General features: G+C 70.0%; 99 protein-coding genes, 3 tRNA genes, 3 pseudogenes and 1 riboswitch (1 of these 106 cut by a window edge). Of the genes and pseudogenes, 45 read left to right on the forward strand and 60 right to left on the reverse strand.

Annotated features, from left to right (window positions below; all coding sequences use genetic code 11):
* Nucleotides 1–566 (forward strand): annotated as a pseudogene (locus CITRI_RS16360) (high-affinity choline transporter BetT); the annotation flags it as partial.
* 426 nt (nt 567–992) lie between these two features.
* Here CITRI_RS16360 and CITRI_RS0104635 read toward each other — a convergent pair.
* Nucleotides 993–1,574, reverse strand: coding sequence for a dihydrofolate reductase family protein (locus CITRI_RS0104635; protein WP_010143476.1), 582 nt, complete (start codon nt 1,572–1,574; stop codon nt 993–995).
* Between the two features lie 173 nt (nt 1,575–1,747).
* Here CITRI_RS0104635 and CITRI_RS0104640 point away from each other — a divergent pair, with 173 nt between their 5' ends.
* Entirely contained in the window at nt 1,748–1,945 is a 198-nt protein-coding gene (locus CITRI_RS0104640) for a hypothetical protein (RefSeq protein WP_141565956.1), read from the forward strand.
* Nucleotides 1,946–2,233: 288 nt separating this feature from the next.
* Here CITRI_RS0104640 and CITRI_RS0104645 read toward each other — a convergent pair whose 3' ends face one another.
* Nucleotides 2,234–3,100 (reverse strand): AraC family transcriptional regulator, encoded by an 867-nt coding sequence (locus CITRI_RS0104645; protein ID WP_029139048.1) that lies wholly within the window; start codon nt 3,098–3,100, stop codon nt 2,234–2,236.
* A 625-nt stretch (nt 3,101–3,725) separates the two neighbouring features.
* Nucleotides 3,726–5,108 (reverse strand): MFS transporter, encoded by a 1,383-nt coding sequence (locus tag CITRI_RS0104650; RefSeq protein ID WP_010143479.1) that lies wholly within the window; start codon nt 5,106–5,108, stop codon nt 3,726–3,728.
* A 197-nt stretch (nt 5,109–5,305) separates the two neighbouring features.
* Between CITRI_RS0104650 and CITRI_RS0104655 the strand changes: the two genes are divergently transcribed.
* The 3 genes from CITRI_RS0104655 (at nt 5,306) to CITRI_RS0104665 (ending at nt 8,519) form a co-directional block, all read left to right on the forward strand.
* Nucleotides 5,306–6,067, forward strand: coding sequence for an IclR family transcriptional regulator (locus CITRI_RS0104655; RefSeq protein ID WP_010143480.1), 762 nt, complete (start codon nt 5,306–5,308; stop codon nt 6,065–6,067).
* Between the two features lie 64 nt (nt 6,068–6,131).
* On the forward strand, nt 6,132–7,040 hold the full coding sequence (locus CITRI_RS0104660) for a shikimate dehydrogenase (protein ID WP_010143481.1): 909 nt from the start codon (nt 6,132–6,134) through the stop codon (nt 7,038–7,040).
* 213 nt (nt 7,041–7,253) lie between these two features.
* Entirely contained in the window at nt 7,254–8,519 is a 1,266-nt protein-coding gene (locus CITRI_RS0104665) for a CynX/NimT family MFS transporter (protein WP_237708989.1), read from the forward strand.
* A 340-nt stretch (nt 8,520–8,859) separates the two neighbouring features.
* Here CITRI_RS0104665 and CITRI_RS0104670 read toward each other — a convergent pair whose 3' ends face one another.
* Complete coding sequence (locus CITRI_RS0104670) at nt 8,860–9,837, reverse strand: LysR family transcriptional regulator (RefSeq protein ID WP_010143483.1); 978 nt, start codon at nt 9,835–9,837, stop codon at nt 8,860–8,862.
* A 222-nt stretch (nt 9,838–10,059) separates the two neighbouring features.
* On the opposite strand from CITRI_RS0104670, the gene CITRI_RS0104675 reads away from it, so the two are divergent.
* Nucleotides 10,060–11,499: an SLC13 family permease gene (locus tag CITRI_RS0104675; RefSeq protein WP_029139050.1), complete on the forward strand. Its 1,440-nt coding sequence runs from the start codon at nt 10,060–10,062 to the stop codon at nt 11,497–11,499.
* A gap of 134 nt (nt 11,500–11,633) precedes the next feature.
* Nucleotides 11,634–12,776, forward strand: a complete 1,143-nt coding sequence (locus CITRI_RS0104680; RefSeq protein WP_010143485.1) for a PrpF domain-containing protein — start codon at nt 11,634–11,636, stop codon at nt 12,774–12,776.
* A 656-nt stretch (nt 12,777–13,432) separates the two neighbouring features.
* Here CITRI_RS0104680 and CITRI_RS0104690 read toward each other — a convergent pair.
* On the reverse strand, nt 13,433–14,602 hold the full coding sequence (locus tag CITRI_RS0104690; protein ID WP_010143486.1) for a glutamate--cysteine ligase: 1,170 nt from the start codon (nt 14,600–14,602) through the stop codon (nt 13,433–13,435).
* 351 nt (nt 14,603–14,953) lie between these two features.
* Between CITRI_RS0104690 and CITRI_RS0104695 the strand changes: the two genes are divergently transcribed.
* Nucleotides 14,954–15,145 (forward strand): CsbD family protein, encoded by a 192-nt coding sequence (locus tag CITRI_RS0104695; RefSeq protein ID WP_010143488.1) that lies wholly within the window; start codon nt 14,954–14,956, stop codon nt 15,143–15,145.
* A gap of 106 nt (nt 15,146–15,251) precedes the next feature.
* On the opposite strand, the gene CITRI_RS0104700 is transcribed toward CITRI_RS0104695, so the two are convergent.
* Nucleotides 15,252–16,370, reverse strand: a complete 1,119-nt coding sequence (locus CITRI_RS0104700; RefSeq protein ID WP_010143489.1) for an NAD(P)-dependent alcohol dehydrogenase — start codon at nt 16,368–16,370, stop codon at nt 15,252–15,254.
* Nucleotides 16,371–16,680: 310 nt separating this feature from the next.
* Here CITRI_RS0104700 and CITRI_RS0104705 point away from each other — a divergent pair, with 310 nt between their 5' ends.
* From CITRI_RS0104705 to CITRI_RS0104730, 5 genes are all read left to right on the forward strand, one after another.
* Nucleotides 16,681–18,210 carry an aldehyde dehydrogenase family protein gene (locus CITRI_RS0104705; RefSeq protein WP_010143490.1) on the forward strand — a complete coding sequence of 510 codons (1,530 nt, stop codon included), beginning with the start codon at nt 16,681–16,683 and terminating at the stop codon, nt 18,208–18,210.
* A gap of 545 nt (nt 18,211–18,755) precedes the next feature.
* Nucleotides 18,756–19,964, forward strand: coding sequence for an MFS transporter (locus tag CITRI_RS0104715; RefSeq protein WP_010143491.1), 1,209 nt, complete (start codon nt 18,756–18,758; stop codon nt 19,962–19,964).
* 82 nt (nt 19,965–20,046) lie between these two features.
* Nucleotides 20,047–21,234: a serine hydrolase gene (locus tag CITRI_RS0104720; protein ID WP_010143492.1), complete on the forward strand. Its 1,188-nt coding sequence runs from the start codon at nt 20,047–20,049 to the stop codon at nt 21,232–21,234.
* Nucleotides 21,235–21,238: 4 nt separating this feature from the next.
* Nucleotides 21,239–22,330, forward strand: coding sequence for an FAD-dependent oxidoreductase (locus tag CITRI_RS0104725; RefSeq protein ID WP_010143493.1), 1,092 nt, complete (start codon nt 21,239–21,241; stop codon nt 22,328–22,330).
* Nucleotides 22,331–22,441: 111 nt separating this feature from the next.
* On the forward strand, nt 22,442–22,744 hold the full coding sequence (locus CITRI_RS0104730) for a hypothetical protein (protein WP_010143494.1): 303 nt from the start codon (nt 22,442–22,444) through the stop codon (nt 22,742–22,744).
* A gap of 88 nt (nt 22,745–22,832) precedes the next feature.
* Here CITRI_RS0104730 and cycA read toward each other — a convergent pair whose 3' ends face one another.
* From cycA to CITRI_RS19590, 3 genes are all read right to left on the reverse strand, one after another.
* Nucleotides 22,833–24,305: a D-serine/D-alanine/glycine transporter gene (cycA, locus tag CITRI_RS0104735; protein WP_040385691.1), complete on the reverse strand. Its 1,473-nt coding sequence runs from the start codon at nt 24,303–24,305 to the stop codon at nt 22,833–22,835.
* A 103-nt stretch (nt 24,306–24,408) separates the two neighbouring features.
* The gene (locus CITRI_RS0104740) at nt 24,409–25,839 is read right to left on the reverse strand and encodes an L-serine ammonia-lyase (RefSeq protein ID WP_010143496.1); all 1,431 of its coding nucleotides are present in this window, start codon (nt 25,837–25,839) and stop codon (nt 24,409–24,411) included.
* Nucleotides 25,840–25,855: 16 nt separating this feature from the next.
* Nucleotides 25,856–25,993: a hypothetical protein gene (locus CITRI_RS19590; protein ID WP_157998902.1), complete on the reverse strand. Its 138-nt coding sequence runs from the start codon at nt 25,991–25,993 to the stop codon at nt 25,856–25,858.
* A 149-nt stretch (nt 25,994–26,142) separates the two neighbouring features.
* Nucleotides 26,143–26,242, reverse strand: a riboswitch (glycine riboswitch).
* Nucleotides 26,243–26,315: 73 nt separating this feature from the next.
* Here CITRI_RS19590 and CITRI_RS18335 point away from each other — a divergent pair.
* On the forward strand, nt 26,316–26,840 hold the full coding sequence (locus tag CITRI_RS18335) for a septum formation family protein (RefSeq protein ID WP_010143497.1): 525 nt from the start codon (nt 26,316–26,318) through the stop codon (nt 26,838–26,840).
* A 62-nt stretch (nt 26,841–26,902) separates the two neighbouring features.
* On the opposite strand, the gene CITRI_RS0104755 is transcribed toward CITRI_RS18335, so the two are convergent.
* From CITRI_RS0104755 to CITRI_RS0104800, 10 genes are all read right to left on the reverse strand, one after another.
* Entirely contained in the window at nt 26,903–28,618 is a 1,716-nt protein-coding gene (locus CITRI_RS0104755) for an MDR family MFS transporter (protein ID WP_010143498.1), read from the reverse strand.
* On the reverse strand, nt 28,615–29,238 hold the full coding sequence (locus tag CITRI_RS18340; protein ID WP_010143499.1) for a TetR/AcrR family transcriptional regulator: 624 nt from the start codon (nt 29,236–29,238) through the stop codon (nt 28,615–28,617). The genes CITRI_RS0104755 and CITRI_RS18340 overlap by 4 nt, the downstream gene beginning before the upstream one ends.
* A gap of 175 nt (nt 29,239–29,413) precedes the next feature.
* Nucleotides 29,414–30,865, reverse strand: a complete 1,452-nt coding sequence (locus tag CITRI_RS0104765; protein WP_010143500.1) for a 2-hydroxycarboxylate transporter family protein — start codon at nt 30,863–30,865, stop codon at nt 29,414–29,416.
* Between the two features lie 78 nt (nt 30,866–30,943).
* Nucleotides 30,944–31,819 carry a hydroxymethylglutaryl-CoA lyase gene (locus CITRI_RS0104770; RefSeq protein WP_010143501.1) on the reverse strand — a complete coding sequence of 292 codons (876 nt, stop codon included), beginning with the start codon at nt 31,817–31,819 and terminating at the stop codon, nt 30,944–30,946.
* Entirely contained in the window at nt 31,819–33,063 is a 1,245-nt protein-coding gene (locus CITRI_RS0104775; protein ID WP_010143502.1) for a CaiB/BaiF CoA-transferase family protein, read from the reverse strand. The genes CITRI_RS0104770 and CITRI_RS0104775 overlap by 1 nt, the downstream gene beginning before the upstream one ends.
* Before the next feature lie 273 nt (nt 33,064–33,336).
* Nucleotides 33,337–33,993, reverse strand: coding sequence for an IclR family transcriptional regulator (locus tag CITRI_RS0104780; RefSeq protein ID WP_010143503.1), 657 nt, complete (start codon nt 33,991–33,993; stop codon nt 33,337–33,339).
* Between the two features lie 67 nt (nt 33,994–34,060).
* Entirely contained in the window at nt 34,061–35,839 is a 1,779-nt protein-coding gene (locus CITRI_RS0104785) for a thiamine pyrophosphate-binding protein (protein WP_010143504.1), read from the reverse strand.
* Nucleotides 35,840–35,984: 145 nt separating this feature from the next.
* Nucleotides 35,985–36,464: an Lrp/AsnC family transcriptional regulator gene (locus tag CITRI_RS0104790; RefSeq protein WP_010143505.1), complete on the reverse strand. Its 480-nt coding sequence runs from the start codon at nt 36,462–36,464 to the stop codon at nt 35,985–35,987.
* Nucleotides 36,465–36,506: 42 nt separating this feature from the next.
* On the reverse strand, nt 36,507–36,959 hold the full coding sequence (trxA, locus tag CITRI_RS16375) for a thioredoxin (protein ID WP_010143507.1): 453 nt from the start codon (nt 36,957–36,959) through the stop codon (nt 36,507–36,509).
* Between the two features lie 209 nt (nt 36,960–37,168).
* The gene (locus CITRI_RS0104800; RefSeq protein WP_010143508.1) at nt 37,169–37,633 is read right to left on the reverse strand and encodes a MarR family winged helix-turn-helix transcriptional regulator; all 465 of its coding nucleotides are present in this window, start codon (nt 37,631–37,633) and stop codon (nt 37,169–37,171) included.
* 108 nt (nt 37,634–37,741) lie between these two features.
* On the opposite strand from CITRI_RS0104800, the gene CITRI_RS0104805 reads away from it, so the two are divergent.
* From CITRI_RS0104805 to CITRI_RS0104815, 3 genes are all read left to right on the forward strand, one after another.
* Nucleotides 37,742–39,694, forward strand: coding sequence for an ABC transporter ATP-binding protein (locus CITRI_RS0104805; RefSeq protein ID WP_010143509.1), 1,953 nt, complete (start codon nt 37,742–37,744; stop codon nt 39,692–39,694).
* A gap of 215 nt (nt 39,695–39,909) precedes the next feature.
* Nucleotides 39,910–40,671, forward strand: coding sequence for an SDR family oxidoreductase (locus CITRI_RS0104810; protein ID WP_010143510.1), 762 nt, complete (start codon nt 39,910–39,912; stop codon nt 40,669–40,671).
* A 185-nt stretch (nt 40,672–40,856) separates the two neighbouring features.
* Nucleotides 40,857–41,975 (forward strand): M14 family zinc carboxypeptidase, encoded by a 1,119-nt coding sequence (locus CITRI_RS0104815; protein ID WP_010143511.1) that lies wholly within the window; start codon nt 40,857–40,859, stop codon nt 41,973–41,975.
* Nucleotides 41,976–42,108: 133 nt separating this feature from the next.
* Here CITRI_RS0104815 and CITRI_RS16380 read toward each other — a convergent pair whose 3' ends face one another.
* Nucleotides 42,109–42,699 carry an HdeD family acid-resistance protein gene (locus CITRI_RS16380; RefSeq protein WP_010143512.1) on the reverse strand — a complete coding sequence of 197 codons (591 nt, stop codon included), beginning with the start codon at nt 42,697–42,699 and terminating at the stop codon, nt 42,109–42,111.
* 260 nt (nt 42,700–42,959) lie between these two features.
* Here CITRI_RS16380 and CITRI_RS0104825 point away from each other — a divergent pair, with 260 nt between their 5' ends.
* The 3 genes from CITRI_RS0104825 to CITRI_RS0104835 all read left to right on the forward strand — a co-directional run bounded on the left by CITRI_RS0104825 (nt 42,960) and on the right by CITRI_RS0104835 (nt 47,844).
* Complete coding sequence (locus CITRI_RS0104825; protein ID WP_010143513.1) at nt 42,960–45,182, forward strand: catalase; 2,223 nt, start codon at nt 42,960–42,962, stop codon at nt 45,180–45,182.
* A gap of 283 nt (nt 45,183–45,465) precedes the next feature.
* Nucleotides 45,466–46,209, forward strand: coding sequence for an MBL fold metallo-hydrolase (locus CITRI_RS0104830; RefSeq protein ID WP_010143514.1), 744 nt, complete (start codon nt 45,466–45,468; stop codon nt 46,207–46,209).
* A gap of 117 nt (nt 46,210–46,326) precedes the next feature.
* The gene (locus tag CITRI_RS0104835; protein WP_010143516.1) at nt 46,327–47,844 is read left to right on the forward strand and encodes a YdiU family protein; all 1,518 of its coding nucleotides are present in this window, start codon (nt 46,327–46,329) and stop codon (nt 47,842–47,844) included.
* A gap of 19 nt (nt 47,845–47,863) precedes the next feature.
* Here CITRI_RS0104835 and CITRI_RS0104840 read toward each other — a convergent pair whose 3' ends face one another.
* Nucleotides 47,864–48,397: a metallophosphoesterase gene (locus CITRI_RS0104840; RefSeq protein WP_010143517.1), complete on the reverse strand. Its 534-nt coding sequence runs from the start codon at nt 48,395–48,397 to the stop codon at nt 47,864–47,866.
* A gap of 116 nt (nt 48,398–48,513) precedes the next feature.
* On the opposite strand from CITRI_RS0104840, the gene treS reads away from it, so the two are divergent.
* From treS to CITRI_RS0104855, 3 genes are all read left to right on the forward strand, one after another.
* Nucleotides 48,514–50,775 (forward strand): maltose alpha-D-glucosyltransferase, encoded by a 2,262-nt coding sequence (gene treS, locus CITRI_RS0104845; protein ID WP_083843302.1) that lies wholly within the window; start codon nt 48,514–48,516, stop codon nt 50,773–50,775.
* 144 nt (nt 50,776–50,919) lie between these two features.
* Nucleotides 50,920–52,230, forward strand: coding sequence for an O-acetylhomoserine aminocarboxypropyltransferase/cysteine synthase family protein (locus CITRI_RS0104850; RefSeq protein WP_010143519.1), 1,311 nt, complete (start codon nt 50,920–50,922; stop codon nt 52,228–52,230).
* Nucleotides 52,227–52,742, forward strand: coding sequence for a CoA-binding protein (locus CITRI_RS0104855; protein WP_010143520.1), 516 nt, complete (start codon nt 52,227–52,229; stop codon nt 52,740–52,742). The genes CITRI_RS0104850 and CITRI_RS0104855 overlap by 4 nt, the downstream gene beginning before the upstream one ends.
* Nucleotides 52,743–52,808: 66 nt before the next feature.
* On the opposite strand, the pseudogene CITRI_RS20110 reads toward CITRI_RS0104855, so the two are convergent.
* A pseudogene (locus tag CITRI_RS20110) lies at nt 52,809–53,171 on the reverse strand (hypothetical protein); the annotation flags it as partial.
* A gap of 106 nt (nt 53,172–53,277) precedes the next feature.
* On the opposite strand from CITRI_RS20110, the gene CITRI_RS0104865 reads away from it, so the two are divergent.
* Nucleotides 53,278–54,906 carry an ATP-dependent DNA helicase RecQ gene (locus CITRI_RS0104865; RefSeq protein ID WP_010143522.1) on the forward strand — a complete coding sequence of 543 codons (1,629 nt, stop codon included), beginning with the start codon at nt 53,278–53,280 and terminating at the stop codon, nt 54,904–54,906.
* 57 nt (nt 54,907–54,963) lie between these two features.
* Here CITRI_RS0104865 and CITRI_RS0104870 read toward each other — a convergent pair whose 3' ends face one another.
* The 3 genes from CITRI_RS0104870 to CITRI_RS0104880 all read right to left on the reverse strand — a co-directional run bounded on the left by CITRI_RS0104870 (nt 54,964) and on the right by CITRI_RS0104880 (nt 56,882).
* Entirely contained in the window at nt 54,964–55,182 is a 219-nt protein-coding gene (locus tag CITRI_RS0104870) for a hypothetical protein (RefSeq protein ID WP_010143523.1), read from the reverse strand.
* Between the two features lie 477 nt (nt 55,183–55,659).
* Nucleotides 55,660–56,448, reverse strand: coding sequence for a carbon-nitrogen hydrolase family protein (locus CITRI_RS0104875; protein ID WP_010143525.1), 789 nt, complete (start codon nt 56,446–56,448; stop codon nt 55,660–55,662).
* A 41-nt stretch (nt 56,449–56,489) separates the two neighbouring features.
* Nucleotides 56,490–56,882, reverse strand: coding sequence for an SRPBCC family protein (locus CITRI_RS0104880; RefSeq protein ID WP_010143526.1), 393 nt, complete (start codon nt 56,880–56,882; stop codon nt 56,490–56,492).
* 137 nt (nt 56,883–57,019) lie between these two features.
* Here CITRI_RS0104880 and CITRI_RS0104885 point away from each other — a divergent pair, with 137 nt between their 5' ends.
* Nucleotides 57,020–58,765 carry an FAD-dependent monooxygenase gene (locus CITRI_RS0104885; RefSeq protein ID WP_010143527.1) on the forward strand — a complete coding sequence of 582 codons (1,746 nt, stop codon included), beginning with the start codon at nt 57,020–57,022 and terminating at the stop codon, nt 58,763–58,765.
* The gene (locus CITRI_RS0104890) at nt 58,762–59,622 is read left to right on the forward strand and encodes an alpha/beta fold hydrolase (RefSeq protein WP_237708988.1); all 861 of its coding nucleotides are present in this window, start codon (nt 58,762–58,764) and stop codon (nt 59,620–59,622) included. Before CITRI_RS0104885 ends, CITRI_RS0104890 begins: the two co-directional genes overlap by 4 nt.
* 9 nt (nt 59,623–59,631) lie before the next feature.
* Here CITRI_RS0104890 and CITRI_RS0104895 read toward each other — a convergent pair whose 3' ends face one another.
* A complete protein-coding gene (locus CITRI_RS0104895) occupies nt 59,632–60,927 on the reverse strand; it encodes an adenylosuccinate synthase (RefSeq protein WP_010143529.1) in 1,296 nt (431 codons plus the stop codon).
* A 218-nt stretch (nt 60,928–61,145) separates the two neighbouring features.
* Complete coding sequence (locus CITRI_RS0104900; RefSeq protein WP_010143530.1) at nt 61,146–61,580, reverse strand: SRPBCC family protein; 435 nt, start codon at nt 61,578–61,580, stop codon at nt 61,146–61,148.
* A 261-nt stretch (nt 61,581–61,841) separates the two neighbouring features.
* Between CITRI_RS0104900 and CITRI_RS0104905 the strand changes: the two genes are divergently transcribed.
* Nucleotides 61,842–63,164, forward strand: a complete 1,323-nt coding sequence (locus tag CITRI_RS0104905) for a TIGR00366 family protein (protein WP_010143531.1) — start codon at nt 61,842–61,844, stop codon at nt 63,162–63,164.
* 130 nt (nt 63,165–63,294) lie between these two features.
* On the forward strand, nt 63,295–63,867 hold the full coding sequence (locus CITRI_RS0104910; protein WP_010143532.1) for a hypothetical protein: 573 nt from the start codon (nt 63,295–63,297) through the stop codon (nt 63,865–63,867).
* Between the two features lie 128 nt (nt 63,868–63,995).
* Here CITRI_RS0104910 and bioD read toward each other — a convergent pair whose 3' ends face one another.
* The 5 genes from bioD to bioB are packed head-to-tail and all read right to left on the reverse strand — an operon-like array spanning nt 63,996 to nt 69,948.
* Nucleotides 63,996–64,745, reverse strand: coding sequence for a dethiobiotin synthase (bioD, locus tag CITRI_RS0104915; RefSeq protein ID WP_010143533.1), 750 nt, complete (start codon nt 64,743–64,745; stop codon nt 63,996–63,998).
* Nucleotides 64,742–65,971, reverse strand: a complete 1,230-nt coding sequence (locus tag CITRI_RS0104920; protein ID WP_010143534.1) for a cytochrome P450 — start codon at nt 65,969–65,971, stop codon at nt 64,742–64,744. The genes bioD and CITRI_RS0104920 overlap by 4 nt, the downstream gene beginning before the upstream one ends.
* Nucleotides 65,968–67,188, reverse strand: coding sequence for an aminotransferase class I/II-fold pyridoxal phosphate-dependent enzyme (locus CITRI_RS0104925; RefSeq protein WP_010143535.1), 1,221 nt, complete (start codon nt 67,186–67,188; stop codon nt 65,968–65,970). Before CITRI_RS0104925 ends, CITRI_RS0104920 begins: the two co-directional genes overlap by 4 nt.
* On the reverse strand, nt 67,175–68,605 hold the full coding sequence (gene bioA, locus CITRI_RS0104930) for an adenosylmethionine--8-amino-7-oxononanoate transaminase (protein ID WP_010143537.1): 1,431 nt from the start codon (nt 68,603–68,605) through the stop codon (nt 67,175–67,177). The genes CITRI_RS0104925 and bioA overlap by 14 nt, the downstream gene beginning before the upstream one ends.
* Nucleotides 68,602–69,948: a biotin synthase BioB gene (bioB, locus tag CITRI_RS0104935; protein ID WP_010143538.1), complete on the reverse strand. Its 1,347-nt coding sequence runs from the start codon at nt 69,946–69,948 to the stop codon at nt 68,602–68,604. The genes bioA and bioB overlap by 4 nt, the downstream gene beginning before the upstream one ends.
* Nucleotides 69,949–70,169: 221 nt before the next feature.
* On the opposite strand from bioB, the gene CITRI_RS20480 reads away from it, so the two are divergent.
* Nucleotides 70,170–70,820: a TetR/AcrR family transcriptional regulator gene (locus CITRI_RS20480; RefSeq protein ID WP_010143539.1), complete on the forward strand. Its 651-nt coding sequence runs from the start codon at nt 70,170–70,172 to the stop codon at nt 70,818–70,820.
* A gap of 16 nt (nt 70,821–70,836) precedes the next feature.
* On the opposite strand, the gene CITRI_RS0104945 is transcribed toward CITRI_RS20480, so the two are convergent.
* The 10 genes from CITRI_RS0104945 to CITRI_RS0104990 all read right to left on the reverse strand — a co-directional run bounded on the left by CITRI_RS0104945 (nt 70,837) and on the right by CITRI_RS0104990 (nt 78,029).
* Entirely contained in the window at nt 70,837–71,136 is a 300-nt protein-coding gene (locus tag CITRI_RS0104945) for an antibiotic biosynthesis monooxygenase (protein ID WP_010143540.1), read from the reverse strand.
* An 82-nt stretch (nt 71,137–71,218) separates the two neighbouring features.
* Nucleotides 71,219–71,872, reverse strand: coding sequence for a thymidine kinase (locus CITRI_RS0104950; protein WP_010143541.1), 654 nt, complete (start codon nt 71,870–71,872; stop codon nt 71,219–71,221).
* Between the two features lie 46 nt (nt 71,873–71,918).
* Complete coding sequence (gene catC / locus CITRI_RS0104955; protein ID WP_010143542.1) at nt 71,919–72,197, reverse strand: muconolactone Delta-isomerase; 279 nt, start codon at nt 72,195–72,197, stop codon at nt 71,919–71,921.
* Between the two features lie 84 nt (nt 72,198–72,281).
* Nucleotides 72,282–73,442 (reverse strand): beta-propeller fold lactonase family protein, encoded by a 1,161-nt coding sequence (locus tag CITRI_RS18350; RefSeq protein WP_010143543.1) that lies wholly within the window; start codon nt 73,440–73,442, stop codon nt 72,282–72,284.
* A 3-nt stretch (nt 73,443–73,445) separates the two neighbouring features.
* The gene (locus CITRI_RS0104965) at nt 73,446–73,874 is read right to left on the reverse strand and encodes a DUF3151 domain-containing protein (RefSeq protein ID WP_010143545.1); all 429 of its coding nucleotides are present in this window, start codon (nt 73,872–73,874) and stop codon (nt 73,446–73,448) included.
* Nucleotides 73,875–73,922: 48 nt separating this feature from the next.
* Nucleotides 73,923–74,228 (reverse strand): hypothetical protein, encoded by a 306-nt coding sequence (locus CITRI_RS0104970; protein WP_010143546.1) that lies wholly within the window; start codon nt 74,226–74,228, stop codon nt 73,923–73,925.
* 54 nt (nt 74,229–74,282) lie between these two features.
* Entirely contained in the window at nt 74,283–75,305 is a 1,023-nt protein-coding gene (gene fbaA, locus CITRI_RS0104975) for a class II fructose-bisphosphate aldolase (protein WP_010143547.1), read from the reverse strand.
* A 188-nt stretch (nt 75,306–75,493) separates the two neighbouring features.
* Nucleotides 75,494–76,885, reverse strand: a complete 1,392-nt coding sequence (locus tag CITRI_RS0104980; protein WP_010143548.1) for an AI-2E family transporter — start codon at nt 76,883–76,885, stop codon at nt 75,494–75,496.
* A gap of 104 nt (nt 76,886–76,989) precedes the next feature.
* Nucleotides 76,990–77,700: an RNA methyltransferase gene (locus CITRI_RS0104985; protein WP_040385694.1), complete on the reverse strand. Its 711-nt coding sequence runs from the start codon at nt 77,698–77,700 to the stop codon at nt 76,990–76,992.
* Nucleotides 77,700–78,029, reverse strand: coding sequence for a hypothetical protein (locus CITRI_RS0104990; protein ID WP_029139052.1), 330 nt, complete (start codon nt 78,027–78,029; stop codon nt 77,700–77,702). Before CITRI_RS0104990 ends, CITRI_RS0104985 begins: the two co-directional genes overlap by 1 nt.
* 136 nt (nt 78,030–78,165) lie before the next feature.
* Between CITRI_RS0104990 and CITRI_RS0104995 the strand changes: the two genes are divergently transcribed.
* Both CITRI_RS0104995 and CITRI_RS0105000 read left to right on the forward strand, forming a co-directional pair.
* On the forward strand, nt 78,166–80,412 hold the full coding sequence (locus CITRI_RS0104995; protein ID WP_010143551.1) for a carbon starvation CstA family protein: 2,247 nt from the start codon (nt 78,166–78,168) through the stop codon (nt 80,410–80,412).
* A gap of 2 nt (nt 80,413–80,414) precedes the next feature.
* On the forward strand, nt 80,415–80,633 hold the full coding sequence (locus tag CITRI_RS0105000; RefSeq protein WP_010143552.1) for a YbdD/YjiX family protein: 219 nt from the start codon (nt 80,415–80,417) through the stop codon (nt 80,631–80,633).
* A gap of 75 nt (nt 80,634–80,708) precedes the next feature.
* On the opposite strand, the gene CITRI_RS0105005 is transcribed toward CITRI_RS0105000, so the two are convergent.
* A complete protein-coding gene (locus CITRI_RS0105005; protein ID WP_010143553.1) occupies nt 80,709–81,323 on the reverse strand; it encodes a heme-binding protein in 615 nt (204 codons plus the stop codon).
* A 180-nt stretch (nt 81,324–81,503) separates the two neighbouring features.
* Here CITRI_RS0105005 and CITRI_RS0105010 point away from each other — a divergent pair, with 180 nt between their 5' ends.
* A complete protein-coding gene (locus tag CITRI_RS0105010) occupies nt 81,504–81,992 on the forward strand; it encodes a hypothetical protein (protein WP_040385739.1) in 489 nt (162 codons plus the stop codon).
* 301 nt (nt 81,993–82,293) lie between these two features.
* Here CITRI_RS0105010 and fdxA read toward each other — a convergent pair whose 3' ends face one another.
* Nucleotides 82,294–82,617, reverse strand: a complete 324-nt coding sequence (fdxA, locus tag CITRI_RS0105015; protein ID WP_010143556.1) for a ferredoxin — start codon at nt 82,615–82,617, stop codon at nt 82,294–82,296.
* A 653-nt stretch (nt 82,618–83,270) separates the two neighbouring features.
* Here fdxA and CITRI_RS16395 point away from each other — a divergent pair.
* The gene (locus CITRI_RS16395) at nt 83,271–83,909 is read left to right on the forward strand and encodes a bacterial transcriptional activator domain-containing protein (RefSeq protein WP_010143557.1); all 639 of its coding nucleotides are present in this window, start codon (nt 83,271–83,273) and stop codon (nt 83,907–83,909) included.
* Here the strand turns inward: CITRI_RS16395 and CITRI_RS18845 are convergent.
* Genes CITRI_RS18845 through dapA form a run of 4 tightly spaced genes read right to left on the reverse strand, consistent with a single transcriptional unit; the run spans nt 83,889 to nt 90,683 of the window.
* On the reverse strand, nt 83,889–84,521 hold the full coding sequence (locus tag CITRI_RS18845; protein ID WP_083843311.1) for a GNAT family N-acetyltransferase: 633 nt from the start codon (nt 84,519–84,521) through the stop codon (nt 83,889–83,891). The two genes, CITRI_RS16395 and CITRI_RS18845, sit on opposite strands and share 21 nt — an antisense overlap.
* Before the next feature lie 24 nt (nt 84,522–84,545).
* Entirely contained in the window at nt 84,546–85,745 is a 1,200-nt protein-coding gene (locus CITRI_RS0105025; RefSeq protein ID WP_237708991.1) for a heparan-alpha-glucosaminide N-acetyltransferase domain-containing protein, read from the reverse strand.
* Between the two features lie 29 nt (nt 85,746–85,774).
* A complete protein-coding gene (locus CITRI_RS0105030; RefSeq protein ID WP_010143560.1) occupies nt 85,775–89,710 on the reverse strand; it encodes a Pls/PosA family non-ribosomal peptide synthetase in 3,936 nt (1,311 codons plus the stop codon).
* A gap of 46 nt (nt 89,711–89,756) precedes the next feature.
* Complete coding sequence (gene dapA, locus CITRI_RS0105035) at nt 89,757–90,683, reverse strand: 4-hydroxy-tetrahydrodipicolinate synthase (RefSeq protein WP_010143561.1); 927 nt, start codon at nt 90,681–90,683, stop codon at nt 89,757–89,759.
* 233 nt (nt 90,684–90,916) lie between these two features.
* Here dapA and CITRI_RS0105040 point away from each other — a divergent pair, with 233 nt between their 5' ends.
* Nucleotides 90,917–92,197 (forward strand): KamA family radical SAM protein, encoded by a 1,281-nt coding sequence (locus CITRI_RS0105040; protein WP_010143563.1) that lies wholly within the window; start codon nt 90,917–90,919, stop codon nt 92,195–92,197.
* A gap of 394 nt (nt 92,198–92,591) precedes the next feature.
* Entirely contained in the window at nt 92,592–92,813 is a 222-nt protein-coding gene (locus tag CITRI_RS0105050; RefSeq protein ID WP_010143565.1) for a hypothetical protein, read from the forward strand.
* Nucleotides 92,814–92,858: 45 nt separating this feature from the next.
* On the opposite strand, the gene CITRI_RS0105055 is transcribed toward CITRI_RS0105050, so the two are convergent.
* The gene (locus CITRI_RS0105055) at nt 92,859–93,599 is read right to left on the reverse strand and encodes a BTAD domain-containing putative transcriptional regulator (protein WP_083843313.1); all 741 of its coding nucleotides are present in this window, start codon (nt 93,597–93,599) and stop codon (nt 92,859–92,861) included.
* 946 nt (nt 93,600–94,545) lie between these two features.
* Here CITRI_RS0105055 and CITRI_RS0105060 point away from each other — a divergent pair.
* Nucleotides 94,546–95,544 carry a magnesium and cobalt transport protein CorA gene (locus CITRI_RS0105060; protein ID WP_010143567.1) on the forward strand — a complete coding sequence of 333 codons (999 nt, stop codon included), beginning with the start codon at nt 94,546–94,548 and terminating at the stop codon, nt 95,542–95,544.
* Nucleotides 95,545–95,565: 21 nt separating this feature from the next.
* Here CITRI_RS0105060 and pyrE read toward each other — a convergent pair whose 3' ends face one another.
* Entirely contained in the window at nt 95,566–96,168 is a 603-nt protein-coding gene (gene pyrE, locus CITRI_RS0105065; RefSeq protein ID WP_029139054.1) for an orotate phosphoribosyltransferase, read from the reverse strand.
* A 46-nt stretch (nt 96,169–96,214) separates the two neighbouring features.
* On the opposite strand from pyrE, the gene CITRI_RS0105070 reads away from it, so the two are divergent.
* The 6 genes and pseudogenes from CITRI_RS0105070 to CITRI_RS0105095 all read left to right on the forward strand — a co-directional run bounded on the left by CITRI_RS0105070 (nt 96,215) and on the right by CITRI_RS0105095 (nt 102,161).
* Complete coding sequence (locus tag CITRI_RS0105070; RefSeq protein ID WP_010143569.1) at nt 96,215–96,682, forward strand: MarR family winged helix-turn-helix transcriptional regulator; 468 nt, start codon at nt 96,215–96,217, stop codon at nt 96,680–96,682.
* Nucleotides 96,683–96,703: 21 nt separating this feature from the next.
* Nucleotides 96,704–97,531, forward strand: coding sequence for an ammonia-dependent NAD(+) synthetase (gene nadE, locus CITRI_RS0105075; RefSeq protein WP_029139055.1), 828 nt, complete (start codon nt 96,704–96,706; stop codon nt 97,529–97,531).
* 48 nt (nt 97,532–97,579) lie between these two features.
* Nucleotides 97,580–98,410, forward strand: coding sequence for an exodeoxyribonuclease III (locus tag CITRI_RS0105080; protein WP_010143571.1), 831 nt, complete (start codon nt 97,580–97,582; stop codon nt 98,408–98,410).
* Nucleotides 98,411–98,419: 9 nt separating this feature from the next.
* Nucleotides 98,420–99,286: a hypothetical protein gene (locus tag CITRI_RS0105085; protein WP_010143572.1), complete on the forward strand. Its 867-nt coding sequence runs from the start codon at nt 98,420–98,422 to the stop codon at nt 99,284–99,286.
* Nucleotides 99,287–99,425: 139 nt separating this feature from the next.
* Nucleotides 99,426–101,299: pseudogene (locus tag CITRI_RS16400) on the forward strand (alpha-amylase family glycosyl hydrolase).
* A gap of 103 nt (nt 101,300–101,402) precedes the next feature.
* A complete protein-coding gene (locus CITRI_RS0105095; protein WP_010143577.1) occupies nt 101,403–102,161 on the forward strand; it encodes an SDR family NAD(P)-dependent oxidoreductase in 759 nt (252 codons plus the stop codon).
* Between the two features lie 74 nt (nt 102,162–102,235).
* Here CITRI_RS0105095 and CITRI_RS0105100 read toward each other — a convergent pair.
* The 3 genes from CITRI_RS0105100 to CITRI_RS0105110 form a co-directional block, all read right to left on the reverse strand.
* Nucleotides 102,236–102,311 (reverse strand) — tRNA-Phe (locus CITRI_RS0105100).
* Between the two features lie 77 nt (nt 102,312–102,388).
* Nucleotides 102,389–102,462 (reverse strand) — tRNA-Asp (locus tag CITRI_RS0105105).
* 93 nt (nt 102,463–102,555) lie between these two features.
* A tRNA-Glu gene (locus CITRI_RS0105110) sits at nt 102,556–102,628 on the reverse strand.
* A 157-nt stretch (nt 102,629–102,785) separates the two neighbouring features.
* On the opposite strand from CITRI_RS0105110, the gene CITRI_RS0105115 reads away from it, so the two are divergent.
* The gene (locus CITRI_RS0105115; RefSeq protein WP_050813597.1) at nt 102,786–103,139 is read left to right on the forward strand and encodes a metallopeptidase family protein; all 354 of its coding nucleotides are present in this window, start codon (nt 102,786–102,788) and stop codon (nt 103,137–103,139) included.
* A gap of 25 nt (nt 103,140–103,164) precedes the next feature.
* Here CITRI_RS0105115 and CITRI_RS0105120 read toward each other — a convergent pair whose 3' ends face one another.
* Genes CITRI_RS0105120 through CITRI_RS0105140 form a run of 5 tightly spaced genes read right to left on the reverse strand, consistent with a single transcriptional unit; the run spans nt 103,165 to nt 107,442 of the window.
* A complete protein-coding gene (locus CITRI_RS0105120; RefSeq protein ID WP_010143579.1) occupies nt 103,165–104,136 on the reverse strand; it encodes a universal stress protein in 972 nt (323 codons plus the stop codon).
* Entirely contained in the window at nt 104,133–105,122 is a 990-nt protein-coding gene (locus CITRI_RS16405; RefSeq protein ID WP_010143580.1) for a spermidine synthase, read from the reverse strand. Before CITRI_RS16405 ends, CITRI_RS0105120 begins: the two co-directional genes overlap by 4 nt.
* Nucleotides 105,112–105,714: a GNAT family N-acetyltransferase gene (locus CITRI_RS0105130; RefSeq protein ID WP_010143581.1), complete on the reverse strand. Its 603-nt coding sequence runs from the start codon at nt 105,712–105,714 to the stop codon at nt 105,112–105,114. The genes CITRI_RS16405 and CITRI_RS0105130 overlap by 11 nt, the downstream gene beginning before the upstream one ends.
* Nucleotides 105,711–106,046 (reverse strand): thiamine-binding protein, encoded by a 336-nt coding sequence (locus CITRI_RS0105135; protein ID WP_010143582.1) that lies wholly within the window; start codon nt 106,044–106,046, stop codon nt 105,711–105,713. The genes CITRI_RS0105130 and CITRI_RS0105135 overlap by 4 nt, the downstream gene beginning before the upstream one ends.
* 43 nt (nt 106,047–106,089) lie before the next feature.
* Nucleotides 106,090–107,442, reverse strand: coding sequence for an Nramp family divalent metal transporter (locus CITRI_RS0105140; protein WP_010143583.1), 1,353 nt, complete (start codon nt 107,440–107,442; stop codon nt 106,090–106,092).
* A 165-nt stretch (nt 107,443–107,607) separates the two neighbouring features.
* On the opposite strand from CITRI_RS0105140, the gene pta reads away from it, so the two are divergent.
* Both pta and CITRI_RS0105150 read left to right on the forward strand, forming a co-directional pair.
* Nucleotides 107,608–109,680 carry a phosphate acetyltransferase gene (gene pta / locus CITRI_RS0105145; protein ID WP_010143584.1) on the forward strand — a complete coding sequence of 691 codons (2,073 nt, stop codon included), beginning with the start codon at nt 107,608–107,610 and terminating at the stop codon, nt 109,678–109,680.
* A gap of 44 nt (nt 109,681–109,724) precedes the next feature.
* Nucleotides 109,725–110,888: an acetate/propionate family kinase gene (locus CITRI_RS0105150; RefSeq protein WP_010143585.1), complete on the forward strand. Its 1,164-nt coding sequence runs from the start codon at nt 109,725–109,727 to the stop codon at nt 110,886–110,888.
* 34 nt (nt 110,889–110,922) lie between these two features.
* On the opposite strand, the gene CITRI_RS0105155 is transcribed toward CITRI_RS0105150, so the two are convergent.
* Nucleotides 110,923–112,734 carry an ABC transporter ATP-binding protein gene (locus tag CITRI_RS0105155; protein WP_010143586.1) on the reverse strand — a complete coding sequence of 604 codons (1,812 nt, stop codon included), beginning with the start codon at nt 112,732–112,734 and terminating at the stop codon, nt 110,923–110,925.
* Between the two features lie 5 nt (nt 112,735–112,739).
* Nucleotides 112,740–113,611 carry the 3' portion of an ABC transporter permease gene (locus tag CITRI_RS0105160; RefSeq protein ID WP_010143587.1) on the reverse strand. It continues 157 nt past the right edge of the window, so only the last 872 of its 1,029 coding nucleotides appear in the window; its start codon lies beyond the right edge, outside the window; its stop codon occupies nt 112,740–112,742.

Consider the following 113,611-nt stretch of genomic DNA (forward strand, 5'->3'; position numbering starts at 1 on the left):
GGACCTGGCGCCAGCGCCTGGCCGGCATGCGGTCCTACCCCTCGAAGCGGCAGGTCGCCCAGTTCATGGAGGGCACGGTGCAGCCCGCCCTGGCGGACGTCCTGCGCGAGTTCACGGCCCAAGGCTACGAGGCCACCTTGGACCTCACCCCGGACCCCGCATCCACGATCTCCGGGCACAAGCTCACGGTCACCATCCCGGAGCATCGCGGCTTCCAGTACCACGCCCAAGTGGTCGAGGCGCCCGTGCCGAAGTTCGGTGGCCGTGGCTCGATGTCCCGCGCCACGGACGTGTACTACCGCATCGAGGTGTTCGCCCAGACCGGCTCCGAGGGCTATGACCTCTACGGCGTCACCCGGCAGCAGGTCATCGACGACGTGTTGGACCGCTACGAGGCACACCTCGGGTTCCTGACGTACACCCACGAGCACGACTACGCCTCAATGCTCACCCCGGCACCGGCCGTCACCGGCGCCATGCCCGCGGTCACCGCCCCGGAGACGGCCGCCGAGGTGACCGAGGACGCGGTGGAGATCCGGGAGAAACTCGACGGCCAGGAGGACTGACTGATGCCTGCAGAAGCTGTACTGCCTCAGTACGGCGCATCAAACGGAGCACCACCGCGGTACCGATCATCCACCTGCTCACCGAGACGTGGAGTCGGGATCCACCGGTTCCCATAGGGGCCGTCTAGATCCCCGATTATCACGGCGGTACCCCGGCGGGTCCTGGAATGGGCCAGCTCCAATGCCCTCTACCAAGCCCCCATCACGGCCTCGGCCAAGCCCGCGATACCCTGAGAATCCCCGGTGGTGCACTGACCGGTTGAGACCACCTTGGTTTGATGCGACGCTGAAACGCGGTCCTCGACGACAACTTGAGGTCTGTCAGGTTCCCCGGATTCTCGGGGATGTGAATCACAGAGATAAGCGGCCGACTTTTCGCAGAGCTATCTGACCGCTTGCGTCTAATCGTGTTCGCAAGGGGATCGGTCAACGGCGCACCCGATAGCGCAGGTGAAGCACCCGGTTGCCCTGAATCACCACCTCGGGATCCTCCAGTAGGTGTTGTGCGTGGACGGAGCCGAAGTAGGGCTTGCCGGTCCCGAACACGACGGGTACGACGTCCATGCGCACCTCGTCGACCATGCCCGCGGCCAGCACCTGACCGCCGACCTCGCCTGCGGCGACCTCGACGATGCGGTCACCGGCGAGCTCCTGGGCGGTGGCCACGGCGGCCTCGACGCCGTCGACGAAGCGAAACGGCGCCTCGGGGTCCCAGCTCTCGGGCCTGCCCCGATGGGTCACGACGACCACGTGGTCGACTCCGGCCGGAGGCATCCCGTCCCAGCCGTCCGTCAGGTCGAAGACGTGGCGGCCGGCGATGGTCACCCCGATCTGGTCCCAGTACGGCCGGGTGTAGTCGTAAGAGGTCTGTGACACCGTCAACACGCCGCTGTCGTCCAACGGGACGTCACCGCTGGACAACCAGTCGAACAGGGGTCCGGGCTGGTCGTGCTCGTCCGCGATGAACCCGTCCACCGATACCGAGGCGTACAGGACGACCTTGCCCATGGGCCCTCCTCTGGTCTGGGATGCCCCCAAGGTAGCGCGTGGTGGGCTTACCGCTCTAGGAAGAAATGAATCGTCTGACAGCGGCCAGCAGGAGCGTTGCACTCGGACTGACGGTGCGGCCGTCATGCACCTATTGAGGCAAGATCGGGTGCATGGGTACTCGAAGCACCTACGTGACCGAGACGATTCAGGCCTATCTGATCGGCGTGGCAATCCTGCTTGTCGGCGTCGGGCTATTAGTGGGGGACATCGTCATTCCACGCAGCACTCTGGGCGGAGGCCTGTTGATCCTGGCGGGCGTCTGCTATCTGGCCAGCGCGCTGCTGCGGTTCCGACGTCGGTCCTCACAACAGACAGAGACGGGAGCGTGAGCACTACGGCGGCGCGGGTGATGGCCCTCGGCGGACGATCGCGCACGCCGATCAGCCTGCGGGACGCGGTCCGAGGATGGTCCGAACAATGGGCGCATCGCCCGGTTGCGACAAATGCACGCACCAGGTTGAGGTCCGGTGGTCCCTCTGACATCGAGGCAGCAGCGTGGGCGGCGTCTTCGGCCAAGATCTCGACGACGGCTCGGCACGTGAGCGGCAATGGGCTGCTCCTTTTTCACCGAGGCCGGGCCGGGCTCCGATAACTTCGGAGCCCGGCCCGCGCCCGGTTCAGGCGCGCTCGATGGGGAACCAGATCTCACACGTCGACGTGGAGAAGTCTGGGGCACGGTCGAGCACCGAGACAATAGACGGTCCGGGGCGCAGCCGCCACGGGTTCGAGGGGAACCATTCTGTTGCGGACGCCGCATACGCCTCTTGCAGAGCCTCCGGGTGAGCGCCGGAGGTACGGAAGATCACCCACATACCCGCGTCCACGACGATCGTGTCGAGGTCCTCGGGAATCCGGGTCTCGGCGCTGACCGCCACGCCGTGCAGATAGGTCAGTTCACTTCCCTCGGCGTAGTCAGGGTCAAGGCCAGCACTGACCTGCAACAGCCCCAACGGGCTGGTGTTGCTGAGACCCTTGAGACGCTCATGCTCGGAAGCGGGCAGAGACTCGACGTGCCGCTGGATGTGCGGGTTGACGCCCTCGTGGATCAGCGGCACACGTGCAGCGTGGCCGATCAAGCGGAAGTCGGGTCGTGCAACGATTCGGGCATCCACTGGAGTGCTCCCTTCGACGGTCAGGCGAAACCTGAGTAGCGGTTGACTGCGAAGGGGGCCACCATGGCGACGGACGAATCCGTGGCTCACCCCATGCACGGAACGGAACGCTCGCCCGAAGGCTTCCGTCGAACCGTATCCGTAGCGCACGGCGACGGCGAGCAGATCCTCATCCCCGACGAGATCGGCCGCAGCGACGGTCATACGCCTCCGCCGCACGTAGTCGGACACCGGCATTCCAGCCAGCGACGAGAACATCCGACGCGCGTGGTAACCCGTCGTTCCCATCGCTGCCGCGAGTTCGTCGATGTCCAGGTCCTCACCGAGGTGCTGCTCAATTTCATCGATGAGGCGGTTGAGGATTTCGATCATGGTCATTCCCTTCACCCTTCACCCTCGTCGAAGCGGGGTCTCCTTCGCCCGACTTCCCCGGATCGATTCTGTCGGATCAGCACCACGCCCTCCGCTGGGCGGAGAGCAGTAGCCTCTGCCCATCGCCCGAGCAAGAACGTCCCGTCAACCAACCCCCACCGGGCACCCCACACGTGACCTGTACGAACAACACTTCCCCTCCCGAGGTGTCCCGTTAGGCCCCGACCGGTGAACCCTCCCGATGACGGGGCGGCATACGAAGCACGCCCGAACAGGCCGTCCTGACGCGCCGAGTCATGCCCATCGCAGTGACTCCAGCCGCGCGCTCCCCGCCGCCATACCCCCTCAAACGACGTTCGACTCCTGAGGAGGGGCTCTGGGTCCCGGCAAACGGTGCTTGTCGTGACTGTTGGCGCGAAGTGAGGGTGGCGGGGGTGAACTACGGAGACGAGCGGTCAGGTCTGGCAGGTGTTGATAGGCGGCGCATGCGATCGGCTCAGCCGCGTTTATTGGCGACCCCGTCGTAGTCCTGGACGTCATGGGACGGCCCCAGAAGATCCGTCTCTTCTGGGGCCGTCCCCTACGGCGAGGCGGTGCTGTGCGGTTGTCTGACAGGGGTGGCGGTTCAGCGGCTGACGGCGCCGTGAGCCTCGGGGTGGTGGACCGGTGCGCCGAGCTGGTCCAGTGGGGTGCGGTAGGTTTCCTTGGCCCAGAGTGCGCCGATGGTGGCGATGATCGAAGAGCCGGCCACGATCCAGGCCGCCGGTCCCCAGTTGGCCGGGTCGCCGCCGACCAGGGCGGTGCCGAGGGTGGGGGTGAAACCGGCGCAGAGGATGCCGATCTGCAGGCCGATGGCCATGCCGGAGTAGCGCACCCGGACGTTGAACAGTTCGGGGAACCAGCCCGGGTAGATGGAGTTCGACGCCGCGTAGGTGCCGGCGGTGATCAGGGTGCTGGCCAGGAAGATCATGGCGATGTTCCCTGTGGAGAGCACGTTGAAGTAGACGAAGATCAGCACGGCCGAGCCCGCGACCCCGCCGATGAACATCGGCTTGCGTCCGACCCGGTCCGAGATCGCGGCGAACAGGGGCTGGGTGAAGATCGCCAGGGCGTTGCCCAGGATGCTCACCCACAGCATGGTCGCGGCCGGGATACCCACCACCTGGGTGGCGTAGGCCAGACCGAAGGCCTGCATGAAGGTGTTCGTCACGACCTGGAAGGACATCAGCGTGACCTGGAAGAACTGGGCCGGGTGGGTCCGGAACATCTCGGCGAAGGGCAGCTTCACCAGGTCCTTGTGCTCGGCCTTCTGCTCGAAGACCTCGGGCTCCTCCAGCGACCGGCGGACCAGGTAGGCCACGACCAGCACGACGAGCGAGAGCCAGAACGGGATGCGCCAGCCCCACGCCAACCGCGCCTCCTCGGACATGGCCGCCACGGGCAGGAAGGCCAGGGAGGCCAACACGATGCCGGCGGAGATGCCACTCATCGCGAAGCTGGGGAAGAACGCCCTGCGCCCGACCGGAGACTCCTCCATGGTCAACGCCGCGGCCCCGGCGGTCTCGCCACCGGCAGAGAGCCCCTGCAGGACGCGCATCGACACCAGCAGGATCGGCGCCCAGTACCCGGCCGTCTCGAAGTCCGGGAGCATACCGATCAAGAACGTCGCCGCCCCCATCAGCACCAAGGTCATCACCAGTGTGTTCTTGCGTCCGATCTTGTCCCCGAGATGGCCGAAGACGAAGGCGCCCAGCGGGCGGAAGACGTACCCGACCCCGAAGATCGCGAAGGACTGGATCAGGGCCACGGTCGGGTCCCCAGCCGGAAAGAAGATCTGGCTGAAGATCAGGGATGCGGCGGTGGCGTAGATGAAGAAGTCGTAGTACTCCAGCGCCCCGCCCAGGAAGGCGGCCAGGGAGGCCTTGCGGGCACGCTTGAGCTGATGCTGTTCCGCAAGCGAATCGACGGCGGGGGCGGACGAGGTGCCCGCGGGTGAAGGGGTGGACATCAGGGTGACTCCTGCTGATCAGAATCGGTGGGGTGGGTCCGCCCGCGGGTGTGCCCTCGGGCCCGGTGGGAGTGGCAAGGACTTGAGCTCCGATGATGACAGCCACACCCCGTAGTTCATTTCATTTATTGGCAACTGTTGCTGCATTCTGGTTTACGAGTATGCTGTGAGGCACAACACGTGTCAAGGAGGAAGCTATGGCGGCCGCGAAATCCGGTACCGCGACCAAGGTGCTGGATCTGCTCACCCTGCTGGGGGACTATCCGGACGGGGCCACCGCCGGCGAGATCGCCGAGGCCACGGGTCACCCGTTCAGCACCGCCTATCGGTTGGTGAACACGCTGGTGGAGGCGGATTTCGTCACCTATGACCCCTTGGACAAGCGTTACCGGCTGGGGGTGCGCCTGTACCAGCTGGGCCAGAAGGTCGCCCACCAGCGCGGGTTCGATGGGGCGGCCGAGCCCATCCTGCGCCAGCTCACCCAGGAAACCGGGGAGAGCTCGGTGCTGCACGTCCTGGACGGCGACCGCAGCCTTACCGCCCTCAAGGTGGACGGACCCCAGTTCCGCACGACCACCGACCCGGGCGACCGGGCACCGCTGCACACCATCGCCTCGGGCAAGGTCCTGCTCGCCTTCGCCGACCCCGGCACCAGGGAACACCTGCTCGAGACCATTGACCTCACTCCGCGCACCGAGCACTCGGTCACCGACCGCGAGGAACTGCGCCGCCAGATCGAACAGGTCCGCCAGCAGGGCTGGGCCGGGCAGTCAGAGGAGAACGATATGGGCATGGCCGGCATCGCCGTGCCCGTGCTCTCCCCTGCCCACCGACTGATCGGCGCGGTCACCCTGGCCGCCCCGATCTTCCGCACCAGCCTAGATGGGCTGGAGGAACACCTGTCAGCCCTCCGCCAGGCCGCAGAGCGGCTGGCCGCGGAACTGCCCGCCCGCCCCTGAGCGACCCGTGGCCACAGCCACGATTCGCCTACAGCCGCCTGTACCGCCCCCTCCGAGGAGTTCCATGAGCACCACGTCCGAGTCCTACCTGGTGGGGCTGATCGGGTCCGGCATCACCGCCAGCACCTCCCCCGCCCTGCACGAGGCCGAGGCCCGCCACCACGGCCTGCATTACCTCTACCGCCCCATCGACCTCGACCTCATCGGCCGCCCGGCCGAGGGCGTCGGCGAGTTGCTGGACGCCGGCCGCGACCTGGGATTCAACGCCTTCAACATCACCCATCCCTGCAAGCAACTCGTCCTGCCCCACCTCGACGAGCTCTCCCCCGAGGCCGCCGCCCTGAAGGCGGTCAACACCGTGCTCATCCGCGACGGGCGGTTCATCGGCCACAACACCGACCAGTCCGGTTTTGCCGCCGGACTGGCCACCGAACTGTCCGACGCCCCCAAGGACACGGTGGTCCAGCTCGGCACCGGTGGGGCAGGCTCCGCGGTGGCCGCCGCGCTGCTGAGCGAGGGCGTGCAGCACCTGTACCTGGTCGACGTCGCCCCTGCCCGCGCCACCGAACTCGCCCACGCCATGAGTGCCATGTTCCCCGGCCAGACCGTGGACGCCGCCACCACCGCGGACCTGCCCGGACTGGTCCCGGCCGCTGACGGCATCGTCAACGCCACCCCGGTGGGCATGCACCACCACCCCGGTGCTCCCCTCGACACCGGGTTACTCGATGGCACCCAGTGGGTGGCCGAGGTGATCTACCTTCCGGTGGACACCGACCTCATCGTGGCCGCACGCGCGGCCGGTTGCCGCGTCCTCGACGGTGGGCACATGGCCGTCGGTCAGGCCGTAGACGCCTTCCGACTCATCACCGGCATCGAACCCGACCGCCCCCGCATGCGCGCCCACTTCCTGGAGATACTCGAGACCCGGCCCGGCGCGGCCCAGAATCGAACGCTTCAAGCCCAGGCGTAGATCCCCGCGGCGCGCCAGGATCTCCTTGCCCCGCAGATCCGGCCGGCCACCATGGCGGGCTCGCCACGCTCACAGCGGGACAGGCACCCTCGGACTGGCACACTGACAAGGGCACGCGCAGCGCGATGGTCCGGTTCGGCATCAGTCCAGCGCCCGCTGCCCACAGCCCCGAAGGAGACCGCCACGAACCGCTCGCCAGCACTGCGCCCCGCCCTGCCCTGGGTCATCGCGGGCATCGTCGTCCTCGCCCTGAACCTGCGCGCCCCCATCATCGCGCCGACTGCCGTGCTCGGTCCGATCCAGGCCGACACCTCACTCAACGCCGTCGGCGCCGGCCTGTTGACGGGCCTGCCGGTCCTGATCTTCGCCCTGGCCACCCCGCTGGCCACCCGATGGATCCGCCGCTTCGGCCCCGAGGCGGTCGTCCTGCTATGCCTGTCCGGTGTGCTCGCGGGCACCGTCATCCGCTCCACGGGTCCGGCCTGGGTGGTACTGGCCGGGACTGCGGTCATCGGCGTCGCGATCACCCTGGGCAACATCGCCGTGCCGGTGATCATCCGGCGGGACGTGCCCTGGCGCCAGGTGTCCCTGGCCACCGGCGCGTACTCGGCGGCCATGAACGTCGGTTCCATGCTCACGTTGTTGGTCACCGCGCCCCTGGCCGAGGCCGTGGGCTGGCGCTGGGCGATCGCGGCCTGGGCAGTCCTCACCGCCATCGGGCTGGCCTACTGGCTGTGGTGGTCCCGGCGCCTGCGCACCCGGGCCGCCGCCACGCCGGAACCTGGCCCCACCGACGCTTCGCCGGGCACCTCCGCGGACGGCGTCCGGGACACCCCGACGCCGGCAGGCGCCTCCGCCACCGGTCCAACCCCGGCCACGGGGGCGGTTCCGGGCCCGGGCGCCGGCCGGCCCCGCTTCCGGCTGATCATCGTCCTGCTCACCGTGGCCTTCTGCGGGCAGTCCGGGGCCTACTACGCCACCACCACCTGGCTGCCGACCCTGCTGAGTGATGCCATGGGGTTGGCCGCGGGAGCCTCGGGTGCCACGGCGTCGCTGTTCCAGGTGGCGGCCATCGTGGGGGCCTTCGGCGTGCCGGTGCTCGCGCTCCGGGCCCGCGGGCTCTGGGTCCCGGTGGCCGTGATGGGAGTGCTCTGGATCATCCTGCCCCTGGGCCTGCTCCTGGCCCCGGAGGCCTACGTGCTGTGGTCCATCATCGGCGGCATCGCCCAGGGCGGCGGGTTCACCGCCATCTTCTCCATCATCGCCCGGGTGGCCTCCACCGACGCAGAGGCCGCCTCCGGTTCGGCGTGGGTGCAGACCGGTGGTTACCTGGTCGCCACGATCACCCCGCCCCTGGCCGGCTGGCTGAACGCGACCTCTGGTGGCTGGACCGCTCCCCTGCTGCTGGTGCTGGTCCTGACCGTCATGTTCTGCACCGGCGGTCTCCTGGCTGCGCGGCTGGCCCAGCGACCCTCGTGAGCCCGGGGCAGGGGTGCCTCAGAGAGTGTGCGCGCCGGTGCCGGTGCCGAGTAGATCGGGTCAAGAGGGTCCTGCCGATGCCGGGTTGCCCTCGTGCAACCGCGAAACCAGACTGCGCAGAACCGCCGTTTCCATCGGACAGTCACAGGGCTCCCCGGGTTGCCGTCCGCGGCCACCTCCTGAGTTCCGTGCCGCCACCTTCTCTCCGCACGCCTTTGCCGGCGGCCATAGTGCTACGGGCTCGGCGAACCGGTCACTTCCCCGGGGCAAGCAGTCGGCCCGGCCCCCGAAACACCGTGCCGTTCTTGTGCTGCGCCTGTCCCCTACAGGGAAATCAGTACTAGAGCGCGTGAGGCGCCCGCACCGGTTCGCCGTCCGGAGCCGCCTCAGTCCAGGATTGCTGCGTCCGATCGGCAGCCCAGTGCAGGGCCTTGGCCACAGCGTCCATGGCCGGGGTGTAGGTCCGTCGCGCCAACGTGGCGATGTAGATCGACCGCGTCGGGACCTGGTCCGTGGCGCTGAAGGAGACGGCCTGCACGTCGGGACGGTTGCGGTCCACGGCCAGTCGGGGAACCATGGCAATGCCCACGCCGGCGGCGACCATGGCCGCGATCTCCTGATAGTCATGTGCCTGGTAGACCACGTTGGGTTCGAATCCCGCAGAGTGGCAACTGCGGTACAACGCTTCGGCCGCCGGATGGTCCGCCGCGCGGACTATCCACCGTTGGGACCGCAGTGAACCCAGCAGGGCGCCTTCCTGGCTCACTTCGCGGTCCGCTGGCAACAACAGCATGGTCGGATCGTCCATGAGGGGTTGTAGCGTCAGGGACCTTTCCGTGTCCTCGGTCCATTCGTAGCTCCACAGGGTCGCCATCTCGACCTCGCTGGAGTTGAGCATGTCTATGAGCTGTGGCCGGTTGGCCGAGCGCACCTGCACGTCGATGTCCGGCCACCGCAGATGGAACTCCTTCAGTGCCTCGGAGAGGATCGAGGCGCTGACCGTAGGGAAGGAACCGAGCCGCACGGTGCCGTGCTGCAGCCCCCGCAGGGCCTCGAGGTCGCCGCGTGCTGCCCGCATCTCCCGGCGGAACAACCGGGCGCGGGAGACCAGCACCTCTCCGGCCGCGGTCAAGCTCACCCCGCGCGGCATCCGCACCAGTACCGGTTGCTTGATGGACCTCTCGAGCTTGCTGATCCGCTGGGACGCAGCGGAGGCGGTCATTCCGGCCAGGTCCGCCCCACCGGTCAGTGACCCCTCGTCCGCGATGTCGAGGAGCAGGAACAGCGTCACCACGTCAAAGATGGACGACTGGCTCATCCGGGCACTTCCCTCCTGTGACTACCTGAATTAAGCGTACCTAAATAGTCCCTTAGAAAGCTTACATTGTACTGAAGTGATCTGCGCCATAATGTGATCTGCACGACGTTGAGCCGCCACGAGGAGACCGCCCCAGGCGGAGCCCGAGCGGTCTCGTTCCCGGGACGGGGGACCTGCCCGATTGGTCAACCGTGCATCACCCAGAGGTCAAGGACAAACACCATGAGTTCAGTAGAGATACTTCCCCTCGTCGCCTTGCTGGCGATGTTCGTCATCGCCAGCATCCTGCCCGTGAACATCGGCATCCTCGGCTTTATCGGGGCTTTCGCGGTCGGGGCGATGGTCCTGGGCTACGACGACAAGGAGATCCTCTCCGCGTTCCCCAGCTCGATCGTGCTGACGATCATTGGCGTGACGTACTTCTTCGGCATGGCCAACAAGAACGGCACCATCGACCTGATGGTCAACTCGTGCATCCGGGCGGCGCGGGGCCGGGTGCGGATCGTCCCCTGGGTCTTCTTCGCCGTCGCCTCGGTGCTCACCGCACTGGGCACGTTCACCCCGGCAGCCGTAGCGCTGCTGTCCCCGGCGGCCATGTCCTTCGCCGCCAAGGTCCGGATGAGCCCGCTGGTGATGGGCATCATGCTGATCAACGGGGCCCATGCCGGCGCCTTCTCTCCTATCTCCGTCTCCGGTGTGCTGGTGCGAGGCATGGTGGAGAACAACGGCATGACGGTTGACCCGTGGGCGCTGTTCTTCGCCAGCTACGGAATCAACACCCTGCTCTCCATCCTGACCATCGTGGTCTATGCCCTGCTCGCCCGGACCCGTGACCTCGGCTTCAGTTCCCTGGGCAGCCCGGGGGCGGCAAGCGGTCCCGCACTGAGGGGAGCCTCCTCACGGCGCGGCGGCGGCTCGCTCGCCCGGCGGGGCACCGGCGGCGGCCCTGGCGCATGCCCCGGCGGGGTCGGCACCGCATCGCAAGCCACGGCCACGGCCGTACTGACCCGCCCGAGCGACCTCGACGCCTTCGAGGCCGAGTTCGTGGAGAAGCCGTCCGTGACGTGGGTACAAAAACTCACCTTGGCGCTCATCACGGTCCTGTTGGTGCTGGTCCTGGTGTTCCAGCTGCCGGTCAGCTTCGTGGCCATCACCGCCGGAGCCGTGCTCGCCCTCACCGATCTCAAGGGACAGAAAGACGCCCTGGCCGGCATCAGCTGGTCCACGGTCCTGCTCGTGGCGGGCATGATCACGTACATCTCCGTCCTGGAAGAACTCGGCACCATCGATCACGTGGCCCACCTGGCCATCACTCTCGGCACCCCGCTGTTGGTGGCCCTGGTGCTGTGCTACGTCATCGGCATCACGTCGGCCTTCGCCTCGTCGACCGCCCTGCTGGCCGCCATCATCCCGCTGGCCCTGCCGCTGCTGGAGACCGGCGCCCTTCCGGTCGTCGGTGTCGTGGCCGCACTGTCGATCGCCGCGACCGTCGTGGACGTCTCGCCGTTCTCCACGAATGGCGCCCTGGTCCTGGCCAACGCCCAGGGCATCGACCGCAGCGTCTTCTATCGCCAACTGATCGTCAATGCCGGGCTGGTGGTGCTCATCGCCCCGGCCATCTGCTGGACGTTGATGGTCTGGCTGCCCACGCTGGTCGCCTGATCCGCCTTTAGCACGGCGAAACACCTCTGAACATTCTCAACATGGTCCTTCAGTCGGTTTCTCGGCACAGTGAAGGGCGGACCTGAGACACCACCAGCATTCAGCGAACGTGGTCTCGGTAGGAAAGGCACACCATGTACACCATTCGAGGCACCTGGATGCGCGGTGGAACCAGTAAGTGCTGGCTCTTCAACGCCGTGGATATCGACCCGCTGGTGAGCAGCGTCGGGGACCTGGACACCATCCTCACCTCGGCCTTCGGCTCTGGGGACCCCCGGCAGCTGGACGGCATCGGTGGGGGCAGCTCCACCACGTCCAAGGCCGCCATCGTGCGCAGGTCGAACCAGCAGGGGATCGACATCGACTACCTGTTCGCCCAGGTCGCAATCGCTGAGCGCACCGTGGAATGGGGCAGCAACTGCGGAAACTGCGCCACCGCGATCGGGCTCTACGCCGTGCAGGCCGGACTGGTCCCGGTCCAGGGGGACACCACCCGGGTCCGGATGCGCAACGAGAACACCGGAGCCGTCTTGGTCGCCGAGGTCGCCACGGCCGGCGGCCGGGTCCCCTACGACGGTGACGCCACAGTCCCCGGGGCAACCGCACCCGGAGTGCCCGTCGGCCTGACCTTCGAGAACCCCGCCGGCAGCCCTGCGCACCTGTTGCCCACCGGCAGCCCCGTCGACGTGCTCCAGCCCGGACGGGCCCCGTACCGCGCCACACTGGTCAGCGCCGGGGCCCCGGCGGCCCTGGTCGACCCCCGCAACACGGACCTCGGACTGCACGGGGCCGAGTCCCCTCGGGACATGACCGCTGCGGTTCCCGCCCTGGTGTCCTTGCGCCGTGAGGCAGCACTGCAGATGGGACTGTCCCGCCCCGAGGACCCGATCACGCACGCGATCCCCAAGATCGGCGTGGCGAGCCCCGCCGTGGACTACACCACCACCTCCGGAGACAGGATCAGCGCCGGGGACTACGACGTCTCGATCCGCATGCTCTCGATGATGGCTCCGCACCCGGCCATCGGGCTGACCTCCGCCGTCGCCGCGGCCGCGGCCGCGTCCGTACAAGGCACCATCATTGACAGGCTCACCGCTCACCGCATATCCCGCTCCTCCTTGCGGATCGGCACGGCCGCGGGGATCATCCCCGTGGATATCTCAACGGATGACAACGGCAACCTCACCGGGGTGACCCTGCACCGGGCTGCTCGCCGCATCGCCACAGCCGAACTCTTCGTCTCACCCCTGGTCCGGGAACTGGCCCACAGCGCCTGATCGTCCAGAGCCCTTCCGGCCATAGCCCAGGGACAACCAGAGTTTCCCGGGCTCCCGGGAAGAGTGCCGTCGCCATAGCTGCGCCGTCTTGCCTCCCATGCCTGCCTCATTCACGAGCGTCTCCAGTACCCGAGACATGTCGAGTGGCTGAAATGACGGCCGCAGGGCAAGTGTGGGTGAAGCGCGTCGTTTTCGGCAGTCACCGGCACGGGCCTCACAAGGGGTGGCGATTGCAGGCCCAGGTGGTCTCTCGGTGACTCCGGGACACGGAACCAGTGGTGTTCCAGCGGCGGCCACCGAAGATCGTCGCGGGCATCCGGGATTCACAGCACCGCTGCACTAGAACTGCAGGGGGTTGTTGTGCCCATAATCATTGACCATCCGCAGAGCGCGGAGAATGGAGGAACGCCATGCGTGGTAGCAGTCTTGTCTGGACCATCGTCGGGATCCTGGTGGCCATCGCCCTGATCATCTGGATCGTCTCGGCTCTGTAGAACCCGGTTCTCCACGCCCACCCCCTCGTGGGCTGCGCGGTGCCGGAGAAGCCGGAGACGATGACGTCGGCGTGCCCCGTGGTCGTGCCCCAAGGGGCGGCGAAACCCGCCCCGTGGCCGGCGGTGACTTGGACCCGGACCAGCAGGCCCCCTCCTTTGGCCCTACGACACGGCGGCCGGCGTTCCCTGGGGGGTGTCGTCCTCTGGGCGCGGCGTGACGAGCGACTCCGAGGGGCCGGACGGGGCCTGGTGGGTCGCGTCCAATGCGGCGGTCATGACGTCGCCGAGGCTGTGCCGTTCGGCGTAGACCTCACGCTGGTACTGGGAACCGGTGCCCTCGCGCAGGATCTTCGCGACCCCGGCCTCGATCGACGACCGCTCCCCGTATTCGGCCAGCACCGGACCCACGACGTGGAGCAGGCGGATCATGACGTCCCCGGCCGGAGCGGGGGTGCCGGTGGCCGGATCGATCAACTCTCCGGCGATCCCGTTGCGGCTGGCCTGCCAGGACCAGGCCCGCAGCAGCGCGGCCGGCACGGGCATGGCCGGGGCCCCGTCGGCCCAGGCCCGGGCGACCGTCTCCACCAGGGCGCGGGTGAGGGCGGCGATCACCGCGGCATGGTGCGCGTCCAGGCAGACGTCGGCCACCCGGATCGCCACGGTCGGGTGGTGCTCGGACAGGCGGGCGTCGAAGTAGAGCATGTCCGCGTCCACCGGCACCTGGGTGTCCAGCAGGGCCGACCGGTAGTGGTCGTAGGCGTCCGGGGAACCGAAGACATCGGTGGGCCCGGCGGTGGGCCACCGGGACCACACCTGGTAGCGGTACGAGGCGAACCCGGTGTCGTCCCCGTGCCAGAACGGGGAGTTCGCGCTCAGGGCCAGCAGGGTCGGCAGCCAGACCCGGATCCGGTCCAGCACCGCCACGCCCTCGGCGCGGGAGTCGACGCCCACGTGGATATGGAAGCCGTTGGTGAGCTGTTCGGCCGCGGTGAGACCGAACTTCGTGGCGATCCTGCGGTGGCGCAGGCCCGGCACCGGGTGCGGGGAGACCGGCCCCAGCGCCGTGGGCAGGGCCACCACGCGTCCGCCCACCCGGGCGGCGGCCCGCTCAGCCAGCGCGCGCCCGTCACGGATGGAGGCCAGCTGCCCGGCCAGGGTGGTCTGGGGCGGGGAGATGACCTCGAGCTGCTCCTCCTGCAGTTCCTCGCTCACCTGGTGGCCGGTAGGCGCCGGCTCGTCCTGCAGGGCGGCGGCCCAGTCCCCGGCCGGCAACGGTTCGCCGGTGCCGGCATCGACCAGCAAGAGTTCTTCTTCAACACCGAAGGTGCGCATGGAGGGTCTCCTCGTCCGGCCTGCCCCTTGTCCCCCACTACGGAGGGTGCGGAGCAAGCGGCACACCCACGGGCGAACGCAATACTCTACGTGTACTGACTACATGTTCGCTGGGAAGACCACCCCCGCGCTCCGGTCCCTGGGGATCAGGGGGCACTGGGTGCGGCGTCCGTTCCCCACCCCCGACGCATCACCTGGGGTGGGCCGGTCGTGCACGACCGGGGGCGGGGTGGCCGCCGGCGGTCGCCGGGGCATGCGTTCGCCAGGAGGAAACCACCGGCCGGAGGGTTCCCCGTGGACACGCAGGGACATAGGGTGAGAGGACTTGATCGCCGACAGAAGGGAGTGCCCATGGGACTCGGAGACAAGATCAGCAATGCGACCGACAAGGTTGTTGGAGGTGCCAAGGACAAGATTGGCGATGCCACCGACAACCCCGACCTGCAGGCAGAGGGCAAGGCCCAGAACGCCGAGGGCCATGCCAAGCAGGCTGGCGAGAACGTCAAGGACGCTGCCAAGGACCTCAAGGACGGCCTGAAGTAGACCGGCACACCCTCTGAACCAGCGGCTGCGGCCCCGGAACCCGTCATGGGTCCGGGGCCGCAGTGCGTTCCCGCGGAGGATCCCTCCGTGGGCGGCCCCTGCCCTGTCAGGCCTGGCCGATGCGCAGCACGGGCTTGATGGTGGTGCCGGACTTGCTGTCCGCGAAGGCGTCCTCCACCTGGTCGAAGCCGTAGAACTGCACGAGCTCGTCGAACGGGAACCGGCCCTGCTGGTAGAGCTTGATCAGTGCGGGGATGAGCTCCTGGGAGGTGCCCGAGCCGCCGAGCGTGCCGACCACGCGCTTGCCCCACAGCGCGCCGAGGTGGTCCAGGCTGAAGCGGGCCCCGGCCGGGGCGCCGCCGATGAGGATGAGCGTGCCGAGCATGCCCACGGCCTCGGCGGCCTCCTCGATGACGGGGATGACACCGGTGCAGTCCAGGGCGTAGTCGGCCGGGCCGCCGCAGATCTCCCGGATGCGCTCCAGTGCGTTCTCGTGCAGCGAGTTGATGACGTGGGTGGCGCCGTAGCGGGTGGCCAGCTCGAGCCGGGAGTCGTGCAGGTCGATCGCGATGATGGTGGTGGCCGGGGTGTTCCGGGCGGCCATGACGGCGGCCAGCCCGACGGCGCCGGCCCCGTAGACCACGAGCGATTCCCCCGCCCGCGGCCGGGCGGTGTTCAGGACGGCCCCGGCACCGGTGGTGATGCCGCAGGCGAGCACCCCGACCAGGTCCAGCGGGACGTCCTTGTCCACCGTGACCAGCGCGTTGGCGTTGGCCAATGAGTAGGTGGCGAAGGAGGACTGGCCGAAGAAGTGGCCGGAGAGCGGGGAACCGTCCGCGCGGGTGTAGGCGGAGGTGCCGGCCTGGGGCCCGATGAACCGCCGGCCGCTGACCACGGCCGGGCCGAGCAGTTCGCAGTAGCGGTGCTCGCCGCGGCGGCAGTTGCGGCACTGCCCGCAGTAGGGCCAGCCCATGATGACATGGTCACCGACCGCCACGGAGGTGACACCCTCGCCGACGGCCTCCACCACGCCGGATCCCTCGTGGCCGAGGACGCCCGGCAGCGGCAGCGGCATGTCACCGGCCTGGGTGATCGCGTCCGTGTGGCAGACGCCCGAGGCCACCACCCGCACCAGGGCCTCGCCCGGGCCAGGTTGCTGCAGTTCCAGTTCCTCCGTGACGAAGGGGGCGTTGGTCTCCTCGACGACGAGGGCTTCGATCTTCATGGGGAACTCCCTGGGTAGGTATAGGTCAATAGCGTCACGAGTGACGAGCACGATGGGCGTCGTGCCTCGTTGAAGGGGCGGCACTCGCTCTGATCGTGACTCCGGACACGCTAAGCCGTGCAGACCCTCATGAGCACGGGGTAACCGCCGCCCTTGACGCGGCCATGGCCACTTGATTCACTATCAAGAGAGTGATTTGCCTCACAGCAGCCTCAGCCGCTGCCCTGTCTCATGAAGAATCCCGGTTCTCATCAGCCGTCGTTACTTCCCGGCCAGTCCCCCTGCCTATTCCTGTCCCGAAAGAGGCACCATGACCGACACCAGCACCAGCCCTCGCCCCGCGGCATCGACCGAGGCCCCGGTCCGCACCCCGCTGTTCTACGGCGGCCGCGAACATCCGGCGGAGCGCACGCTGACGATCACCAACCCGGCCCGCCCCTCCGAGGTGGTCGGAGAGGCCGCCGCCGCCACCCGGGAGCAGGCCCTGGAGGCCGTGGCCGCGGCCAAGGCCGCCTTCCCGGCCTGGGCCGGTCTCTCCGCTGTAGAACGCGCGGCACACCTGGCCGAGGCCGCGGACGCGATCATGCAGGACTCCGAGACCGAGGCCGGGATCCTGTCCGCCGAGAACGGCAAGGTCGTGGGTGAGTCCACCTTCGACCTGATGGGAATGGTCCAGCGCACCGAGCTCGCCTGCGGCCTGGTCGAGGAGGTCGACGCCGTCGAGGCCCTGCCCGGCCCGCCCACCGAGGTACTCGTCTCCCACAAGCCCATGGGCGTGGTGACCATCATCGTCCCGTTCAACTGGCCCATCGCCATCCTCGGCGCCTCGCTGCCCTACGCCCTGATGGCCGGGAACACCGTGGTGGTCAAGCCGCCGCCCTCCTGCCCGCTGGCCACCACCCGCGCCGTGCAGCGCATGGCCGAGCGGTTGCCGGTCGGGGTGCTCAACGTGGTCACCGGCGAGGACGCCGAGATCGGCGAGGCCCTGGTCTCCAACGAGGACGTGGCCAAGGTCTGCTTCACCGGCTCCGTGCGCGGTGGCAAGCGCATCATGGCCATGGCCGCCGAGTCCCTGACCAATGTCACCCTGGAGCTGGGCGGCAATGACGGGGTGCTGATCCTGCCCGACGCCGAGTTCACCGAGCAGGGCCTGGACCTGCTGTTCATGGGGATCTTCGGCACCACGGGCCAGGTGTGCATGAACGCCAAGCGCATCTACGTCCACTCCTCCAAGCGGGACGAGCTGGTCGCCGAGCTCACCCGGCGCCTGGAGCAGGTGCAGATCGGCCCGGCCTCGGACCCGGCCACCACCATGGGCCCGTTCCACCAGAAGGCCCAGCTGGAGTTCGTCACCGAGCTGGTCCGGGAGGCCAAGGACTCCGGCGCCGACGTCCGGGAGTTCGGGCAGCTGCCCGAGGGTGACTGGGCGGAGGGCAACTTCATGCGCCCCTCGCTCGTCCTGGACCCGGACCCCTCCCTGCGCGTGGTCACCGAGGAGCAGTTCGGTCCGACCATCCCGATCATCACCTTCGAGGACGTCGAGGACGGCATCCGGATGGTCAACGACACGCAGTACGGCCTGTGCAACTCGGTGTGGACGTCGGACGAGCAGACCGCCCGCGAGGTGGGGTCCCGGCTGCAGGCCGGTTACGTCTTCCACAACACCCACGGGCCGGCCCTGCTGGACCAGCGCGCCCCCTTCGGCGGCATCAAGCAGTCCGGCATCGGCCGCGAGATGGGCACCATCGGACTGCGGAACTTCCAGGAACCGCACGCCCTCGGGCTCCTCAAGGCCGGTGGCCCTGCCTCGGACGCCGAGGAGGCCCCGCCGGCCGCCTGAGGCCAGAGGCCCTACGGCACACACGTGCGGCGCCGGTCATCGCCCCTCGCCAGGGGCAGTGGCCGGCGCCGTCGTGTGCACCAGAGCAGTGAAACGTGCCCGCAGCGCCCTCGCGGCTTCCCGATGAAGCCTCTGTCATCGCTGAGAGGACATCGCACCCTGCGCACCCGCCCGGACCAGTCCTCTCAGTGATGACGGACGGGTACGCGACCCTGTACCGTCGCCGGGGACCTGGAGGGCAGGTCCGTGGCGGTGAACGCCGTGAAGGGCCTGCACGAGGCGGCCATCCGACAGTCCGCTGGGGTTTCCCGGACCAGGCCATGGAACGCGGCGCCCAGGCCACCGAGGATGCCGGGATCATCGCCGATGCGGACAAGGGCCTGGAGGGACTCGTGGTGGACGTGCAGGAGTAGGCCCCACCTGATCGAAGCCGTAGAACTGCACGAGCTCGTCGAAGGAGAACCGGTCCTGCTGGTAGAGCGTGATCAATACCGGGACGAGATCCTGCGAGGTGCCCGAACGACCATCGCGTACCTTGGCCTGTTGTGACCCAACCCCTTCCGCACTCCGCACCGCAGCCCGTCCCGGCGGATCACGACGCCGGCCCTCGCCCCACTCGGCCGCCGGCCGGCGTCGCCCTGGCCTCCTTCACCTCCAGCTTCGACCGCTTCGCGGTCTCCCCGCTGCTGGTGGTGCTCGCCACGGACCTGGGCGCATCCCTCGCCCAGGCCCTGGCGGTGGCCGGCGTCTACTTCCTGGCCTACGGGTTCACGCAACCGGTCTGGGGCACCCTGTCCGACCGGTTCGGCCGGATGCGGTTGATGCGCGTGGCACTGCTCGGTGCCGCGGTCACGGGGATCCTCTCGGCCCTCGCGCCGAACCTCGCCCTGCTGATCGTGGCCCGCGCCCTGGCCGGGGTCTTCTTCGGCGGGATCATCCCCACTGCCATCACGTATATCGGGGACACCGTCCCCGGCCCGCACCGGCACGGCGCGCTGGCGGACAACATGTCCGCGGTCGCCGTGGGCACCGCGCTGGCCACCGCCGCGGCCGGTTTCATCGGCGAGACCGTGGGCTGGCGGTTGATGTTCGCGATCCCGCCCGTGCTCGCCCTGTCCTGCCTGCTCGCGCTGCGCGGCCGGTCCGACCCCGGGCTCGCGGAACCCACCGGGCTCTGGCGCGCGATCACCACGGCATTGTCCGACCGGTGGATGCTGCTGATCATGGTCCTGGTGTTCACCGAGGGCGCCGTGGTGCTCGGCATCCTCACCCTGCTCGCCCCCGCCCTGCAGGACCAGGGCCTGGACGCGACCACCGCCGGACTGGCCGTGGCCACCTACGGCCTGTCCACCCTGGTCTCGAGCCGCCTCGTCCGCCCGTTGGCCCGGCGCCTGTCCCGGCCGGTGATCATGGCCCTCGGCGGGGCGGGGCTGGTGGCCGGGTACGCCGCCGTTGCCGTCCACGTCTCGGTGGGCACCGTGGTGGCCGCCGCCCTGCTGCTCGGCTGGACGTGGGCGCTGTTGCACACCTCCCTGCAGGCCTGGGCCACCGAGGTGCTGCCCGCCCTGCGCGGCACCGCCGTCGCGCTGTTCGCTTCCTCCCTGTTCGCCGGCAGCGCCGTGGGCACCCTGGCCGCCGGTCCCTTCGCGGACGCGGGCCAGTGGTCCGGGCTGTTCGGCGTCACCGCGGCGGTCGCCGCTGTGCTCGTGGTGGCCGCCGTGGCGGGGCGGCGAGCGCACCTGCGCTCACCCTGAGGCCTTCCGGCCCGTCCGCGGTGATCGGTACGCTCCTCGGACGCGAGGCGCGCGTCATGAGCGCGCGGAGACGGAGGAGACCATGGCCGGGACCGCCGACGCTGCTGAGCCCACCGCACGCCTCGAGGGGTTCCTGCAGCGGCTCGTCGAGGACGGAACGGTGCCCGGGGCCGTTCTCGTCGTCAGCGGCGCCGGCACATCCTGGGAGGGCTCCACGGTGGTGTGCGCCGGATCCATGGCCGAGGACGGCCCGCCCATGCGCCCGGATGCGCTCATGCGTATCCAGTCCATGACCAAGCCCCTCACCGCCGCGGCGACCCTGCTCGCGGTGCAGGAGGGTGAGCTCCGCCTGGAGGACCCCGTCCTGCGGTGGCTGCCCGAACTGGCCGACCGCACGGTCCTGCGGGCCCACGATGCCGAGCTGTCCGACGTCGTGCCCGCGGACCGCGAGATCACCGTGCGGGACCTGCTGGTCAACGGCTGCGGTTACGGCATGGAGATGACGGACTCTCCCCTGGCCCGGCGCATGATGGACCTGGGGGTCTCGGCCAGCCCGGACCAGACGGTGGACGTGGGCGCCGACGAATGGCTGCGACGCCTGGCCACCCTTCCGCTGGCGCACCAGCCCGGAGAGGGCTTCCGCTACCACCACGGCTTCAGCGTGCTCGGCATCCTGCTGCAGCGGATGGCCGGCGTGGGACTCCAGGACCACCTGGACCGCGTGCTCTTCTCACCCCTGGGGATGGAGGACACCTCCCTGTGGGTGCCGCCGGAGAAGGCCTCCCGCCTGCCGGCCGCCTTCCGCCGCGTGGACGGGAAGCTGCGGGAGACCGAGCCGCTCGGCGGGGGCTTCTACGTGGGCGAGCCGGCCTTCGACACCGCCCATGGTGAGCTCGTCTCCACGGCCCGGGACTACCTGCGGTTCGCCCGCATGCTCGCCGACGGCGGACGCCATGCGGGACACCGATTCCTGGATGCCGTGCTCGTGGCCGAGATGACCCGCGACCAGGTGGCCCCGCAGGCCAAGACCCCCGAGAGCATGATCCCCGGGTTCTGGGACACGACCGGGTGGGGCTATGGCATCTCCGTGGAGACCTCCGGGGACCATCCCGGGCGCCTGGGCTGGTCCGGCGGCCAGGGCACGACCTTCCTCATCGACCCGGACGGCACGATCGTCGTCTTCCTCAGCCAGGTCGAGGCGGACGAGAGGATGGGCGCCGTGTTCCAGGCGGTGCACGGACTGGCGGCGGGTCCGGGACTGCCACAATGAGCGCATGAACACCGCCACGATCGTCGGCGCGGGCATCGCCGGACTGGCCACCGCCACCGCGCTGCACCACGCCGGGTGGCACGTCACCGTCCTGGAACGCGAACGGTCCCTCTCCACGGCCGGGACCCAGCTGGGCATCTGGCCTGGCGCCTGGCGCACCCTGGTCTCCCTCGGCGTCGCCGGGCGGTTGGCCCCCGCGGCCGGCAGCGGCCCGATGAGCCCCGGCGTCGGGACCTCCGGCGAGGCGACCGGCGGGGTCTCCGGCGGCCGGATCCTGCGGCCCGACGGCACCGTCCTGGCCCAGCTCAGTCTCCGCGGCCGGGGCCCCGGCCTGCACCTGGTCCCGCGGATGACCCTCCTCGAGGCACTGCTCGCCGGCCTGCCCGAGGGCACCGTGCGCTTCTCCACCCCCGTGGGACCGGACGCCCCCGCCCCGCCGTCGGACGTCGTCGTGGGTGCGGACGGGATCAACAGCGCCGTGCGTGCCGCGGCGTTCCCGGCAGCCCGCGTGTCCGACGCCGGCCTGGTCGCCTTCCGCGGCGTGGCGCCGGTGCCCAGCGGGGGTGCCGACGAGACGTGGGGCGCGGAACTGCTGTTCGGGACCAGCCCGTTCCCCGGCGGTGGCACCAACTGGTACGCGTGCCTGCCGCTGGAGCGGGCCGGTTCCCGGGCCCAGGACCCGCTGACCGTGATGCGCCGGGAGTTCGCCGGCTGGCACGCCGGCGTACAACGGGTGCTCGAGGCCGTCTCCCCCGCGTCGATCGACCGCCGCCGGCTGAAGTGGTCGCAGCCGATGCCCTCCTACGTCTCGGCCAATACGGTGCTGGTGGGCGACGCCGCGCACGCGATGCTGCCGCACCTGGGCCGCGGGGGTGGGGAGGCACTGACCGACGGGCTGGTGCTGGCCGAGTCCCTGGTGGGTGCCCCGACCGTCGCCGAGGGCCTGCGCCGTTATGACGATGCTCGGCGCGCACCGACCCAGCGGATCGTGCGGGCCTCGGCGCTGATGGCCCGGGTCAGCAACAGGACCCGCCGCACCGGGGCCCGGGACCTGGCCGTGCGGGCGCTCGGGAACCTGGTGACGCTGCGCGGCTGAGCCCTGCCCGGCGTGGCGTGCGTCCCCGGTACGGTGGCGCCTCCCCTGTTGCGGGAGCGCCCGGAGCGGGACACTGGAGGCGTCCCTGTGCCCTGCGGACGAAAGAGGCCGATGTTTCCCGCGCTCGTGGTCCTTCTGCTGATCCTGTTCGTCGCCGTGGGCGCCTCGCTGCTGACGTGGTCGAGCATGCGCGACGTCCGGGAGGAGGGGGCCGCGATCGAGCGGCGGGGCCAGCTGGACCGGCGCGAACGCACCCTGGCCGCCGTCGCCCTCTACGAGCAGGCCGATCGCATGGAGGCGGAGGCCAGGGCCCTGGAGGAGGCCGGGTTCAGCGCGGCCCGGCAGGCCCTGGACAGCGCCGCCGAGATGCGGGCCCTGGCCCGGCGCCTGGAAGCCGACGCATACCAGGGGTGACCCGGCATCCGGACAGACATCGTGGCGACGCGGGCACGACGGCGACGCGGGCGGCGGTGAGCGGACGCGCGCCGCGCGGCGGTGGGCGTCAGGACACGCGCGTGGGCTCCCTCGACTCCTGGTCCTGCAGGTAGGCGTCCCGCTCCTCCAGCTCCCGGCGGACCTGGGCCTCGTGCAGGGCGCGCGTGGCGGCGTGCTCCGGGTTGCGGCGCAGCACGAGGTACCCGATGCCGAGAGCGACGAACCACAGCGGGGTGACGACCAGGGCCGCCAGGGTGTCGGCCTGGGTGGTCAGCGCCCAGATGATGAACGCGAAGAAGGCCAGCACCACGTAGGGCATGAACGTCCCACCGGGCATCTTGAACGCGCTCACCGCGTGCAGCTGCGGGCGGCGACGGCGGTAGACGAGATAGCTGACGAGGATGATCGACCATACGAACATGAAGCAGAGCGCGGACACCGAGGTCACCAGGGTGAAGGCCTCCGCGACACCACCCTCCGCGTAGAGCAGGGCCACGCCGGCCAGCAGGAACATGCAGGAGAACAGCAGCGCGTTCTTCGGGACCTTCCGGGAGGACAGCCGGCCAAAGGCCTTGGGGGCATCACCCTCCTGGGCCAGGCCGTAGACCATGCGCGAGGTCGAGTAGATCCCCGAGTTCGCCGAGGACGTCGCGGAGGTCAGGACGATGAAGTTCACGACCCCGGCCGCGCCGACCAGCCCGGCCAGGGCGAACATGCCCACGAACGGGGACTCCTCCGCGCTGTAGGCGGTCCAGGGCTTCACGGCCATCAGGATGATGAGGGCACCCACATAGAACAGCAGGATGCGCACCGGGATGGAGTTGATCGCCCGGGGCAGGTTCTTCTCCGGGTCCTTGGCCTCGGCGGCGGTGGTGCCGACCAGCTCGATGCCGACGAAGGCGAAGACCGCGATCTGGAACCCGGCGACGAAGCCCATGAAACCGGTGGGGAACATCCCGCCCTCGGTCCACAGGTTGGAGAACGCCGCCCGGGTGCCGTCGGACTCGAAGCCGGTGATGATCATGCCCAGGCCCACGACGATCAGCGCCAGGATGGCCACGATCTTGATCAGGGCGAACCAGAACTCGGTCTCGCCGAACGCCTTCACCGAGGGCAGGTTCAGCCCGACCAGGAGGACGATGCAGGCCACCGCGGGGATCCAGAGCGGCAGGTCCCCCCACCAGAAGGACACGTAGTGGGCAATCGCGACGACGTCGGCGATCCCGGTGACCACCCAGCAGAACCAGTAGGTCCACCCGGTGAAGAAGGCCGCCCAGGGCCCGAGAAGGTCCCCGGCGAAGTCGGAGAAGTTCTTGTAGTCCGTGTTGCTCAGCAGCAGCTCACCCATGGCGCGCATGACGAAGAACAGCATGAAGCCGATGATCATGTAGACGAAGATCACCGAGGGTCCGGCGACCGCGATGGTCTTGCCCGAGCCCATGAACAGGCCGGTGCCGATCGCGCCTCCGATGGCGATCAGCTGGATGTGACGGTTGGACAATGCCCGTTCGAGGTGGGGCGCTTGCGGGTTTTCGCTCATGAGGAGCCTCTTCCCAGTGATGATCGACGTATGGGCGTGGGATGGCCCCGGGTCGGTGATCCGGAGTCTTGCCCGAGGGATTATCGCCCGCGGGCGTCGAGTCTCAGCATTCGACGACGTTGACGGCCAGTCCGCCCAGGGCCGTCTCCTTGTACTTGTGGCTCATGTCCTTGCCGGTCTCACGCATGGTGACGATGACCTCGTCCAGGCTGACCCGGTGGGTGCCGTCACCCCACATCGCCATCTTGGCCGCGTTGATCGCCTTGGCCGCGGCGATCGCGTTGCGCTCGATGCAGGGGATCTGCACGAGTCCGCCGATGGGGTCACAGGTCAGGCCGAGGTTGTGCTCCATGGCGATCTCCGCGGCGTTCTCCACGTGGGCGGGTGAACCACCGAGGACCTCCGCCAGGCCGGCGGCCGCCATGGAGGAGGCCGAACCGACCTCACCCTGGCAGCCGACCTCGGCGCCCGAGATGGAGGCCTGCTCCTTGTACAGCACACCCACCGCCGCGGCGGCCAGGAGGAACCGGTTGACGATCTGCTCCCGCGCGACGCGGAGCGCCTCGGGCCCCCGGGCGGCCGCGTCGACGGCGGCCGGGGAGTAGTGGGTGGCGTAGAACAGCACTGCCGGGATGATGCCGGCGGCCCCGTTGGTGGGGGCGGTGACGACCCGGCCGCCCGAGGCGTTCTCCTCGTTGACCGCCAGCGCGACCAGGTTGACCCACTCCTGCCAGAACTTCGGGTCCCGGTCCGGGTCCTCTTCGCGCAGGCGGCGGTGCCACTCCGGGGCCCGGCGGGCGACGTTCAGTCCACCCGGCAGCAGGCCGGTGCGCCGCAGGCTCGAGTCCTTGCACTCCTCCATCACGGTCCAGATGTGCAGCAGCCCGGCGCGGATCTCGTCCTCGGTCCGCCGGGTCCGCTCGTTGGCCAGCATGACCTCGCTGATGTCCATCCCGGTGGCGTGGCAGTGCTCCAGGAGTTGCTGGGCGGTGCGGAACGGGTGGGGCACCGTGGCCCCGGACGCCTCCTGCTGGTCCCCGCCGGCGTCCTCCTCGTCCTCGCGGACGATGAAACCGCCGCCCACGGAGAACCAGGTCTCATCCGCCAGGACGGAGCCCTCGGCGTCCAGCGCCTGGAACCGCATGCCGTTGGTGTGCCGATCGAGCACGGTCAGCGGGTGCTGGACCATGTCCTCCACCCCGTAGGGCAGGTCCTTGCCCGCCCCGAGGGCGGAGCACAGGCGCAGGGTCCCGGTGGCGTCGATGTCGGCCAGCCGCTCCTCGACCTGGTCGGGCAGGATGAGCTCCGGATCGTAGCCCTCCAGCCCGAGCAGGATCGCGGTGAAGGTGCCGTGGCCGCGACCGGTGGCCGCAAGGGATCCGTAGATATCCAAGCGCAGGTCGGCGGTGCGCTCCAGGAGGTCCCCGGCGACCAGGGTCTCGGCGAACCGGCGCGCGGCCCGCATGGGACCGACGGTGTGCGAACTGGAGGGACCGATGCCGACGGTGAACAGGTCGAAGACGCTGATGCTCATGGTGTTGTCCCGGGCCTCAGCGCCCGGCTCCGATCGGGTCGAGGTCCGGGTGGGCAGCGGTCACGGCCGCGTACCGGCCCGGCCCGACCACACGGTCGGTGAGGGTGGCGTCGGGCAGGTCGAAGGCGTTCCGAAGAACGGGGGTGATCGGCATGAGGGAACTCCAGGCTTCTGCGCGGTGTCCGCGCGCTGTCCGTGTGTTCCTCCCCGATCTGTAGCTCGGCCTGAGAGTTTCCATCCCACCCGGGCGGGACTTGCTCCTTCGGCGAACGCGGAGGATGCCGCGCTACTTTCCAGATGTGCCTCGATGCGGCGGTACGGGGGCCTGAGAGTTTCCTGGGGAGGATTTGCTCCTACGGCGCCCGACCGGTGCTGCTGGACGGGACTCTCCCGCCGCACTCAACGGCTCTTCGGTTGTGACTGCGCTCACACCTTAGCGGTGCGCCGCGTTTCTGGCAACACGGCCGTGACGTTCCGTGACGATCGGATCCGCCAACGAGGTGGACGAGTTCGCCCGCGGGTTCGGCGTGGAGATCAACCCGGACCGCACCGACATCACCGGACTGGCCGTCGGCGACTGCTTCAACGGGTTCGAGGACGTGGGCAATGCCGTGACCACCGTGGACTGCACCGAGGAACACGACTCCGAGTTGCTCCACGTGGTCACCGTGCCCGAGTCCGTGAACGAGTTCCCCGGCGAGCACCGGGAACACCTCTGGCTCGAACCCGAGGACGCATGCCTGGGGACGGCGTTCGAGGACTACGTCGGGGAGCCGTACGAGTCCTCAGGCTGGGACGTATACACGTTCCGACCCACGGAACGAGCCTGGGCCGAGGGAGACCGCACCATCCAGTGCGTGGTCTACAGCCTGGAGGGCGAGTCCTGGACGGGCAGCCCCTCCACGGGCGACGCCGAGGTCATCCCCTTCGTGGGACCGGACGATGCGCCCTTCGAGGCACCGGCGACCACGTCCCCGGACACCGACCCCGTCGAGAGCTGACCCGCCCACCACGGCGGCCGGAGCCGGCTCGCCGACCGCGCGAGCGGTCGACGACGGCGGCGCTACCGGGACCGCAGTGCGGGTGCATGGCTCCGCTCGGGCGCGGAGTCACCCGCGGGCTCGTGGTTCGAGCCGGGCATGACGATCGAGAGGCTGCCCGTGGCCAGCGGTTCGGACTCCACCGTCCGCTCGATCCGGGTGGCCAGCGGCTTCTCCGTGACGAACACCAGCAGGACGGCGGCGATCAGGCCCAGCGGCGCGATCCACAGGAAGATCGGGGTCAGGGCGTCCGAGTAGGCGGTGATCACCAGGTCGTGCAGCGGATCCGGCAGGGCGGACACCGCGGCCGGGGTCAACGACTCCGCACTGCCCATCTGGCCTGCACCCGCCGAGGGCAGTCGCTCGACCAGCAGCCCGGCCAGCCGCGAGGCGAACAGGCTGCCGACCAGGGAGGAGCCCAGGGTGGCGCCGATCTGGCGGAAGTAGTTGTTGGAGGCCGTGGCGGTGCCGACCATGGTGACGGGGAAGGTGTTCTGCACGATCAGCACGAGGTTCTGCATGGACAGGCCGAGGCCCATCCCCAGCAGGGCCATGTAGCCGCAGGCCATCCAGAGGGGCTGGTGCGGGTCCATCAGGGACAGCAGGACCAGGGCGACGGCGATGACCAGCGCGCCCACCACGGGGTACCACTTGTACTTGCCGTACCGGGAGATCAACGCCCCGGACGCCGTCGAGGTGAGCAGCATGGCACCCATCATGGGGATCATCGCCAGGCCGGCGACGGAAGCGTCCAGGCCGAAGGACATCTGCAGGTACGTGGGCATGTACCCGAGGGCGCCGAACATGGCCACGCCGATGAACAGGCCGGCCACGGTGGTCAGCACGAAGTTGGTCTCGCGGAACAGGGACATCGGGATCAGGGGCTCGGCGGTGCGCCGTTCGACCAGCACGAAGACGACGCCGGCCACGACGGTCACGGCGATCAGGCCCAGGATGACCGGGTCGGACCACGCGTAGGTGCCACCGCCCCAGGTGGTGACCAGCACCAGGGCGGTGGTGGCGACGGCGATCAGGGACATCCCGTACCAGTCCAGGGTCGGGCGACCGTGGCGGTGGCGGGGCAGCTTGAGGAAGAAGATCGCGGCCAACAGGGCCAGCACGCCGATCGGGATGTTGATCCAGAAGGCCCAGCGCCAGCCGGGTCCGTCCGTGAACCACCCGCCGAGCAGGGGGCCCACCACGGAGGCCAGGGCGAACACCCCGCCCATGACGCCCATGTACTTGCCGCGCTCCCGGGCGGGGACCACGTCGGCAATGGCCGCCTGGGCCAGGATCATCAGTCCACCACCGCCGATGCCCTGGATGACGCGGGACAGGATCAGCATGCCCATGTCCCCGGCCAGGCCGCCGACCACGGAGCCAAGCATGAACAGGCTGATCGCGGCGATGAGCAGCGGCCTGCGGCCGATCTGGTCACCGACCTTGCCGTAGATCGGCATGACGATGGTGGTGGCCAGGATGTAGGCGGTGATGACCCACACCATCTGGCTCACCCCGTTGAGCTCGCCCACGATCGTGGGCAGGGCCGTGGCGAAGACCGTCTGGTTCAGCGCGGCCAGCAGCATCGCCAGCATCAGGCCGACGAAGAGCGGGACGAGCGTCCCCGGGGGGATCGTCGAATCGGCCTCGGCCCGGTTCGGGGACGCACCGGAGGCGCCGGCCTTCGTCGAGGCGGTGGCGGTGGGACTTCGACGGCGGTCGCGGGGGGTCTGGGTCATGAAAGCTTCCTGTAGAGGTCTTGGAACAGTTCGATCGCGTCGAGGACGGCCTCCGGCTCCAGCTGTCCGGTGGGCAGCGGGCCCTGGGCCATGATCACGTAGCGCAACGGGGTGCCCGCCGCGGTGGTCAGCATCCGGGCGGTGTCCTCGACCCCGTGCCCGTGCAGTCCCTGCGACCACTCCGGATGGCCGGCCATCGCCGCGGCGAGCGCGCGTTGGACGAGGTCCTCACACTCCAGGGACAGTTCCCGGCGCCGGATGAGCAGGTGCGGGAACTTGGCGAACAACCGGCCCCGGCGCTCGACGTCCCCCTCGGCGTAGGCGCTGCGGCTGACGCCGAGCATCAGCTCCGTGGTGCGGCGCAGCAGGCCGTCCCCGTCCAGGAATCCCTCGGGCAGTTCCGGGGGCTGGGGGCTGCGGACGCCGAGGATGGCGTCCTCCTTGGTGGGGAAGTAGTTGAAGAAGGTCCGCTGGGACACTCCGGCCTCGCTGGCGATGGCCTCGACGGTCACGCAGGGGATGTCCTCGTCCAGGGCCAGTCCGGCGGCTGCGTCGTGGATGAGATTCCACGTCTCGAGCTTTTTGCGCTCGCGCAGGGAGAGGGTATCCGCAGGGGTCATGGACCATATTTTTGCACGACTGCATGTTGTGCACAACTGCAGTGATCTGGCCCACGCTGCCCGTCACGGCGCGCACGCGGACCCCTCCGACGGCCGAAGGCCAAAGGATGACCCGGAACACCCCGCATCGGGCGTTCCGGGTCATCCTTTGACCTCTGGATACTCGGGGTGAGGATCAGCCGACCAGCAGCGGCACCATCAGCGAGGTGACGAACAGCACCAGGGTGCCGCCGATGCGGTTGGTGATGGCCGCGAACGGCATGAGGTGCATGCGCTCGGATGCGCTGAGGACGGAGACGTCGCCGGATCCGCCGGTGTCCGCCATGACCAGGCCGGGCACGATCGCCGACTCCACGAAGTTGAACTTCACCAGCCAGCCGATGACGCCGGCGGAGAGCCCGGCCACGAGCACGCACAGGAACGTCAGGACGATGAAGGACGGATCGGCCAGGGAGACGAGGACCTCGTCGATCTTGATGTAGGTCAGGGAGACCCCCACGAGCAGGGCCGGGACCAGGACGGCGTTGATCAGCTCTCCCCAGTCGGTGGCGGAGGCCTCGAGGTCCTTCGGCAGCCACCCGGTCAGCTTCAGGACCACCATGATGATGATCGCCCAGGCGTAGGGATGCAGGAACTCCAGGTACGCGCCCAGCAGTTCACCGACCACGAAGATCACCGCGGCGAACAGAAGGCCCTTGCCGAGCGCGATGTACGTGGAGGTGTCGGCCTTCTTCGGCATCGACAGCTCGCCGCGCGTGCCCTGGACGCGCATCAGGTCGCCGTTGCCGCTGAAGCCCAGGAACAAGGTCGGCCGGTTCTTGCCGATGCCGTTGAGCAGCCCGGCGATGATGATGCAGAAGACGTTGGCCAGCACGACGGCGGACATCAGGTCGCCCATGAACGCGGAGGCGTCCTGGCCGGTGCGGGAGGCGTACATCTCGGACATGGGCAGGGCGCCCAGGCCGAGGCCGCCGGCCATGATCGGCGCGGCCACCAGCAGGATGCCCTCGATGAACCCCCTGCCGAACAGCAGGGACACCAGCCCGATCACCACGAACGTGGCCACCATGGTGCCCACCACGGGCACGGCGAACCGCGGGCCGGCCTTGACCAGCAGTGCGCGCGGCATGCCGAGGATGGAACCGGCGATGATCGCCATGACGAAGAAGTCCAGGAAACCCTGCTCGTCGATGAAGGTGCCGGCCACGGTGATGATCGGTTCCGGGATGGCACCGAAGTAGGCCAGCGTGGCGGGGGCGAAGGTGCAGAGGATGGTCGGCAGGCCGTAGTCCCGGATCAGGGGGACCCGGTTGCCGAGCCAGATGAACAACCCGCCCAGCAGAATGGTCACCGCGAAGCCGGAGAGCATGGACGGTGCCAGGACCCCGGTGGCGGCGGCCGTGAGCACGACGCCGGCCATCACCAGGTAGAGCGCGATCGGCACGCTGGCGATCCGTTTCCATGACGCCCCCGCGTAGTGGACACCCGGGCGGCCGTCGACGTCGTTGGCGACAGGGTGGCCCAGGCCGCCCTCGGACGCGGGATCGGTCCCGGCAGTGAGCTCCTGCTCGATCGCCTCGCGATCGCCGTGAGACTCCGTGGTCTCGTCGGTGGAGGTGGTGGACATGGCAGTCCCTTTCGTCAGGTGGGGGTGAGGATAGCGGGCCCCTGAGAGCCCGGGGGCCCGGGATGCCCGGGGTGAAGGTCAGGCGTGGGAGGGTTCGGCGAGCCGGGGGGCCGTGGCGAGCAGGTTCCGGGCCAGGGCGGTCACCTCGGCCAGCGCGGCCTCGTCGATCCCGGTCTGGTGCCCGGCGGCGTGCAGGTGGCGGACCAGCTCCCCCGTGGAGAGGTTGCCGGCCGCGCCCGGGGCGAAGGGGCAGCCGCCGTACCCTCCGAGGGCGGCGTCGAAGCGGGTGATGCCCCGCTCGATCGCGGCGTCCACGGTGGCCAGGGCCTGACCGTGGGCGTTGTGCAGGTGCAGGTAATAGGTCAGGCCCGGTTCACCGGCGAGCACGTGGTCGAGGCTGGCGATCAGCTCGTCCGTGGGCGTGGTGCCCAGGGTGTCGGCCAGGCCGATGTCCGTGACGCCCATGGCCTTGAAGGACCGGACCATCCACAGCAGGTGCTCCGGATCGATCGCGCCCTCGAACGGGCAGGTGAACGCGGTCGAGATGCCGGCGAAGAAGTCCACGCCGGGATGGGCCGCCACCTGCTCCCCCAGTCCCGCCAGGGCCTGTTCGATCCCCTGCCCGGCGTTGGCCGAGGAATGCGCCTGGCTGGCGGAGGTGACGATCTGCACGTGCCGGGCCCCGGCCGCCACCGCCCGCTCCACGCCCCGGCCGTTGAGCGTCAGGACGGTGAGCTCCGCCGTCGTGCCCTGCTGGAGGGACCGCAGGACCTCCTCGGCCCCTGCCATCTGCGGAACCCGCTTGGGGTTGACGAAGCTGGCGACCTCCATCCGCCGCACGCCCGCCGCGGTGATGGCCGCGCCGATCTCGACGCGCTGCGCGGGAGTCAGGGTGACGCGCTCGTCCTGGAGGCCGTCGCGCAGGAAGACGTCGGTGACCTGGATGGCGGTCATCAGCGCACCGCCTCGGTGCCGATGGCGGACGCGGCGGCGATCTGGTCCTCGTCGAACCCTGCGACCTCGCGCAGCACCTGTTCGGTGTGCTCGCCCAAGTCCGGACCGATCCAGGCGACCCGGCCGTCGTGGCCGGGGATCTTGGGGACCACGCCGGGGAAGCGGATCAGCTCCGGTTCGTCCTCGATGACGACCTCGTGGGTCTCGATCATGCCGCGGGCGATGTAGTGCTCGTCCTGGGCGATCGACGGGGCGTCGTACACCGGGCCGGCCGGCACGCCCTCCTCGCTGAGCACGTCCAGGACCTCCTTGAGCGGGCGGGCGCCGGTCCACTCGGAGATGACGCCGTTGAGCTCCTCCTCGCGGGCGCCGCGGGCCTCGGTGGTGGTCAGGGTCTCGTCCTCGGCCAGGTCCGCACGGCCCACGGCGCGCATCAGGCGCTTGAACACGGAGTTGGAGTTGCCGCCGATGACCACCTCGAGGCCGTCCCCGGTCGGGTAGGAACCGGTGGGCACCACGCCGGGCAGTCGGCCGCCGGTGCGCTTGCGGACCATGCCGTAGGCGTCGTAGTCCGGGACGAGGGACTCCAGCAGGCTGAACACGCCCTCGTAGAGGGCCACGTCCACGACCTGCTGGCCACGGGTGTCCCCGCCGCGGGCCTTCTGGAGCATGAGCATCAGGGCACCGATGACCCCGTAGAGTCCGGCGACGGTGTCTCCCATGGAGGCGGCAGCGCGGCCGGCCGGGCGGTCCGGCTCCCCGGTGATGTAGCGCAACCCGGCGAAGGACTCGGCCGAGCTGCCGAATCCGGCCCGGTCCTTGTAGGGGCCGGTCTGGCCGTAGCCGGAGATCCGGACCATCACCAGGTCCGGGTTCTGGGCCATCAGCTCCTCCGGGCCCAGCCCCCACTTCTCCAGGGTTCCGGGCCGGAAGTTCTCGATCACGACGTCGGCGCTCGCCGCCATCCTCAGCACGGCCTCGCGGCCGAGCTCGCTGCGCAGGTCCAGGGCGACGGACTTCTTGTTGCGGCCCATGGTGCGGAACAGCATCGAGGTCTGGCCCCGGGTCTTGCGCCAGTCGCGCAGCTCGTCGCCACCGGCGGGGCGCTCGATCTTGATGACCTCGGCACCGAAGTCGCCGAAGAGGCGGGCCGCGAACGGGGCGGCGATGAAGCTGCCGAGTTCGATGACGCGGATGCCCTCCAGGGGCAGGGTGTTCGTCCCGGTATTGATGGCTTCGCTCACGCGATATCCTCCCGCTCGGTTTCCCATCAGATGGGAAACGCTTGCTATTTAGTGGGAAGACAGTAGCAATGAGTGATCGGGCTCACAACACCCCGTGTCAATGTTCTTCGACGCCGCAGGTCAGGCCTGGCCTCCGGGCGCGGGAACCCGGGACGTCCACGGTCCGGGGCCGGTGCTCCGCGGCACCGCCCACGAGCGCGGGGCCACTCAGGGCGGGCGTCACCGGGGGCGGGCGTCACGGGGGGGCGCCATCGGGGGTGGGCACCCCCGGCCTCAACTGAGACGCAGGGTCTCCATGACCTCCGCGAGATGCTCCGCCGCCTCGACGGTCAGGGGCCCGAAGTCCTCTCCGGGGCTGCCCACCACCCGGGCCAGCGGCACGGCGACGCAGACGGCCCCGAGCAGTTCGCCCCGGACGGTCACCGGCGCGCTGACGGAGCCCAGTCCCGGGGTGCGCATCCCCACGGACTCCACCCAGCCCCGCTCCCGGACCGAGGCCAGGGCCTCGTCCTCGGCGGCGAGCAACCGCCCCGCCGATCCCGCGGGCAGGGGTTGACGGGTCCCCGGGGGCAGGGTGGCCCGCAGCGTGTGCGTGCTGTCCACGCTGGCCAGGCACAACCGGTCCCCGCCCCGCCGCACCCACAACTGGGAGGTCTCACCGGTCCGGTCACGGAGCGCGGTGAGGATGGGCAGTGCGGCGTTCTCGAGGGCGGACCGGACGAAGCGGCCGCCGCGGCGGAACCGGCCGTCCGGATCACGGCGCAGGAACTCCAGTTCGGCCATCGACAGGGCGAGCCGGTGCACCGTGGACACGGACAGCTCCGTGCGGCGGGCGATGTCGCTCGCGGAGGCCGGGCCGGCCTCCACGGCGTCGAGGATGGCGGCCACCCGCTCCAGCATGCGGTTGCCACCACCCTCACGTTCGCTCATGCACTCATCTTAGAGAGCGGGGAGGGAGCCTTCTCCCCACACCACCCTCCACCGCAACGGAGGGCGGTCAGTCCACGGGCAGCGGCCGCGGCGCGGGCTGCGCACCGGCCATGGACTCCGCCATGTACTCGGCCACCACGTTGCGCGAGATCGGCAGGTCCAGCACGAACACGCCCTCGGCACCCCGGGCCACCCAGTCCTTCAGGGCATCCAGGTCGGTCAGGCTGCGGGCCTTGACGCCCTCGGCCCCGAAGGCGCGCCCGACGGCGGCGAAGTCCACCTCCTCGATGAGCATCGCCTCCTCGTCCAGGCCCCGGACGGCGTACTGGTGCAGTTCGGCCCCGTAGGCGGCGTCGTTGAACACGACCACCACGCCGGAGCGGGCCTGGCGCACGAAGCTCTCGAGATCGGCCAGGGCCATCAGCCCGCCACCGTCGCCGGTGACGAGCACCGTGGTGCGCTCCGGCCGGGCCGCGGCGGCACCCACGGCGGACGGGAAGCCCAGCCCGATCGACTGGAACGCCGTGCCGACGAACGTATGGGAGCGCGCGTCCGGCACCGAGCACATCAGGGGCACCCAGCCGATGAAGTGGCCGCCGTCCTGCACGAAGGTCCGTTCGGCCGGCAGGATCTCCTCCAGCGCCAGGGCCATGGACCGCGGGTTCAGCCGGCCGTCCTCGGCGAGTCCGTCCTCCACGGACCCGTCGGCCCTCACCGTCTCCAACCTCGGGGCCGCCGGGATGGGCTGCCGGGCGCGCCAGCCGCCGTCGGGACGGCCGTTCTCGTCCGGCGTGGCACCCAGCGCCGCCGCCAGGGCGCCCAGGGCTACCCCGGCGTCGGACACCAGGAAGTGATCGGTGCGCTCGTGGCGCTTCCAGTCCCGCGTGTCGACCTGCAGCACGGTCGCCTCGGCTCCGAAGAGGGTGCCGTAACGCAACTGGAACGGGTTCATCCCGGCGCCGACGACGAGCACGACGTCGGCCTGGCGCATGATCTCCGCGCGGTCCAGCCGCGCGAAGCCGCCGGCGATGCCCAGGTCGCCCTCGGGCCCGGCCACGTTGCGGGCCATCACGGAGGTCGCGATGAAGGCTCCCAGCCCGTCGGCCAGCCGGCGCAGGGCCTCCGGCGCCCCGGGGGAGTCCACGACACCGCGGCCGGCGACGATCAACGGGCGCTCGGCGCCGTGCAGGGCGGCCAGGAAGGGAGCGAGCTCGGCACCAGTCGGGACCGGCAGGGACCCGTGGAGGGGCGCCTCGACCGTCGGTCCGTCCGACCCGGTGGCGCCGCGCACCGGCGCCTCGACCAGGTCATAGGGGATGGCGACCACGATGGGCCGGGACTCGGCACGGGCGCGGGCGTAGGCATCGCGCACCTGGGCGGCGGGGTCGTGGTCGTTCAGGCGGACGGTCTCGACGCCGGCCGCGGCCGCCATGCCGACCTGGTCCACGTCGAAGAAGCGCGGACCGGTGGTGGGGGCATCCCCGATGATCAGCACCAGCGGGATGCGCGCCAGGGCGGACTCGGCCAGGGCGGTCAGGGTGTTCGTGAACCCGGCGCCGTAGGTGACCGTGGCGGTGGCGAGCCGTCCCGACGCGCGGAAGGCGGCGTCCGCGGCCGCGACGGCGCCCGCCTCGTGCCGGACGGTGACGAAGGGGAAGCCCGTGCTGGTCAGCTCGCTGATCAGGTGGGCGTTGCCGTTGCCCATCAGTCCGAACAGGAGGGTGTCCTGCTCGCGGACGACCCGCGCGACGGCCTGGGGGACGGTGGGGACGCGGGTCTCACCGGCGGCGCCGGGCTCCTGCACGGCGTGGGCGGTGGTCGGGCGGGCATCGGCGACTGCGGTCATGGCGGCGTTCCTCGTCTCGGGGCATCAGGACTCTCGAGAAGGAGTGTGACCGGCCATCCGGCGCTGTGCAATCAGCCGGCCGACGGCTGGCCAGTCTGTGCAATCTGACCGGTTCCCTGCCCCCGAGGGTGGACAGTCTGACCAGTCAGTCGGCGGAGGCCGCCACCGCGTGCAGCAGTGGCAGCGTCCGGCCCTGCTCGTGGGTGCGCAACGCCAGCGCGGAGGAGGTCCGCGCGACGCCGGGGACCTGCGAGATCCGGTCCAGCACGTCCTGCAGGTCCTGGCCGTTGCGGGCCACCACACGCAGGTGCAGGTCGTGGTCACCGGTGACCGTGTAGAGGTCGGTGACCTCGGGGATGGCGGAGAGGATCGCCTCGGTGACCGGCTCGTGCCCGACGTGCTGGTTGATGTCCACGGAGCAGAACGCCACGAGGTCGTAGCCGAAGCCCGCCGGGTCCACCTGGGGGACGATCGCGCTGATCACGCCGGCCGCCTGCAGCCGTGCCAACCGGCTGGTGACCGTCCCCCGGGCCACGCCGAGGCGCCGCGCGCACTCGAGCACGGGCAGTTGCGGCGAGTCGGTCAGCAGTTGGATGAGCCGGGCGTCGAGGTCATCGGGGCGCATGCCCTCATCCTGCCACCGTCCACGGGCGAGGCGGGCGGCCGGTCAGCGGCCGTGCAGCGCGTTGAGCTGGTCCGCGGCGGACTGGACGGCCTCCTGGGCGGAGGGCTCGTCGTCGTGCTGGTGGCCGCCCTGCTCACCGGCCTGCTCCTCGGCCAGCCGCCGCACCTCGGCGATGTCCAGGCCCTTGACCTGGTCCAGCAGCTGGTCGAGCGCGGAACCGGGCAGGGCACCGGCCTGGGAGAACACCAGCACGCCGCCGCGGAAGGCCATCAGCGTGGGGATGGAGGTGATGCCGGCCATGGCGGCCAGCTGCTGCTCCGCCTCAGTGTCCACCTTGGCGAAGACGACGTCCGGGTGCTGCTCCGAGGCGGCGTCGAACACGGGGGCGAACTGGCGGCAGGGACCGCACCAGGCGGCCCAGAAGTCCACGAGGACGGTGTCATTCTCGGCAACGGTGGTGCCGAAGCTGTCGACGGTGAGGTCTACGGTGGCCATGGGGGTCCTTCCGGATCGAATCGGGGCTCCCAGTCTCAGCGGCTCCCGCACCCCGGATATTCCCCCACGCCGCCCCACTCATCCTGGGATGGACATCTCCCCGGTCCCTGCCGGGATGATGCGTCCATCGTGACCGGAGGAACTGGCGAGACGAGCCGCTCCGGCCGATCCGGGCGCCACCGGATCGCTCCCGACGCCGGCCGGCCGCCTCAGGGGTGCGAGCGCACCAGCTCGGAGAGGATGCGGGCCAGCTCGGCCCGGTCCTCCTCGGACAGCACGGAGAAGTAGTCCCCGGCCTGCCGGCGCCGTTCCTCACGGACCTGCTCGCGCACTCGGGTGCCGTCCTCGGTGAGCACGATGCGCGTGGCCCGCCGGTCGGCGGGGTCGGGCCGCCGCTCGACGAGCCCCTGGTCCTGCAACTGGTCGATCACCTCGGTGGCCGAGCGCGGGGCGATCCGCAGCCTCTCGGCCAGGTCCTTCAGGCGCAGCCCCTCGGCGGCACCGTCCGCGGCGGCCACTCCCCCGGCCACGGCCTGCAGCGCCCGGAACTGGTACGGCGTCAGGCCGAATGGCGCCAACTGCTCGCCCCAGCCGCGGCGTAGTCGCCGGAAGGCGACGTGCATGAGGTCACCGAGCTCGGGCGGGGAGGCGGGGGAATCAGCGGGGACCGGCATGCGTGGCATCCTACGCGAGATTGACCTGCAACCTCTTAGTGAGGTAACCTCACTACATCCCCACCCCCGACCTCGCCACGGAGGCCCCTCACGAAGGAGCGCCCACCCATGAGTTCCCCCACCACCTCCCTCACGGCCCCCGCCACCCCGGGCACCGCGCCCGGCCGCGGCGGCAGCGGTCGAGGGCCCACACGGCCCGACCCCGCGGACCGGGCGCAGCTGAGGCGCCACCCCGTCTCCCTGCGCCGCATCGCGGCCCTCTTCGTCCCGCACCGGGCGACCATTGCCGTCGTGGTCCTGCTGATCACCGTCTCCTCCGTCGTCAACCTGGCCCAGCCGTTCCTGGTGCGCGGCGTCATCGACGACGCCCTGCCGCACCAGGATGTCCCCCTGCTCTCGGCCCTCACCGCCGCCATGGTGCTGGTCGCCGCCCTCACCGCGGCCATCGGCGTGGTCCAGACCTGGATGGCCACGAGGATGGGCCAGCGGGTCATGCACACCCTGCGCGTGGACCTCTTCACCCACCTGCAGAGGCAGTCGCTGTCCTTCTTCACCCGGACCCGTGGCGGTGAGGTCCAGTCCCGCCTCACCAACGACATCGCGGGCATGCAGTCCGTGGTCACCTCCACGGCCACCGGTGTCGCCACCAACGTCACGACCACCGTCGCCACCGCGGTCGCCATGGTCGCCCTGTCCCCGCAGCTGTCCCTGATCTCATTGCTGGTGCTGCCCCCGGCCATCTGGCTCTCCCGCAAGGTCGCGCTGATCCGCCGCAAGGTCACCGACGAACGCCAGCAGACCCTGGCCGCCCTGCACACCCAGGTCGAGGAGGGCCTGTCCGTCTCCGGCGTGCGGCTGGCCAAGACCCTGGGCACCACCACCCGCGACGCCGCCCGCTTCACCGATCGCTCCGAGGCCCTGATCGACCTGGAGATGCGCTCGCAGCTGGCCGGCCGCTGGCGGATGGCGACCATGCAGGTCGTCTTCGCCGCGATCCCCGCGGTCATCTACCTCGCGGCCGGCTTCCCCGCGACCTCCGGGGGGATGACCATCGGCACGCTCGTGGCGTTCACAGCACTGCAGGGCACCGTGTTCCGTCCCGTGATGGGCCTGCTGAACATCGGCGTCCAGTGGGTCACCGCCCTGGCCTTCTTCTCCCGCATCTTCGAGTACCTGGACCTGGACCCGCAGGTCAGGCCGCCGGCCGATCCGGTCCCGCTGGACCCGGAGCGGGTGCGCGGCGAGGTCCGCTTCGAACGGGCCTCCTTCACCTACGACGACGGCGCCGCCCCCGCCACGGGTGCGTCACCCACCGGTGGGCGCCCGGTCCTGGACCGCATCGACCTGGTGATGCCCGCGGGGTCCACGACCGCCGTCGTCGGCTCGACCGGCTCCGGCAAGTCCACCCTGGCCTCCCTGCTGCCCCGGTTGCACGACGTCACCGCGGGGCGGGTCACGATCGACGGGGTCGACGTGCGCGAGATCGACCCGGAGGTGCTGTCGAGGATCGTCGGGGTGGTCTCCCAGGAGACGTACCTGATCCACGCCACCGTGCGGGAGAACCTGCTGCTGGCCGACCCGGACGCCACCGACGCCAGGCTCTGGGAGGTGCTCGGTGCGGCGTCCCTCGCGGACACCGTCGCCGCCCTGCCCGAGGGACTGGACACGGTGGTGGGCGCCCGCGGCCACCGCTTCTCCGGGGGTGAGCAGCAGCGGCTGGCGATCGCCCGGACTATCCTGCGCAACCCGCCGGTGCTGGTGCTGGACGAGGCCACCTCCGCCCTGGACAACACCACCGAGGCCCGCGTGCAGGCCGCACTGGACCGGTTGGCGGTGGGCCGGACCACGCTGATGATCGCCCACCGGCTGTCCACCGTGACCGGGGCCGACCAGGTGGTGGTGCTGGAGGGCGGACGGATCGTGGAACAGGGCGACCCCGCCGGGCTGCTGGCCGCCGGCGGGCCGTTCGCCACCCTGGCCGCGCACCGCGAGGACGGGCGCACTCCCGGCACGAGCGCCGGCCACGCCCACGGCAGGGACCGGGTCGAGACCCTGGCCTGAGTCCGTCCGCGGTCGCGCGCAGGCCGGCCGGGCGGTGCGCTTCCCCATTCCCCGGTGCGGAATCTTCCCTCCTGACGTTGCCGGATCCCGCCGCCCGGCGTAGATCTGGTTCCAGAACATCCACCGCACATCCACCGTGAGGACCTCCGGAGGACCATCCGCCTGCAGGACCTGGTCCCCCCGAGCCGGCCTCCGCCGTGAACGAGGAGATCCCCATGTCCCAGCGCGTACTCGTCACCGCCGGCGCCTCCGGCATCGGACTGGCCATCGCCCGGGCCTTCGTCGCGAACGGTGACCGCGTCCACATCGCGGACATCGACCCGGATGCCGTCGAGGCCGCCCTGGCCGAGCACCCGGGTCTCACCGCCTCCGTGGGCGACGTGTCCCGGGCCGCCGACGTCGACGCCATGATGGCCGACGTCCGCTCGGAGCTCGGCGGGTTGGACGTGCTGGTCTCCAACGCCGGCATCGCCGGCCCCACCGCGCCCGTGGAGGACTACGACCCGGACGCCTGGGCCGCCGTCGTGGACGTCAACCTCAACGGCACCTTCGAGGTGGCCCGCAAGGCCGTTCCGCTGCTGAAGGAGAACGGGCGCGGTTCGATCATCGTCATGTCCTCCCTGGCCGGGCGCTTCGGCTACCCGAACCGGATCGCCTACGCCACCACCAAGTGGGGCCTGGTCGGGTTCACCAAGACCCTGTCCCTGGAGCTCGGCCCCCACGGGATCACGGTGAATTCCATCCACCCCGGTGGCGTCAACGGACCCCGCCTGGAGAGGGTGTTCGAGGGCCGTGCCCAGGCCTCCGGTCGCAGCGTCGAGGAGGAGCGGGAGGCAGCCCTGGAGAACCAGGCCATCAAGTCCTTCACCGACCCGGCCGACATCGCCGCCCTGGCCGTGTTCCTGGCCAGCCCTGCCGCCCGGACCATCTCCGGCCAGCAGCTGAACATCGACGGGGACTCCAAGGCAGCGCAGTGACCACCCTCCGGGCGGGGGCGGCTGACGGCCACGACGCGTGCTTGACGGCCCGGTCAACCCCGGGTTGACTTGGGTGATCCGCGTCACACGCCCCCGGGTGGCAGGCCTCCGTCCTCATGGTGGTTCCCCGTAGAACCCGCCGCGCCCCGGCCCCCACCCGGCCGGGGCCGTCCCGAGAGGATGCCATGACCCGCTCATCACACTCCGCACCGCACGCCTCCGCGCCACACTCCTCCGGCTCGCAGCGTTACCCGCGCCCCCGGGGCCGCCGGCTGGCCGCCCTCACCCTCGCCGCCGGCCTGGCGCTGGGGTCCGGGCTGGCGGCCCCACCGGCCTTCGCCGTGGGCAAGGGACCGAACTACGGCGGCAACGAGACCATCAACACCTCGATCCTCACCACCTACGACGAGCTGGTGGCGGAGTTGCACACACAGGAGGCCAAGCAACCGGCCATGGAGCTGGAGGTCATCGGGCAGACCGTGAAGGGCCGGGACATCCACCTGGTCAAGTACCTCTCCGACCCGCAGAACCCGACCATCCTCTACCTGACCCAGCAGCACGGCAACGAGCAGCTCACCACGGAGGGAGCGCTGTCCTTCATCAGGTCGCTCGGCACCGGCAAGAACCAGGGCGTGCTGGACGGGGTCAACATCCTCGTGGTGCCGATGCTCAACGCGGATGGTGCCATGGGTGACGTGGACTTCTCCCTGGACGACTACATCGCGTCCGGGGACCGTCACCTGACCCGGTACAACGCCCACGAGGTGGACCTGAACCGGGACCACATCGCCAAGGTCGAGCCGGAGACTCGGGCCCTGCACGAGAACGTGCTGCAGGCCTACGACATCGACTACATGATCGACCTGCACCACCAGGGTTCCCGGTCCCAGGCCGACGGTGAACTGGTCTCCGGGTCGATCCTGCATCCGACCACCCCGAATGTGGACGCCGAGGTCCTGGACGGGTCCAAGCGACTCGGCTCGATCGTCCACGGCGCCATCGAGCCGACCGGCTGGGGCCACCTGGGCAAGTACGTGGGCGGCGCCACCGAGAACATCGCGCGCAACGGCATCGCCGTGGAGTACGGCATCTCCACGCTGCTGTTCGAGATGCGCGGGATGTCCGACCACTCCAACCCCGGTTCCGTCCTGGGCCAGAAGTCGAACGGTTACCTGATCAAGCAGACCGTGACCACGCTGGAGTCCACGGCACGCGCGATCGCCGACGGGTCGATCGAGGCCGCGGACACCACCTTCTGGAACACCTTGACGGCGCAGTCGAACGCGGGGTGGCCCGCCGAGTAGCCTGGCCGCCCTCACCGGCTGCCGGTCGATGGATGGCGCGGAGCCCCGGGGTCCGGGTGCTCCGCGCCATCCATCGACCACCGGCCCCGCTGGGCGCGCCGTCAGGCCCGACGGGCGTCAGCAGGGCGGATCGTCACACGCGGCGCACCCGGAAGGCGCTGATGATGGTGATCAGCCCGAACACCACGCCGTAGATCCCGACGACGAGCACCAGGGCACCCAGCGCGACGAGCGGGTTCACGAACATGACGACCGCCAGCACGATCGCGACGACCACGTTGATCAGGCCCAGGAAACTGCCCCACTTCCCGGATCGGCGGTCGGTGATCTCGAGCAGGCCGCGCACCGCCAGGCCGATGGCGAGGATCCACAGCACGGCGACCCCGCCCACCACGGCCACGGCATAGGGGAAGACCACCAGGGCCAGGCCGGCCAGGATCGCCGCCACCCCGCCGAGCAGGGGCATCCCCCACCGGCGGCCGGTACTCTTGCGCTGGCCCGCGATCGCGCAGCCGGTGACCCCGTCCAGGACGAGCCAGATCCCGATGACGATGCTCAGCGCCGCGGCTGCGGCTCCCGGCATGAAGACCATGACGAGGCCGAAGACCAGGGCGAGGACACCGCGGACGAGCAGCCACCAGAAGACCGTCGCCCTGAGGTCGTCCCTCGCCCGGCCGAGGGCGTCCCAGCCCTCCGCTCGGCGGTTGTCAGTGCCCCTGGCCATGACGGACCTCCCTCACACGTCCTGGTCCGATCCCGGTCTCGTTCCGGACCACCCCGCCCCACCCCGGTGCCGGTACCGGCCCCATCGTCTCCCTCGCGCCCATCGTCCCACTCTCCCGACCTCACGCGCAGGACCCCGTCCGCGAGGTCTTGCCCGCAGGGCTCACCTGCCGCACACTTCCCGCCGGTCACTTCTGGCCAAGACCCCCCGCCCCCTGTCTACGGTGGTCGGAGCCCTTACCTACGGCGAAAGGCAACACCATGTCCGAGAACCCCAAGATCCCCGGCACCCCGGGCCCGGTCCCGCCCCCGCTGGAGGAGCCCACGACTCCGGCCGGCCCGTTGCCACCGAAGCCGGACCAGACGGGACCCGCCACGGTCTCACCCACCGGTCAGGAGACCGGTGCCCCGCAGGAGAAGATGGCCCAGGGCGGGGAGTTCCTCACCACCGCGCACGGCGCCCGGCTGAAGGACTCGGACCACGCGTTGCGCGCCGGGCCCCGGGGACCCCTCCTGTTGCAGGACCACCACTTCCGCGAGAAGATCAGCCACTTCGACCACGAGCGCATCCCCGAGCGGGTGGTGCACGCCCGCGGTGCCGGCGCCCACGGCGTGTTCCGCGGCTACGGCACGGCGGCGAAGATCTGCCGGGCGGGGGTCTTCGAGAAGGACAAGGAGACCGAGGTCTTCGTCCGCTTCTCCACAGTGGTCGGTTCGCGCGGCTCCATGGACGTGGCCCGTGACACCCGCGGCTTCGCCACCAAGTTCTACACGGACGAGGGCACCTGGGACCTGGTCGGCAACAACATGCCGGTGTTCTTCATCCAGGACGCCATCAAGTTCCCGGACGTGGTGCACGCGGTCAAGCCGCACCCGGACCGGGAGATCCCGCAGGCCCAGTCCGCCCATGACACCTTCTGGGACTTCGTCTCCCTCCACACGGAGGCCCAGCACCACACGATCTGGAACATGTCCGATCGCGGCATCCCGCGGTCCTACCGGATGATGGAGGGCTTCGGCGTCCACACCTTCCGACTGATCGCCCAGGACGGGTCCACGGTGCTGGTGAAGTTCCACTGGAAGCCGAAGCTGGGCGTGCACTCGGTCACGTGGGAGGAGGCGCAGATCATCAACGGCGCCGATCCGGACTACCACCGCCGGGACCTGGCGGACGCGATCGAGGCGGGCGCGTTCCCGGAGTGGGAGCTGGGCGTGCAGGTCTTCGAGGACAACGAGGACCAGATGTTCGCCGGGATCGACCTGCTGGATCCCACGAAGATCGTCCCGGAGGAACTGGCGCCCGTCGAGCCGATCGGACTGCTGACCCTGAACCGCAACACCTCGAACTTCTTCGCCGAGACCGAGCAGGTGGCGTTCAACCCGAACAACCTCATCCCCGGCATCGACGTCACCAACGACCCGCTGCTGCAGGGCCGGCTCTTCTCCTACCTGGACACCCAGATCACCCGCCTCGGCGGCCCCAACTGGAACCAGCTGCCCATCAACCGCCCGCACGCGGAGGTCAATGACATGCTCCGGGACGGCATGCACCAGACCGCCGTGCACACCGGAGTGGCCCCCTACCGCCCGAACACCCTGGACGGGAACAACCCGTTCGAGACCCCCGACGGCGAGCGGCCCTTCATCGACCATCCCGCCCCGGTGGCCGCCTCGGTGAAGGAACGGGCGCTGCCCGCCACCTTCGACGACCACTTCAGCCAGGCCCGGTTGTTCTTCCGGTCCCTGACCGAGGTGGAGCGCGAGCACGTGGCCCAGGCCTACACCTTCGAGCTCGGCAAGTGCTACGAACAGGCCATCCGCGAGCGCCAGTTGCGCGCCCTGGCCAACATCGACACCACGCTGGCCCAGGTCGTCGCCGAGGGGCTGGGCCTTCCGGCGCCGAAGCCGTCCGAGGCCCCGGCCGACGTCGAGCCTTCACCGGCGCTGGCGCAGGTCGGCGGTGAGTGGCCGCTGGCCGGCCGTCAGGTGGGGATCATCGTCGGCGAGGACGTGGACACCGGTGAGCTGGCCGATGCGGTCGCCGCGGTGGACAAGGCCGGGATGGTGCCCCTGGTGGTCGCCCCGTCCGGTGGCGAGGCCGCCACCCGGCTGCTGGGCAAGGACGTGGTCGCGCAGCGCACCTACCTGACGGCGGCGTCCGTGGAGTTCGACGCCGTCCTGCTCGCCTCGGCCACGCCGCCCGCCCCGGACGCGGCGCACGGCCTGGACGCCAAGGCCGCCGCTCCCGGGCCGGAGGGCGTGGACCCGCGGGTGGCCAAGCTGCTCGGCGAGGCGTGGCGTCACGCCAAGGCGATCGCCGCCTTCGGTACGGGCCAGGAGGTGCTCCGGGCCACGGCCATGCAGGACACCGCGGGCGTGGTGACCGCCAAGGGTGGCGCCGCGGCCGTCCAGGAGCTGATCGCACTGATGCCGGCCCACCGGGCCTGGCACCGCTTCCCCACCACGGGCAGGTTCGCCGATTGAGCCGGGGGAACCGGCCGCCGGGTGGGTGGCGCTGATTGTCAGGCGATACCCAGCCGGCACCCGGCCGGTTCCCACGACCGTCGCCTACGGTGGGAAGCACCTCATCAAGGTGCGAGTGATGACAGAGGGCCCCGGGCCCGGCGATGCGTTCCCCTCACGCAGCCGGACTACCCGGGGCCCTGCCCTTGCCGGTGCTTGGCGGCCGCTCCTCCCCCGCCCCCTCCTTCCCCCTACGGTGGGGAACAGTGACCGCAGGACACCCCCGGAGGACACAGGAGGAACCATGTTGACCCAGGACATCGCCCCCGGCGTACACCTGATCGACCACGCGCACGTCAACTGCTACCTGGTCGAGGACGACGACGGCGTGACCCTGGTCGACGCCGGACTGCCCGGGGTCTGGACCGAACTGGGCCGGGCGATCCGCGCGATCGGCCGCCGCCCGGAGGAGGTCAGGGCGCTCGTGCTCACCCATGCGCACTTCGACCACGTGGGAGTGGCCCGGCGCCTCGTGCACCGCCTGGGCGTACCGGTGTACGCGCACCGCGCCGAGCGCACGCTGGCCGCGCACCCCTACCGGTACGCCCACGAGAACCCCCGCGCCGCCTACCCGCTGAAGCACCCCCGGGCCGTGCCGATCCTCACGGCCATGCTGGCCGGCGGCGCCCTGGCCGTGAAGGGCACACGGGTCACGGACGACCTCGAGGCCGGGGACATCGTGCCGGTGCCCGGCAGGCCCCGGGTCGTCGAGAGCCCGGGCCACACCCACGGCCACTGTGCCCTGCACCTGCCGGACCGCGACGTGCTGCTGAGCGGGGACGCCCTTGTGACCCTGGACCCCTACACCGGGGAGACCGGCCCGCGGATCGTGGCGGGTGCGGCCACCGCGGACAGCGCCCTGGCGCTGCGCTCACTCGACGCGCTGGCGGCCACCGGCGCCACGCTCGTCCTGCCCGGTCACGGTGAACCCTGGCGCGGCGGCGTGGCCTCCGCTGTGGAGGAGGCCCGGCGGCACGGTGCCGCCTGAGCCGTCCCGCGGTCGGTCACCCGGCCGTGTCCGCCCGACCCATCCGATCCGCCCGATCCCGGACGGGGTCCGGCCACCCCCTCGTGACGGGGTCCGGACCATGACTACGCTGGACGCATGAGCCGCACCACCCCCGCCCTCGCCCTGCAGGCTCGATTCGCCACCGACCTGCCCGAACTGGCGATCCCGTGGCGTGCCGAGGACACCCCGGAGCCCCGGTTGCTGGTCCTCAACGAGCCGCTGGCCGCGGAGCTCGGGCTGGACGCGGAGTGGCTGCGCACCCCCGAGGGGCTGCGGTTCCTCACCGGCACCGGCATGGGTCCCGACGCCGGCACTGCCGCGAGTGCGGGGGGCACCTCCCCCGTCGCACTCGGCACGCCCGTCGCCCAGGCCTACGCCGGACACCAGTTCGGGGTGTACGTCCCGCGCCTCGGAGACGGTCGCGCCCTGCTGCTCGGTGAACTGGGCGCCGGGAACGGCGATCACGGACACCTGCGGGACCTGCACCTCAAGGGATCGGGGCCCACGCCCTTCGCCCGCGGCGGGGACGGCCGGGCCGCCGTCGGACCCATGCTGCGCGAGTACGTCGTCAGCGAGGCGATGCACGCCCTGGGCATCCCGAGCACCCGCTCCCTGGCGGTGGTCGGCACCGGACGGAGCGTGCTGCGCGAGGACGGGCCGCTGCCGGGGGCGCTGCTCGCCCGGGTGGCGGCCAGCCACCTGCGGGTGGGCAGCTTCCAGTACGCCCGCAGTCTCGAGGACCCCACCGTGCTGCGCCGCCTGACCGGGCACGCGATCGCCCGGCACCACCCGGAGGCCGCGGACGCGGACAACCCACCCCTGGCCCTGTTCCGGGAGGTGGTCTCGGCCCAGGCCTCGCTCGTGGCGCAGTGGTTGCTGGTGGGTTTCGTCCACGGGGTGATGAACACGGACAACATGACCATCTCGGGCGAGACCATCGACTACGGGCCGTGCGCCTTCATGGACAGCTTCGACCGCGCGGCCGTCTACAGCTCCATCGACACGGCCGGACGCTACGCCTACGGGAACCAGCCCGCGATCGCCCAGTGGAACCTGGCCCGTTTCGCCGAGGCCCTGCTGCCGGAACTCCACGAGGACCCGAACGTGGCGGTCGAGCTCGTCACGGCCGTCCTGGAGGAGTTCTCCGGCCGGTTCAGCGACGCCTTCGCGGCCGGGATGCGCCGCAAGCTCGGGCTGGACGCGGACGTCGACGCCCAGGTGTCCGGCCCGCTGGCCGACAAACTGCTCGCCCTGCTGCAGCAGGACCACGTCGACCTCACCGGGTTCTTCCGCCGGCTGGGCCAGGCCGCGCGCGGCGACGCCGGGCCGGCCCAGGCGGTGTTCACGGACCGGCCCGCCTTCGACGCCTGGCTCCAGCGGTGGCGGGCCCTGGCGCCGGACCCGGACCTGATGGACCGGTCCAATCCCGTCTACATCCCGCGCAACCACCTCGTGGAGGAGGCGCTCGCCGCGGCGCAGGCGGACGACGTCGGGCCCCTGGAGGGCCTGCTGGCGGCCGTGACGCGGCCGTTCGAGGAGCGGCCCGGGCTCGAGCGCTACGCCGAGGGCCCGCCCGAGGACTTCGGTCGCTACCGCACCTTCTGCGGCACCTGAGGCCCCGGTCGACCGACGGTCACGGAGTGCGGTCCACCGGGACCACCCGAACCTCGGCGAGCCGGCCGTCCTGTACGAGCGCGGTCATCATGGTGCACCGGGGCTGACGCCGGCGGTCCGTGGGCGAACCGGGGTTGAGCAGCCGAAGCCCCGGGTTCGCCGTGTCCGCCCCGGCCACGGTGTCCCAGGGGATGTGACTGTGGCCGAAGACCAGGACGTCCACGTCGCCGAAGGCCAGCGCCATCCGGCGCTCGCGCCCGCGGGCCGCGCCGGTCTCGTGCGTCATCGCGAACCGGACGCCGCCGATCTCCACGCGCGCCACCTCCGGGAGACGCTCGCGCAGTCCGGGCCCGTCGTTGTTGCCCCACACGCCCACCAACCGGCGGGCCCGGGACTCCAGCTCGTCCAGCACCTCCGGGACCTGCCAGTCCCCGGCGTGGAAGACGACGTCGGCCTCGTCGACCGCCTGCCACACCTGGGCCGGCAGGGCGCGCGCCCGGTTGGGGACGTGGGTGTCGGCCAGGAGCAGGAGGCGGACCGGGGCGGTGGACATGGGGCAAGGTTAGCGCCGGCCGCAGGGGTGTCCGGTGGCAGACGGCGCTCAGCACTGCAAGGATGAGTCCTGACTGCGCGCAGCACTGCCGGGCGTGGTCACGTGACCCTCGTGACATGGAAGGAGACCGGGTGCCCATTCCCGAGACCGATTCCCAGGGTGACGGGGGCGTCCCCGCGGACATCCCCGTGCCCACCGCCGACGTGGACACCCCCGCGGACGTCAACTATGACGAGGTCTTCTACCCGGCCCGGCCCCGTGCCGCCCGTCCGAGGGCGCGCCGCAACCAGCAGTTCGGGGCGGCCAAGCCTCCCTTCGAACCGGTGGGGACGAACCCGGCCTACGTCCAGTGGCTGCGCGGGCAGTCCATGCTGGGGGACGCCAAGACGCTGGGCCGCCAGCTGTCCGGCCAGGCCAGCATGTGGCAGCACGCCTACGCCCGCCCCGATCCGCGGCGCGCCGTGGAGGCCGCCAGCGTGTGGGTGACCTCGTATCCGCTGGCCGTCATCACGGAACCCGGGCAGTCCTTCCTGGGCGCCCTGGGCAAGCCCGCCCTGTGGGACGCCTTCGCGCAGATCGGCATCACCGCGATCCACACCGGTCCCCTGAAACGGGCCGGGGGGCTGGACGGATGGAATTACACCCCCAGCGTGGACGGCCATTTCGACCGCATCAGCATGGCCATCGATCCCCTGTTCGGCACCGAGGACGAGTTCCGCGCGATGTGCGCCGTGGCCAGGGACCGTGGCGGGACGGTCATCGATGACATCGTGCCCGGTCACACCGGCAAGGGCGCGGATTTCCGGCTGGCCGAGATGAACTACCGGGACTATCCCGGCCTGTTCCACATGATCGACATCCCGGAGTCGGACTGGCACCTGCTGCCCGAGGTCCCCGCCGGGAAGGACTCGGCCAATCTCGACCGGGAGTCCGAGCGCGCCCTGCAGGACGCGGGGTACATCATCGGGGAGCTGCAGCGGGTGATCTTCTACGAGCCCGGGGTCAAGGAGACCAACTGGAGTGCGACCCGGCCCGTGCTGGACACCGAGGGCACACTGCACCGCTGGGTCTACCTGCACTACTTCAAGGACGGGCAGCCGTCCCTGAACTGGCTCGACCCGACGTTCTCGGGCATGCGCATGGTGATGGGTGACGCGCTGCACTCCCTGCTGGACCTGGGCGCCGGTGCGCTGCGCCTGGACGCCAACGGTTTCCTGGGCGTGGAGAAGGGGGCGGACCAGGGGGCCGGCTGGTCCGAGGGCCATCCCCTGTCCGAGGCGGCGAACCAGCTCCTGGGGTCCATGGTGCGCAAGGTCGGCGGCTTCACCTTCCAGGAGTTGAACCTGTCCATCGACGACATCAAGACGACGTCCATGACCGGCCCGGACCTGTCCTACGACTTCGTCACGCGGCCGGCCTACCACCATGCCCTCGTCACGCAGGACACGGAGTTCCTGAGGCTGACCCTGCGCGAGGCCCTGGCCATCGGCGTCGACGCCGCCAGCCTGGTTCACGCCCTGCAGAACCACGACGAGCTCACCTACGAGCTCATCCACTTCGCCGTGCGGCACCGGGACCGGGAGTTCGAGCTCGGCGGGCGGACCCTCACCGGCGGGGAGCTCGCGGAGCACATCCAGTCGACCCTGCGCGAGCGGATCACCGGGCCGGCGGCTCCCTACAACCTGACCTTCACGACCAACGGGATCGCGTGCACGACGGCCAGCGTGGTCACCGCGGCCCTGGGGATCACCGACCTGGACCAGATCAGCGACGACCAGCTCGAGCAGGTCCGCCGCGGACACCTGCTGCTGGCGATGTACAACTCCCTGCAGCCCGGGGTCTTCGCCCTGTCCGGGTGGGACCTGCGGGGTGTGCTCCCGGTGCCCCGGGAGCAGGTCGCCGAGCTGATCGCCCAGGGAGACACCCGGTGGATCAACCGCGGTGCTCACAACCTGATGGGCATGGCCCCCGAATCCCGGTCCTCCGGCTCCGGCCTCCCCCGCGCCCGGAGCCTGTACGCGCCGATCCCGGACCAGTTGACCGACGAGGACTCCTTCGCCCGCCGGCTCGCACGCATCCTCGAGGTCCGGAAGGAGCACGGCATCGCCGCCGGGGAGCTCCTCGACGTCGCGACCGCGTCCCACCCCGCGCTGCTGGCCCTGGTGCAGCGCACCGCGACCGGGCAGTTGGCGGTCACCGTGCTGAATTTCTCCACGGACATCGTCACGGCCACGGTCCGGTCGGACCACCTCGCCCAGGACAGCGTGGTGATCGATGCCTTCACCGAGGAGGTCTGCGGGACCGTCGGCGGGGACCAGGACTTCGAGATCACACTTCCGGCGCACGAGGGGACGCTCCTGATCCTCGAGACGCCGTGATGCGCGCCTGACGCTGCCGGGTCATCTTTCGTCCTCCAGTTGCCCGGATCGGGCCGGCGTCGGGAACAATGGGACGAAACGGGACCGGGACGCGGTCAGCACCGCGCGGCCGACCGGCCCCACCCCCTTGCTGGAAGGACCCCCGTGGCAGAACACCAGTTCGGCTTCCGTACCCGCGCCCTGCACGCCGGCGCCGTCCCCGACGCCGTGCACGGATCCCGCGCCGTGCCGATCCACCAGACCACTTCCTACGTCTTCGAGTCCGCCCAGGACGCCGCGAACCTGTTCGCGCTGCAGAAGTACGGCAATATCTACTCCCGGATCGGCAACCCCACGGTCGCCGCGTTCGAGGAGCGGATGGCCTCGCTGGAGGGCGGCATCGGGGCGGTCGCGACGGCGTCCGGCATGGCCGCGGAGTTCGTCACCTTCGCTGCCCTCTGTCAGGCGGGGGACCACATCGTGGCCTCCTCCAAGCTCTACGGCGGCACCATCACCCAGCTCGACGTCTCGCTGCGCCGGTTCGGGATCGAGACCACGTTCGTGAACTCGATGGAGGCCGAGGACTTCGCCGCGGCCATCCAGCCGAACACCAAGGCCGTCTACACCGAGGTCGTGGCCAACCCCTCCGGGGACATCGTGGACCTGCCCGGCCTGGCCAGGGTGGCCCACGCCGCCGGCGTCCCGCTCGTGGTGGACTCCACGCTGACCCCGCCGTACCTGATCCGCCCGTTCGAGCACGGGGCGGACATCATCATCCACTCGGCCACCAAGTTCCTCGGCGGGCACGGCACCACCCTGGGCGGCGTCGTCGTCGAGTCCGGGCTCTTCCCGTGGGACAACGGCAGGTTCCCGTCCATGACCGAGCCGGTCCCCTCCTACGGGGACGTCTCCTGGTGGGGCAACTTCGGCGAGTACGGCTTCCTGACCAAGCTGCGCTCGGAGCAGCTGCGTGACTTCGGCCCTGCCCTCGCGCCGGCCTCGGCCCAGCAGCTGATGATCGGCATCGAGACCCTGGCCCAGCGCATGGACGCCCACCTGGCCAACGCCCAGCGGGTGGCCGAGTGGCTCGAGGCCGACGATCGGGTCAGCTGGGTCAACTACGCGGGCCTGCCGTCCCACCCCCACTACGAGCGGGGCAGGGAGCTGCTGCCGCTGGGCGTGGGCTCCGTGTTCAGCTTCGGCGTGAAGGGCGGGCGCGACGCCGGGGCCGAGTTCATCTCGAACCTGCAGCTGGCCAGCCACCTGGCCAACATCGGCGACGCCAAGACCCTCGTGCTGCACCCGGCCTCCACCACGCACCAGCAGCTGACCGCCGAGCAGCTCGTGGCCGGCGGCATCCCGGAGGACCTGATCCGCATCTCGGTGGGCATCGAGGACGTCGAGGACATCCTCTGGGACCTGGACCAGGCCCTGGAGGCCGCCGTGAACGCCGCCCTGAAGGAGGCCGCCAAGTGAGCACCGTTCTGCCCGACCGCACCTGGACCGGACCGTCCGCGCCGGAGCGCCTGGCGCTGCTGCGCCAGACCGAGTCGATCGCCATCGTCGGCGCCTCGGACAAGCCCGCCCGCGCGTCGTACTTCGTGGCGACCTACCTGCTGTCCTCGACCACCTTCCGGGTCTACTTCGTCAATCCGATCCTGGCCGAGCAGGGCAAGCAGATCCTCGGCCACCCGGTGTACGCCTCGCTGAAGGACCTGCCGGAGGTCCCGGACCTCGTGGAGGTCTTCCGCAAGTCCGAGGACACCCCGGGCATCGTGGAGGAGTCCCGCGAGGCCGGTGCGAAGGCCGTCTGGCTGCAGCTGGGCATCTGGAACGAGGAGGCCGCCCACCTGGCGGAGTCCCACGGGATGGACATCGTGATGGACCGCTGCGTGAAGATCGAGCACGCCCGCTTCCACGGCGGCCTGAACCTCGCCGGCTTCAACACCGGCGTGATCTCCTCCCGGCGCCAGGAACTGGACCGCTGATCCCGCCGGCGGCGGCCGCGCCCCGTCTCGGGGCGGCCGCCGCCGATGGGCCCCTCATGGGCCCGGTCAGAAGGTCAGCAGCGACTTGACCACTCCGGCGGGCCCCCTCATCGGGACGAGACGGGCCACGGCCTTGACGTTGTCCAGTCGCTTGGGCCGGAGGTTTCGCGCCCTCTGCAGTTCGCCGTGCTGGGCGCCCAGCACGATCACGGCCCCGGCGAAGGCGGGGATGGTCCACTGCAGCAGCCGAAGCTGCTCCTGGGCCTCCTGCAGCTCCGGGGAGGCGGTGAGCGAGGGTTCGGTGGCGCCCTGAGCACCCTGCTGGGTCACGTAGCGGCCCTTGTTCTCCCAGAGGATCGGCGCCCAGGTGCCCAGGTGCGCGGCGAAGGCCGCTGTCTACACGGGTGCCCAGCGCTTCCAGCCCAGGCTGAAAGGCCCCTCACCCGAACGGCCCGCGTTCACCGGGTTCCAGCGCCATGACTGCGGCTGCCAGACACGGGGGCCTTCCCACCGGCCGGTCTCCTAGAGTGAGGGGATGACGACGACTCCGACGGACGTCCACCGGCTCGCCCACGAGGTCTTCGGCTGGGAGGAATTGCGCCCCAGCCAGGCCGAGGCGGTGGAGGCCGCGGTGTCCGGCCGGGACGTGCTCGCCGTGATGCCGACCGGTTACGGGAAGTCGGCCGTCTACCAGTTGGCCGCGCTGATGGCGGACGGGCCCTGCGTGGTCGTCTCCCCGCTGATCGCCCTGCAGGCGGACCAGCGCGACGGCCTCAATGAGCTGGCCGAGAGGGCCCCGACGCACGCGGTGGCCATCAACTCCTCCGTCCCCGCCCGCGAACAGGAGAGTGCCTGGCAGGCCCTGGAGGACGGGGCGGCGAAGTTCGTGTTCCTGACGCCCGAACAGCTGGCCAAGGACGCAGTCCTGGAGCGGTTGCGGGCCCTCCGTCCGGCTTTCCTCGTGGTGGACGAGGCGCACTGCGTCTCCTCCTGGGGCCATGACTTCCGGCCGGACTACCTGCGCCTCGGCGCCTCCCGGGACCGGATGGGCTCACCGGTCATCATCGCGCTCACCGCCACCGCCTCGACCCCGGTACGGGAGGAGATCGTGGAGGGGCTGGTCCTGTCCGATCCGTTCGTCATCGCTCTGGGCTTCGACCGGCCCAACCTGCACCTGGCCGTGCACCGGCACCACGAGGACCACCACAAGCACGAGGCCGTCCTGGAGCAGGTGGCCGGCCTGCCGCGCCCGGGACTGCTCTACACGGCCACGCGTCGCGCGGCCGAGGACTACGCCGAACGCCTCGCCGAGCGTGGCCTGACGGCCCGGGCCTATCACGCCGGCCAGAAGACCGCGCTGCGGGATGAGACCCTGGAGCTGTTCCTGGACGGCGGACTGGACGTGGTGGTGGCGACCAGCGCATTCGGCATGGGGATCGACAAGGCGGACGTGCGGTTCGTGGTGCACGCCGACATCACCGACTCCCTGGACACCTACTACCAGGAGGCCGGCCGCGCCGGACGCGACGGCGAGGACGCCCGGGTGGTGTTGCACTACCGCAGCGAGGATCTCGGCCTGCGCAGCTTCTTCAGCTCCCAGCAGGCGGACCAGGAGGTGGTGAGCGCCGTCGTCAGGGAACTGCAGCGAGCGGACGGCCCGGTGCGGCTGACCCACCTGAAGGAGGCCGTGGAGGTGAGCGCCCGGCGTGTCACCGGCACGGTCAACCTGCTGCAGGCCGCCGGCGCCGTGGCCTCCACCCGGGAGGGACTGCTGCTGATGGACAGGGTGGGTCCGAAGACGGCTGCACGGCTGGCCGAGGAGACGGCCGAGCGGCTGGAGCGGATTGACCGCTCACGCATCGAGATGATGCGCGGGTACGCCGAGACGGACGGGTGCCGCCGCCAGTACCTACTGGGATACTTCGGCGAGGAACTCGCGGACCCCTGCGGCAACTGCGACAACTGCGATGACGGCACCGCCGTGGACCTGACGCACGACGACGACCGGTTCCCCCTGCAGAGCGCGGTGACCCACCGGGAGTGGGGACCGGGGATCGTGATGAGCGTGGACGAGGACCGCCTCACCGTGCTGTTCGAGGAGCAGGGCTACCGGACCCTGTCCCGGGATGCCGTGGAGGAACAGGACCTGCTCCACCCGGCATGAGCCCGTGCCCCCGGCAGCAGACGCGAACGCGTGCCGGGGGCGCGGGATGCGGCGGGGTCAGGGCCGGCGGGTCGTGCCCGAGGGGCCGCCGCGGCCGAGGAAGCGCTGGGCCATGCCGATGAGCCCGCTCGATCCCGACCGACGGCGTCCGCCCTGGGCACCCCGGTTCTTCGTGCCGTACTGGCGCAGGGCGTCCGTGCCCTGGCCGATGAGCCGCCGCCCCTCCGGGCTGTTGGCGTAGTTGCGGGCCCGGTTGAACAGGTTCTTCAATGCCATGGTGTCCTCCTGATGGTCGTCGGCTGGACGGTAGTCCCCGAGTATTGCCTCTATGGGACCGATGCGCCAAGGAGGTCGGACCGGGGCTCCGCTCCGACCGGGGGCACGAGCAGGGCCCCGGGTATCCGGCTGCGGAGGGGAATCGCATACGCCGGGCCCGGGGCCCCTGTCATCACTCGCACCTTCATCACTCGCACCTTGATGAGGCTCCTTCAGCGTAGGGGCCGTACTTGTGGGGAAACCGGGTGGAGACTGTGAGATCGCTGGCAGTCCTGGCAGGAGGGCAGCGGCTGAGGACTGCCCTGCGCCTCAGGACATGGCAGGGCCCCGGGTAGTCCGGCTGCGTGAGGGGAACGCAATCATGCCGGGCCCGGGGCCCTCTGTCATCACTCGCACCTTGATGAGGTGGCTCCAGCCTAGGAAGCAGACGTGAGAATGGACCGGATACCAGCTGGGAGGTTGCTGGGAGCGGTCCCGTCAGCCGAGGATGTCGGTCCGGCGGTTGGCCAGCACGGGCAGGAAGGACCGGACCTCGTCGATGCGCTCCCGGGTGACGTCGGCGGTGGCGATCGCCTCGCCCTCCTCGGTGAGGGACGCCACGGGGATGGCCAGCGGGTCCACGATCGTCGAGTGCCCGATGGTGGTGTCACTGCGGGTGTCGGCGGCCACCACCCAGACGGTGTTCTCCACCGCGCGGGCCTTGAGCAGGGTCTGCCAGTGATCGACCTTGTGGTCGCCCGCGAACCAGGCGGCCGGCACCAGCAGCACGTCGGCCCCGCCCACGGCCAGGGCCCGGGCCACCTCGGGGAAGCGCAGGTCGTAACAGGTCATCATGCCGAAACGCAGCCCGCCGATCTCCACGACGGACAGGTCCCGCACGCCCGGGGTGATCCGGTCGGACTCCTTGTACTTGAAGGCGTCGTAGAGGTGCATCTTGCGGTACTTGTCCATGATCCTGCCGGTGGCGTCCACCGCGACGAGCGTGTTGAACGGCCGGTCGGTGCCCGAGGGCTCGTACCCGCCGGCGACGATGGCGATCTGCAGGTCCGCGGCGATCCGGGTGAGGTCGCGCACGAAGCTGGACCAGCCGGCGTCGACGGACTCGGCGAACGAGCCGGCCACGTGCCGGACCGTGAACATGGACTCCTCGGGGAACAGGATGAGCCCGGCCCCGTCGTCCCGGGCCTGGCGCGCCAGCCGTTCCATGGTGGCGACGTTCTCTGCGGCCACTCCGGTGGGGCGGAATTGTCCGACGCTGATCCTCATGGGCCCGTGCTCCTCGACTTCTCCGGCGGTGTCCTCCCACCCTAGTCCCCGGCCGGCCGGACCAGCCGGCGCAGGGGCCATCGCGTAAACGGCGCGTAGGGCGCCACCAGCACCCCGGGCCCGTCCAGGTCGACGCCGGCCCGGGTGCCGGTGCCCTCGGCCGCCAGGTCGTGGAACAGGATGAGCCGGCTGCCGGGCACCCACACGGTCCAGGACCAGGTGCACCGCGCCGGGTCGACGGAATCGATCCGGAACGGCACCCTGAGGCCCGCGGGCCCGTGGACGGTCCCCCGGGCCCCGGGGTGGATCACCTCGCCGTCGGCCTCGACCCGGCGGATGTGCGGCGCCCACCCCGGCCAGGCGTCGAACCGCTGGTACCGCGTCCATGCCACCTCCGGTGAGACGGCCCCGTGGACCTCGACGCGACGATGCATGCGGCCATCGTGCCAGTGCACGGGCCGGCGCGGAAGGTCCGGGCCCGTAGCGGGTCCCGCCGGGGACGGAGGAGCACCCTGCGGGGCAAGCGCCCCCGCCCATGGAACGGCGACGGGCCCCGCCCTACCCTGAGGTCATGCCTGCTGCCGGCACCCCGGATCCCCTCGCGTCCTCCCCGCGCTCCTCCCCGCCTCCACGCGCCGTGGCCACGGACGTGCTCGTCGTGGGCGCCGGACCCACCGGGCTGATGGCAGGGGCCTGGTGTGCCCGGCTCGGGCTGCGGGCCGTCGTCGTGGACGCCAAGGCCGGGCCGACCCGCGAGTCCCGCGCCCTGGGCCTGCAGTCCCGCTCGTTGGAGGTGTATCGGCAACTCGGGCTGGCGGATGCCGTGGAGCGGGCGGCCGTCCCGGCCCGTGACATCAGTCCCGGCATCGGCCGCAGGCTGCTCGGCACCGTGCACTTGGACCAGGTGGGCCACCGGATCACGCCGTTCCCGGGACTGCACATCCTGGAGCAGAGCGCGAACGAACGGATCCTCGCCGAGCACCTGGCCACTCTGGGGCGACCGGTCGCCTGGGGGTACTCCTTCCGGTCCCTGGAGACGACGCCGGAGGGCCGGGCCGTGGTCGATCTCGAGTCCTCCGCCGGTCCGGTGAGGGTCCGTGCCCGGTACGTCATCGCCGCCGACGGCGCCTCCTCCCCCGTCCGGCACGCGCTGGGGACGGACTTCGAGGGGACCACCAGCCCGTTCGAGTTCTACGTGCTGGACGCGCTCGGCGTGCACGGGACCGGTGACGGCATCGAGGTCCACTTCTCGGCGGAGCACTTCGCGCTCTGCTTCCCGATGGGCCGGGACGAGCAGGGCCGGCGCCGGGCCCGGCTCCTGGGCATCCTGCGCGCGCCCGGGGCCGGCTCGGAGGCGCCCGACGCCGGCCCGCGCGCGATCGAGGCCCGGGCTCGGCCCATCCTGTCCGGCACGTTCGGCATCACCTACGCGGACACCGCGTGGGCCAGCCGCTACCGGGTGCACCACCGGGTGGCGGCCGCCTTCCGCACCGGCGCCGTGTTCCTAGCCGGTGACGCCGCCCACATCCACTCCCCCGTGGGGGCCCAGGGGATGAACACCGGCCTGCAGGACGCACAGAACCTGGTGTGCCTGCTCGCCGACGTCATCGCCGGCCGTGCGGACGAGGCGGCACTGGACCGCTACGAGACCGAGCGCCGGCCCGTGGCGCTGACCCTGACTCGCACCACCGACCGCGTGTTCGCGGCGGTGACCTCCCTGAGTCCGGTGGCCAGGATCGTTCGCTCGGTGGTGGTCCCGGTGGTGCTGCCCGTGGTGCTCCGGCTGATACCCCGGTCACCGGCGGGCGGCCGGTTCTTCGGCTACCTCTCCCAGGTCAGGATCCATTACTGGATGGGGCCGGGTGGCAGGCCCGCTCCGGGCCAGCGACGTGGGCGGGTGCTGGGCCGTCGCCTGCCCTGGGTGCCCGACGCCGGCCACGCCGGTCCGGTGCCCGGCGGCGACGGGCGCGGGGACAACCACGAGGCCCTCAACCACCCGGTGTGGCAGGTGCACGCCTACGGACCGGCCGCCGTGCGGGGCGCCCGCGAGCTGGCCGAACGGCACCGGGACAAGGCCGCCGGCGTGGCCCGGCCGACGTCGGGAGGACGGCCCTCCCGCGCGGACCCGGAGCGGGGTGCCGGGGAACCGGAGGCGCCGGAGCTGCCGGTGTACGCATTCCGGGCGGCACCGGAGCAGGGGCTGCCCGACGGGACCGCCGTGCTCGTCCGCCCGGACGGCTTCGTCGCGGAGGTGCTGAGCGCGCCCGCACCGGAATCCGTGCCTTCCCGCCCCGTGGCGAGTACCTTACGGACGTGACGGCGAAGCCACGGACCCGGGAGGTCGTCATGGGACGGCATGTGCAGGCGGGTGATGTGCGGGTCTGGACCGAGCAGGTCGGTGACGGGCCCGACGTGCTGCTGATCGGCGGGCTCGGGGACACGGTGGAGTCGTGGCAGTTCCAGTTGGACGGGCTGGCGGACCGCTACCGGATCACCGCGTTCGACAACCGCGGTGCCGGGCGGACGGCGAGGCCGCCTGGAGAACTGACCCTCGCGGCGATCGCCGACGATGCGGCCGCGGTGCTGGATTCACTGGACATCGACTCGGCCCACGTGGCCGGGTTCTCCGGCGGGAGCCTCATCGCCCAGGAACTGGCACTGCGGCACCCCCACCGGGTGCGCAGCCTGGTGCTGCAGAGCACCTTCGCCGCCGCCGACGAGTACATGCGGACCCAGTTCCGGGCCCTTCACTGGCAGGCCGAGCTAGCTCCGGGTCCGCGGGAATTCCTGGAGGGCTTCTTCATCTGGGTGTACACCCCCAGGGCCCACAACGACGGGACGGTGGCCCGCTTCATCGACGACGTCATGGTGTTCCCCTACCCACAGGGCACCGAGGACTTCCGCGCGTTCGCCGACGCCTGCCTCGCCCATGATGCGCGGGGCCGGCTGGGCGGGATCTCCGTCCCGACGCTCGTGCTGGCCGGCGGTGCGGACGCGCTCACCCGCCCGGACCTGGGCCGGGCGGTCGCCGCGGAGATCCCCGGCGCCCTGTTCGAGGTGATGGACGGCGAGGCGCACCAGCCGTTCCAGGAGGTCCCGGAGGCCTGGAACGCCCGGGTGCATGCCTTCTGGCAGGACACCGGGCGGCAGTCTGCGGACCCGGGGCGGGGCTGACCCCGGGGGTCAGTCCTCGATGAGGTCGCGGACCTGGACCACCTGGTCGCGGCCGGGGCCCACGCCGATCGCGGAGATCCGGGTGCCGGACATCTTCTCCAGGGCCAGGACGTAGTCACGTGCGTTGGCCGGCAGGTCGTCCATCGTGCGGGCGCCGGAGATGTCCTCGGTCCAGCCGTCGAAGTACTCGTAGACCGGCTGGGCGTGGTGGAACTCGGTCTGGGTCATCGGCATGTCGTCGTGCCGCACCCCGTCCACCTCATAGGCCACGCACACCGGGATTCGCTCGATGCCGGTGAGCACGTCCAGCTTCGTCACGAAGTAGTCGGTGAAGCCGTTGATGCGGGTGGCGTGGCGGGCCATGACGGCGTCGTACCACCCGGTGCGGCGGGGCCGGCCGGTGTTCACGCCGAACTCGCCGCCCACGGTGCGCAACCGGGTGCCCATGCCGTCCTCGTCGAACAGCTCGGTGGGGAAGGGGCCGGAGCCCACGCGGGTGGTGTAGGCCTTGACGATCCCGATGGTGCGGGTGAAGCGGGTCGGGCCGATGCCGGCGCCCACGGAGGCCCCGCCCGCCGTCGGGTTGGAGCTGGTGACGAACGGGTAGGTGCCGTGGTCCACGTCCAGGTAGGTGGCCTGGCCGCCCTCCATCAGCACGACCTTGCCCTCGTCCAGGGCGTCGTTGAGCAGGATCGTCGAGTCCACGACCATCGGGCGCAGCCGCTCGGCGAAGGACAGGAAGTACTCGGCGATCTCGTCCACCGTGATGGCCCGGCGGTTGTAGAGCTTGACCAGCAGCTCGTTCTTCTGCCGCAGGGCGCCCTCGATCTTCTGCCGCAGGATCGACTCGTCGAACACGTCCTGGACGCGGATGCCCAGGCGCCCGACCTTGTCCATGTAGGTGGGGCCGATGCCGCGGCCGGTGGTGCCGATGGCGCGCTTGCCGAGGAAGCGCTCGGTCACCTTGTCCATGGTCTGGTGGTACGGGGCCACCAGGTGGGCATTGGCGGAGATGCGCAGGTGGTCACAGCGCTGGCCGCGGGACTCGAGGCCGTCGATCTCCTCGAACAGTGCCTCGAGGTTCACCACCACGCCGTTGCCGATCACGGGCACGGCGTTCGGGGACAGGATGCCGGCCGGCAGCAGCTTCAGCTCGAACTTCTCGCCGCCCACGACCACGGTGTGCCCGGCGTTGTTGCCGCCGTTGGGCTTGACCACGTAGTCGACCCGGCCGCCGAGCAGATCGGTGGCCTTGCCCTTGCCTTCGTCGCCCCACTGGGCGCCGACGATCGCGATTGCTGGCATGAGTGCATCTCTCCTGAGCAGGCCGGAGGGATGTTCCCGCCCGGCCCTCGACATGGAAAACGCCCCCGGCGAGCGGTCCGACGGGGTCATCCCGGGACTCGACCGTGTGGTACATCACCTGAGGGCCTTACATCGGGAGTTTACCAGCCGTCGCCGGGGCCCTCCCGACGACGGCCACGCACCGTCACGCCGCACGACGCCGTGGGACCGCCGCCGGACTAGGGGGCCTTCTCCGCGTAGGCGCGGAACTCCTCCAGCTGGGTGGCCTCGGCGTCGGCGAGCGCGGTGGCCAGGTCCTCGGCCTCGTCGTGCAGGTCCTGGACGGAGCGAACGGCCACCCGCAGCTGCACCCGGGTCCAGTCACCGTCCGGGAGCAACAGGTAGCCGTACTCCACGCGCAGGTCCGAGTCGTCCGTGCCGTTGACCATGGTCAGGCCGTGGCCCGGGTCGAACGTGGACAGGGTGTACTGGCGTTCGTGCCCGCCGGCCACATAGGTGAGCTCCTGGCCCGGGCCCACCGGCCCGTTGACGTGCATCTCGTCCACTCCGGGCAGCCAGACGGGCGCGGCCGCCCAGTCCGTGAGCAGCTCCCAGACCCGCCCGGTGGGCAGGTGGACCACGATCTCGTCCTCGAGGGCGGTGAACGTCTCCATGCCTGAATCCTGACGGGCGACGCCGGGGGACGGAAGGGCGCATGGGCGGGCGATCCTGGGTGACCGGGAAGGGGTGGATTGACCGGGGCATGGTCCCTCCATACCGTGAGAGGCGTCACGCTCGAGGCTGCAGGATCCCCTGCACGCCCCACCTGCCCGCCGCCGGGATACGGCGGCAGATGAGGAGACCGCACCATGTCCAGCGCGCCCGGTAGCACCGAGACCCGTCCTCGCAAGGAGGGGACGCCCCTGTCCCGGGCCATGCGCCCCATCAACAACGTGGTGGAGCGGTTCATCCCCTCCGCCCTCGTGTTCTCGATCGCCCTGACGTTCATCGTCGCGATCCTGGCCCTGATCCTCACCGACACCGGGCCGGCCGACCTGATCCTGTACTGGGGCGACGGCCTGGCCGGGCTGCTGTCCTTCATCACGCAGATGGCGCTGATCCTGCTGCTCGGGCACATCCTGGCCAACACGGGACCGGTCCGCCGGCTGCTCGCCTTCCTGGGGAGCGTCCCGAGCTCGCCGTTGATGGCGTACGTCTTCGTCTTCGTGGTGGCCGCCGTCGCCAGCCTCATCACGTGGGGCCTGGGGCTGGTGGTCGGCGGGCTGCTCGCCCGGGAGGTCGCCTACCAGGGCCGCGAGCGCGGGATGAAGCTGCACTTCCCCATGCTGGTGGCCTCGGGCTTCGCCGGGTTCGTGGTCTGGCACATGGGCTACTCGGCCTCCGGTCCCCTGACGGCCGCGACGGAGGGCTCGTTCCTCATCGAACCGCTGGGCGGGGAGACGCTGCCGATCACCGAGACCGTCTTCTCCTCGTGGAACATGATCGCCGCCGTCGCGACCATCCTGGTGGTGGGCCTGGCCCTGTTCCTGGTGGCCCCGCGCCCCGGGGACAGGATCAAGGAACTGGAGATCGACGCCCGGGAGCACGCCGACGACGGACAGGAGGAGATCGTCACCCCGGCCGACCGGCTGGACGCCAGCCGGGTGGTGACCCTGCTGCTGGGCCTGATGCTCACGGCCTACCTGGTCCTGCACTTCGCCCAGGGCGGCACGCTGACCCTGGACACCGTGAACTGGTCCTTCCTGGCCCTGATCCTGCTCCTGGTGCGCAACCCCTTCGAGTTGATCGCCCTGACGAAGAACGCCGCCTCCAACGTGGGCGAGATCCTGCTGCAGTTCCCCCTCTACGCGGGCATCCTGGGCCTGATGACCGGTTCCGGACTGATCCAGGTGTTCTCGGACGCCTTCGTGGCGATCTCCACCCCGGTCACCTTCGGGTTGCTGGCCTTCCTGTCCGCGGGCCTGGTGAACTTCTTCGTCCCCTCGGGCGGCGGACAGTTCGCGGTGCAGGGCCCGATCATGCTCTCGGCCGGCGCCGAGCTCGGCGTGGACCCGGCGGTCACGATCATGGCGGTGTCCTACGGTGACCAGTGGACCAACATGGTCCAGCCGTTCTGGGCCATTCCGCTGCTGGCGATCGCCGGGCTGAAGATGCGGGACATCCTGGGGTACACCACGGTGGTGCTGATCGCCTCCGGCCTGGTCTTCGGCGGGACGCTGTTGCTCGTCTCGCTGTAGGGGCCCGGGGGTGATCCCCGGGGTGGACACGGTCGGCGGCGCGCGGGCTTGAAAAAGTTAGCAGTACGTTGCTAACTTTGTTAACCGGCAGGCACCACCGCTGCCAGGGACATCAACGCGAGGAGACACCATGGCTGCAACCACCACCGCCGACCAGGCCCAGGCCACCGCCGACCAGGCCACCCAGACCACCACCACCATGCTGGAGGAGACCCTCGATCGCTTCGAGGAGAACTCCGAGCGCCTCACCCAGATGGTCGAGGACGCCGCCAAGCGCTTCGAGGAGAACTCCGAGCGCGTCAAGGCGTTCAACACCGAGATGATGGAGTCGGCCAAGGCCAACAGCCGCGTCGTCGTCGACAACTACGCCAAGGCCGCCAAGATGGCCGAGGAGACCACCAAGCGCCTCCAGGAGAACTCCGAGCACGTCGCCAAGATGACCCAGGAGGCCGCCAAGAGCTTCCAGGAGAACTCCGCGCGGGTGCACGAGGTCAACTCGGCGATGATGGACTCCTCCAAGTCCGGCAGCCGCCTCGTCGTGGACAACTACGCCCAGGCCGCCCGCAGCGTGTTCGCCGTGCAGCGCCAGATGGTCGACGCCGCCCAGGTCCAGTGGGTCCAGGACGCCGCCGTCACCCAGATCCGGTTCGCCGAGGACGTCACCGCCGCGTGGACCCGGGCCGCCCGCGCACTGCTGAAGTGAACTGAGCGGCACTGACCTGACGTCAGCGCCAGAGGGGCCCTACCGATCGAGGTAGGGCCCCTCTTTCGTCGTGCTCTCGTCGTGCCGGCCACGGCCGGTCCCCCCCGAGGGACGGTGCGGCAGGGCGGTCAACCGCGCGGACGCGGTGGCAGCCACCCCGGCAGCACCCCGGTGAGGGCACCGGCCAGCGCTGTGGCCGCCCGGGAGACGGCCTGCTCCGGGGCGGAGGACAGGCCCTCCGGCAGCGCTCCACCCCAGGCATAGCCGTGGTCCCGGGCCGTGGCGCGCAACCGGCCCAGGTTGGCGCGGTGCACCGCGGTCGGGTCCACCGGCCAGCTGCCCACGATCAGCGTCCCCGGCCGCACGCCTCGATGCGCGGCGGCCTCGAGCGTCAACCCCGTGTGGTTCAGCGTCCCCAGGTCGGGGCGGGTGATCACGGCCAGTGACGCACCCGTGCCGAGGGCGATGTCGGCAATGGTCGCCCCGTCAGGGGTCAGCTGCACGAGCAGTCCCCCGGCGCCCTCGACCAGGACGGTGTCCTGGTCCGCTGCCAGCGCCCCGATGCGCCCCAGGTGCCAGTCCAGTCCCGGCAGCTCCTCCACCGCGGCCTCTCCCCCGGCCTCGAGCGCGGCGTCCACCGGTGCCATCGCCGGGCCCAGCCTCACGCCCTCCGCCACGGTCAGCCGGTCCGGGTGCCCCAGCAGCCTCGCCACGGTCTCGACGTCTCCGGCCCCGACCGGGCCGACGCCCGTCTGCGCCGGCTTGTACACGGCCACCCGGTCGCCCCGGGCCAGCGCCGCGGCGGCGAGGCATGCCGTGGCCATGGTCTTGCCGACGTCCGTGTCCGTGCCGGTAACGCACAGGACCGCCGCGCTCACGGGTGGACCCCGACGACGGCGGACCGGACCGGGACCGTCCGCGGGGCCTGGAAGGAGAGCAGGTGTTCCCATTCCGGTTCGACGGCGAGCATCAGCCCCGGGAGGGCGCGGGCGGCCTCCTCGAGGATGAGCGCCGCCTCCAGCTCGGCCAGCCCGGCGCCCAGGCATCGGTGCACCCCAAACCCGAAGGCCAGGGAAGGATCTCCCGTCTCGCCCAGCGCCCCGCCGGACAACCGCAGCACGAGGTGCTCGCCAGCGGCGAAGCGCTCGGGACCCACCTGCGTGTCCTGCACGACCAGCCGCCTCCAGGTCGGCACGGACGAGGCTCTCGCCAAGGAGCGGCGGACCACCTCCCGGCTCGCTGCGGCGCCGCCGTCGGGATCCGCGCACTGTGCCCAGCGGCCCTCGGCCAGCGCCGTGACCAGCACGGTCTGAGCGAGCATCGCGGTGGTCTCCTGCCCGGCGATGACCAGGAAGTAACCAAGCGATCGGATCCTCTCGCGGTCGACACCTCCCGCGTGCAGTGCCCCGAACAGGTTCGGCCCGGGCGCACCCGGGCCGAGGCCCGCCCCGGCCTCTACGATCGCGGTGGAGCGATCGACCTCGTCCCGCAGCCAGGCGTGGAACTCGATCGCACTATCCGACAGGTCCAGTTGCCGCTCGGCATCGGGCCAGCCCCAGAACAATTCGAGCGAGTCCCGGCTCCAGCGCTTCAGGTCCGCCGGCGGCGGGGTGGCCACACCGGTGAGAGCGGCCATGATCCTCGGTGGGACCACGGCGGCCAGATTGGCGGCGAGGTCCACGGTACCTCCGGTGTCGAGCTCGGCCCGGAGCCCGTTGCAGGCCCGTTGCACCAGCGCCCGGATGGGCTCCGACTGGGCTGCGACCTTGGCGGGGCTGAAGAAGCGAGCGACGATGCGGCGCACCTCGCGGTGCGGTTCGCCGGAGGCGCTGGCCAGGACAGGCGGGAGGCTGAAGCGCCGAGCGGCAAGCCGGCGCAGCATGGCCGGCGCCAGGGGCATGGCCGTCGTCAGGGCGTTGTCCGCAGCGAAGTACTCGGGGCGCCGGAGGATCTCCCGGACGGTCACCGGGTCCTCGACGCATCGGTGTTGAGCGAGGACCTGCTCCGGGTACACCGTGACCAGCGGAGCGGACAGGGGCGCCCGCGTGGCGGGGGCGGTGCCGGCCGGGGCCGCCGTGACGGCGGTCGCGTAGGGGCAGCTCACGGGTCCTCCCGTCCGATCGCTGCGGCCACCATCTCCAGGGCCCGCACCAGGCGGCGCGGTGCCAGGTCGGCGTGCACGGTGATGCGCAACCGGGCGATCCCGTCCGGGACGCTGGGCGGACGGAAGCAACCGACCGCGATGCCGTCCCGGCGCAGCGCCTCGGCCGTGCGCACCGCGGCGGCGGGGCTGCCCATCCGCACCGAGTGGACGGCCCCCTCCCCGCGCTCGACCCGGTTCGCGGTGACCGGGTGGGCGGCCAGCACCCGGTGCGCCAGGGCCGCACTGCGGGCCAGTCGGCCGATACGACGGTCATCGGCCAGGGCGAGCGCACGCCGGGCGGCACCGGCGGTCGGCGGGGCGAGGGCGGTGTCGAAGATGAAGGTCCGCGCGGTGTTGAGCAGGTGCGAGCGCCACCGTGCCGCGTCGTCACCACCGAGCAGGATCGCCCCGCCCTGGGCACCGAGGGCCTTGGACAGGGTGGCGGTCACGATCACGTGCCCGGCGTCCGCCAGGCCCGCGGCGCGCGCGGCGGAACCCCCCGGCACGGCGGCCAGGGTGTGCGCCTCGTCCACGATGAGCAGGGCACCGTACCTCGCGCACACTGCCGCGGCCTCGGCCAGGGGCGCGGTGTCACCCAGCACGGAGTACAGGGACTCCATCACGACGGCGGCCCGGGCACCGGCACCGGCCGTGGTGCGGTGGGCGAACAGCGCCTCCTCGACCGCTCCCAGGTCCCCGTGGCCGACGACGCGCACCTCGGCCTTGGCGAGCCGGGCGCCGTCGATCAGGCTCGCGTGGGCATGGGCGTCGGAGACCAGCAGCGTCCCCGGTCCGCCGAGGGCCCCGAGCAGCCCCTGGTTCGCGGCGTAGCCGCTGGAGAAGACGAGGGCCTCCCGGCGGCCGGCGTAGCGGGCGAGGTCACGCTCCAGGGCGGGCAGCAGCGCGTGGGTGCCGGTGACCACGCGGCTGGCCCCGGCACCGGTGCCGTACCGGTGCGCGGCCCGGGCGGCCGCGCGGGCCACCGAGGCGTCCCGCGACAGGCCGAGGTAGTCGTTGGAGGCCAGGTCGATGTCACCCCGCGGCCGAGGGTGGTCGTGGCGTTCGCCGTCCCGGGTCCGCCGGACGCGGGCGCGGGCCTCGACCCAGTCCGTCCAGGGACCGGCCGCGGCACCGGTCACACCCGTGCGTGCGGCGTGCCGTGACTCAACCGTGGACACGGTCCACCCCCTCGACGATCGCCGCACCCAGCGCCCGGACGTCCCCGGCGGTGCAGACGTAGGGCGGCATGACGTAGACCAGGTCCCGGAAGGGCCGCACCCAGGCGCCCCGGGCGACGACCTCACGGGTCACGGCGGCCACGTCCACGGGGCCGCGCAACTGGACGACGCCCACCCCGCCGAGGACCCGCACGTCCCGGACGCAGGCCAGCTCCCCGGCCGGGGCCAGCGCCTGCCGCAGCCCCGCGTCCAGCGCGTGCACCCGGGCCCGCCACGGCTGGGACCCGTCCGGGCCGGTCAGCACGTCCAGGGAGGCGTTGGCGACCGCACAGGCCAGCGGGTTCCCCATGAACGTCGGCCCGTGCAGCAGCGCGCCGCCGTTCGGGCCGGAACCGAGGTCGGCGGCCACCTCGGCGGTGCACAACATGGCCGCCAGCGTCAGGTACCCGCCGGTCAGGGCCTTGCCCACGCAGAGGATGTCCGGGACGACCTCGCCCCCGCCACGCGGCAGGGACTCCTCGCTCGCCCATTCCGCCGCGAAGAACCGGCCGGTCCGGCCGAAGCCCGTGGCGATCTCGTCGAGGATCAGCAGCAGTCCGTGCTCGTCCGCGATCTGGCGGAGGATCCCGACGGCGGCCGGCGGGTAGGCGTGCATCCCGCCGGCCCCCTGCAGCACCGGCTCGCAGATGATCCCCGCCAGCTCCGGGGCGAGTCCGGCCGCGATCTCCCGGGCCGTCTCCTCCCACGCGGCGAGGGCCCCCTCGTCGTACGACCAGCTGCCGTCGGACCCCAGGCGGGCGGCCGGGGGGCGGGGCAGGAAGACCTGGTGCGGGACGAGTCCCGTGAACTCGGCGTGCATCCCGTCCTCGGGATCACACACGCCCATGGTGGCGAAGGTGTCCCCGTGGTACCCGCCGCGCAGGGCCAGGAAACGACGCCGACGACGCTCGCCGCGGGAGGCCTGGACCTGCAGGGCCAGCTTCATGGCGACCTCGACGCTGATCGAGCCGGAGTCGGCCAGGAAGACGTGCCGCAGCCCGTCCGGGGCCGCGGCCACGAGCCGCTCGGCCAGGGCCACGGCGGGCTCGTGGGTGAGCCCGCCGAACATGACGTGGCTGAACGAGTCGAGCTGCGCGCGGGCCGCGGCGTCCAGCGCGGGGTGGCGGTACCCGTGCACGGCGGCCCACCACGAGGACATACCGTCGATGACCTCGTGGGTGCCGCCGTCGGGTCCCTCCAGGCGCAGGCGCACGCCCTCGGCCCCGCGGACGGCGTAGAGCGCACCGGCATCCACCGGGGCGTAGGGATGCCAGACCAGGCCGGCATCGCGCTGCAGCAGGGAGGGCGCGGTGGTGGACGAGGCGATGGTGGACGAGGCGGTGCCGGGCCGGGCCCGGTCGAGGGTGGGACTCGTCATGCGTTCGGCGCCTCGGCGGTTCCGGCCCCGCGCCGACGGATGCGAGGCTCCACGCCGGCCGTCTGCTCGGCGGGATGGCAGCAGCCGCAACCCGGCCCGGCCTCGGCGTGTGAACCGCAGGGCGAGGACGCCGGGCCGTCGGCACCGGCGGGACCGCCGCAGGGCCCCGGAACCGACGCCCCGGCCTGTGAGAGGGAGGCCTGCGGGGAGGAATTCTGGGTTGGGACCGCCGCCCAGGGCGCGGCCTGCCCGGTCGCCGCCTCCGCACCGGGCCTCTCCCCGGCGCCGAGGACGCGGAAGCCGGAGTCGGCGATCATGGCCAGGTCCTGCTCGGCAGTCTGGCCCTCACTCGTGAGGTAGTCGCCCAGGAACAGGGAGTTGGCGACCTCCAGTGCGGTGGCCTGCAGACCGCGCAGGTGCATCTCGCGGCCTCCGGCCAGGCGCAGTTCCGTGGCCGGGGCCGCCAGGCGGACCAGTGCGAGGATGCGCAGGCAGCGCAACGGGGTGAGCTCCCACGTCCCGGCCAGCGGGGTGCCCTCGAAGGGCATCAGGAAGTTCACGGGGATGGAGTCGCTGTCCAGGTCCCGCAGGGCCAGCACGGCCTCGACGACCTGCTCGTCCGACTCCCCCATCCCCACGATCAGCCCGGAGCACGGCGACAGCCCGGCTCCCTTGGCGCGCTCGACCGTCTCCACGCGGTCGGCGTAGGTGTGGGTGGTGGAGATGTCCGCGTACTTGGACTCGGCCGTGTTGAGGTTGTGGTTGTAGGCGTCCACCCCGGCCTCGCGGAGGCGGTCCGCCTGGCCGTCCTTGAGCAGGCCCAGGCAGGCGCAGACCTCGACCTCGGGATGCTCGGCCTTGAGCTGGTCCGTCATGGTGGCCACGCGCTCCACGTCCCGGTTGGACGGGCCGCGGCCGCTGGCGACGAGGCACACGCGGGAGGCGCCGCCGCCGATGCCCAGCTTGGCCTGCTCGACGGCCTCCTCCGGCTTCAGCCAGCTGTACTTGAGGATCTCCGCGGTGGAGCCGAGGCGCTGGGAGCAGTAGGTGCAGTCCTCCGGGCACAGTCCGGACTTCAGGTTGACGAGGTAGTTCACCTTGACGGTGTTGCCGAAGTGCCGCCGGCGCAGGCGCCCGGCCTCGGTGACGAGCCGGAGGGTGTCCGTGTCCGGGGTGGACAGGATCGCCAGCCCGTCCTCCGCGGTGAGCCGGTGACCCGTGGCGACGGCCGCGGCGATCGCGAACGGGTCGGTGGACACGGGGCGGGTCGAGACGGGGGGCTGGGTCGCCTCAGGGGTGTCGGCGGGGGCGTCGGCGGTGGTCTCGGGAGCGGTCTGGACCATGGGGGGCCTTCCGGTTCGGCCGCAGGCCCCAGGGGCCTTGAACGGCGTTCAAGTCTGTGTGCTCGGAAGTACAGCACAGTCCTGAACGGTGTTCAAGAACGTGACGGGGCGCGGTCCGGCGGCCCGGGGCGGACCAGGGACCGGGTCGCGGGCGCGAGCAGGGACAGGGGCAGGGGCGCAAGCCCGGACCCGGAGCGGGGCCGGACCCTACACTGGAGCGCATGACGCTGACCCGGGACCAGGTGGAGGACACGGCCCTGGCCATCCTCACCCGCTTCGGCCTGGCGGACCTGTCCATGCGCAGGCTCGCCCGGGAACTCGACGTCCAGGTCGGTGCGCTCTACTGGCACGTGAAGAGCAAGCAGGAGTTGTTGGTGGGCGTGGCCGCCCGCCTGCTCAGCGGGCTCGACGGTCCCGATGGCCTCGCCGGCCCCGATGACGCGGACCCGCCGGGACCGTCGGCGCCAAAGGACGCACCTCCGGTGGAGGGCCGCAGGGCGGAGCCGCGGGATCGCGCCGCCGGACGCGCCGCCGTCGCCGGCCTGGCGACGGGCATCCGCTCAGCGCTCGTGAACGTGCCGGACAGCGCCGAGGTCGTGCAGGTGGCCCAGTCGTTGCAGCCGGACGCGCTGGAGCCCCTGAACCGCCTGCGCTCCGTGCTGGAGTCGGCGGGCATCGCGCACCCCGCGTGGGCGCAGCACCTGGTCATGAACCACGTCCTGGGCTCCATCGCGGCGGCCCAGGAGGCCGCCCGGCTGGCCGCCGTGGACCCCACCGCCTCCGCGACGCCCCTGGGTGAGGACGCCTTCCAGTGGGGGCTGCAGGTCATCCTGGACGGGCTCTTCGGGACGGCGCCCGCGGCGCGCCCCTGAGGGCGGTCCGGGCCGGTCAGCCGAGGTCGACGACCTCGAACTCCAGCAGCTCCGCCCCCGTGGCCACGGGCTGCCGGGTCGGTCCGCCGTCGTCATGACCGTTGTTGCGGGCGCTCCGCCAGGCTTCGAAGTCCTCCTCGGTGGCCCAGTGGGTGATCACGAAGTACCGCGATTCCCCCTTGACCGGGCGCAGGAGCTGGAATCCCTGGAAGCCCGGGGACTGGTCCACGGCGTGCTTGCGCGCGGCGAAGCGGGCCTCGAGCTCGGGCCCCTGGCCCTCGGGAACGGTGATGGCGTTGATCTTCACGACGGTCATGCTCGGTCTCCTGGTCCTCCGACGGGCGTGGGCTGATGCGCCACGCCGTGCGGTCAGGGCACGGGTGGCGGCTAGGGGCAACCTACCCCAGCCGGCCGCCGGATTCCTCCAGGTAGCAGACGCCGCACAGGGACTCGTAGGTGACCTCGACGCCGTCGATCGCCACCTGGTCACCCTCGAAGATGAACCGCTCCACGGCCTCGTCCCCGCCCACCTCGACGACCTTGCGGGTGTTGAAGATGGCCTTGCGCCCGCATCGGCAGATGGTCTTGAGCTCCTCGAGGGAGTGCGCCAGTTCCAGCAGCCGCGCCGAGCCGGGGAACGAGTCGGTGCGGAAGTCGGTCCGGATGCCGTAGGCCATGACGGGGACGCCCTGCAGCACGGCGATGCGCAGCAGGTCGTCCACCTGCGCGGGCTCCAGGAACTGTGCCTCGTCCACGAGCAGGCAGGCCACCGGCTTGACCACGGCGTCCACGTGCTCGATCAGCGCGGCCGGGTCATCCCCGGTGGCGTGGCGACGGAAGAGTTCCAGCAGGTCGGCCCCGTGGGGGATCAGGAAGTCGACCGAACGGGTGACGCCGAGCCGGGACACGATCTCGTCGTCTCCCTTGGAATCCACCTGCGGCTTGGCCAACAGGACCCGCTGGCCCCGTTCCTCGTAGTTGAAGGCGGCCTGGAGCAGTCCGGTGGACTTGCCCGAGTTCATCGCCCCGTAGCGGAAGTAGAGTTTGGCCACGGTCGACGAGTCTAGTTCGCCGCCGGGCCGGTCCCCCGCCCCGTGCTCACCGGATGGAGTTGGGGTGCTTCGCCAGCGGGGTGACCTTGATCTTCATGTACGGGTACATCGGGAAACCGGACAGGATGGCGTGGAGCTCGTCGTTGTCCGCCACGTCGTAGACGGAGTAGTTGGCGTACTCGCCGACGACCCGCCAGATGGACTGCATCTTCCCCTGCTGTTGCAGGTTGCCCGAGTACTCCTTCTCCTGGGCCACGAAGTCGGCCTTGACCTCATCCGTCATCGACTCGGGAAAAGTGACGTCCATGCGCGCCAGGAACAGCATCGTGCAGCCTCCAAAGGGTCTGGGATCGGGTCGAGGCCACCCTACCGGCCCCCGGGGCCCCTCCCGGGGCAGATGAACCCCGGTCTAGTCCAGCGGCAGCACGAAGCCGGGGCGCCGGACCGTGGTCCGGCCGGTGACGCCCCGCGGGATGCTCTCGGCATCGAACGGCAGGTGCACGACGGCGTCACCCCGTTCCAGCGCGACGAGCAGTCCCTGCCCCCCGGATGGCCCGGCCAGGGCGATGTGGCGGGGCCAGTCCCCGCCGCACGGCACCTCGGCGACCAGCTCGGGCGACTCGCCGCGGCGGATCACCCCGATGGTGTTCCGCCCGCGATTGGCCACGTAGACCAGGGCGCCGTCCGCCGAGACCACCAGGTGTGAGGGCAGGTTGTCCCGGGCGGACTCCGGATCCGCGTCCTGGGCGTGGGTCGGGACGATGCCGATCTCCGGGAAGCCCTCCGGCCCGGCCTCGAGGCCCAGGATGTGCAGCCGCGAGTCCAGTTCGCCCACGACGGCGAGGTGCGGTCCGGGCCGGTCGGACCCCGGGCGCGGGGGCAGCACCGCGAGGTGACGCGGCCCGGTGCCACCGGGCAGGCGGTGCACGGCGGTCGGTTCGGTCTCCACGCGCACGACGTCGGTCCCCTCGCCGTGCGCGGTGGCCCGGGCCGAGGCCTCGAGGGCGGCCACCGAGTACTCCAGGATCCGGTCACCGCCGAGGTCCGTGACGAGCAGGCGGTCGTCGTCGAGGAACAGCACGAAGTGCAGGTGCGGGGCCTCCTGGCGGGAGGGCACCGGCCCGGAGCCCTCCGGGGCCTGGACCGCGATCGGCCGGCCCAGCCGGCCCTCCTCGAGGACCCTGGCGACGGTCAGGGTGCCCGAGTCGTAGGAGGCCGCGGCCAGCCACGTCCCGGCGGGGTTCAGGTCGGCGTGGCAGGTGTTCTCACCCCCGCTGGGGATCTGCTGGATGGTGATCCAGCCGACGTCCTCCGTCCCGGCGCCCGGTTCCGACGGTGACAGGACCGCCAGCGCCCCCTCGGGCACGTGCTGGGCGGCGTACAGCAGGCCCTCCGACGGGGTGCCCGGGCGCCCCGCGACCAGCCAGGACGGGGCGTCCGGGCCGGAACCGGCCACGGCCTCCGGGCCCTCCGGCCAACCGGTCGTGCGCACGATGCCCCCCGAGGTGGGCAGGGCGGGGGCGTGCTCACCGGGTTCGTTGAAGGTGCCGACCAGGACGGAGGCGGTCACGGCTCAGCCCCGGGCGATCTCGTCTTTGGCGCGGGGGTCGGCGTCGGCCAGGAAGGCGTCGATCCGGTGGACCTCCTCGCCCTCGCCGATGGCCGCGGCGGCCTGGCCCAGCAGGTAGAGCGAGCGCAGGAAACCGCGGTTGGGCTCGTGGCTGTACGGCACCGGGCCGGCCCCGCGCCAGCCGGCGCCGCGCAGGGCGTCCAGTCCGCGGTGGTAGCCGACGCGGGCATAGGCGTAGGCATCGATGGTGCGGCCCTCGCCCCACGCGTCCTGCGCCATGAGGGCCCAGGCCAGCGAGGACTTCGGGAACCGGGTGGCGAGGTCCTCCGGCAGGTCGCCGGCCTCGATCCGCGCGAGGACCTCGTGCTCCTCGGGCAGGTAGGTGGGTTCGGGCTGCATCAGGTTCCTGCCGACCAGGGACGCGTCAGACATGGTGCTCCTTCCGGGGCGGTCGTGGGCGGGGCGGGTTCACCCCCGACTCTAGCCGTGCCCCGGCTCCCCGCCCTCGTCCCATCCGAGCTCGCGGGCCTGCTGGGCCCACCGGTCATGCTCCACGTCGCGCGCCTCCCGGCGGTCCTGCCGGGCCTCGAGGCGGTCGACCCGCTGCTCCAGCTCCGGCCGGGCCGCGCCCTTCTCGAGCGCCTCGACCCGCTTGCGCAACGCGTCCAGTTCCTGCGGGTCGGCGCCCTCGGCCCATGGCAGCGGCTTGCCCGTGGCCATGCTGAACACGGTGATCCCACCCCAGACGAGGATGGCGATGATGGCGATCCACGCGAACCACGGCATGGGCGTTCCTTCCGGTGGGCAGCCCGGGCCGGCCGGCCCGGGCCCTCGGTGGGGTTACTTGATGGACTTGCCGGCGGAGCCCAGTTCCTGACAGGCCTGGACGATGCGCTCGGCCATGGACGTCTCGGCCAGGGCACCCCAGACGCGCGGGTCGTACGCCTTCTTGTTGCCGACGTCGCCGTCCACCTTCAGCACGCCGTCGTAGTTGGTGAACATGTGACCGGCCACCGGCCGGGTGAAGGCGTACTGGGTGTCCGTGTCCACGTTCATCTTGATGACGCCGTAGGAGACGGCATCGGAGATCTCCTGCTGGGAGGAGCCGGAGCCACCGTGGAAGACCAGGTCGAAGGGGCGCTCCTTGCCGATCTTCGCCCCGACCTCGCGCTGGATCCCGTCCAGGATCTCCGGGCGCAGCTTCACGCCGCCCGGCTTGTAGACGCCGTGGACGTTGCCGAAGGTCAGCGCGGTGATGTACCGGCCGTTCTCCCCGGCGCCGAGGGCCTCGATGGTGGCGAGCCCGTCCTCGACGGTGGTGTAGAGCTTGTCGTTGATCTCGTGGGCCACGCCGTCCTCCTCCCCGCCGACGACGCCGATCTCCACCTCGAGGATCTGCCGGTTGGCGTGGGTCCGGGCCAGCAGCTCGCGGCCGATGCGCAGGTTCTCCTCCAGGGTCTCGGCGGAGCCGTCCCACATGTGGGAGTTGAAGAGCGGGTCACGACCGGCCTTCACCTCGGCCTCGGAGGCGTCCAGCAGCGGCATGACGAAGCCGTCCAGCTTGTCCTTCGGGCAGTGGTCGGTGTGCAGGGCGATGTTGACGTCGTACTTCTTCGCCACCTCACGGGCGAAGGCCACCATGGCCAGGGAACCGGTGACCATGTCCTTGACGGAGGAGCCGGAGAAGTATGCCGCGCCACCGGTGGACGCCTGGATGATGCCGTCCGAACCGGCCTCGGCGAAACCGCGGATGGCCGCGTTCAGCGTCTGGGAACTGGTGACGTTGATCGCCGGGTAGGCGTAGCCGCCCTCCTTGGCGGAGTCGATCATCTCGGCGTACTTGTCCGGGGAAGCGATGGGCATTGCGGCTCCTTGGCATCTGGTGACCGTGAGCGCCGGCGAACATGCCGGCGTCCGGAAGTCCGGCCTGCGGGCGGGGCGGGCAGGCAGCCCCGGTGCAGACCCTGTCCGCAGGCCATCCTAGCGACCGGACGGGCACGGGGGCCGCGCCTGCACCAGGGTGACCTGGTCGCGGGCCCGGCACCCGCCGGTCAGCCCTGGGGGTCCCGGTCCGCGGTGGCGGCGTCGACGTCGTCGACCTCGGGTGGCGCCTGGGCGGGCCCGTGGGGTCCGGCCGCCGCCGGGGTCACGCTCCTGCGGCGTTGGCGGCGCATGCGCTGGTAGCGCAGGCGCTGGGCCGGGGTGGCCTTGGCGGAGGCCCGGTCCTTCGGGTCGAGGGGGTCCTGGCCGAGCACCGGGTCGGGGCCGGTCTGGTAGCGATCGGACCAGACCTGGATCAGGGTCCACGCCACGGCGGTGTAGGGCACGGCCAGGATGGCACCGAAGATCCCGCCCACGATGGTGCCGACCGTCAATGCCAGCAGCACGATCAGGGCGTGCAGGCTCAGGGTGCGGCCCATGACGACGGGCTGGAGCAGGTTGCCCTCGAGCTGGTTGACGGCCACCACGATGGCGACCACGATCAGGGCCTCAACCGGCCCGGTGGTGACCAGGGCGACCAGGGCGGCCAGGATCCCGGCGACCGTGGCCCCCACGATGGGCACGAACGCGCCGATGAACACGATCACTGCCAGCGGCAGGGCCAGCGGGACGCCGATGATGAACAGGCCGAGCCCGATCAGCACGGCGTCGACCAGGGCCACGGTGGCGGTGCCGCGGACGTAGCCGCCGAGCACCTGCGAGGACCGGTCCACGGACTCGGCGAGCTTGGCGCGGGTCCCGTCCCGGAACCAGCGGAGGGTGAAGCTGGTGATCTTCCAGCCGTCCTTGAGCAGGAAGAACAGCACCACGACCATCAGCACCACGCCGGTGAGGAACTCGGTGGCCGCGGAGAGGCCGGTCAGGGTGTTGCTGGCCAGGCCGCGGGCGAACTCACCACCGGTGAGGAAGTCCGTGACCTGGCCGGTGGCGTCCTGCAGGGCCCCGGCGTCCACCGGCAGCGGGCCGGAGGTGATCCAGTCCTGCAGCTGCTGCCAGCCGGCGATCGCCGAGGCCGTGAGGGCGTCCCACTCGTTCCGGACGGCGACGACCACCCCGGTGACCACGCCACCGACGAGGACCAGGATGCCCAGGAAGGCCGCGAGGGTGGCCCAGAGGTGGGACCAGCCCCTGGCCACCAGCCACCGCACCAGCGGGGCCACGGCGGCCGCCAGGATGAACGCGACCAGCACGGCGACCAGCACGACGCTCACGCGCAGCAGGAGCCACAGGACCCCGACGACGACCGCGGCGATCAGCAGCGTCTGCCCGGCCCGGGCCCCGGCCCGGCCCATCCCGTCCGACCACGGTCCCGGGTGCCGTGCGGCCGGGGACCCGGCGGCGGGCTCGGCGTCACCGTCCGGGGTGGAGTCCGGTCCGGTCCGGTGCGGACCGGTGCCGACCGAGGGGTCCTGCGGGTGCTGCGGGGCATGCGGTGTGGTCACGGGCTGGCTCCTGGGGCCTGGAGGACGCGGTGCTGTGGTCCAGCCTACGAGCAGGCGCGCCCGGTGGACTCCCGCGAGGGTGTCCTGCGGTGCCGCGGCGGCGGTCAGGTGCCGAACACGTGGCGGCGGACCCAGGCGTGCATGGCGATGCCCGCCGCCACGCCGGCGTTGATGGACCGGGTGGAGCCGAACTGGGCGATGGACAGCGTCGCCTCCGCCGCCCGGTGCACCTCCTCGGACAGTCCCGGCCCCTCCTGGCCGAAGACCAGCACGCACCGCTCGGGCAGCCGGTAGGTCTCCAGCGGCACCGAGTCCGGGAAGATGTCGATGCCCAGCACCGTCAGCTCCTCGGACCGTGCCCAGCCGATGAAGTCCTCCACCGTCGGGTGGTGGTGCACGTGCAGGTATCGGTCCGTGACCATGGCCCCGCGCCGGTTCCAACGGCGCCGGCCGATGATGTGCACGCCGGCGGCGTTGAACGCGTTGGCGGTGCGCACCACGGTGCCGATGTTCAGGTCGTGCTGCCAGTTCTCGATCGCCACGTGGAAGGAGTGCCGACGGGTGTCCAGGTCCGCGACGATCGCCTCCAACGACCAGTAGCGGTAGTGGTCGGCCACGTTGCGCCGGTCCCCGTGCCGCAACAGGTCCGGGTCCCAGTGCTCCCCGGCCGGCCACTCGCCCTCCCAGGGGCCCACGCCCACCTCGCGCGGGGGCCCGTCCCCTGGCACGACGTCGGCGCCCCCCTCGGCCGGCGCGTCCGGTCCCGACACGGCCGGCACCGGGGCGCCCGGGGTGCCGGGCCCGGCGTCGGGCATCACCCCTTGCGGTCCACCAGCGCCCACGAGGCCAGCGCCGAGGCGGCCGCCACGGTGAGCACCGAGGGCCAGGCGCCGATCTTCTTGGCCAGCGGGTGCGAGGCGCCGAACCCGCCCAGGTACACGGCGGACAGCGCGGCGGTGGTGCCCGCGCCGGCCTTCGCCGCCCAGGTCCGGCCCGCGTAGGCGCCGACGGCGGCCAGGACGACACCGCCCAGGGGACGGATCCCGGTCTCGCGGGCGGTCAGGTAACCGCCGATCAGCCCCAGTGCTGCCAGCGGGGCGGTGGTGACGGACTCGGCGGGCTTGAAGACTCCACGTTCACTCATGGCCACTACGCTAGCCGCCCCAGCCGCGGGTATTGACGCGCTGACGCGCACCGGAGGACAGTGGTCATGCACCCGCCGCGAGGGCCTCCGGGATGAGGCTCACTGCACCGCGCGGCCCTGTGAGATGAGGGATGAGATGACCGAGAGTTCCGCGCCCACCACCGGATTGCCACCGACCGCCGTCGATCCCGAGGTAGCGGAACAGGAGGACCGGAAGTGGACGCCGGGCAAGATCGTCCTCTGGGCGGTCATCGCCCTGGTCGGCGGCATCGCGTGGGCCATCCTGGCCATCTCCCGCGGCGAGACGATCAATGCCATCTGGTTCGTGTTCGCCGCCGTGTGCACCTACCTCATCGCCTACCGGTTCTACTCGAAGTTCATCGAGCGGAAGATCACCCGGCCGGATGACACCCGGGCCACGCCGGCCGAGTACAACAACAACGGGCGGGACTTCATGCCGACGGACCGGCGGGTCCTGTTCGGCCACCACTTCGCGGCGATCGCGGGCGCCGGCCCCCTCGTCGGCCCGGTACTGGCGGCCCAGATGGGTTACCTGCCGGGGACCGTGTGGATCATCATCGGCGTGGTGCTGGCCGGCGCCGTCCAGGACTACCTCGTCATGTTCTTCTCGATGCGCCGCGGGGGCCGCTCCCTGGGCCAGATGGCCCGGGAGGAACTCGGGATCGTCGGTGGCACCGCCGCCCTGCTGGCGACCCTGATGATCATGATCATCATCGTGGCGATCCTGGCGCTGGTCGTCGTCAACGCCCTGGGCGAGTCCGCCTGGGGCGTCTACTCGGTCGCCCTGACCATTCCCATCGCCCTCTTCATGGGCGTCTACCTGCGCTTCCTCCGCCCGGGCAGGGTCCTGGAGGTCTCCGTGATCGGCTTCGCGCTGCTGATGTTCGCGATCATCTCGGGCCGCTGGGTCGCCGAGTCCGCGTGGGGCGCCGAGCTGTTCACCCTGGACCGGACCACCATCGCCTGGGCGATCATCATCTACGGCTTCGTGGCCGCCGTCCTGCCCGTGTGGCTGCTCCTGGCCCCGCGCGACTACCTCTCCACGTTCATGAAGATCGGCGTCATCGCCCTGCTGGCCATCGCGATCGTCGTGGTGCGCCCCGAGATCTCCGTTCCTGCCTTCTCCGAGTTCGCCGGACGCGAGGACGGACCGGTCGTGCCCGGGTCACTGTTCCCCTTCCTGTTCGTCACCATCGCCTGCGGTGCGTTGTCGGGATTCCACGCCCTGATCTCCTCCGGGACCACGCCGAAGCTCGTGGAGAAGGAGAGGCAGACCCGCTTCCTGGGCTACGGCGGCATGCTCATGGAGTCCTTCGTGGCGATCATGGCACTGGTCGCCGCGATCTCGATCGACCGCGGCATCTACTTCGCCATGAACTCCTCGGCCGCCGTGACCGGGGGCACCGTCGAGGGCGCCGTCCAGTTCGTGAACTCGCTGGGACTGATGGGGGTCAGCCTCACTCCCGAGGCGCTGACCACCCTGGCGGAGAACGTCGGCGAGGAGTCCGTGGTGTCCCGCACCGGTGGCGCCCCGACGCTCGCCGTGGGCATCGCGACGATCATGAACCAGTGGTTCGGCGGACCGGCGATGATGGGCTTCTGGTACCACTTCGCGATCATGTTCGAGGCCCTGTTCATCCTCACCGCCGTGGACGCCGGCACCCGCGTGGCCCGGTTCATGCTCCAGGACACGATCGGCAACTTCATCCCCCGGTTCAAGGACACGTCCTGGCGGCCGGGTGCCTGGCTGTGCACGGCCATCATGGTCGCCGGCTGGGGATACATCCTGATCCTCGGCGTGACCGACCCCTTGGGGGGCATCAACACGTTCTTCCCGTTGTTCGGCATCGCCAACCAATTGCTCGCCGCGATCGCGCTGGCCGTGGTCATGGCGATCGTGGCGAAGCGGGGCACCTTCAAGTACCTGTGGGTGGTGGTGCTCCCACTGGCGTTCGCCGCCGTGGTCACCATCACCGCCTCGCTGTACAAGATCTTCTCCCCCGTCCCGGCGGTCGGCTACTGGGCCCAGCACAACGCCTTCCGCCAGGCCCTGGCCGACGGGCAGACCAGCTTCGGCACGGCCACATCGGTCGAGGCCATGGAGGCGGTCGTGCGCAACACCTTCGTGCAGGGGACGCTGTCGATCGTGTTCATGGTGCTGACGATCATCGTCATCACCATGGCCGTCGTGGCGACCGTGAAGTCCTACCGGACGCGCGGTGTGCCGGAGAACGAGGATCCCCGGGTCGAGTCGCGGATCTACGCACCCTCCGGGCTCATCTCCACCCCGGCCGAGAAGGAGCTCGAGGCGCAGTGGAAGGCCCTGCCGCCTGAGCGCCAGCCGGTCCGCGGGAGGCACTGACCATGGCGGCGCAGGCACTGCACACGCTGGCCACCTCACTGGCCACGGCCTGGCGGAACACCGTGTGGTTCCTGCGCGGCGTGCTCGGGGCGGACGCCTACCAGCACTACCTGGCGCACCAGGCACGGGTGCACCCGGGCGCCGAGCCGATGTCAGAGCGGGCCTTCTGGAAGGACAGGATGGACTGGGAGGACCGGAACCCGCAGGGACGCTGCTGCTAGCCCACTGACTGGGGCCCAGCACAGCACAGCTCGGAACGGACAGGTCCCGGGGCATCGGGTACGCCGAACAGTCCCTCAGCGGTTCTCACCAGGAGCACCTGGCGGGTCGTCCGGGTCCTCCAGGCTGAGGACGATCTCGTTGCGTCGCAGGAACCAGGGCTTGTAGGGAGGATCGAAGCGGGCGAAGCGTGGTGGTCCGACCGGTGAAAGCCCTTCCGAGCGGAGAGCGGTTCGCAGCCTCTCCAGGTGCTTGCGGTAGTTCGCTGCGCTCCAGCGTCCGCGGAACCGGGTGGCCGCTGCCACCGCCGGGGGGACGAGGCGCAGCCTCACGCGGGAATCCGTGGGTCGAGGAGCGTTCTCGAGGGTGAATCCCTCCGGCAGCACGAAGGACACCCGGAAGCGCCCGCCGTCCGTGCAATCGGACCACGCGTCCGCGCATTCCTGCAGTACGGGAGCGGTCATCGCGATGGACTCAGACGTGGAGTCCTGGAGGACCGGTGCCGTCATCGCGACCTTCTGGTCGGACTGGTTCTTGCCGTTGATATAGCCGAACAGGGTGCGGAAGGCGCGGTTGCCGGCATCTTCGAAGCTCGCCTCGACGGTGATCTCGGCCAGGACGTGCTCGGGGTACCGGCGCACTTCGAAGTCGTCATGGCTGCGCAGCGTCTCGTAGGGCTGGTGCGCCGTCATTCCAGTAACCTACTCGGCCGCCGTCACCGGCGCCATGCCGACGACAGCCGTCACGTTGCCACCGGGCGGTCATCTGGTCCCACCCAGCGTGGAAGCGTGGAGAAGGACTGCGTCACCGGAACTCATCCTCGGTCGGGGACTGCAGGAAAACGTGCCCGGTACGGGACTTACCATGTGGTCATGGACGTGCTGGCGGGCTGGTCGGATTTCCACGTCGCCATGGTCGGGGCCACGGCTGCCCTGGCGGGTCTGGTGATCGTGGCCGCGAGCGTCAATATCGACAAGGTCGTCACGGCCGGTTCTGTCACGGCTCGCCTGGCCGCCTCGATCGCCACGCTGGTGGTGGCCATCGTCGTCTCGGGCGTGGCGCTCGTGCCCGGCCTGCCGCTGCCGTGGTTCGGGGCATTGACCGTCGTCGCAGCGATCCCGGCCGCTGGGTTCCAGTTCCACGTGGCATCCACCCTTGCCCGCGACAGGCAAGGCCCGGCTCGGGGACGGTCACTGCGTTCGGCCATCGGGTTCGTGCCGATCCTGGCGTACCTCACGGCAGGGGTGCTGTGCCTGGCCGGACAGTCCTCAGGCGTGGGGGTGAGCGCGGCGGGCACGCTCACGACCATCATCGTCGCGCTCCTGATGTCATGGATCGCACTGGTCGAGGTGCTGCGCTGACCCGGCGGTTGCGCGTATCCAGGCGTCATAAGAATGGGCGCCACGCCACGTGGTTCTCTGGCCGAGAACAATGAATCACGTCGAGTTGAAGACCATGTGCATTTCTCGTGCATGGCGGGAATCCGGATAACTCAATCGGCATTCTCTCGAGGGGCAGCTGTACCAGCACCTCGTTCTCGGCATGGCGTCGTAGGTGGCACTGAGGAGACTCTGGGCCGACGCTGTCCCGATTGCCAACCAGGTACTGTCGGTCGACTGTGCGGCCGCCCGTCGGGTTGGCCGATAGTCATTGGTCGGCCGGCTACGGCTGCGGCTGCGGCGGTAGGGCAGCCACCAGCGGGTGGTCCTTGATCATGAGGCCCACCTGGGCGACTCCGCCCGGGAAGCCGAGGTCGTCGAAGAACGCTACATCGGCCTTGTAGTAGTCGGCCCACTCTTCGGGAATGTCATCCTTGTCGTAGATCGCCTCGACCGGGCACACGGGCTCGCAGGCACCGCAGTCGACACACTCGTCGGGGTGGATGTAGAGGGATCGTTCCCCCTCGTAATTGCGGTCGATGGGGCATTCCTCAATGCCGTCCTTGTCCTTGAGGTCCACACACGGCAAGGCAATGACACAGGTCACGGGAGATCATCCACCTTCCAGCGGTTCGTTGGTTTGGGCCCTTGGGACTCCAGCACCTCGGACAGTCGGCTTGTACGGAAGCGTGCTCCCACGCCGCCCTGAGACTGGTACGGTGCGGCAGGCCATCGATCAAGCTGACACCGAGCTCATCAGCGAGGAGATGGGTAGGCAAGGGCGACAGATAAGAAGTCTCTAGCGGTTCGGTGGTTGTTCACGACGACCAGTCGTCAAGGAGGTCTCCCACGTCAGCAGTTTCGTGGCCTCAGTGCACCGCGGTCCCACCGCCGCCAGGGGGCTTTGGGTTACGCCCTCGATCTCAAGGTGGCTTGGCTCCTTCGATGCCGAGATTTGTGCACCAAGGCCAGTTCTTTATGTGACGAAAGCCCTTAACAGTCTTGTCTGTTTCGTCGGAGGTGTTCCCCTCCTCTTAATCGAATCGGGCTTGCTCACTAGGGTGTGCGTGTAACGGCATTTACAGGGTCTGTTGGTGCAGCAGGGCCACCGACGGTATCCGGGGGGAGGACAACCCATTGTTCGGAACATTCGCACCCGGTACTCGCAAGTTGCCGGGCTCCGAGACCTTGGCCTGTGATAGGGAATGGCGTTTACATCTTCTCGGGTCGTGGAAGCTGGTCCGAGGGGACGAGACGGTCATGGTGCACAGACGCCTGCAGCGGCTGATCGCGCTAGTGGCGTTGAGCGGCGCGATGTCGCGGATTAGGCTCGCGAAGACGCTTTGGCCCGGCAGCACGGAAGAGCGAGCTGCCAACAGCCTGCGCGTGGCTCTGTGGCAGCTCTCGCACTCGCTGCCGGAGTTGTTAGCCGATATTCGGGACCCCATCACCCTCCACCCTGACGTCGCGGTTGACGTCGATGAACTGACGCTGGCCGTCGACCGGATCGAGGGCAGTCCGGTTCGGCTCCCCCACGTTGATCCCGTGCGCCTTCAAGCGGCGGAGCTACTGCCCGACTGGTATGACGATTGGGTTTTTCCCGAACAGCAGCGATTTCGGGACCTGCGGATCCAGATCTTGGAACGTCTCTCCGAGGCATGCCTCGCGGACGGCGACCATTGCCGGGCACTGGACTTTGTCCAGGCGGCCGCGGAGCTGGATCCGTTGAGGGAGACCACCCATCAGCTGCTCATGGAGTGCCACATATCGGCTGGTAATCACGTCATCGCACATCGGGTGTTTGACAGCTTTCGAGACACGATGCGGCGTGAGCTGGATACGGAACCACCCGGTGAGATGCGCAGGCGTCTGGACTCATTACGCGTCATGGAGTCCTGAATGCCGCGCGCAAGGACCACCATCACGGCCCTCTGGGGTCTGATCGTTCTCAGGGCGGGAGTTCAGCCAGCGACCTCGCTTGAGCCGGAAGTAATGGTTCCTCCATCCCCAGGCCCTGCGCCAGCCATGACGCCGGAAGCCCAAGCGGCGTAGCGTCCGTTCTGAGTTCAGATTGTTCGGGTCGGTTACCGCAACGATCTTTGGCAGTCCCAGCCGGAAACCGTGCTCAATCACGGCCCGGGCCGCCTCCTGCGCCATGCCTCGTCCCCATTCGGCTCTGACCAACCGGAAACCCAGTTCGATCTCCGGTCCCTTGCCACCGAGCGGGATGAGCAAGGCGAGGCCGATGAAGTGGTTATGATTTTGCCGCGAAACGATGGACCAGACGCCGAGTCCAGGCCCATACGGCGCGCAGATCCACTCTCGCTGTTCCTTGGAGTAGTCGAATCCGGGTGGTTCTCCCTCCAGGTATTCGTAGACGTCCGGGTGGGAATCCATGGCGGCCATCGCCGCCAGGTCGGTGCTCACCCAGGGTCGTAGCACCAGCCGTTCCGTCCTCAGCTCCGGGAGGGGGGTCGCGTCAGTCGGATGTCCGGACACCCATCTCACCATGTCTGACCGTCTCCTCAGGCAGTCTCAGTCGCGCCCTGGGCGGGGCGGAGTGGTGACGCCCATCGACCTAGCCGCATTTCCCGCCCGATAGGCGAGCATTTCGAGTGGCCCTCGTTGCCGAGCGAGACGGAATGCGACACCGACAACGGCCGCTACCCCGGCTTGCCACCAGAAGAGGCCAACGATGTCGTAAGAGGGGTTCGTAGGCGTGATCAGGGCCATCACGGCAATGTGCGCTGAGTAAAGCGTCAGCGTCATCGCTCCGGCCCCTGCCAGGGGTAACAACACTCTGGGCCGCCCCCGCCCCACCAGCAGGCAGACTCCCAAGATGATCGCAGCTGTGCCCATGCTGTCGACCAGGGCAGGGGTGGTTCCCAAGTGCGGTTCATCTACGGCTAGCCACCACCAGGCGGCTCCGTCGAACCCGTCCAGGACCTCCGGGTAGTCGGGCGGATAGCTTCCGGCCGCGTCCCGAAGGGCCGCCCGGCCCCCAGCCGGGCCCAACAGGATCGAGCTGGCCAGACGGGAACCGAGAAACATCAGTGTTCCAACTCCTACCAGGAGCACCTCCACTCGCAGGGACCGCAGTCTCACGCGGCCCAACACCAATCCGAACAGGACGTAGCTGAACCATTGCAGCACCGGGTAGGCACCGGTGAGGAGCAGGTCAGAAAGTAGTGCCAATGGGGTCAACAGGCTGAGCCAGTTGGGTTCCGTAGTCAGGCCCATGCCACCACTCATGCTGACCAGCAGGGAATGGCACGACAACGCCATGACCGGCGCGAGGACCGTCCACGATGCGGCCCATGTGATCAGCCGGTTCAGTCTCATAGTGATGAACGGCAGCGCCAAGAGGAACATCACGGCGTACTGCACGAGGATGATCTCCAGCTCGGAACCGGTCATTCCCAGGGACAAACCCACGGCTCCAATGACACCAGCCCTGGCGGTGATGCCACGGCGGTGGGCTGCGACGTGTGCATGGGCGGCCGGCTGATCACCTCCGGTCAGCAGTGACAGGCCCACCCCGGCCAGCACGGCGAACATGGCAGCCGATCGGCCCAGGACGAGCTGGGACATCCAATCGGGAGCCGTCGAATCCGGGTAGGCCACCCTGAACACGTGGACAGTCATCATGCCGAGCAGAGCCACCCCTCGGGCTGCGTCGACCCCGACCAGACGTAGCCCCTTTTCGGCGTGCTGAGCGTCATCGTCTGGCGCCATGGACACCTGAGGATCTCCTCGGGGCTCCGTCAGCCCTGGACGGTGGGGATGCCGTGCCAACGGTTTCCTGCGGGCATGGTCTCGCCCTTCATCAGCAGCGATAGCGGCCCCACGACGGCGTCCTCCTCCATCACGGTGTCATAGAGCACCACCGCCATGTTGCCCACGGAGCATCCTTCCCCGATCACCAGGTGGGATGACTTCATGATCCGGTCCTCGAAGAGGTGGTTCTGGATGATCGAACCGGCATTGAGGGCAGCGAAGTCCCCGATCTGGATCAAGTCGAACTCCGAGAAGAGACTACTGCCGATATAGCAGTTCTTTCCGATCCGACAACCGAGCAACCTCAGCACCGGAGCAGCGAACGGCGTGCCGAAGAGCTGAGCGACGATCGGTGACATGAGCGACTCGTAGGCTCCGTTGAGCATCTCGTTGAACCATACATAAGGAGACCACAGGGGCACGACGACGGGGTGGAAGCGCCCCATGACGGTCCACTTCAGAACGACGACGACGGCGATGGCGATGATGGCCAATGTCAGTGCCAGCCCAGGCAGGATCAAGAGCATGATCCACACCCCATAGGTTTGGTAGGTCAAGATGACCGCCACAAGACCAGTGAGACCGAGGACGGTCTGCGTGTAGGCGGGAATCAAGATACGCAAAGCATCGACCACGCCGCGGCGTACGTACATCTTGCGGCTCGGGAGATAGGTCGTGCCGTCGTCAAAACCGGCAACCTTCTGCCGGTTAGGAAGGTTGAAGGCCGGGGATCCGAGCCAGTCCGTGCCGTCAGGTGTGGGCTCTGTTCGTGACGGAGGGACGGACAGGACACCCAGCAGGCTGTTGTCGCCCAGACTCGACGCGACCGGCAGCATCGCGCTGTTCCCAACAAAACTGCGCCTTCCAACAGTGTTGGGGTGGAGTTCAAAATGACCGCCGAATGTCCTGCGCCCTCCCAGGATTGCACCGTCGGCGAAGAAACTGCCCTCACCGACGGTCAACAATTCTGGGATGAAGCTCCACACGGTGGACATCTCCGAGTGGCGGCCGACCTTGGCACCGAGCAGGCGCATCCACGGGGGGAGGTAGATGGTCGTGAAGACGGGTAAGAACATTGTTCGACTGGAGCGCATGAGGCTGTAGGCCATCCAGTGGCGCAGATAGTAGAAAGTGTAAAGCTCGTATACCCCGGTCCGAGCACGACGGAGTAACACGGCCTTGAACAGCGCCACCCAGAAGCAAGAGAACACGACCATGAGCGGCACGGCGAGCAATGAGAGGCCTGCCGCCGGAAGGAACCACCCCTGCTGGGCAGCGACCAACCAGAACAGTGCCATGGCCAAGGCCGGGAGGCCGAACAATAGTCCTGACAACATCCCGAGCACGAACACTCCGACGCAGAAGAGTACGAGGCGCGTCAGACTGTAGCGCCGAATATCCTCAACGGGAACATGGACCTCGGTCGGCTCAGCCGGAGAGCCACGTCGTTGCTCGTCCGCTCCCAGGATGGTGCCGTCAGGCAGCAGGGACTGATCGTCTAGGCGGGAACCGTCGCCCATCTGCACATCGAGGCCGAGGGCGGAGTGCGCACCCACGAAGCACCGGTCACCGATCTCGAGGGTACCGATGAGCAAGTAACCGTTCTCGATCCGATACCCGAGTAGTTGGGTGTCGGCACCGATCGTGGAGTCGTCGCCGATCCGCACCGTGTCCCAGATTGAACACAGTCCCGTCTCAAGGGCACAGTTGCGGCCGACTTTCGCACCCATCAACCGGTAATAGACGGTCATCAGCGGCGTACCCGCGAGCATGCCCAGGCCGCTCAAGCCCTGGAGTCTCTGGACGATCCACCAACGGATGTAGTAACTCCCCCACAATGGATACGCCCCGGGCTTGTACCGTCCGATGACTACCCACTTCGACCCCACCCCCACGAGAAGTAACACCGGCCAGAGGATCAGCCCGAACACCAGGAGGAAGATTACTCCCTCCAGCACGGGTGTCCGCCCTTGGAGCATGCCGTCGATGACGGGCACGATAACGACCGCCGGGAGAGAGAAGACCAAGAGCAAGCCGAGGATGACCCCGGCCTGCAAGGCCGCCACCCGCTTGCGAACGCTTCGACGAGTCGGCGGGGGCGTAGCGTAGGCCCCTGCGAGGGCCACATCGGTCGTTTCGTGTGCGCGGGCGGAGTGTTGACTGAGTTGGCGCACCGTCGGGTAGGCATAGAGATCGCGGACAGCCACGCGGCAGTCCGCTTTCTCCCGCAGTGCGGCGACCGTCCGGGCCGCAAGCAGGGAGTGCCCGCCAAGATCGAGGAAGAAGTCCTGGTCTACCCCTACCTCCGGTATCCCGAACACGGCGGCCCATGCGTCAGCGATCTTCTGCTCCCGTTCGGTCACGGGCCGCTCACCGATGGACGAGCCGTCGACCAGCGGAGTCCTCGCGTCGGGGAGCTTACCCCGATCGATCTTGCCACTGGTCAACCGGGGCAGCTCCTCTAGAACGTCCAGTGAGGTGGGCACCATGTAGGAAGGAAGCCGGGAGCGTAATGTCGCCAGCAACCCGGAACGGTCGAGCTCAGCCGACGGCTCGAGGACGACGTAGGCTGCAAGGTGGTCGACGCCGTCGAGTCTGCGTACTTTCACGGCTGCCGATCTGATGGCGTTGTCCTCGCGGAGCACCGCCTCGATCTCTGCGAGTTCCACTCGATACCCGCGGATCTTGACCTGGCCGTCGATGCGTCCAAAGAACTCGATTTCCCCATCTTCATTGGCCCGGACGAGGTCTCCGGTCCGGTAGAGCCGACCGCCACGGTCTGGATGCGCCAAGAACTGCTTCGATGTCAGTTCGGGCTGATTGAGATATCCGCGGGAGATGCCTGCTCCGCCGATGTACAGTTCTCCCATTTCCCCGGGTGCTACCGGGTGCATGGTGGAATCGAGAATGTACGGCACATAGCCAGGCAGCGGCTTTCCGATCGTGACGGACCGGCCGGGTTCGCACACGAAAGCCGTGGTATTGACCGTGGCCTCGGTCGGACCGTAGACGTTGAGCATCAGCCGCCCTGGCCGGGCCCAATCGGCAACCAGTTGGGGAGGACAGGCCTCCCCGCTTACTACGACCTGGCGTAGGGAGGGAATATCCGCCGTCATGGTGGCGAGCATGGTAGGCACCGTGGAGAAGTAGGTCACGCGCAGGGCGGTCAAGTGTTGGGCCAGGTCATTGCCGAAGCGCGGGGCGGACCGCGTCCCGACGACCAGTGAGGCCCCATTGGAGAAGGCCATCCAGATTTCCTCGACGGATCCATCGAACCCGAGCGAGAACCCCTGATAGATCCGGTCCTCGCGGGTGGTGGAACAAACCCGGTTGAACGCCGGTATGAAGTGGGTGGCATTGCGATGCTCCGTCATGACACCCTTCGGGCGCCCCGTGGTGCCCGAAGTGAAAATCACGTAGCAGAGGTCTTCCGGCGTCAGTCCCGTCTCGGTGCGGGTTAGACGCCGGTCCGCGCAGGCAGCGATGTCGGCCGCCTCCACGTCCGTGGCGACAACCTCGGCCGTAGCCAATGCCATGCACCGCTCGGCGAGGACTCGCTCCGTGAGGACGGTTTCGATGGACGCTTCGGAGACGATGTACTGGATTCGGTCGTCCGGGTGGCCCGGATCAAGGGGCACGTATGCGGCTCCGGCCTTGAGGCAACCTAGGATCGCGACGATCGGCATCTCGGAGCGCTCGTAGAAGAGCCCGACCAGTGACCCCGGGCCCACCTGACGAGCGCGCAGATAGTGCGCCAGACGGTTGGCTTGGGCGTCCAGTTCCCCATAGGTCAGCGATACCTCTCCGCAGATCAACGCCGTCGATTCGGGGTGGGCATCTGATTGCTGCTCGAAGAGTTCGTGCAGGCAGGCCTGGTCGGTCGAAGTGAGTGCGGAGCGGCTCTGCAGGTCGATGTTCGTCATGATTCCTCCGGGTGCAGGCGGTGAGTGCGGGCGATCGGGCGCTTGATCAGGAGACCGGCCGTAGGAGGGACGCGACAGCGGTGGTGCAAGCCGTCGAGGCCTCAAAGTCCTTCATGAGTACCTGGACTTCCTGCGGTGACAACGGCACCAGGGGTGAACGGACCGGTCCTGCCGGCAAGTGAAGGAATGACAACAACTCCTTGACGGACGCTGAGGCCGGGCAGCGGAATAGACCGGTGAAGATGGGCAACAGTTCTCGATGGATTCCCAGGGCGTCCTCCATGGAGCCCGAGTGAAAACACGCCAGCATGCTCCGCAGCGCAGGGGCAGCGAGATGCCCTGCGACGGAGATGAATCCGCTTGCCCCAACGGACAACAGGGGAAGGTTCAGAGCGTCATCGCCGGAGTAGTAGACGAGCCCGGTGTGCTTGAGCACCCAGGACGTCGATTGCAGGTCCCCCTTGGCATCCTTGACCGCGACGATGCGAACATGTTCTGCCAGTGCCCGCAAGGTCTCCGGCTCCACTGCCACACCGGTCCGTTTGGGAATGTCGTAGACGATGACGGGCAGTGACGTGCTGTCGGCGATCGCGGTGAAATAGTCGATCAGGCCGCTCTGGGACGGACGGCAATAATACGGAGCCACCACGAGCAATCCGTCCGCCCCTGCATCCTCGGCATCCTGCGCGAGGGCCACACTGTGTCGGGTGTCGGATGAACCCACTCCGGCGATGACGCTCCGGCCCGCTGGGGCCAGGACCTCGCGCACGGTTTCTATCACACGTCGCTTCTCCGCCGCGGACGTGCTGAAAGCCTCACCGGTGGTGCCATTCAGCACCAGCCCATCATTCCATCCTGGCCGGGTCAACCACTGTGCCAACCGGCGGCAACCCTCGATGTCGACGTCCCCCTGTGGGTCGAAGGGCGTCACCATGGCAGTCAGGACGTTTCCGAATCGGCTGTTCTCACTCATTCGTGTGCTCCTCACGCGAAATCGTGCCGGCCATCCCCTGGGTCGGCGCTCCTCGCAGTGAACGGCTCCGTGCGTTAATCGCCCGTTATCGAGACAACCGATGGGACCTCACGGTCAAAGCGGTAACGGAGCTTTAACGGCGTGACGTCAACGCTGGCGCTCGGATGGCAATCATCCGGTGGTATCCGGCTCGGGCCCAGGCCTGTTCCGGTGTCGACATAAGGAGTGCACCAATGTACCCAGACTGGACGCGATTCTCGGTGTGGAAAGACGTATCCGAGGAGGAGTTCGGCCATCACAGCTGGCAGGACCGCAACTCGATCACGCGCATCAAGCAACTAAGGGCAGCGCTGGATGTGGTGGCCGCACCGGAGGTGATCCAAGACATCGAGGACGGCCTGACGCACGTGGGCATGTCGATTCGGTTGACCCCGTACGTGATGAACCTGATCGACTGGTCCAATGCCATCTCGGACCCGATCCGCAGCCAGTTCCTTCCGATGCGCTCGGAGCAGGAAGAGGATCATCCTTGCCTGCGGGTCGACTCTCTCGAAGAACAGGATAGATCCCCGGTACCCAGCCTCGTACACCGGTACCCGGACAAGGTGCTGTTCCTCGTCACAGCAGTGTGTCCCGTGTACTGCCAGTTCTGCACTCGCAGTTACGCCGTGGGCCAGAGCACCGATCTGGTTCAGAAGGAGCAAGTGACCAGTACTAGGAACTGGCCGGCGGCACTGGACTACATTCGCAGGACGCCAGAGGTTGAGGACGTGGTCATCTCCGGCGGTGACCTCGCCCGGTTGAAACCCGCCAACGTGTTCGAGTTGGGCAACGCGTTGCTGGACATTGAACACGTGCGCCGTTTCCGATTTGCGACGAAGGCACTGGCTGTCGAACCGATGAAGTTCCTCACGGACCAGGAGTGGGTCGACGCGCTCACCGCGGTCGTCGACCGCGGCCGGACGATGTTCAAGGATGTCGTCCTCCACACCCACTTCAACCATCCCGACGAGGTCACACCCGTCGTCGAGCAGGCGATGCGGCTGCTTCATTCACGGGGGGTTTTCGTCCGCAACCAGACCGTGTTGCTCCGGGGGGTGAACAATGATGCCCTGACGCTGAAGACCTTGATCAAACGGCTCAGCCGGGTGAACATCCATCCGTATTACGTCTATGTATGCGACATGGTCAAGGGCACCGAGCACTTCAGGTTGCCGATCGCCGAGGCCCAGTCCTTAGAGAAGGAAGTCCGGGGGGTAACGGCCGGGTTCAATACTCCGCTATTCATCGTTGACACTCCGACCGGCAAGAGGGACGTGCATTCCGCGGAATTCCACAACGATGAGTTCGGGGTTTCGGCGTTCCGATCTCCAAACGTCGACGCCAGCCGCCTGTGCTATTACTTCGATCCGGTGCGTTCCCTCAGCTCCGAGGCGCGACTGGCCTGGGGCTCCGAACATGCCCGCGAGCGCATTCTCGACGAAAGGATCGAACCTGATCTCGCCCGAGCCTGAGAGCACCGAAGAGCACCGGGCTCCTGGGCCGCATCCACATCGGCAACAGGAGCCCGGGGCCTTAGGGCCGGTAGCAGGCCGGCCATCAGGTCCCAGGGCGGGATGAGCCCGCAGTCATACACCGGTTCTTCCTGTCTTCTCAGTGGGCCCACCTCACCGGAATCCTGCTCCCGCTGAGAGGCAGCTGGATCGGAACCGGAAGCACCGCCATGGGCGCCGTCCACTGGTCGGCGTCGACCATCGAGTCCCTGCCCGATTTTCTCATGGAGGCATGCAGGGCTATATTGGATGTGACATGGACGTTCAGCGGTTGTTCCTGTCTTTCTGGTTGTATCCTGCCGCTCAACCTCAGGGATGAGCCGCCAACTCCGGGAATCTCACAGGAAGGACACCGGTGGATAGCGACACTGTCGACGGCAATGAGGAGACCGCCGGGGTGGGGAGCTCCATCGTGATCAGGATGTGGCGGGAGCCGGAGCACGACAGACAATTCCGTGCACGGCTCATCCGCACCGGTTGGCGGGAGGATGTCGACGTGGCGCTGGTAGCCGACCCGGATGCGGTCCTGAAACAGGTGGAGAAATGGCTGGCAGAGTTCACTGCGTCAGGGACTTGATCTGATCTTCGGCACGCGGGCGTGCGTTGCACGAAACCCCACCGATCATCGCTGTTTTCGGTCGAGGACGTCAGGACGCATTCCGGCGTCCTCGATGAGCAGGGCAAAGCGCTCCGATGGCTCTAATCCAAACTGCCGCAGGGAAAAAGAGCGGAAACGCTGATAGGTCTGAGCTGCTGACTCCAGATTCCCGTCAGCGATGTGCCCCTCGGCCAGCAGCCGATGCGCTGTCTCGCGCAGGGGGTCAGCGTCTACTGCGGTTTGCGCGGCGACGAGGGCCGCCCGTAGCGCATTCCGGGTGATGAACTGCCGTGCTAATGATTCCAGCGTGCTGACGCGCATCTGATGCAGCCTCTCCCGCTGAGCTACAACCCAGTCATCCTGCCAACTCGGCAACAGATTCGGATGCACGAGAGAATCGAGAAGCGCCCGCAGTTCTCGCTCGTCTGTTTGTTCGGAAAGGCGACCCGCCCTCCGGTACAGTTCCGTGACGTCCACATGTACGTTCTCGGTTAGTCCCAGCCGAGTACCGTCATCTTGCAGCACCCCGGGAAGTCGCTGACGAATCTGCCAGACACTCGCCCGGAGACTCCCCAGCGCCTGCGACTCACTGCTGTTGCCCCACAGGAGGTCAGACAGAAACATCCGCGAACGGTCCCCGTACATGGCCAGGGCGGCAATGAGGCGCTGCTGACGGGGCGCCACCTTGACCGCTTGTCCTCCTCGGTGCACATGCCACTCCCCGAGCAGGGCCAATTTCCACAGTGGAGCAGGCGCCGCAGGCATGCGTCCTCCCCCGTTGACGTCCAAACTGGCCTAATGGAGAGAACAATAACCGGCCTGACGTTATTGACGTAGACGTGTTCATCGTGCGACGCCGGGAAGAATCCGTCACGACCCATCTGCCATCTCAGTTCCCTGGCTTGCTGAATCCCTGCCCATTCCTCCCCGGACGTGGCAGGCGCGAGCCCATCGCAACTTCGCGATAGACAGTGTTCGGATTCAGCCTGATCCGCGGGGATCCAGCTGAAGCCAGGTGGATGTCCCTATGGATGTAAAGCCGCCTTGCGAGGTATCTCCTTGGCGGGTTCGCCAGTTGGTGTTCGGATGAACTCGTAGATCTCGCGGGTCACGTATCTGTGGAGGTCACGGATGGCTTCGCGTCGAGTACCGCCCTCGGCGGGTCGCTTGCGGAGGTGCTCCTGTGTGCGGCTTCGTCAACGGCCGCAGCGATGCGATGATACAGCTCCTCGACTTCCGCGCTGAGGTGCGGGATGCGTCGGCCAGGATCCGCAGCGTGATGCGGATGGCTCCGGCCGGTCCTGTGTGCCTCGCGCTACTCAACCGGGTGCACCGTTTAGCCAGATGTTGGTCGCTCAGCCCGGCAAGGAACTGTCGAAGGGCACCGTCGCTGGTGACGATGACGGCCTTTACGGTCGATGTGACACGAGCCGAGAGCGCGGGCGTGCGGCGGATTCAGCGTTGATCATGTCGCTCTTCCCGCACGCCGTTCGTATGAGGAGCTGGTGGCGCGGAAACCGCGCGAATCGAACAGGCCACCGATCATCGGTACGACGGGTACGACGTGGACGAGCTTGTGCTTGTCGACACCCCACAGGACGTCCTCGCCCGTGGATGCAGCGACCGCGGCCTCTGGGCGCACCAGTCTGCCCCGCCAGCGGTCAGACTTTCCGACCCTGCCGGCCCGGGCCGCAGGGCGCACAATGGTGCCGTGACGATCGTCGACAACGCCATCTACAAGGACGGCAAGCGCATCCTGGCCCCCACCAGCCTCCAGGAGACCTTCGAGGAGTGCGAACGACTGGGCGGCATGGCCTGGGTCGGGTTGTACAGACCGGACGAGGCGGAGCTGCAGGAGGTCGCCGAGGAGCTGAACCTCCACGAACTCGCGGTCGAGGACGCGCTGGCCGGTGGGCAGCGGGCCAAGCTCGAGCACTACGACGACGACCGGTTCTTCGTGTTGATCCCGGCCCGCTACATCGACGAGACCGAGACGGTCGAGTTCGGCGAGCTCAACGTGTTCGTCGGGGCGAACTTCGTGGTCACGGTGCGCCACTCCGAGGTGCCCGACCTCTCCCGGGTGCGGTTGCACCTGGAGCGGGACCGGCCCGAACGGCTGGCGGCGGGGACCCCCGCCGTGGTGCACGGGATCCTGGACTCGGTGGTGGACGACTACTTCCCGGTCGCCGACGGCCTGGACAACGACATCGCGGAGATCGAGGACCAGATCTTTGCCGGGGACGGCAACGTCTCCCGGCGCATCTACCAGCTCTCCCGGGAGGTGGTGAACTTCCAGCGGGCGATCCGGTCCCTGCCGTACATGCTCGACAACATGATCGAGAACCTGGAGACGGACCCGTCCAAGGTCGAGGTGGTCCGCAAGCTGCGGGACGTCCAGGACCACACCGAGCAGCTCAACGACCGCGTCATGGCCATGCGGACCATGCTCGAGCACGCCCTGGAGCTGGACTCGACCCTGACCTCCAAGAAGCTCGCCGAGGAGTCCGTGCGGCAGAACGACCAGGTGAAGAAGATCTCGTCCTGGGCGGCCATCATCTTCGCCCCGCAGTTGATCGGGTCCATCTACGGCATGAACTTCGACCGCATGCCGGAACTCCATTGGGCCTGGGGCTACCCCTTCGCCCTCGGGCTCATGCTGGCGATCGCCGTGGTGCTCTACGTCCTGTTCAGGCGCAACGACTGGCTCTAAGCGCCCGCCGGCGCCCCGCCGTCAGTCGAGGCCCAGCTCGTCCTTGCCGAAGGCGAAGAGGTAGGGCACGCCGGCCTCGGACTCGATCCGTTCGGCGGCACCGGTGGAACGGTCCACGATCACGGCCACGGCCCTCACGGTGCCACCGGCGGCACGGACGCCCTCCACGGCGGTCAGGGCGGAACCACCGGTGGTCGAGGTGTCCTCGAGCACCACGACGTCCCTGCCCTCCACGGCGGGACCCTCGACCTGGCGGCCCATCCCGTAGGACTTCTGGGCCTTGCGCACCACGAACGCGTCGACTCCCCGGCCCTGCCGGCCGGCCTCGTGCAGGATCGCGGTGCCGACCGGATCGGCCCCCATGGTCAGCCCGCCCGCGGCGCTGAACCCGACGCCGGCCCCGTCCAGCAGGTCGAGCATGACGCGGCCGACCAAGGGCGCGGCCTCGTGGTGCAGGGTGACCCGGCGCAGGTCGATGTAGTAGTCGGCCTCCTGCCCGGAGGACAGCGTGACCCGGCCCCGGACGACGGCCAGTTCCTGGATGAGCTCGAGCAACCGGGCGCGGTCCCGCGCCTTCTGGTCCGCCGAGCGGGCGGCGGGGGAATCCGGGGTCTGAGTAGTCATGCCGTCCATCCTAGATTCTCGGCCGGACCCCTCCTAGGGTGGTGACATGAGCGATCCCCAGCCTCCCCAGGAACACCTGTCGGACCGTCCCACCGAACAGTTGCTCAGCTACTGGCTCAACATGGTGGACACGCTGCTCACCCAGCGCGTCAACGAGTCCCTGGCCGAACACGGCCTGACCCGGGCCCAATGGCAGCTGATGAACGCCCTGACCTCCCGCCCGCAGTCCGCCGAGGAGCTCGGGCACGTGCTGCCCCCGTCCGTGGCAGGGTCGGACGAGGGCCCGCGGACGGTGAAGGAGAACCTGGACGAGCTGGTGGAGTCCGGTTGGCTCGTGGTCGAGGGCGATCTCTACACCCTCACGAGCACCGGACGCACCAGCGGCGAGCGCGTGGCCGCCGTGGTCGAGGAGATGCGGGCCGACATCACGGAGGGCCTGGACGAGGAACAGTACGAGACCGTGATGACCGCGTTGCAGACCATGGCGCGGAACCTCGGCTGGTCGCGCAGCTGAAACCGCCCCTAGGCTGGGCCCATGCGCGAAATGCAGAAGGCCATCATTGCCGAGTTCGGCGTCAAGCCGGAGATCGATCCAGCCGCCGAGGCGGCCGCACGTGTCCAGTTCCTGCAGGACTACCTGCGGGCCAGCGGCGCGAGGGGATTCGTCCTGGGCATCTCTGGCGGCCTCGACTCCACGCTGGCCGGCCGGCTCGCCCAGCTGGCCGTCGAGGGACTGCGCGCCGAGGGGATCCAGGCCGAGTTCGTCCCCGTCCGGTTGCCCTACAACGTCCAGCATGACGAGGACGACGCCCAGGCCGCCCTCGACTTCATCGACGGCGACGCGGAGACCACGTTCGACATCGCGGCTGCCGTGGATGGCTTCGAGAGTGAGTTCACCGCCGCCACCGGGGAGCCGATCACCGATTTCAACAAGGGCAACGTCAAGGCCCGGGTGCGCATGGTGGCCCAGTACGCCATCGCCGGTGCGCACGGACTGCTGGTGATCGGCACCGACCACGGCGCGGAGTCCGTGACCGGTTTCTTCACCAAGTTCGGGGACGGCGCGGCCGACGTGCTCCCCCTGTTCGGCCTGAACAAGCGGCAGAACCGGCAACTGTTGAAGTACCTGGGCGCCGAGGAGCGACTCTGGGCGAAGGTCCCCACCGCGGACCTGCTGGATGACAAGCCCGGACAGACCGATGAGGCCGAGCTCGGGTTGAGCTACGACGTGATCGATGACTACCTCGAGGGCAGGGTGGTTCCCACCGACGCGGCGGAGAAGCTGGAGCAGGTCTACCTGCGGTCCCGCCACAAGCGGACCACCCCGGTCAGCATCCTCGACTCGTGGTGGCGCCAGGACTGAGCCCGGCCCGAAGCGCGCCTGTCGAGAGGTCTTGGCTAGGCTGGCCGGGTGAAGATCGCGACCTGGAATGTGAACTCCCTCCGTGCCCGTGCCGACCGCGTGGAGTCCTGGCTCGAGCGCACGGACGTGGACGTCCTGGCCATCCAGGAGACCAAGTGCAAGGACGAGAACTTCCCCTGGGAGCTCTTCGAGCGCATGGACTACGAGGTGGCGCACTTCGGCTTCTCGCAGTGGAACGGGGTGGCCATCGCCTCGCGCGTGGGCCTGGCCGACGTGGAGCGGACCTTCGTGGGCCAGCCGGAGTTCGGCAAGGGCGGAGTGGATGCCGTCCAGGAGGCCCGGGCGATCGCCGCGACCGTCGGCCAGGGCGAGGACGCCCTGCGGATCTGGTCCCTCTACGTCCCCAACGGCCGTGCCCTCGAGGACGAGCACATGGCCTACAAGCTGCACTGGCTGGACGTGCTCCGCCAGCACGCGGTGGGTGCGGTCGCCGGGGACCCCTCGCTCCGCCTGGCCCTCACCGGGGACTGGAACATCGCCCCGCGGGACGAGGACGTCTGGGACATGCAGTTCTTCCTCGACGAGGGGCTGACCCACGTCTCCCCCGCCGAGCGCGCCGCCTTCCACGCCTTCGAGGAGGCGGGCTTCCAGGACGTGGTCCGCCCCCGCCACCCCGGGCCGGGGGTCTACACGTACTGGGACTACAAGCAGCTGAGGTTCCCCAAGAAGGAGGGCATGCGCATCGACTTCGTGCTCGCCTCTCCCGCCCTGGCCACCTCCGTCACGGACGCCTGGATCGACCGTGACGAGCGCAAGGGCAAGGGCGCCTCGGACCACGCCCCCGTGGTCATGGAGCTCGGCCCGGCAGCGGGGGCCTGAACCGGGCCCATGGAATACCAGTCCGAGCTGCGCGTCTACCAGCCCCTCGCCGCGTTTCCCGACGCCGTCCAGGCCGGGTTCCTGCGCGTCCGCCACCGCACGCGTGCGGCGGCGGAGGAGGAGGCGTCCCGACGGGCGTGGCGCCGGCTGCTGCGCGACGTCACCGACCCGTTCCCCCACGGATCGGACCTGGTCCGCGTGCTGCAGGTGCCCGGGCCGGCGGACGGCCCCGTCTCGGAGTACTTCTGCCCGGACGAGATGGCGCTGCGCTGCGAACTGTCCGCGGAGCAGCTCGCCGAGTCGATGCGTCCGCAGACCTTCAACCTGGTGGTCCCGGAGGCGGCCCGGCGGGCCAACCTGGAACGCCTCGCCGAGCACCTGGAGGCGGACGGCCCCGAGGAGCTGCGGCATGTCCACACCCGGACCGCGGTCTGGGGCGTGCCGGCGTCCTGGTTCGCCCTCGTCCACGAGGACGACACCATCGAGGTCGAGACGGACCCCGGATCCGCGCCCGCCGGGGCAGGGGGCGCCTTCGACGCGGGCGCCGTCCGGACGGTGCGGATCACCGTCCCGCTCGCCCTCGCCCTCGAGCGGGCCCGGCGGGCGGCCGTGGTCCTCTCCCTGCACGCGCCGGACATGGACCTGCTGAACGACCTCACCGTCCTCGTGGCGTGGCTGGAGTCCTTCCACCCGGACTCCATGGTGGAACTGGACTACGGCGGCCTGGCCCGGCTGGTCTGGCCGGACGACTCCCCCTTCGACGTCCGCACCGCGTTCGAGGCGCTGGAGGACGGCGACCAGGAGGCGGCGGTGGTGGCGAACCACCGCATGGTGCGGCGGTGGCTGCCCGTGCGGCAGCTCGGCCGCGCCAGCTGAGCCCCCGCGCGCCCCCTCCAGGGGAGGAGGGCACACGGAGGGCCGCCCGCCGGGCCCGGCGCGACGGACGAGGAGTGGCGGACGAGGAGTGGCGGATCCGCCCACTGCCCCGGAAACCGTGGACCACTAGGCTGGGCCCATGACCACGGGACCCCTGAGCACTCCTCCGTCCGAAGCCCGCAACCGTCCGCAGAACCCCTGGTGGGTGGACGCCGTGATCTACCAGGTCTATCCCCGCTCCTTCGCGGACGCGGATGGCAACGGCATGGGTGACCTGGCCGGGGTGACGGCGAGACTGCCCTACCTGCAGCAGCTCGGGGTGGACGCCGTCTGGCTGTCCCCGTTCTATGTCTCCCCGCAGAAGGACGGCGGTTACGACGTCGCCGACTACCGGGACGTGGACCCGCTCTTCGGCACCCTGGCGGACGCCGACGCCCTGATCGACGCCGCCCACGAGGCCGGATTGCGCATCATCGTGGACCTGGTCCCCAACCACACCTCCTCGGCCCACCCCTGGTTCACCGAGGCACTGGCCACCGACCCGGACACGGAGGAGGGCCGGGCGGCCCGGGACCGGTACATGTTCCGCCCCGGGGCCGGAGCCGACGGTTCGGAGCCGCCGAACAACTGGCAGTCCACCTTCGGCGGGCAGGCCTGGACGCGCACCACGAACCCGGACGGCACGCCCGGGGACTGGTACCTGCACCTGTTCGACTCCTCCCAGCCGGACCTGAACTGGGAGAACCCGGAGGTCAGGGACGAGTTCGAGGACATCCTGCGGTTCTGGCTGGACCGGGGGTGGACGGGTTCCGGGTGGACGTGGCCCACGGGCTGGTCAAGGCCGAGGGCCTGCCGGACCACGCCGAGCGCCCCGGCATGGTCACGGACGCCGGCCTGGCGCCGGCGGCGTTGAGCACCGATGACGGGATGGACGTCTCCGGCCACGCCGAGGAGAACCCGCAGGACCACTCCCACCCGGTCCCGTACCACGACCAGGAGGGCGTCCACGAGATCTACCGCTCGTGGAACCAGGTGCTCTCGGAGTACGACCACGACCCGGTGCTGGTGGCGGAGGCCTGGGTGGCCCCGCTGGAGCGGCTCTTCCGCTATGTCCGCCCCGGCGAGATGCACCAGGCGTTCAACTTCACCTTCCTGATGGCCGGCTGGGACGCCGTCCGGCTCTCGGACGCCATCACGGTCTCCGTGGAGGAGGCGGACAAGGTGGGCGCGCCGAACACCTGGGTGCTGTCCAACCATGACACGGTCCGCCACGCCTCCCGCTTCGGACTGACCGACCCCACCCGCTACCCCTCCGGGATCGGTGCCGAGGACGAGCAGCCGGACGAGGCACTCGGGTGGAAGCGCGCCCGCGCGGCCGCCCTGATCGAGCTGGGGCTGCCCGGCTCCGCCTACGTCTACCAGGGAGACGAGCTGGGCCTGCCCGAGCACACCGAGCTGGACGACTCCCTGCGGCAGGACCCCACCTTCTTCCGCACCGAGGGCGCCGAGAAGGGCCGGGACGGCTGCCGGATCCCCATGCCCTGGCGCGCCGGGGCACCCGGGCTCGGCTTCGCCGTCGGCAACCCCTCCGACGACGACGGCGCCGCCCCGGGCGCGGACGCACAGCCGGCCGCCCCCTGGCTCCCCCAGCCGGAGTCCTACGCCCGGTACGCCGCCGACCAGCAGGTCGGCGTGAAGGGCTCGACCTTCGAGCTGTACCGCCAGTTGATCGCCGTGCGCGGCGAACTGGACCTGGGCACCGGGGCGTTCGCCTGGTCACGGTTCCACGCCCCGGACCACGGGGTGCTCGCCTTCACCGTGACCACCGGGGGCGGCCGGCACCTGGGCTCCGGGGAGCCGATCCCCGAGAAGGTGGTGCTCGTGCTGGCCAACCTGGGCGAGACCGCCGTGGACGTCCCCGAGCACTACGCCGCGGCCATCTTCAGCCAGGACGAGGCCCTGCAGGACGGGCAGCTGATGCCGGACTCGGCGGCCTGGTTCCTCAGGCACTGAGGCCCGGCCGGATCAGCGTCGGTCCGGATCAGCGTGGGTCCGGCCGGCTTCCCCGCCGTGTGGCGCACGTCATGTGCGCGCCCGGCGGGATACCCTGCCGAGCATGGACCTGAAGAACACCTCTGCCCTCGTCACCGGTGCCGCCTCCGGGCTCGGTGCCGCCACCGCCGCACTGCTCGCCGGCCGCGGCGCCCACGTCATCGGCGTGGATCTGCCCTCCTCGATCGAGAACGCGTCCGCGGTGGACGGCGTCTCCTACGTCGCCGCCGACGTGACGGACCCGGACCAGGTGCGCGCCGCCGTCGCGGCCGCGACCGAGGCCGGCCCCCTGCGCACGGTGGTGAACTGTGCCGGCATCGCCCCCTCGGCCCGCATCCTCGGCAAGTCCGGCCCACACGACCTCCGCCTGTTCGAGACGGTGGTGCGGGTGAACCTGATCGGGACCTTCACGGTGCTGGCCCTGGCCGCGGAGGCCATGGCGGCCACGGAACCCGTGGACGAGGACGGTCAGCGGGGCGTGGTGGTCAATACCGCCTCCGTGGCGGCGTTCGAGGGGCAGATCGGCCAGGCCGCCTATTCCGCCTCCAAGGGCGGGGTGCACAGCCTGACCATCACCGCGGCCCGGGACCTGGCCAGCAAGGGCATCCGGGTGAACACGATCGCCCCGGGCGTGGTGGAGACGCCCATGCTGGCGACGATCAGCGAGGAGTACCGGGCGGGCCTGGCCGAGGGCGTGCCGTTCCCGCACCGGCTGGGACGGCCGGCGGAGTTCGCCCAGCTGGTGGAGGCGTTCGTGGACCACCACTACCTCAACGGGACCACCATCCGGATGGACGGCGCCCTGCGCATGGCCCCGCGCTGACCGCACACCCCCAGGACGGGCACGGCCCGGGAACGGCGAAGGCCCCCGCTGGAAGCGGGGGCCTTCGGTCGTGCTGGTGGCTCCGACCGGCGTCGATCCGGTGACCTTTCGATTTTCAGTCGAACGCTCTACCAACTGAGCTACAGAGCCTGGCACCATCCGGTGGCTAGACCGGTGATCACCAAGATCCTCCGTGCCGGTGTTATCCGGCAATCGGAACATCCGAGCGACCCTGACGGGACTCGAACCCGCGACCTCCGCCGTGACAGGGCGGCGCGCTAACCAACTGCGCTACAGGGCCAGTGTGCGAGAAACCACTCTACCAGACGTTTTCCACTGGTTTGACCACTTCGTCCGGCGGCCCGGCCTGACGGCTGGACCAGCGTTTCCTGCGTACCCCCAACGGGATTCGAACCCGTGTCGCCGCCGTGAAAGGGCGGTGTCCTAGGCCTCTAGACGATGGGGGCCTGAACACTTCGGGTTCCCGAAGTGGACCTGCAAGAGTCTAGAGGCTTCCCATGCCGAACCGCAAACCGGGGCGATGCCCGAGGACCCCTCGGAAACGGGCACGATGGACGGGTGGACCCATCCGATCATCACCCCGACCCTCCCGAGCCCGCCGAGATGTCCGAGGAGGACTTCGACCGCGCCGTGTCCGACGCCCTCGAGGCGATCCCGCCGGCCCTGGCCGAGCGCCTGTCCAACGTGGCGGTCTTCGTCGAGGAGGAGTATGAGCCGGAGCCCTGGGAGGATCCCGGCACGGAGCTGCTCGGGCTCTACGACGGCATCCCGCTGACCGAACGCGCGGAGATGCCCTGGCAGCTCCCTGACCGCATCGTGATCTTCCGGGGTCCGCTGCTGCGGATGTGCCGGGACCGGGAGGAACTGGTGGAGGAGATCACGGTGACGGTCGTCCACGAGGTGGCGCACTTCTTCGGCATCGACGACGCCACGCTGCACGACCTCGGCTGGGGGTGATAGGCCTCCCCTCAGGCTGCGCGGGTCAGGAGTACATCGGGCCGAAGCTCGCCCGCGTGGCCAGGCGGCTGTCCTTGAGGTAGGGCACCACCATGACGGGACCGTGGGCGTGCGAGATGATGCCCTGGCTCGTGGACCCCAGCAGGGCGCCGGTGAATCCGCCGTGGCCCCGGGTGCCGACGACGGTCAGCCGGGCGGTCTTCGACTCCCCGACCAGGACGTCCACCGGCACGCCGTCGATGATCTCGGAGCTGACCTCCAGCCCCGGGAACTCGGAACGCAGCCACTCGACCCCGGCCGCGAGCTTCTCCTGCATCTCCTCGATCATGGCCTGCTCGTCCACGGTGGCCGGCAGCCAGGCGACCGCACCGGAGATCGGCGGCATCGCGATGACCACCCGCAGCGGGGACCGGCGGACGTCGGCCTCCAGGGCCGCGGCCAGCGCCGCCACGCGGCCCTGTTCGGATCCGTCCACGCCGACCACCACGGGGATCCCCTCGGCGGCCCGGCTGGCGTGCTCACCCTTGGGCACGATCACCACGGGGCACTTCGCGTGGGCCGGGAGCGCTCCCGCCACCGAGCCGAGCAGTCGTCCGAGGAACCCGCCGCGGCCGCGCGTGCCGGCCACCAGCAGGTTGGCATTGGCCGAGTAGTCCACCAGCACCCCGGCGGCGTCGCCCATCTCCACCCGGTGCACCAGCGGCACGTTGAGGTTGCCCAGCTGGTTCACCACGCCCTGCAGCACCTGCATGGCGCCGTCGCGGATCATGGTGTCGTCCGGGATGCCGTACCCGGCCTCCAGCGCGGAGGCCGCGAACACGGGCATCGTGTAGGCGGTGACCAGGGTCAGGGGCAGGCCGCGCAGTTCCGCCTCCCGGGCCCCCCACTTCGCCGCCGAGACGGACTGTTCGGAGCCGTCCACGCCCACCACGATGCCGTGGGTGGTGGCCTGTTCGGGAGTGATCGGGCTGTTGTCGTGGTCCTGTGAACCGGTCATGACGGACTCCTGTCGTTCTCGCCGTTGTCGTCGTTGACACGGGCGGATGATGGTCCCAGTTTAGTTCCCGGGAGCGGTTCGGCTAAGGGCCGGGCCCCTGCCGCGAAGTCCGTGACGGGGTCCACGAGGCGGGCCGGGAGCGGGTCGGCGAGCAGGTGCCGCACCAGGCCGTCCCGGCTGAGGGCCCCTCCCCCGTCCCGGGCCGTGAGCCGGCCGTCCGTGGCGGCGAAGACGATGTTGCCGCGGCGCCGGCCCTTGAGCATCTGCGGGTCGGCGATCGCCACCACGGTGCCGAAGACGGCGCTGAGCGTGGCCGCCTCCCGCCGTGCGGCGGTCAGGTCCGGACCCCCGCCGTGGTTGACCAGGTAGATCCCGTCCGCGCCCAGCACGCGCCGGGCGTGGCGGGCCGCGTCCAGGCCGATCAGGTGATCCGGGGTGACCTGGTCCTCGGGCGTGGTCCCGGCGAAGACGTCCCGGACGATCACGTCCCGGCTGTGCTCATGGGCACCGGCCAGTACCTCTCCCGCCTCACCCACGCGGATCCGCAGCCGCGGGGCGCGGGGCAGGGCGAAGCGGTCGCGGGCCAGCGCGGCCAGGCCGGCGTCGAGCTCCACGGCCGTCTGCCGGGAGTCCGGGTACCAGGCCGCCGCCCAGCGGGCCAGCGTGCACCCGGCGGCGCCCAGGTGCAGGATCCGCAGCGGCTCCTCCGGCGCCCAGCGGTGCCTGATGACCGCCGCGATCCAGCGCATGTACTCGAAGCCCAGGTCCAGCGGGTCGTCCAGGTTGAGCTGGGAGGACTCCGCGCCGTTGAGCTTGAGCAGCCAGGCCCCGTCGGTGAAGGGATCGCGCAGGATCTCCGCGGTGCCCGAGTCGATGGTGAAGACGCCGGGTTCGATCCCCGGGGCCTCCCCGCCGCGCGCGGCCGGACGGCCTCCGGCGCCGCCCTTCCTGCCCGCGGACTTCCGGCCGGAACGCTCACGCGCCACGGCGCACCATGAGCTGCTCGTCCAGCCCGGCCCAGGGGCCGGTCATCGGGACGGGGGCGCCGACGTCGGCGAAACCGTGCCGGCGGTAGAAGGCGCGGGCACGCTCGTCGGCCGAGACGACCCGGACCCGGCAGGGCGAACTGCCGACGGCCCGGGCCAGGAGGGCGTCGGCCACGCCCGAGCCCTGGGCCTCGGACAGTACGTAGAGCGCGCGGAGCTCGAGCGGGGGCAGCCCGGCATCGACCGGCCCGGCCCCCGCCTCCCCGGACCCGGTGGCCCCGGGCCCGGATACCCCGGGCCCGGCTGCCGGGTCCGGGGCCACCGGAGTGACGACGGGACCGGCCGAGGCCAGGCCCACGCAGCGGCCGCGGGCGTCCTCGGCCAGCCACAGCTCGGTGCCCCGCGCCAGTTCCCGGCGCCAGTGCTCGACCTGGTGCGGCAGGGTCGACTCGGCGGCGGTGAAGAACGGCTCGTCCCTCAGGTGGCCGTAGGCCTCGCGCCAGGCGACGGCCTTCATGGCCAGTACGGCCTCGAGGTCGGCCTGGGCGGCGTCGCGGACGTAGAAGCGGGCCTGGTTCCCGGACCCGCTCACCGGTTCTTCAGGGCCGCTTCCAGGCGCTCGACCTTGCCGTCGAGCTCACCGGTGTGCCCGGGCCGGATGTCCGCCTTGAGCACCAGCGAGATCCGTGAGCCGAACGGGGCGACGGCGTCCACGGCGTCCTTGACGACCGCCATGACCTCGTCCCACTCCCCCTCGATCTCGGTGAACATCGAGGAGGTGCGGTTGGGCAGCCCGGAGTCCCGAACCACCTGCACGGCGGCGGCCACGGCATCGTGCACCGAACCGTCCTCGGCCTGGTGCTGCGTACCGGGATCCCCGGGACGGGGCGTTCCGGAGGGGGCGACGGAGAAGGCGACGATCATGCATCCAGTCTGCCCCACCGCCGCCGGGGGCCCAAGGGGTCGGCTATGCGCCGCCGCCGAAGAGCGGCGCCACCGCCTTGATGAGCTCGTAGCCGCCGAGGACCACGAAGACGAGGGCGGTGAGACCCAGCAGGGCGTTGTGGAACCACCGGTTGCGGAACTTCGCCGGGACGAGCTTGCGCTGGTTGTTCAGGAACAGCAGCGTGATGGCCAGGAACGGCATGAAGAGCGCCCCGAGCGTGCCGTAGAGCAGGATCAGGAAGATCGGCCGCTCCAGGAACAGCAGGGACATCGGCAGGATGGTCAGCCAGATCAGGTAGAACCGGGCCGGCTTCGACTCCAGCGAGGGGGCGTCGTCCTGGTCCAGGCTGTCCGCCGGCTTGCGGAAGTTCGTCCAGAAGTCGGCGAACATCAGCGAGACGCCGTGCCACACGCCCAGCAGGGAGGAGAAGGAGGCGGCGAAGAAGCCCACCAGGAAGATGACCGAGAACGCCTGGCCGTAGCGCTCGGCCAGCACGTTGCCCACGTCCAGCAGGCCACGGTCACCGGCGGAGATGGCCAGCCCGGCCGAGTGCAGCAGCTCCACGCCCATGATCATGGTGGCGATCACGAAGATGCCGGTGAGGACGTAGGCCGTGGCGTTGTCATAGCGCATGACGGCCATCCACTTGGGCGTGTTCCAGCCCTTCTCGCGCAGCCAGTAACCGTAGGCGGCCAGGGTGATGGTGCCGCCGACGCCGCCGGCCAGTCCGAGGACGTAGAACATGGCGCCCTCCTCCGCGGGGATCATCGGGATCAGCCCGGTGAGGATTTCCCCGAGGTTCGGGGCGGTCAGGGCCGCGGAGACCAGCACGGCGACGAACATGATGCCGATGAGCACGGTCATGAGCTTCTCGATGAGCCCGTACTTGTTGATCCATACCAGGCCCAGGCCGATCAGTCCGGAGACGATCGCGAAGATCTTGGAGTCGACCTCCGGGAACAGTGCCGAGAGGGGCAGTGCCACCGAGCTCATGGCGGTGGCCCCGTAGACGAAGCCCCAGACCATGATGTAGATGCCGAAGTACCAGCTGGTCCAGACGCCCAGGGTGCGCCAGCCCTGGAAGATGGTCTTGCCGGTGGACAGGTAGTACCGGCCGGTGCCCTCCACGAGCACGATCTTGAAGATGACGCCCAGCACCACGGCCCACATGAGCCCGTAGCCGTAGCGCGAGCCCGCCGTCAGGGTGGCGACGAGGTCCGCGGCGCCCACGCCGGTGGCGGCGGCGACGATGCCGGGACCCAGCGAGTTCCACTTGACCTTGACCGGCGTCTCGTCGATCTCGGCCTGCGTGAACCCGACGATCTCGGGGTTGTGGACCGGATGATGGCGGTCCACGGGGTCGTGACGTGACATGGTGTCCCCTAGGTGAGGTGCGATGGGATGACAGGAGAATGGCGTAGGACACGGTAGCCGGTGATCGGGGTCGCCCCCAAAGCGCGCACGTGGCCGGTGCCCGCGGGGCGCGCGCCTAGAGTGGGATCCGAGGCACACCGTCCACGGGAAGGCTTGGAACGCGACATGACCCAGGGCATCTTCGTCACCACCACCACCAACGGGGCCGGCAAGTCCCTCGTGACGCTCGGGCTGGCGGACTCGCTGTACAAGCGCACCGGTTCGATCGGCTTCTTCCGCCCGGTGGTCCCGGGTGACTCGGTGGAGGCCGATCCCATGGTCCAGCTGATGCGGGAGAGCTACGGGCTCGACGCCGGCCGGTCCCGGGGCGGGGTGACGGCCGCCGAGGCGCGGGGCCTGCTGGCCGAGGGCCGTTCCGACGAACTGCACGAGCGCTGCGTGGCCCAGTTCGACGAGATGGCCGCAGCCTGCGCGATCATCGTGGTCGAGGGCACCGACCTGACCGGGGCGGACCCGGCGATCGAGCTCGACCTCAACGCCTCGCTGGCCCGCCACCTGGGCACGCCCGTGGTGGGCGTGGTCTCCGCTGCCGGGCTGGACGGGACCGGCGTCGCCGATGCCGTGGACCTGGCCCGGCGCACCCTGGACGAGTCCGGCGTCGAGTTGCTGGCGATGATGGTCAACCGGGCCGACCCGGCACGCCTGGACACCGTCACCGAGGCCATCCGCCCCGGCCGCCACGCCTGGCCGGTGTACGTCCTGCCCGAGCTGCCCGAGCTGGCGCTGCCCTCCGTGGCCGAGATCGCCGCCGCCCTCGGCCTGACCCAGGTGGCCGGCAACACGAACCTGGACCGTGACGTCTCCGAGGTCAGGGCCGTGTCCATGGAGGGCGGGAACTTCCTGCAGATCCTGCGCGAGGGCGCCCTCGTGCTGGTCTCCGGCGACCGTTCGGACGCCGTGCTCGCCACCGTCGCCTCGTCCCTGGCCCCGGAGTTCCCCGTGGCCTCCGGGATGATCCTGACCAACGGGATCGAGCCCAACGAGCAGATCCGCCGGCTCTACGCCGGGGCGACCTTCCCGATCTTCAGCACCTTCGCCGACACCTTCAGCACGGCCCGTTCCGTCGCCACGGTGCGCAGCGAGCTCTCCAGCGCCCAGCCCCGCAAGACCGCCGCAGCCCTGGGCGCCTGGCACCAGCGCGTGGACGGCAACGAGTTGTTCGAGCGCATCCAGCTGCCGCGCGCCGAGCGGACCACCCCGCTGCGCTTCCTGCACGGGCTGATCGAGCGGGCCCGGGCCGACCGGAAGCGGATCGTGCTCCCGGAGGGCGAGGACCCCCGCATCCTGCGCGCCGCCGAGATCCTGCGCCGCCGGGACGTGTGCGACCTCGTGGTGCTCGGCGACGAGGCCCTGGTGCGTGACGTGGCGGCCCGCGAGGGCGTGGACCTGACCGGCCTGGAACTGCTGGACCCCGCCACCGCGCCGGCCCGCGAGCGCTACGCCGAGGAGTACGCCCGGCTGCGGTCCCACAAGGGGGTGGACATCGACCGGGCGCGCGAGGTGATGACCGAGGGCGCGTACTTCGGCACGATGATGGTCCACCTGGGGGACGTGGACGGCATGGTCTCCGGGGCGGCACACACCACCGCCAACACCATCCGCCCGGCGCTGGAGTTCGTGAAGACCCGTCCCGGCGTCTCGATCGTCTCCTCCGTGTTCTTCATGCTGCTGCCGGACCGCGCCCTGGTCTACGGCGACTGCGCCGTGAACCCGGACCCGGACGCCGACCAGTTGGCCGACATCGCCTACGCCTCGGCCGTGACCGCCCACCAGTTCGGCGTGGACCCGCGGGTGGCCATGCTGTCCTACTCCACCGGCGGCTCCGGCTCCGGGGAGGCGGTGGACAAGGTCCGCACCGCCACCGAACTGGTCCGGGCGGCCCACCCGGAGCTGAAGGTGGACGGCCCGCTGCAGTACGACGCGGCGGTGAACGCCTCCGTGGCCGCCTCGAAGATGCCGGACTCCGAGGTGGCCGGCCAGGCGACCGTGTTCATCTTCCCGGACCTGAACACGGGCAACAACACGTACAAGGCGGTCCAGCAGTCCTCCGGGGCCGTGGCCGTCGGGCCGGTGCTGCAGGGACTGAACAAGCCGGTCAACGACCTCTCCCGCGGGTGCACGGTGGACGACATCGTCAACACCGTGGCCATCACCGCCATCCAGGCCCAGGGCGACTGACCACCGGCTCCGGCCCCCGCCTCCCCAGAAAGGCTCTCCCAGACATGCTCATCCTCGTCATAAACTCCGGCTCCTCCTCGCTGAAGTACCAGGTGCGTGAGGTCAATCCCGACGGCACGGAGCCGGAGGACCCGGTGGTGGCGAAGGGCCTGGTGGAGCGCATCGGGGTGCCCGGTTCCGGGATCGACAACCACGTCGAGGCGCTGGAACGGGTCAACGGGGAACTGGAGGAGATCCTCGGGGACCGTCAGATCGCCGCCGCCGGCCACCGCGTGGTGCACGGCGGCGAGCGGTTCAAGGCCCCGGCCCTGGTGACCATGGAGGTCATCCGGGCGATCGAGCGGCTGGCCCCGCTGGCCCCGCTGCACAACCCGGCGGCCGCCCAGGGCCTGCGGGCCATCGCGGACCGGTGGCCGGACATGCCCCAGGTGGTCGTCTTCGACACCTCCTTCCACCAGACCATGCCGGAGGAGGCCTGGCGCTACGCCCTGCCGGACGCGCTCTACACCGAGAACGGCATCCGCCGCTACGGCTTCCACGGCACCAGCCACGACCTGGTCACCGGGATCGCGGCCGAGACCCTCGGCATCGACCGGGACGACTTCAACGCGGTGATCCTGCACCTGGGCAACGGCGCCTCGGCCACCGCCATCCGCGGCGGGAGGTCCGTGGACACCTCCATGGGCTACACCCCGCTGGCCGGTCTGGTCATGGGCACGCGCTCCGGGGACGTGGACCCGTCGATCATCACGCACCTGATCCGGAACCACCACTACGACGCCGAGCAGATGGACCGGCTGCTGAACAACGAGTCGGGGTTGCTGGGGATGTCCGGCAACGCGGACATGCGCCAAGTGCTGGACTCCGCCCACGCCGGCCACCGCCGCGCCCGGACCGCCATCAAGGTCGCCTCCTACCGGCTGGCCAAGTACGTGGGCGGCTACCACGTGGCCGTCGGCGGGGCGCAGGCGATCGTGTTCACCGCGGGGATCGGGGAGAACTCCGCCCCGTTCCGCGCCACCGTGCTGGACCGGTTGGAGCCGCTGGGCGTGGAGTACGACGCCGAGAAGAACCTCGAGCGCTCGCACGCGCCCCGGGTGATCTCCACCGAGGACTCCGCCATCCCGGTGCTGGTGGTGCCGACCAACGAGGAGATGGCGATCGCCCAGCTCACGCTGAAGGTCGCCCGGCAGCAGGGCGCGCTCTGACAGCCCGTTCCGCCCCACCGGGCGAGGCCGTCCCTCAGGCCACGCCGGTCTCGATCCCCAGTTCGTTGCCCGGGATCGAGGCCAGCAGCCTGCGCGTGTAGGCGTGCCGGGGGTTGGTGAAGATCTCCTCGCTCGTGGCGGCCTCGACCAGCTCCCCGTCCTTCATCACGCAGACGTAGTCCGAGATCAGCCGGACCACGGCCAGGTCATGGGAGATGAACAGGTAGCTCAGCCCCAGTTCCTGCTGCAGGTCGCCCAGCAGCGTCAGGATCTGGTCCTGGACCAGCACGTCCAGGGCGGAGACCGGTTCGTCGCACACGATCAGTTCCGGGCGCAGGGCCAGGGCCCGGGCGATCGCCACGCGCTGCCGCTGGCCCCCGGAGAGCTCGGCCGGATACCGGCGGTGCATGCTCGACGGCAGCGCCACCTGGTCCATCAGCTCCACCACCCGGTCCCGCCGCTCCCGGGCCCCGCCCCGCTTGTAGGCGATGAGCGGCTCCTCGATGATGCGCCCCACCGTGAACATCGGGTTCAGGGAGGAGTAGGGATCCTGGAAGACCGCCTGCACGCGCTGGCGGAAGTCCCGCAGTTCGCGGCGGTCCAGGGTCAGCACGTCGCGGCCGTCGAAGGTGATGGATCCCGACGTCGGCTCGATCAGCCTCAGCAGCATCCTCGCCGTGGTCGTCTTGCCCGAGCCGGACTCCCCCACGATGGACACGGTGGTGCCGCGGGGGATCTCCAGGCTGACGTTCCGCGCGGCGTAGAAGTCGTCCCCGCCGCGGACGGGATAGACCTTGGTCAGGTCGGTGATGGTCACCAGCGGCTCCGTGTCCGCCCCGGCGCCCCGCCCCCAGCCCCGCCCGTCCTCGGCGCGGACGGGGGCCGACGCCGGCAGCGCACCGGCCGTGCCGCCGTCGGGAAGCGGGCGGGCACCCGGGTGGCCCTCCCGCTGCGCCGGGGCCGGGTGATCCTCGCCGCGCGCGCCCGTGAAGGCCTCCGGTGCCAGCCGGACCGCGGCCACGGACGGCGCCGCCCTCACGAGGGACCGGGTGTACGGGTGCTGGGGGTCCTCCAGCAACTGGGCCGCCGGTCCGGACTCGACCACCTTCCCGCGGTGCATCACCACCAGGTCCTGGGCGCGCTCGGCGGCCAGTCCGAGGTCGTGGGTGATGAGCAGGATGGCGGTGCCCAGTTCCTGGGTCATCTGCTCGATCTGGTCCAGGATCACCTGCTGGACGGTCACGTCCAGCGCGGAGGTCGGCTCGTCCGCGATGAGCAGCCGGGGCCGGCAGGCCAGCGCCACGGCGATCAGGGCACGCTGGCGCAACCCCCCGGAGAGCTCGTGCGGGTACTGCCTCGACCGCCGTCCGGCCTCGGGGATCCCGGCGGCCTCCAGGACCTCCACCACCCGGGCGTCCACGTCCCTGCGGGTGGCCAGCCGGTGGGTCAGCAGGGTCTCGGCGACCTGCGTGCCGATCCGGGACACGGGATTCAGGTTGGACATGGGATCCTGCGGGACCAGGCCGATCTGGCGGCCCCGGATGTCCCGCATCCTCGACTCGGGCAGACCCACCAGGTCCTGGCCGTTGAACCGGATGGACCCGCCGGTCACCTTCCCGTTGCCCGCCAGCAGCCCGATCGCGGCCATCGCGGTGGTGGACTTGCCGGAACCGGACTCTCCCACGACGGCCAGGGTGCGTCCGGCCTCCAGGGACAGCGAGGCGTCCTCCACGGCCCGCACGGAACCGTGCATGGTGGTGAAGTCGACCTGCAGGTCCCGGATCTGCAGCAGGGGTTCAGGCTCCACGCGGGGTGTCCTCTCGTCCTCGGCGCGCACGTCGCCCATCCCGCTCACCGTGCCCTCGACTTCGGGTCCAGCGCCTCGCGCAGCGACTCGCCCAGCAGGGTGAATCCCAGGGCCGTGACGGCGATGCAGAGGCCGGGCAGGAAGGCCAGCCACGGGGCGATGCCCAGCTCGGACTGCGCGTAGGTGAGCATGCGTCCCCACTCGGCGGTCTCCGGGCGGCCACCGCCCAGGCCCAGGAAGGACAGGGCGGCGGCATCGATGACGGCGGTCGCCAGGGTCAGCGTGGCCTGGACGATCACCGGTCCCACCGAGTTCGGCAGCACGTGGCTCATGGTGATGGTCCGCCGGCTCAGCCCGAGGGTCTGGGCGGCCAGCACGTAGTCCGCGCTCTTCTGGCTGAGCATGGACGAGCGCAGCAACCGCGCGAAGATCGGCACCTGGGAGACGCCGATCGCGATCATCACCGCGTACGGTCCCTGGCCCAGCACGGCGGCGATCGACACGGCCAGCAGCAGGTTCGGCACGGACAGCAGGATGTCCACGATCCGCATCACCACCCCGTCGACCCAGCCACCGAACGCACCCGCGAGCAGGCCCAGCACCATGCCCCCGGCCAGGCCGAGCGCCGTGGAGACCACGCCGATCATCAGGGAGGACTGCGCTCCCCAGATGAGCTTGGACAGCACGTCCCCGCCGAACCGGTCCAGGCCCAGGGGGAACTGCGGCAGCTCGCCCGGGCCGGGGATGTGGCCCGGGGTAATCTCCCGGGCTCCCGGCACCGCCTCTCCCGGGTACGGGGCGATCAGCGGGGCCAGGACGGCCACCAGCAGGAACAGCGCCACGATCACCGCACCGGCGATCGCGGCGGGGTTGCGCCGCAACCGCAGGAAGGCGTCCTTCCAGACGGAGGTGCCCT

The sequence above is a fragment of the Citricoccus sp. CH26A genome, assembly GCF_000224415.1.
Lineage (GTDB): Bacteria > Actinomycetota > Actinomycetes > Actinomycetales > Micrococcaceae > Citricoccus.

Bases quoted from the DNA above. Each gene is read 5' to 3' on its own strand.
- CITRI_RS0104635 (WP_010143476.1), bottom strand. From the start codon at position 1,574: ATGGGCAAGGTCGTCCTGTACGCCTCGGTATCGGTGGACGGGTTCATC.
- CITRI_RS0104645 (WP_029139048.1), bottom strand. From the start codon at position 3,100: ATGATCGAAATCCTCAACCGCCTCATCGATGAAATTGAGCAGCACCTC.
- CITRI_RS0104650 (WP_010143479.1), bottom strand. From the start codon at position 5,108: ATGTCCACCCCTTCACCCGCGGGCACCTCGTCCGCCCCCGCCGTCGAT.
- CITRI_RS0104655 (WP_010143480.1), top strand. From the start codon at position 5,306: ATGGCGGCCGCGAAATCCGGTACCGCGACCAAGGTGCTGGATCTGCTC.
- CITRI_RS0104660 (WP_010143481.1), top strand. From the start codon at position 6,132: ATGAGCACCACGTCCGAGTCCTACCTGGTGGGGCTGATCGGGTCCGGC.
- CITRI_RS0104670 (WP_010143483.1), bottom strand. From the start codon at position 9,837: ATGAGCCAGTCGTCCATCTTTGACGTGGTGACGCTGTTCCTGCTCCTC.
- CITRI_RS0104675 (WP_029139050.1), top strand. From the start codon at position 10,060: ATGAGTTCAGTAGAGATACTTCCCCTCGTCGCCTTGCTGGCGATGTTC.
- CITRI_RS0104680 (WP_010143485.1), top strand. From the start codon at position 11,634: ATGTACACCATTCGAGGCACCTGGATGCGCGGTGGAACCAGTAAGTGC.
- CITRI_RS0104690 (WP_010143486.1), bottom strand. From the start codon at position 14,602: ATGCGCACCTTCGGTGTTGAAGAAGAACTCTTGCTGGTCGATGCCGGC.
- CITRI_RS0104695 (WP_010143488.1), top strand. From the start codon at position 14,954: ATGGGACTCGGAGACAAGATCAGCAATGCGACCGACAAGGTTGTTGGA.
- CITRI_RS0104700 (WP_010143489.1), bottom strand. From the start codon at position 16,370: ATGAAGATCGAAGCCCTCGTCGTCGAGGAGACCAACGCCCCCTTCGTC.
- CITRI_RS0104705 (WP_010143490.1), top strand. From the start codon at position 16,681: ATGACCGACACCAGCACCAGCCCTCGCCCCGCGGCATCGACCGAGGCC.
- CITRI_RS0104720 (WP_010143492.1), top strand. From the start codon at position 20,047: ATGGCCGGGACCGCCGACGCTGCTGAGCCCACCGCACGCCTCGAGGGG.
- CITRI_RS0104725 (WP_010143493.1), top strand. From the start codon at position 21,239: ATGAACACCGCCACGATCGTCGGCGCGGGCATCGCCGGACTGGCCACC.
- CITRI_RS0104730 (WP_010143494.1), top strand. From the start codon at position 22,442: ATGTTTCCCGCGCTCGTGGTCCTTCTGCTGATCCTGTTCGTCGCCGTG.
- cycA (WP_040385691.1), bottom strand. From the start codon at position 24,305: ATGAGCGAAAACCCGCAAGCGCCCCACCTCGAACGGGCATTGTCCAAC.
- CITRI_RS0104740 (WP_010143496.1), bottom strand. From the start codon at position 25,839: ATGAGCATCAGCGTCTTCGACCTGTTCACCGTCGGCATCGGTCCCTCC.
- CITRI_RS19590 (WP_157998902.1), bottom strand. From the start codon at position 25,993: ATGCCGATCACCCCCGTTCTTCGGAACGCCTTCGACCTGCCCGACGCC.
- CITRI_RS0104755 (WP_010143498.1), bottom strand. From the start codon at position 28,618: ATGACCCAGACCCCCCGCGACCGCCGTCGAAGTCCCACCGCCACCGCC.
- CITRI_RS18340 (WP_010143499.1), bottom strand. From the start codon at position 29,238: ATGACCCCTGCGGATACCCTCTCCCTGCGCGAGCGCAAAAAGCTCGAG.
- CITRI_RS0104765 (WP_010143500.1), bottom strand. From the start codon at position 30,865: ATGTCCACCACCTCCACCGACGAGACCACGGAGTCTCACGGCGATCGC.
- CITRI_RS0104770 (WP_010143501.1), bottom strand. From the start codon at position 31,819: ATGACCGCCATCCAGGTCACCGACGTCTTCCTGCGCGACGGCCTCCAG.
- CITRI_RS0104780 (WP_010143503.1), bottom strand. From the start codon at position 33,993: ATGAGCGAACGTGAGGGTGGTGGCAACCGCATGCTGGAGCGGGTGGCC.
- CITRI_RS0104785 (WP_010143504.1), bottom strand. From the start codon at position 35,839: ATGACCGCAGTCGCCGATGCCCGCCCGACCACCGCCCACGCCGTGCAG.
- CITRI_RS0104790 (WP_010143505.1), bottom strand. From the start codon at position 36,464: ATGCGCCCCGATGACCTCGACGCCCGGCTCATCCAACTGCTGACCGAC.
- trxA (WP_010143507.1), bottom strand. From the start codon at position 36,959: ATGGCCACCGTAGACCTCACCGTCGACAGCTTCGGCACCACCGTTGCC.
- CITRI_RS0104800 (WP_010143508.1), bottom strand. From the start codon at position 37,633: ATGCCGGTCCCCGCTGATTCCCCCGCCTCCCCGCCCGAGCTCGGTGAC.
- CITRI_RS0104805 (WP_010143509.1), top strand. From the start codon at position 37,742: ATGAGTTCCCCCACCACCTCCCTCACGGCCCCCGCCACCCCGGGCACC.
- CITRI_RS0104810 (WP_010143510.1), top strand. From the start codon at position 39,910: ATGTCCCAGCGCGTACTCGTCACCGCCGGCGCCTCCGGCATCGGACTG.
- CITRI_RS0104815 (WP_010143511.1), top strand. From the start codon at position 40,857: ATGACCCGCTCATCACACTCCGCACCGCACGCCTCCGCGCCACACTCC.
- CITRI_RS16380 (WP_010143512.1), bottom strand. From the start codon at position 42,699: ATGGCCAGGGGCACTGACAACCGCCGAGCGGAGGGCTGGGACGCCCTC.
- CITRI_RS0104825 (WP_010143513.1), top strand. From the start codon at position 42,960: ATGTCCGAGAACCCCAAGATCCCCGGCACCCCGGGCCCGGTCCCGCCC.
- CITRI_RS0104830 (WP_010143514.1), top strand. From the start codon at position 45,466: ATGTTGACCCAGGACATCGCCCCCGGCGTACACCTGATCGACCACGCG.
- CITRI_RS0104835 (WP_010143516.1), top strand. From the start codon at position 46,327: ATGAGCCGCACCACCCCCGCCCTCGCCCTGCAGGCTCGATTCGCCACC.
- CITRI_RS0104840 (WP_010143517.1), bottom strand. From the start codon at position 48,397: ATGTCCACCGCCCCGGTCCGCCTCCTGCTCCTGGCCGACACCCACGTC.
- treS (WP_083843302.1), top strand. From the start codon at position 48,514: ATGGAAGGAGACCGGGTGCCCATTCCCGAGACCGATTCCCAGGGTGAC.
- CITRI_RS0104865 (WP_010143522.1), top strand. From the start codon at position 53,278: ATGACGACGACTCCGACGGACGTCCACCGGCTCGCCCACGAGGTCTTC.
- CITRI_RS0104870 (WP_010143523.1), bottom strand. From the start codon at position 55,182: ATGGCATTGAAGAACCTGTTCAACCGGGCCCGCAACTACGCCAACAGC.
- CITRI_RS0104875 (WP_010143525.1), bottom strand. From the start codon at position 56,448: ATGAGGATCAGCGTCGGACAATTCCGCCCCACCGGAGTGGCCGCAGAG.
- CITRI_RS0104880 (WP_010143526.1), bottom strand. From the start codon at position 56,882: ATGCATCGTCGCGTCGAGGTCCACGGGGCCGTCTCACCGGAGGTGGCA.
- CITRI_RS0104885 (WP_010143527.1), top strand. From the start codon at position 57,020: ATGCCTGCTGCCGGCACCCCGGATCCCCTCGCGTCCTCCCCGCGCTCC.
- CITRI_RS0104895 (WP_010143529.1), bottom strand. From the start codon at position 60,927: ATGCCAGCAATCGCGATCGTCGGCGCCCAGTGGGGCGACGAAGGCAAG.
- CITRI_RS0104900 (WP_010143530.1), bottom strand. From the start codon at position 61,580: ATGGAGACGTTCACCGCCCTCGAGGACGAGATCGTGGTCCACCTGCCC.
- CITRI_RS0104905 (WP_010143531.1), top strand. From the start codon at position 61,842: ATGCGCCCCATCAACAACGTGGTGGAGCGGTTCATCCCCTCCGCCCTC.
- CITRI_RS0104910 (WP_010143532.1), top strand. From the start codon at position 63,295: ATGGCTGCAACCACCACCGCCGACCAGGCCCAGGCCACCGCCGACCAG.
- bioA (WP_010143537.1), bottom strand. From the start codon at position 68,605: ATGACGAGTCCCACCCTCGACCGGGCCCGGCCCGGCACCGCCTCGTCC.
- bioB (WP_010143538.1), bottom strand. From the start codon at position 69,948: ATGGTCCAGACCGCTCCCGAGACCACCGCCGACGCCCCCGCCGACACC.
- CITRI_RS20480 (WP_010143539.1), top strand. From the start codon at position 70,170: ATGACGCTGACCCGGGACCAGGTGGAGGACACGGCCCTGGCCATCCTC.
- CITRI_RS0104945 (WP_010143540.1), bottom strand. From the start codon at position 71,136: ATGACCGTCGTGAAGATCAACGCCATCACCGTTCCCGAGGGCCAGGGG.
- catC (WP_010143542.1), bottom strand. From the start codon at position 72,197: ATGCTGTTCCTGGCGCGCATGGACGTCACTTTTCCCGAGTCGATGACG.
- CITRI_RS0104965 (WP_010143545.1), bottom strand. From the start codon at position 73,874: ATGTCTGACGCGTCCCTGGTCGGCAGGAACCTGATGCAGCCCGAACCC.
- CITRI_RS0104970 (WP_010143546.1), bottom strand. From the start codon at position 74,228: ATGCCGTGGTTCGCGTGGATCGCCATCATCGCCATCCTCGTCTGGGGT.
- fbaA (WP_010143547.1), bottom strand. From the start codon at position 75,305: ATGCCCATCGCTTCCCCGGACAAGTACGCCGAGATGATCGACTCCGCC.
- CITRI_RS0104985 (WP_040385694.1), bottom strand. From the start codon at position 77,700: ATGCCCGACGCCGGGCCCGGCACCCCGGGCGCCCCGGTGCCGGCCGTG.
- CITRI_RS0104990 (WP_029139052.1), bottom strand. From the start codon at position 78,029: ATGAGTGAACGTGGAGTCTTCAAGCCCGCCGAGTCCGTCACCACCGCC.
- CITRI_RS0104995 (WP_010143551.1), top strand. From the start codon at position 78,166: ATGACCGAGAGTTCCGCGCCCACCACCGGATTGCCACCGACCGCCGTC.
- CITRI_RS0105000 (WP_010143552.1), top strand. From the start codon at position 80,415: ATGGCGGCGCAGGCACTGCACACGCTGGCCACCTCACTGGCCACGGCC.
- CITRI_RS0105005 (WP_010143553.1), bottom strand. From the start codon at position 81,323: ATGACGGCGCACCAGCCCTACGAGACGCTGCGCAGCCATGACGACTTC.
- CITRI_RS0105010 (WP_040385739.1), top strand. From the start codon at position 81,504: ATGGACGTGCTGGCGGGCTGGTCGGATTTCCACGTCGCCATGGTCGGG.
- CITRI_RS16395 (WP_010143557.1), top strand. From the start codon at position 83,271: ATGGTGCACAGACGCCTGCAGCGGCTGATCGCGCTAGTGGCGTTGAGC.
- CITRI_RS18845 (WP_083843311.1), bottom strand. From the start codon at position 84,521: ATGGTGAGATGGGTGTCCGGACATCCGACTGACGCGACCCCCCTCCCG.
- CITRI_RS0105025 (WP_237708991.1), bottom strand. From the start codon at position 85,745: ATGGCGCCAGACGATGACGCTCAGCACGCCGAAAAGGGGCTACGTCTG.
- CITRI_RS0105030 (WP_010143560.1), bottom strand. From the start codon at position 89,710: ATGACGAACATCGACCTGCAGAGCCGCTCCGCACTCACTTCGACCGAC.
- dapA (WP_010143561.1), bottom strand. From the start codon at position 90,683: ATGAGTGAGAACAGCCGATTCGGAAACGTCCTGACTGCCATGGTGACG.
- CITRI_RS0105040 (WP_010143563.1), top strand. From the start codon at position 90,917: ATGTACCCAGACTGGACGCGATTCTCGGTGTGGAAAGACGTATCCGAG.
- CITRI_RS0105055 (WP_083843313.1), bottom strand. From the start codon at position 93,599: ATGCCTGCGGCGCCTGCTCCACTGTGGAAATTGGCCCTGCTCGGGGAG.
- pyrE (WP_029139054.1), bottom strand. From the start codon at position 96,168: ATGACTACTCAGACCCCGGATTCCCCCGCCGCCCGCTCGGCGGACCAG.
- CITRI_RS0105070 (WP_010143569.1), top strand. From the start codon at position 96,215: ATGAGCGATCCCCAGCCTCCCCAGGAACACCTGTCGGACCGTCCCACC.
- nadE (WP_029139055.1), top strand. From the start codon at position 96,704: ATGCGCGAAATGCAGAAGGCCATCATTGCCGAGTTCGGCGTCAAGCCG.
- CITRI_RS0105085 (WP_010143572.1), top strand. From the start codon at position 98,420: ATGGAATACCAGTCCGAGCTGCGCGTCTACCAGCCCCTCGCCGCGTTT.
- CITRI_RS0105095 (WP_010143577.1), top strand. From the start codon at position 101,403: ATGGACCTGAAGAACACCTCTGCCCTCGTCACCGGTGCCGCCTCCGGG.
- CITRI_RS0105115 (WP_050813597.1), top strand. From the start codon at position 102,786: ATGTCCGAGGAGGACTTCGACCGCGCCGTGTCCGACGCCCTCGAGGCG.
- CITRI_RS0105120 (WP_010143579.1), bottom strand. From the start codon at position 104,136: ATGACCGGTTCACAGGACCACGACAACAGCCCGATCACTCCCGAACAG.
- CITRI_RS0105135 (WP_010143582.1), bottom strand. From the start codon at position 106,046: ATGATCGTCGCCTTCTCCGTCGCCCCCTCCGGAACGCCCCGTCCCGGG.
- CITRI_RS0105140 (WP_010143583.1), bottom strand. From the start codon at position 107,442: ATGTCACGTCACGACCCCGTGGACCGCCATCATCCGGTCCACAACCCC.
- pta (WP_010143584.1), top strand. From the start codon at position 107,608: ATGACCCAGGGCATCTTCGTCACCACCACCACCAACGGGGCCGGCAAG.
- CITRI_RS0105150 (WP_010143585.1), top strand. From the start codon at position 109,725: ATGCTCATCCTCGTCATAAACTCCGGCTCCTCCTCGCTGAAGTACCAG.
- CITRI_RS0105155 (WP_010143586.1), bottom strand. From the start codon at position 112,734: ATGGGCGACGTGCGCGCCGAGGACGAGAGGACACCCCGCGTGGAGCCT.